This window comes from Paenibacillus sp. p3-SID1389, from assembly GCF_025151705.1.
In the GTDB taxonomy this organism is placed as follows: Bacteria; Bacillota; Bacilli; order Paenibacillales; family Paenibacillaceae; genus Fontibacillus; species Fontibacillus phoenicis.
Window position 1 is genome coordinate 1 of sequence record NZ_JALXVO010000016.1, and the last position, 85691, is coordinate 85691.

Sequence of the window (85691 nt, forward strand, 5' to 3'; positions counted from 1 at the left end):
AGCCATTGTTCTGCTTGCATCTGCGCTCGCCGTTTCTCATCATTCGAAACGGGCTGCCGCTTAAAAAACGAGCTGTTCTAAAATTCTGCAAATCTGCCCTTTTCTTCATCTATATAATACCATTTTCGAAAATCACCCCTTAACGACAGTGAAAATGCTATCGCTTCTTCTCTGAAACGGAATTATGCAAAACACTCACCTTAGGATGTTGAGCAAGCGCATACTGCCTGTAATCGGACATTTACGGCTGGACCAAATTAAACCTTTGCACGTTATTTCCTTCTTAACTGAACTCAGAAATGAAGGAAGCCGCCGTGACGGAAAAACTGGTTCTCTATCTACCGGTACGATTTATTATGTACATCGAGTGATGAAAAATGTTTTTAGTCGAGCCGTCGAGTGGTGAATCATCAAAACCAACCCTGTAGCAGATGTAAAGAGGCCCAAAGTTGAGCACAAACGAAGCCTGATTTACAGTGAGGATGAGGTTCGTCAACTGTTCAAAGCACTGGAGAAGGAACCGTATCATTGGCGCATGATGATTACCTTAGCCCTCACAACCGGTTTGCGCCACGGCGAACTCGTTGGTCTTGAATGGAAACATGTCGATCTGGAACAAGGGGTTATTCACGTTAAACAGAGCATCACCATGAACGTTCATGGTAAACCGATCATTAAAGAGCCAAAGACCAAACACTCGATTCGAAAAATCAGTCTATCGGATGCCGTTAATGCCGAACTCAAGGAGTACTACAACCATGCCAAACAAGAATGGAAAGCTCTTGCGAAAATCCATGATAATGAAAATCACTTCTTTGTGTTTTTCAACAATAAGGGCAACGCTTATTATCCGGAGAGCCCTTACTTGTGGTTCAGAGGTTTCCTTAAAAGACACAACCTCCGTTACATCCGATTTCATGATTTGCGCCAAACTTCGGCGACTTTGCTAATAAATCAAGGCGTACACGCTAAGATCATTTCAGAACGACTTGGCCATGCCAGTATAACAACTACCATGAATATTTACGGACATGTCCTTCAAAAGGCGGATAAAGAAGCGGCGAATAAGTTTGATGAAATTCTCCCATTAAAACATCAAAAGGACGCATAAAACCCCGAGCGAAACCGGACTGGAATCCGTTCGGGGTTTTTTTGATCCGAAGGACTATAACAGGTCAGATTTCTGAGGTCTTTTTTTGGGTTCCTTAGGCTCTTTTCCGGCCTTTTGCGATCAGTTTTAACACCAATTTACACCAACGCTGAAAATCGGCAGCTGTATTATCCCTTTCAGGTGTGCTGTTACACCATTGAAAACCTTGATTTACAAGGCATTCCCTATTCTGTTTCACTCCGTACAAGCAACGCTACCGACTCCACATGCACCGAATGCGGGAACATATCCACCGGCGTTACCTCCACGGTCCGGTAGCCGCCGTCCTCAAGGATGCGCAGGTCGCGAGCCAGAGTTGCGGGGTTGCACGATACGTAAACCACACGCTCGGGCTTCATTTTGATAATCGTGTCGAGCAGGTGCGGGTCGCAGCCTTTGCGGGGCGGGTCGACGACGATGACGTCGGCTTCGATCCCCTGCTCTTTCCAGGCTGGGATGACGTCTTCGGAGGCACCGACCTCAAAAGTGACATGGTTCATTCCGTTCAGCTTGGCGTTGACGCGAGCGTCTTCGATCGCCTCTTTGACAATCTCCACGCCGTACACCCGCTTCGCGTGTTGCGCCAGGAACAACGAGATCGTGCCGATGCCGCAGTAGGCGTCAATGACCGTCTCTTGACCGGTCAGACCGGCGTATTCGACCGTTTTGCCATAGAGAACTTCCGTCTGGATTGGGTTTACTTGGTAAAAAGAACGCGCCGAGATCGCAAACTTCACGTCCCCGATATAGTCATAGATCACTTCGCGGCCCCACAGGACGCGAGTTACGTCGCCGAAGATGACGTTCGTCTGCCGTGTGTTGACGTTCTGGCAGATGCTTACCACAGCCGGAAGCTCTTCGCGGATCGCCGCAATCCATTCGTCTTCACGGGGGATCCGATCGCCGTTTGTGACCAGCACCAGCATCATTTCGCCGGTGCGAAAGCCAACCTTTACGACGACGTGGCGAAGCAGGCCTTGGCCTGTCTCTTCGTCGTAGGCGGTGATGCCCAGGCGGCGGCCGATCGCTTTGACGCGGCTGATCACATCATCGTTGCTCTCGTGCTGGATGAGGCACGTCTCCATGTCGATGATGCGATGGCTGCCGCGGGCGTAGAAGCCGCCGACCAGTGCGCCGTCGATGACGCCGACGGGCACCTGCGCCTTGTTGCGGTAGCGCCAAGGCGCAGCCATGCCGATCGTCGGTCGCACGACGACGGCATGGTCGCCGCCCGGCGCGCCAGCTCCCGGCGCGCCCCCTGCCACGCGCAGCTTGCCGATGCGCTCCAGCACGTCGACGACGTGCTGACGCTTCCACGCGAGCTGCGCGTCATAGCTCAAGTGCTGCAGCTGGCAGCCGCCGCACTTGTCGTAGATCGGACAGGGCGCAGCCACCCTGTCCGGACTCGCCTCAACCACGTCAAGCAGCTTGGCATAGCCATACTGCTTCTTCGTCTTGAGCACCTTGACCCGGGCTTTCTCGCCCGGCAAGGCGCCAGCTGCAAACAGCGTGTAGCCCTCCACCCGGCCCACGCCTTCCCCGTCGTGGTTCATCCCGATGATGTCGATCACGACCTCATCATTCTTCACGACGGGAAGGCCGGCCATCGCGGCTTCATGCACGCTGCTCCCGGCACGCGCTGCAGGCCGCGCGCTGGCAGGTCGTTCCGCAGCCGCAGCCACAGCCGCACGCTCCCGAGATGGAAGGCTCCCGGAAGCTTCCCCTCGCCCGCCAGGGTTGCCTTTCGCACCGCCGGCTATTTTTTGTCCTTGTCCTCGGGCTCCACCTGTCCGTCCCCCGCCAGGACGTCGATTGTTACTCCGTTGTTTCTTCATCACTTTCTCCTTCTATGTTCAACTGAACCGGTTACTCCAACATGGCTTTATCTAACACAGTTCAAACTATATACTTTAGTCCAATACTTTCTATATACTTTAATCCTATAATCTAAATCCTCGCCATTAAGGGAAGAACGTCCATTCGACGTCAATGCATCTAATCCAGCCCATCGATAAAACAACTAACGGTAAATCCTCCATCTAATTTACCCCGTTTGGCCCAATTTCGCAAAATTAACTGGAAATCCTACAGCTAATTTGGCCCATTTTCCCCGTTTTCAGCTAAACTCGCGAAATTAACTGTACTTTTTCCAGCTAATTCTCGCAAAACCGCAGTTACTTAAAAAATAACGGTAGAATTTCCACTTAATTCACTTCGAATCCCATACCTTCCAACACCATACATTCCGAACGAACTCTATACATTTCGAACACCATACGTTTCGAACCACCGCCACACCACACCTGCCCCAACCAAGCCAAATCCCCCGCCAACCCGGCGGGGGATCCTCGCAACCTAGGCTTCCTGATGGTGTGCCTCAGGCTATCCTCTGCTTTGCTCTCTTGCATCCATCACTCAAGGACGGACATCCAAAATTCCGTACTCAAGGTGCCTCGATCTAGATCGATTGCATCCGCTCTGATTCAGCTACAACTGCCGTAATCTGACGAACACAGCTGCACCTATCTCAATCACGCCTAAATCAGCCGCAATCTCCATCCGTCCGCCCTAGCACCATCCACCTCATTTACCCTCAAGCAAAAATCTGCAAATGCTGCGGCAAAACCTCGAATACGCCTGGCAATTCGCCGCCCAGCTCGCCGTCGAGATTGAGCAGCACGCGGCCGGGCGAAGTGACTTCCATGCGCCGCGTCTTGAAGTGGACGACGTGCGAGTCGCCTAAATGATCGCCGCGCAGCGCCATCGTGACCAGGCGGATAAATTCCGCCAGGTTGCACTTCTTGAGCGCGATCACATCGAGCAGCCCGTCGTCGATCCGTGCGTCCGGCGCCAGCTTCTCGAAGCCGCCAACCGAGTTGCTGTTGGCGATCAGGAATAGCATGAACTCGCCTTCCATGACCTCGTGCCCTTCCGCATCGATAATCAGCTTGGTGGGCGACAGACTGGCCATTTTCTCGATACCCTTCATGTAGTAGGCCAGCTGCCCGATCAGCGTCTTGAGCCGGCTTGGCACCTCATACGTCAGCTCGGTTAACTTGCCGCCGCCGGCGATATTGATGAAATGCCGGCCGTTCACCTTGCCGATATCGATGGGTCTTGTTTTATTCTCAATGACCAGGTCGCAATAATCCTCCCAACGCCGAGGGATTCCCATCGCACGGGCAAAATCGTTCGTCGTACCGAGCGGGAACACCCCCAGCGGGGGCAAATCACTCTTCCCGGCCATGCCGTTCACAACCTCATTCAGCGTCCCGTCGCCGCCGGCCGCAATAATGATGTCGTATCCGCGTTCGACCGCCAAAGCCGCCTCGCGCGTCGCATCGCCTTCCCCGGTCGTCGCATGACACGACGTCTCGATGCCGCCCTGGTCCAGACGCTCCAGCACGTCCGGCAGAAGGCGGCGCATCTCTTCTCTTCCCGAGGTTGGATTATAAATCAACCTAGCTCTTTTCATTTTCCAAACGCCACCTGAACTCAAAATGTCAACATATCACTGATCCCATTATATTCAATATTTGTTGCGACATCCAGCGAGCCATCAAAGGGTGGGGCAGCAACGCCTCTCCCGAATAGCGATGAGCCAGCCCATTCAACCGCTCAGGAATCGTGACTTTGGTAAAATATCCGGCGCTCAGGAAAAGAGGAGCCACAATGACGTCCATCCCCCGCTGCTCTGACCAATAACGTACTTTGGCAGATACGCTGTCCGGATTCAGGAGCGCGTAATCGGCCCCGCCCGCAAGTCCGGCAAGCTCCGCGCACTGCGCCGCCAGCGAGGCGATCCCGCGTTCCCACCGTTGCAAGAACCCGGGGTGGCTGCTGCCGTGCCCGACGAGAAGCAGCACCTCACGCTCCGGCCGCACCGACAGCCCCTTCACTTTGTCCCACACCATCTCGGCGACCAGCGGACCATCATCGATGGGATCGCCAAAAAACACCCGAGCGGAAACCCGAAAACGTTCCAGGTCAGTTTCCTTCTCCGGTGTATCTTTGACCCCAAGGGCATAGGCGATTTCGTCGATATGAGTACTTCCCGAGGACACGAACAAGGGAATGACGATGATGTCCGTCACTCCCTGGGCTTCCAGCTGATCGATGCCGTCCTGGATCAGGCGGCCTTCCACCGTTTCGAGGAAAGCACAGGCGAGCGGAAGCCCGGCGGGCAAATCGTCCGCCGCTTCCGCCACCGCCGCTTCCACGAGGGCTACCCAATGCTCATCTGGGGAGCCGTGGCTGATGACAAGCACACCCGGTTTCTTGGAGTCCCCCATTTGGAGCACCTCCCGGCCATCTTCCGGCAACCTCATCGACCTTGCCTTCATTTCGTCTGTCATACGCTTAGCGACCTAAACGGTCCAGCGCCATTTTGTAGCCGTCGTTACCGTAATTTAGGCAGCGCTTCACCCGGGATATTGTCGCCGTGCTGGCTCCGGTTTCTGCTTCAATCTGGTTGTATGTGTTGCCTTTGCCCAACATTCGGGCGACTTCCAGCCGTTGCGACAAAGACTGAATTTCGTTAACGGTGCACAGGTCATCAAAAAAGATGTAACATTCCTCGATGTTCTTTAACGTTAAGATGGCTTCAAATAATTGATCAATCGTTTTGTCATTTAATTTCTTCAGCTGCACTGAATTATCATCCCCTACCGTTACTGTAACCACACCCCCATTGTACCCGAGGGGCGTACTCCTTTTCAAGCATTAACGATTTCACGCATCACAGAAAGAACGCCCAAATTCCGCGAACGCCCACCAGAACCGGGACATTCGTCCATACGCAAGGCAGGGCGGGCACATACAGTATAGTAATACAAACGCCTAGCCAGGGATCATCACGCCGATCAGACCATCCGCGCGTGTCCCATTCGGCGTATGTCAATTCGCTCCTAGGTCTTGTCTCGGGAGGGCGGACAAGAAGGAAACGGGCCTTACGGTCAGCCTGCCCGGGCAAAATATCCGAAAAGGAAAGTGATACCCATGCCTCATAACTATGATTCCCGCCAAGGTCCGGTGCCCCCGTTCCATCCGTACACCCATAATTACCCGGGGGTGAATCCGTACGAAATTAAAGCGGTGGCTTCCTCACTGGTTCCCTATTCTCCGCCGACACCCACACCGACCCAGGCGCCGACTCCCACCCCGGTTGTCACAACCACGCCAAAGGCCGGCGGCCTGTCGCTGCCCAGCTTAAGCGACCTAAAAGGCATCGTCGACCGCATGGGTGGGATCGACGGCATCTTGGCGACGATGGGCCAGGTGCAGAAGGTGATGCAAACCGTACAGCAATTCGCCCCGATGGCGAAGCTGCTCACCTCGCTCTTGCCCGGCGGCAAAGGCAGGGCGGGCAGCAGTGTCGGCCGGATGGACGATTACCGCCCGCGCCGCCGTAAAACCAATCGCAAGAAAAGCGGCAGCCGCACCGGCTCCGGCCGCAGCGGAAAACGCTCATCGACCGGCAAATCCGGCAAGTCGGTCAAATCGGGAAAACGCCGCCGTTAATCCGGCGGCGGCTTTACTTTTACCGAGCTCTCCGGTGCTCACTTAAACCAACCGCGCTGCCTGAACCAAAGGATCATCCAACCGCCCAGCGCCGCCATTAGTCCGATCACCGCAAAATACCCGTATTCCCAATTCAATTCGGGCATGTTCACGAAGTTCATTCCATAAATGCCAGCGATTAGCGTCAGCGGCATAAAGACGGTGGTGATAACCGTCAGCGTCTTCATGATCCCGTTCATCCGATTGGAATTCAGCGAAATATAAGAGTCGCGCAAATCGGCGGTCATTTCCCGGTCAGCCTCGATCATCTCCGACAACTTAAGTAGATGGTCGTAAATATCCGCGTAATAAGCGCGCGGCTCTTTATCGCCTTGGACATGCTGTGAGTTCAAGATGCGGTACATGAGATCGCGCATCGGCACGATCGTCCGCCGCAGCTTCAGCAGCCGGCTGCGCAGGTCAAACACCTGGTTCATCAACTCCTCCACCGATTCGCTGCTTCCTTTGCCCTCCAACTCATTCAGATCATCTTCAATCGCATACACACAAGGAAAATAATGATCCACCAGGCTGTCGATCACCATGTAAGCCGCCGAATACGGCCCGTGAACCCACACCTTGCGCTCATGGGCCCGCTTCAGCATATTGCTCCACGCTTCATCCAATTCATCCAGCTGGCGCTGGTGGAACGAAACTAAGTACTCGTCCCCGATAAACAGATCCACTTCCACCGTCTCCAGCGTTCTTTCATCAATCGCATGAAGCACCAGAAATTGAAAATCGTCGTAATAGTCCATTTTCGGCCGTTGCAAAATATGCAAGCAATCCTCAATCGCCAGCGGATGGAAATGGAAGAAGCTCGACAGCAGCTCCGTCTCCTCCGGTGTTGGGGTATCCAGATCGACCCAGGTCCAGACGAACTGCTGATTATGAATCTGCTCCAGCGGAAATCCCTCCACCGTCTGGTGATCTCTCATCATGCCCATCGTTCTGATCATGCCGAACCTCCCAAAAAAAGCCAATCCTCAGCAGATTGGCTTACTCGAATTTCATCCTTAGAACAACAATTTATAGATCAGCCCGGCCATCACAAACACGATCGGAATCGTAATTACCCAGGCAATGACGATCCGCCCGGCCATCGACCAACGTACGGCGGAGAAACGTTTGGCTGCGCCTACGCCGAGGATGGACGAGGTGATGGCATGCGTCGTGCTGACGGGCAAATGAAACAACGTGGCCCCGAAAATAACCGATGCAGCGGAAAGATCCGCGGCGAAACCGTTGATCGGCTCGATTTTGAAGATCTTCGTACCCATCGTCTTGATGATTTTATAACCGCCAACCGATGTCCCGAGCGCCATCGCCGTCGCTGCGGCCAGTTTAACCCACAGCGGCACTTCCATATGATCTTGGAAGTCTGCCGTCACCAAGGCGAACGTAATAATCCCCATCGCTTTCTGGGCATCATTGGTGCCGTGCGTGAAGCTTTGGATCGCTGCAGTCACGATTTGCAACGACCGGAAGCCTTTATTGACGGTATGCGGACTACGCCGGGCAAAGATCCATCTCAAGATGGTCATGACGATGTAACCAATCACAAAAGCGATGATTGGGGAGAACACCAATCCCTCTACAATCGTCGTAAATCCGCCCCAGTTCAGCTTGTCCGGTCCAGCCCCCATGTACACCGCCCCGGCCAGGGAACCAATCAGTGCATGGGAAGAAGACGACGGAATGCCAAACCACCAGGTAATGAGGTTCCAGATAATTGCCGACAACAGCGTGGCGACCAGCACTTCCAGACCGTTATCCAGCTTCGCCGGATCGGCGACACTACCCCCAATTGTTTTCGCGACGCCCGTAAACATGATAGCACCTAAGAAGTTCATGACCGCTGCCATCATGATCGCAGTACGCGGCTTCATCGCGCGTGTTGATACCGAGGTCGCAATCGCATTGGCTGTATCATGAAACCCGTTAATGAAGTCGAACGCCAACGCCAGTATGATAACGATAAGCATAATCATTAAACTCGTATCCATAGCATTTTTGCACAGATGGCTATCTCTCTATATAAATCCGCGCAATTCCAACCTCCCGAAAATCAAATATAAAGTGAAGTTTCTTAAGAATTACGCATGATGATGGATTCCAGCATGTTGGCAACCTTCTCGGCAGCGTCGGTTGTCGTCTCCAGCCGCTCATAGATCTCTTTCTTCTTGATCAGTTCGATCGGATCGGTCACCTTCATGAACAGCTCCTTGATGCAAATCCGCAGCAGTTCATCGCCTTGATTCTCCAGGTCGTTAAGACGAATCGTGTATTCGCGGATTGCGAGCAATTTTTTCTGGGACAGCAAATGAATCGCCTTTTGGATCTCATAGGCCGAGTTGCGTAAAATTTCGGCAAAGCGAGCGATATATTCGTCCGGCCCGTTCAAATTGTACATAAAAAAACGGGATGTCGTAGCTTCCAAACCGTCGATCACATCGTCGAGGGCGGTAATCAGATGCATAATGTCGTCACGCTCGATGGGCGTAATAAACGTTTTGTTCAATTCCACGATGATTTTATGGGTGTAACCATCACATTGGGATTCGAACTCCTTCATCTTCTTGGCGAAGGCTTCAACGTCCCTGAAGTCCGCGACCTGCTGGGCGAAATAGTCCGCCGAATGCACGATCGTATCTGCCATATCCTCTAACGTCTGGAAAAAGATATCTTTCTTCTTCAGTCGCATCAGTATCCCCTTTTCTCTCCATAAGGTAGTTCTTGTGGTTGATGTTTTTACACAACCTTGAATATCTTATCACAACTGCATCACAGATAGGAAATATTGTCGCAAACATTTCACCTTCATGCGCTTATATTTCCCCTTATTCTCCCAGAGTTATCCTTTAATCGCCCTGGAAATACAAAATCTGCCTTTCTTCTCCTTTACTCTGCCTTTACATGACTGGCGAAATCCGGCGTATTGGGGACGATATGAATAAAGGTTTGGCCCGGCACCATAGGGATCTCCGCGTTATCCTTAATGAACCGGATCATATCGCCTTCCTTGCGGATCCAGTTGGCCTGAATGACTTTGCCTTGCTGGAACAATATCGCTTCACCGCCCAGCTCCAGTCCTACTTCCAGACGGCCGACATCGTCCAGCACCCGGTGGTCTGCCCCCATAACGACGACATTCGCAGCGGTTAATGGATCGCCCGTCTCCAGATCGGTGTGAGGCTCGCCATTGATGAACCGCTTGTAAAGCCCGGACGCCGCATCATATTCGTAACCCACCCGGTAGCTGTCCAGTTGAAACTTAATCTCCACGTGATTTGCGGTCTCCAGGGAATCCGAATGTTCATTTTCCTTATAAAAAAGATACCCCGGCACCGCCGTATCCTCCGTGGCATACCCGCGCTTCGCGGCGCCTTCCAGCAGCTTCTCTACGTTGGAATACAAATTGTGCGGAGCCTTCCGGGACTTGTCCCGCCAGAAATAAGCGCCGGCGTTTGTGATCTCGTCCAGATCCTCTTTATGCTGTCTTTGCAGGATCGCAAACGCTTCGTTGCTCGCCCCGGCATGCACCAACACCCCGTGGTAGCTCTCGCCCAAATCGATCATGTACGGGCGAATGCTGCGAATCGGGCCGATCTTGGCATTGTCCGCTTGACTGTGGAAGATGGATACAAGCCGCGTGACTCCGCCTTCCGCCAACACCTCGTATACAACATCGGCATCGATTAACCCCGATTGCGGGCGGGCTGCCGGCGCATTGTTAATCATAATGGCAAGCGGTCTGCGGGTCAGCGGCTCCTCGAGCGGCAATCCCGTCAACGGAGCCGTATAGGCAGGCGCCGCCGGTTCGGGCTCAGCAGTGTCCTCCGGGGTCTCCGTCTGTTGCGGCGGAGCGATGTTATCCGCAGGCGTGGCCGTCTCCTCGACCTTCCCGCAAGCGGAGAGCATAACGATAAGCAAGAATAAGAGCAGCAGCCAACTTAACTTCAATGATTTCAAAGGCATGTCCTCCGTCAAAATTCTTAAGTTTTTTACATTATACGTTGAATTCCTCTTTCGGGGGAAGCCGGAACAAAAGCAAACCTCTCAGCGAACCCCATATTTCATTCTAATTCTGAATTGGGTGTTTAAAATACAGTTCTTCATATGAATACTACAGGAGAGGAGAGATTATCCACGGGATCAAACGAACCTTGTCGCCGCATCCATGTATAAGGAGATGAAGAGATGATCGTAAAATGGTTAAGGGAGAGCATCGTTGCCTCTTGGCTGCTCTTGCTGTTCAGACTATATGTAGGTTACGAGTGGCTAACCTCCGGTTGGAGCAAAGTAACCGGCGGGTTTAATGCCGCTGGATTTCTGACGGGCGCTTTGGCGAAGACCAGCGGCGAACACCCCGCTGTGCAAAGCTGGTGGGCTTCCTTCCTCGAAAATTTTGCCGTGCCCAACGTCGGTTTGTTTAATATCCTTGTCCCTTACGGCGAGGTACTTGTCGGTCTGGGCCTGATCCTGGGCGGCTTCACTTGGCTGGCTGCCTTCTTTGGCATGGTCATGAACTTTGCCTTCTTGTTCTCAGGGACCGTAAGCACGAACCCGCAGTTGCTGCTGCTCCAAATCTTTATCGTTGTCGCCGGCACGAACGCCGGGCGGATCGGATTGGACTACTTCATCCAGCCTTACTTCCGCAACCGCTATGGACGGCGGCGTTAACCAGTCCCATCCCGAGAAAAAAAGCGCAGAACCCCAATTCCCAATTCTTGAGGTTCTGCGCTTATTTATATGGATCGGTCGTTGTGTACCGGGATCACCGCCCGGTCAACAACCGCCGAACTTCCAGCAGTTTAAGCTAAGGCTGCCGTATTGATAATCCTGAAACAATTTCACAGCATGGCGTTCATCGTCTGCCGCCCCCATGGCGTAGAAGAGCGGAACAAAATGCTCCCGTCCGTACGAAGGAATCGCCATCCGGACATGCGGTGCTTTGCGGTCATAATCAAAGAGCTGCCGCAAGTCCCAGTTCTCCAGCTGCTCTCCGATCCAATCGTCGAATTCCACGGCCCACGCAGCCGGCTCTCGTCCTTCCCAATCGAGCAAGCGAAGATTATGAACAAGTCCGCCGCTGCCGATCACAAGGACGTTCCGCTGCCGCAGCTCCGTGAGCATTTTGCCGATGGCATACTGCTCTTCAGGCTCGCGTTTGGCGTCCACAGACAAGGCTACGACAGGGATATCAGCAGACGGAAACATCAGCCGCAGCACAACCCAGGCTCCATGGTCCAGACCTCTGCCTGTCGAAGTTTTGTAAGGCAGATTGTGCGCTCGGAAAATCGCTTCGATTTCTTCACTAAGCTCGGGACTGCCCGGCGCCGGATACTCGATCGCGTACATCTCTTCCGGGAAGCCGTAGAAATCGTGCATCGTCATATGCTTCGTATCCGTCGAGACCCATTGATCCGGAGCATCCCAGTGCGCCGAGAAGATCACAATGGCATCGGGCGGTTCCAGCATTTCTTGACCCAAGCGGTGAAGAAAATCCGTATATGCGTTCTTCTCAATCGCTAATGTAGGCGATCCGTGTGCAATAAACAATGCAGGCTGAGACATCTCCCAAACCTCCCTACGCCAAAAAAATGGTTACACCTTCATTGTATCCATCCCCGAAGGATTTTACCAGTTTTTGTACGTCTGGGTTTGACGGTGCCTCCTACTCATGTCCTTAAATCATCCAATGCTGCCACTCGGTCTGCAGGGCTTCCAACCCTCCGAGCCATTCCTTAGTCTTCCGGATGACCTGTTGCTGATGGTCACCGGACGAGAACGTGTGACTGCCTTGGAAAATAATCTCCTTATCGCAGCGCCCCTCTGGACGCATCCAGAACACCTTCTGATATAAGAAAGCATAGTCCGCCGGAATAATATCGTCTGAGGTTCCATGAACAACCAGTACGTCACCGGAAAATTTAACGGCTTCCTGGAACGGTTGATATTCGCCCAGCGAATCAAAAAATTTCGGCGTCAGTCCGTAGCCCAAATAGTCAGCGCTCCCTTGCTTTACCGCCCGGTCATATAGATCGCGTCCGGTGATTTTGACAATATCGCTGAACGGGTAGCCAACCGCCGACCATAAGACAAGGTTCTTTACGCGTCGGTCACGGATGGCGGTTAGGAGGGCAATCAAACTGCCAAGGCTGTGTCCAAGCAGCGATACCCGCGTCGGGTCAACGTCAAACGCGCTCAGGCCATAATCCAGCACCGAACGGGTCTGGGCGATCATCGACTCTACGCCATGGTCACCGTAAGAACCGCTGCTCTCGCCGCATCCGAGATAGTCGAAGCGAAGCACGAGGAAGCCGTCTGCTGCAAGCTCCCTTGCAGTCTTGACGAATAGACGGTCAACGCCGATACGGCTGCCTACAAATCCGTGGCAGATGACGACCAAGGGAGCGCGTTGGCAGCGCCCCCCTTGTTTGTTCTCGGCCGGGTAATGTATGCTGGCCGCAAGCTGTTCTTCTCCATGATTGATCACAATCTGTCTTTCCATAACCCGTCTCCTCCCCGTATTCCGGCAATGATATATACTTTAAATCCGATAAGTTTAATATGATTTTGTTTGAACTTATCTTAGCATTACCCGAGCCGGGGTGTCAATCGGATCGCTGAAGAATCGCAAGAAACTCACTTATTCATAGGACTGGCGGAAGTACGCATGGGTGGTAACCCGGCCCTCCCACTCTTTCATAAACCGATGATTCCCCAGATCACCTTCGTCACACGCCTCGTCATCCCCGCACAACATGCCGCTTTCCTCATCGCTCTCATTGGTTACGACTTCTTCCAGGCTTCCCCGAGAGTTGCTGTTCAGCAAATACCTCCGGGTCAGCTCCGATTCATATTTTCCCACTGGCTCTGCCTCCCGCAACTTTAGTGTGATTGTGTGCAGACCGCCTTGTCGCCATCAAATCGATTTTCAGCCTGATTGCCGGCGCCTGCCGTTTTGCTTATAGAGTAGTTTTTGGAGGGAGGGACGCTTTTTATTCCTTGTTCAAGGAATGTTCATGATCCATTAGTTCTGTTCCGCTTCCACTTCTGCCGTGCCTCGGTCCCTTGCGAATGGGACAAACTATGAAGTATACTACGGAAGAAACTGGGAGGAGAGATACAACCATGTACATCCACGAAATGATCGGCGAAACGAAACGGCTACGACAACAAATGACGCCGGAGAACGAAGCATATTTCGGGGAAATGGTCTTGTACTTCCGTTCCGGCTCCAGCTCGCTTAGTGAAGCCAAAGGGGAAGAACTCCTGCTGGACATCGCCCGGCAAATCATCAAAAATCAAGCCAAAGGCATCTCGGCGGCAGAACGCTTCGGCCCCGATCCGAAGGCTTATTGTGCGGAGCTGGCGGAGGACGTAAAGGCACGGAAGCCCCGGACGCTGAAGGACAAAATCAAATATTATACGATGATCCCCTGGGTAGCTTTGACCTGGGTCTTCTTTATTTATATGATCACCGGTTTCTTCAGCAAATGGTTTGGCGGGGAGCTCGAATATACACAGATCAGCACCTCCTCGCTGTTGATCATCGCCGTACTGTCTATCGTGCTGATTGAGCTGGTCACTCGCTTCCTCGGCAATAGCTCCAAAGCCGTCGAAGGCCAGAAGGCCGCCGGAGGTGGAAGACCGGCAGGACCAGGAGCAAAACCAGGAATGCAGTCCAACTCAGGACCGCGCGGCTTTAATCTTCGTGCGTTCGGCACTTACATCGCCGTTGCCGCCGTGTTGATCATTGTTGGCACCGTATTAAACCGAATTATGCCGGCATTTACCGTTTCGCCTTGGGACAGCCTGATCTTGTTTGCCGTGGGACTGGCTGGGCAAATTTTCTTTTTTGGTCGCCGCTCGAAGAATTAAGCAGAAAAACCACAGAAGCCGCATCCCCCAAACGATCAAGAGGATGCGGCTTTTGCGGTTTATTTTTACATAAGGAGATCAAATCTCGATCCGTTTCTTCAGCAAATACGTTATCGCGTAAAACATCAAAGCCGCTACGACCACTTCAAGCAAGAACGGCCCAAGCGGAAGCAGATTCACCGATTCACTCGCCACTGCACCGTTCTCCTCGGCCATCCCGATATGAATGATTCCGAAGTTCGCAAAGGTACTATTCGTATCTCGAAAGATCAGGCTTTCCACCCAAGACAACCCGTTCTGAATGACAAAAAAGGAAATGATGCCGACCCACATCCCGGCTTTGCCCCGGATGCTGACGCTGGCGCCAATCGTGATCGCCATAAAGACCGTTAGCACCAGCAGCGTATACACCCAAATGATGGTCAGGATGACGAACAGAGTGTTTTGGAGCCCGTTCGTCTCAATTTGAATAATGTTGATCGGTACCTGGGCGATCCGAAAATAGATCGCAGCATGAACCACGACAATCACCGCGATGATCAGCGCCACGAGCCAACTGAATACCAGGCAAGACAGGATCGTCCATACCGGATGCAGCGGGAGCAGACGGCGATGATAGGCTTTGATATTGTAGGCAAATGTTTTGCAGGACTGCACGACCATAATGATAGCAGCGGTAAAATAAAGAACGGTGGTTAAGCCAAAGATCGTCTCCGCATCCCAATGGCGAAGGTTGCCTGTGATCGACAGCAGTCCTTGCACGATGACCAGGATCGCAGCCAGCCCCAGCACGGTATTGGCATTTTGTTTGATATCGTACTTCAGCAGCTTTCTCATTTACGCGAACACCTCTCTGAACATGTCATCGACGCTCTTGCCATAGCGAATCCGCAGGTTCTCCACTTCCTCCTGCATGACAACCTCGCCGCTGCGGATAAAGATTACCTCATCGAAAATCCGCTCAATATCCGAAACCAGATGGGTAGAGATGACGAGGCTGCTCTCTTCGTTGTAAAATTCCACGATCGCATCCAAAATTTTGGTCCGGGCCACCGGGTCCACCCCGCCGATCGGCTCGTCAAGCAGATACAGCTTGGCATTTCTCGATAACGTTAACGTCAGTTGAAGCCGTTCGTTCATGCCCTTCGACAGGGAGCTGATTTTGTCCTTCTCATTCAGATTCATAAAGTCCAGCATCGTGCCGGCCTTCTCCTCATCGAAATCTGGGTAGAAATCGCGGTAAAATCCAATTGCATCCCGCACCTTCATCCACGACTCCGTTAATGGACGATCGGGCATGAAGGAAACCAACGATCTCGTCGTTAGTCCCACCGGCGTTCCGTCCACCGACACCTTGCCTCCGGAAGGATGAATCAGGCCGGCGGCGATTTTCATCAGTGTGCTTTTGCCGCTGCCATTCGTGCCTAGCAGGCCAACGATCTTTCCTTTGCCGACGCTGAAGGACACGCCATGCAATGCCTTTTTGCTGCCGTACGATTTTGATAGGCCTTGTACTTCCAGTAGCGGTTTCATTGATGGTTGCCCTCCTTTAGCGTCGCTCATCCGTCTTTATGGCGTCGGCGACAAGCGCCGCAATATCCTCGTTGCTAAAGCCCAGCTCCTGCATGCCTCCGATAAAACGATCCAGCAGCTCACCGGCCATTTCTTTTTTGATGGTCATAATTTTCGTTTCCTCGCTTGTCACGTATCTTCCGAGTCCGCGTTTCGTTTCCACGATGGCTTCACGCTCCAATTCCTGAAAAGTCCGCTGCACGGTATTCGGATTAATTTGCAGCTCGGCCGCAAGCTCGCGTACCGACGGAATTTTGTCGCCGGCCTTCAATCGGCCAGTGACGATTTCCCTTTTTAAATAATTCATAATTTGTAGATAGATCGGCAGATTATTATCGAATTCGATGCTCACGTTCCTTGGCTCCTTTCCGCCGTGTGCCGCCGGTAGTGATTCTACCGGTCAAGCAACATCCCGTTTTTTAAACGTAACAAAGCTTACTGCAAGAAACAAGATCAAATAGGCGGCGATCACCACGGAGGAGAAGGTTAACGTCATGCCCGGCATCGGCGGATTCCCGTTTAGGTATACCGTTAAATCGGCGTTGGCGAAGATGAGATACTTGGCGAAGGCGTATCTCGAAAGCAAGGCCACCACCAGTTCCTCCAGCACAACAATGAACATGCCGATCCCAATTGTCGCTCCTGTCGAACGAGTCAGAATGCTTACTAGAAAAGTGATCGTAACGTAAACAACGGTATAAATGAACTGATACAAGGCGCTGGTTAGAACTTCGCTCCAGCCGATTCCCTGCACGCTGGCAGATCCGAATCCGTAGATCAGCCCGCCGCCCAACAGGGCAACCGCCAGTGAAAAGACGAAGAGAGACATCGTGAACAGCAGCACAGCCACGTATTTAGAGGCCAAGATACGGCTGCGACTTTGCGAGCGGATCAGCAGCAGCTTGATCGTCCCCAGACTGTGCTCCTTCGCCACAATCCCTGCGGTACAAATAATGACCAGCAAGGTCATCATTTGACCTAAGCCGTTTCGGGACATGGCCATTAACGCAAAATCCAGGAACCCTACCGACTGCTGCGAGAAAGTGTGCATCATGTACAGCATCCCGGCAATCGACGCGGCGATCAGCGTATAAGGGACGATAAAGCTGTCCTTCTTGGACATCTTAAGCCATTCGTTCACAACAAGCGGTGTAAATTTACGCAATTTGGTTTCCTCCCGTCCATTTCAAGAATTCGTCTTCCAACGATTGCTTAACTTCTTCGATCCGGTAGATGGCGATCCCTTCGCTGCCCAGCGCGCCAACGACGCGTGGGATATAGCTGTCGCGTACGGCGACCGTCACTTCGCCCCGTTCCGGAGACATCCCCAGCAGGCGGATTTCTTCCATCCGGATGAGTCGGGCTTTCGCCGCTTCGGCATCGCTGACCCGGAACGTCACGTTCACCCGTTCCTCGGTTTTCTCTGCCGCCTCACCTAGGGCGCGTTCGGTCACGAACTTCCCTTCCTGAATGACGACCACGCGGCTGCACATCAGCTCCATTTCGGCCAGCAAATGGCTGGAGACCAGCACAGCAATCCCTTCCTCGGCCGCAACGCGCTTCAGATAGTCGCGCATTTCCCGAATCCCGGCCGGATCCAGCCCGTTGGTCGGCTCATCGAGAATCAGAATCGACGGCCGATGCAATAAAGCCTGCGCGATGCCCAGGCGCTGACGCATGCCTAGCGAGTACGCTTTTACACGTTTTTTCATCGCCTTCTCCAAGCCTACCAGCCGGGTGACCTCCTGAATCCGCTCCTCCGTAATCCCTTCGCTCATTCGCGCGTACTGCTTCAGATTGTCATATCCGGTCATGTACGGGTAAAACTCCGGATTCTCAATAATCGCGCCAACGTGGGCGATCGCTTGGGTGAAATGATTCCGGATACTAAATCCTTTGACCTGGACATCGCCCTCCGTCATTCCGATCAGACCCACGATCATCCGAATCGTGGTCGTCTTCCCTGCACCGTTAGGTCCGAGCAGACCCACGATTTCTCCCCGTCGAATTTCGAAAGACAGCTTATCAACAATCCGTTTGCTGCCAATCGCCTTCGTCACCTGTTGTACCGACAAGACGACCGGCTCTTGTCCCTGCTCTTGTCCCTGCAATTTCGCCGCATCCGCTCCCATGCCTTGAGCAGTATTTCCAATCGATTGTTGTTGCACGTTCCTTCACTCCTTTATTTGATCGATGATCGCAAATGCGATACTGAAATGCTTTGCTTGTGTCTGAATCTGATGATGTGTAACGTGTTCGATTCCATGGTTTCGATATCGTTGTATCGGTGTGATAGTTAAATAGTACACTAGGATATTAGTATTGTCAACAAGGACGGAATCATATTTTTTCGACATTCAACGCTAACGGAACGTAGCGACGTTATTTACAATTTCCCGCGGTACTTCCCGAGCTAACGGAACGAAGAGGCCTTATTAAGCGAAAAAGAGCCCTGTGAAACGATGATCCGTTCAAATAGCGCACCTGAGTTCCGTTAGAAACCGATGAGTACCTTGTGACTTTGGAATAAGGTCAGTACGTTCCGTTACCGCGTCGGTCACCGGCTCGCTCCTCGTCTTCCCCCGCTCGAACCCGGCCCGGACAACCAACCCGGACACCGGCTGGGATCCGAACCCGACCTGTTCCCGTGCCTTGGCCCAACCTGACCTATTCTTGAACCGAGGCCCGACCATCCCGTTCCCAATCCATACTTCGCCCCTTCCCGCTCAAACTTCCATGCATATCAAAAAGCCCTCCTCGACCAAAGTCGAAGAGGGCTGCTCGCCTCTATATAAGGTTTTCACTTCCAGCTTAAATCAGTAAATTAAACAAATTCAAATCCCGATTCAGCTCGGTATATACGATGCCTTTCGCAGACATACGTCCGATCAACGGTTCGTAATCGGCTTTGTCGCTCAGCTCGATGCCAACCAAAGCCGGGCCGTTCTCTTTGTTATGCTTCTTCGTGTACTCGAACCGCGTGATGTCATCGTTTGGCCCCAGCACCTCTTCCAAGAATTCGCGAAGCGCTCCGGCCCGCTGCGGGAAATTAATCAAGAAATAGTGCTTCAGCCCTTCATAGATCAGTGACCGTTCCTTCATTTCCTGCATCCGGTCGATGTCGTTGTTACCGCCGCTGATGACACAGACCACCGTCTTCCCGCGGATTTGGTCACGGTACATATCGAGTGCCGAGACTGGCAACGCCCCTGCTGGTTCTACAACGATGGCACTATCGTTGTAGAGCTCCAAAATCGTCGTACATGCCTTGCCTTCCGGAACCTGAACGATGTCGTCCAGGAGGTTGGCGCAAATTTCGTAATTCAAATCGCCAACCCGCTTCACCGCCGCACCGTCCACAAATTTATCGATCGATTCCAGCGTGACAACCTGCTTCTGTCTTAACGCTTCCGTCATAGACGCCGCACCGGATGGCTCAACGCCGATGATCTTCGTATCCGGGCTTACTGTTTTCAAATAAGTACTAATGCCCGACACCAACCCGCCGCCGCCAATGGTGACGAAGACGTAATCCGCCGGTGTAGTCAGGCTTTCCATAATCTCCATGCCGATCGTCCCGTTCCCGGCAACAATCTTCGGATCGTCAAACGGGTGAATGAACGTCATCCCGCCTTCCTGGCAGGCTTTCATCGCCTCCGCATAAGCATCATCGTAGGTGTCACCGATCAGAACGACCTCCACATGCTCGCCGCCAAATCTTTTGACCTGCTTGATTTTCTGGTTCGGTGTCGTGCTGGGCATATAGATTTTCCCTTGAATGCCTAGCGCATTGCAGGAGAACGCTACGCCCTGCGCATGGTTGCCGGCGCTCGCGCACACGATTCCGCGCTTCAGATCTTCGGGCTGCAGGCTGCGAATCATGTTGTACGCCCCACGGATCTTGAAGGAGCGCACGACCTGCAGATCCTCCCTTTTTAAATACACATTGCATTCATATCTAGCCGATAACGTTGCGTCGAGCTGCAACGGAGTTCGGATGACCACTTCCTTCAGCACGTGATGCGCTTTGACGATGTCTTCCATGCCTACCGTTTGTCGTTCCGCCTGATTCATCTATTTCTCCTCGCTTTAACTGAGTTCTCTCATTCTAATAAAGGTACACCTGAAACCGCCTCCGGTTCAAGTTATTTTGTACAGTCAGGGAAACGCCCCTCCGTACGGGCAAATGCTCCCGGCTCGGAAGGGCGTTTACGTTCGAACCTATAGCTTAACGTTTCTTTGGTATTAGACGGTCATCGGTATGACCTTTCGAGTTCGTCTCTTGGGACAGCTCGGTCAGCTCCCATTCCATCGTGCCGTACACGGGGTCGGAAGGGAACTCCTCGCCTTTTTGCAAATAGACTTCCCGTCCCAGCTCATCCCGGTAAACGCCGTCGACTTCCACTTCTTCGCGCGAGACCGGTAGCATTTCCTTCATTTTGTCGCTCATGATGATGCCGCCTCCCATTCGAGTATTACAGGGACTCAGAAGAAAATCCCCAATATCCCTTAACATGCTCGAAAGGGCAGCGGATTATCCTTGACGGATCATCTCACTAGACGAGCGCCTTCGCGGCAATATCCGACCGTTGATGCTTGCCCTCGAACGTAATGAGGTTCGCTGCCTCATAGGCTTTGTCCCGGGCTTCGGCAATCGATTGTCCCAGGCCAACCACGCCAAGCACACGCCCGCCGTTCGTGACCCACTCGCCTGCTTCGTTCTTCGACGTGCCGGCATGGAACACCAACGCCCCTGCAGCCTGCGCTTCCTCCAGCCCGCGGATCGGCAGGCCCTTCGGATAGGAAGCCGGATAACCGCCGGAGGCCAGCACAACGCAAACCGCCGCTTCCTCGCTCCACTCGATATCTACTTGATCCAACGTCCCATTTACCGCTGCCAAGAAAATCTCCAGCAGTTCACTCTTCAAACGCGGCAGAACAACCTGGGTTTCCGGATCGCCAAAACGGGCGTTAAATTCGATTGTCTTCGGTTTGCCGTCCGGCGTAATCATCAACCCCGCAAACAGCACGCCGCGGAACGGCCGGCCTTCCGCAACCATGGCCTTCGCGGTTGGTTTGATGATCGTTTCGATAGCCTCTTCGATAATCGAATCCGCGATATGCGGCAACGGGGAGTAGGTTCCCATGCCGCCGGTGTTCGGGCCTTTGTCACCGTCATACACCTGTTTGTGGTCTTGCGCCGCAACCATAGGACGGACGGTTTCCCCGTCGACAAACGACAGGATCGACATTTCCTGTCCTTCAAGAAACTCCTCGATCACGACCTGGCTGCCGGATTCGCCAAACACTTTGTCAACCATGATGTTCTTTAGAGCTGTTTCCGCCTCTTCGCGAGTGAAGGCGACCGTTACACCTTTGCCTGCGGCAAGTCCGTCCGCTTTAATCACGATTGGCACCGGACGGCTTTGGAGATACTTAAGCGCCTGCTCGTAGTTGTCGAACTTTTCGTATGCGGCGGTCGGAATGTTGTATTTTTTCAGCAGATCCTTCATAAAAGTCTTGCTGCCCTCGATATGCGCAGCATTCTTACGCGGGCCAAATACCGGGATGTTCTTGGCTTCGAACACATCCACGATGCCGTCTGCGAGCGGATCGTCCGGACCTACGACGACCAGGCCCACACGCTTCTCCTCCGCAAAAGCCGCCAGCTTATCGAATTCGTTCACCTGAATCGGCACCAGCTCGGCGATTTGTCCGATCCCCGCGTTCCCCGGAGCGCAATAAATCTTATCGGCCTTCGGGCTTTTCGCCAGGCTCCAGCAGATCGCGTGCTCACGCCCTCCGGCGCCAATCACCAAAATATCCATAGTCTCCTCCTCACTTCTGAGCTCAAAATTTAGAAGTTGTCCAGTCTCGCCTGTTTCTGCACAAATTCGTTAACGAAATGAAATATGTCGGACAGGCCGGTTGTATTGTAATGTTTGCAAACCAGTCACTTCCGCACGCACGAACGAACTGGAAATTCTACTGTTAATTTTGTCCCATACCCGCCTGTAATCGAAATTAACTGGAAAAAGTACCGCTAATTCAGGGCAAAAGCGTGAATCTCGCCATTTTCGCTCAAATTAACGGCAGGTTTTACAGCTAATTAGTCAAAATCCAGCGTTTCAGCTGAAATAACGGTAGGTTTTACAGTTAATTGTCCCACGCAGGTTAGCGCATCTGCGAAAAGACGGCAGGCCGCCGCAGCGGTCTGCCGTTTGCCTTTAACCTAGTGTTTGAAATGGCGCACGCCGGTGAAGACCATCGCGATGCCGTGCTCGTTGGCAACTTTGATGGACTCCTCGTCCTTCACGGAGCCGCCCGGTTGGATAATCGCCGTAATCCCGGCTTGGGCCGCCGCTTCGACCGTATCGCCCATCGGGAAGAACGCGTCGGACGCCAAGACGCTGCCTTTCGCTTTCTCGCCTGCTTGCTCGATCGCGATCTTCGCGGCACCAACGCGGTTCATCTGCCCCGCGCCGACGCCAACGGTCATATCGTCCTTCGCCAGAACAATCGCGTTCGACTTCACATGCTTAACGACTTTCCAGCCAAACAGCAGCTGTTTCAGCTCTTCTTCGGTTGGCTTGCGGTCGGTAACCACCGTCAAGTCGGACTCCTTCAGCGTATGCACATCGCTTTCTTGCACGACCATCCCGCCGTCAATCGAGGTGACGACAAACTGGCTGCTGCGGCTTGCGCCCAGCTCCAGACCACCAAGCTTCAGCAAACGGAGGTTTTTCTTCTTCGTGAGAATCTCCAGCGCTTCTTCCGTGAAACCTGGTGCTAAAATAATCTCCAAGAAAATCTCCTTCATCAGCATCGCCGTGTCCGCATCAATGATGCGGTTGGCAGCGACGATCCCGCCGAAGATCGACACAGGGTCGGCCTCGTACGCTTTTTTGTAAGCTTCCAGCACGCTGGCCCCGACGCCAACGCCGCAAGGATTCATATGCTTGACCGCGACAACCGCCGGCTCATCAAATTCCTTCACGATTTGCAGCGCCGCGTTCGCATCGTTGATGTTATTGTAGGAGAGCTCCTTGCCGTGGAGTTGTTCTGCATTCGTCAGCGTGTCCGCTGCTGCCAACGGCTTGCGGTAAAACGCCGCTTTTTGATGCGGATTTTCGCCATAACGCAAATCTTGGATTTTCTCGTAGGTGACCGTAAAACGCTCTGGCAACGGATCGCCCGTCACCTTCGACAAATAATCGGAGATCAAGGCATCGTATGCCGCCGTATGGCGGAAAACTTTGGCCGCAAGCCGTTTACGCGTTTCCAATGTCGTATCGCCGCCCGTACGTACTTCCTCGAGCACGGTTCCATAGTCAGCCGCATCGACAACAACGGTGACAAACGCATGGTTTTTCGCAGCCGAACGAAGCATCGTAGGTCCGCCGATGTCGATATTTTCGATGGCGTCCTCATAGGTGACATCCGGCTTCGCAATCGTTTCTTGGAACGGGTACAGGTTAACGACCACCAGATCGATATAGTCCAATCCCAGTTCCTTCATCTGTGCTTGGTGTTCCTCGCTGTCGCGCACCGCCAGCAGGCCGCTGTGTACGGCAGGATGCAGCGTTTTAACGCGTCCATCAAGGATTTCAGGGAATCCGGTGACGTCAGATATTCCGATGACCGGAACGCCTTCCTTCGCCAGCAGGTTTTTTGTGCCCCCTGTCGAAATGATTTCCACACCCAGCTGCGACAGCTCGCGGCAAAAATCCACGATACCCGTTTTATCCGACACGCTCACGAGCGCTCTTTTCATACTCACAATCGGCTCCTCCTTTATTTTGGCGAATCATGCCCCCGATATTTCTCGGGAAATATCGAAACCCAGCATCTGTTCTAAACCTATCCAATCATCCGAAAAAATCCTGTAACCAAGCGTTCTTTCGATGCTTCCTATTCCGAGAGAATCGTCACTTTTCGGCCTTCCACGCGCACGCGGTTGCTCGCGAACCACGACACGACCTGCGGATATAAGCGCCCTTCTGCCGCATGGATCTTGGCTTCGAGTGTTTCCAGCGTATCGTCCGCCGTAATCTCTACCGCCGCTTGGGCAACCACTGCACCGGTGTCCATCCCGCCATCAACCAAATGAACCGTAACTCCCGTCATTTTCACACCGTAGTCCCAAGCCTGCCCAATCGCATTTTTTCCCGGAAAAGCCGGCAGTAATGACGGATGAATATTAATCATGCGCCCGGCGTACGGCTCAACCAACACCGACGTGAGTAACCGCATATAACCGGCCAACACGACTAAATCGATTTGCCGCTTGTCCAGCTCGGCAGCAATTTCCGCCTCATAATCCTCTCGACGCGCGTAGGCCTTCGGGTCAAAAAGATAGCATTCCACGCCGGCTTGACGAGCCCGTTCGACGACATAAGCCTTCGGCTTATCACAAACGAGCAGCACAATCTCAGCATCTAACTCACCTGACCGCGTCGCGTCGAGCAAATTTTGAAAATTACTGCCGTTCCCCGAAGCAAATACGGCAATCCGGTAGTTCGCCCCCATTAGACATCCGCTCCTGCAAAAGTCACAACCCGTTGTCCTTCCGTCACTTTACCGATGACATAAGGCGTTTCCCCGGCTTGCTTCAATGCAGCAACCGCTGCCTCAGCCTGGTCCTCCGCCACTACAATTACAAGCCCGATGCCCATGTTAAACGTCGTGAACATATCGCGGTTGCTCACGTTCCCTTTCTTCTGCAGCAAGTCGAAGATCGGCAAAATCGGCCAAGAACCGTAGTCGATCTCCACATTTACGCCTTCCGGCAGGACGCGCGGGATGTTCTCAATGAAGCCGCCGCCCGTAATATGAGCCATTCCTTTCACATCTACCTGCTCAAGCAGGGATAATACCGGCTTCACATACAGCTTGGTTGGCGTAAGCAGCACGTCCCCCAACGATGCTCCGCCTAACTCCGGCAGCTTGTCGGTCAAAGCGTAACCCGCTTCTTCCAACAAGAGCTTACGTACCAGCGAGAACCCGTTGCTGTGTACACCGCTGGAGGCCAGACCAATCACCGTGTCGCCAGGGGCGATGCGGCTGCCGTTTACGATCTTGCTCTTGTCAACGACACCCACCGTAAACCCGGCGATGTCGTACTCGCCTTCACTGTACATGCCCGGCATCTCAGCGGTCTCGCCGCCGATCAATGCGCAGCCCGACCTACTGCAGCCTTCCGCGATGCCGGCGACAATGGCCTCGATTTTTTCAGGGACAACCTTATCGCACGCCAAATAATCGAGGAAAAAGAGCGGCTCCGCCCCCTGCACGACGATATCGTTTACGCACATCGCTACCGCATCGATGCCGATCGTATCGTGCTTATCCATCGCAAAGGCAATTTTCAGCTTCGTGCCCACGCCGTCCGTTCCCGACACGAGCACCGGCTCCGCGTACTTGTCCTTGTTCAATCCGAACAAAGCGCCAAATCCGCCAAGATCGGTCATCACTTCCGGCCGGAACGTCCGTTTGACGTGCTTTTTCATGCGCTCTACCGCTTCATTCCCGGCTGCGATATCGACGCCGGCTTTCTTATATGCTTCAGACACGAGAGGGACCCACTCCTTTAACTTTTTGAACACGAGGAAACCATTTATCCAATCAATTCATCACGTGAAATAAGTCGAATCTACGCAAAACACCCGTCAAGAGTCGGATGGCACAAGACACGAATCGCTAAACGCTAACGAATTCAGCAAGTGCACCCAAACTTCTCTTCCCCGTCGAAATCCGTCCGGGTCGGATAATCATTGTCGAAGCAGGCCATGCAGAGGCCGCCCTTGTAGTCCGTCGCGTTATCCCCGCCCACCGCCTGGATCAGCCCCTGCGGGCTGAGAAACTCCAGCGAGTCGGCATTGATCTCCTTGCAGATCTCTTCCACCGATTTGTAGGAGGCGATCAGCTCACCGCGGTCCGGCGTATCGATGCCGTAGAAGCAAGGGTTCTTGAACGGCGGCGAGGTGATGCGGACATGCACCTCCGTCGCGCCGGCTTCGCGCAGCAGATTGACGATCCGTCGCGAGGTCGTGCCGCGAACGATCGAATCGTCGATCATCACAACGCGCTTGCCTTCTACAACGCGGCGCACCGCGCTCAGCTTCATCTTTACGCCTTGCTCACGCAGCTCTTGGCTTGGTTGAATGAACGTGCGGCCAGTGTATTTATTTTTGATCAAGCCCAGCTCGTAAGGGATGCCGGTCTGCTCCGCATAGCCAATCGCGGCGGAAATACTGGAGTCCGGAACGCCGGTGACCACATCTGCGTCGACAAAAGACTCCTGCGCCATCACCTGCCCCATCCGCTTGCGGCTGGCATGCAGGTTCGAGCCGTTCATGTCGCTGTCAGGACGCGCGAAGTAAATGTACTCCATCGCGCACAACGCCTTCCGCTCCGGCTCGGCATAACGCTCCTCGCGGAGGCCGTCCTTATCCAGCACCAGCATTTCACCGGGCTGGATTTCGCGAATCGTCTCCGCGCCAACGACCTCGAACGCGCACGTCTCGGACGAGAACAGGTACGCGTTGCCTAGCCGCCCCATCACAAGCGGGCGCAAGCCGTTCGGATCGCTGGCCACGATCAGCTTGTCGTTCGTCAGCAGCAGGAAAGCGAAGCCTCCAACCAGCTGACGAAGGGCGTCCTTTGCCGCCTCGACGAAATCCTTCGGCGAGCGGGCGATCAAGTGCGCGATCACTTCCGTATCGCTGGTCGTTTGAAAGATCGAGCCGCTTTGCTCGAGCTGGCGGCGGATTTTCGGCGCATTCACGATGTTGCCGTTCGTTGCCACTGCCAGATCGCCGTCGCGGTATTTGAAGATCAGCGGCTGCGCGTTCGTTAACTTGCTGTCTCCGCTCGTCGAATAGCGGACGTGGCCGATCGAACGGTCCCCGCGCAGCGAAGCCAGCTTGTCGCGGTCGAACACTTCCTTAACCAGGCCCATACCGCGGTGGTAATGAAAGTCCTCCCCATCGGTGGCGCAGATTCCCGCGCTTTCTTCCCCCCGGTGCTGCAACGCGTGCAGTCCGTAGTAGGACAGCGAGGCGGCTTCAGCATGACCAAATACGCCAAACACGCCGCATTCCTCGCGTAACGTATCAAACGGATCCGCATGCCCCGCCCCTTCGTTATAGTAGTCTCCGGTCCAAAGTCTCTGCGCTGGTTTTATTGCATCAGACATGGAATGACATCCTCCCAGACGCGTTTCAGCTGTTCCACCGGCTTGCTCAGAACCTCCGTTCCGTTTACAGCAATGCTCAGTTCCGATCCTTCCACGACCCCGATCCGCGCCGCAGGCACGCCGCGTTCCGCGAGCAGCTTCTCCAGCGCCTCCGCCTTCTCCGGCGAAGCCGACAGCAGAATCCGAGACTGCGATTCGCTGAACAGCGCAAAGTCAGGGCGCAGCTCGCTGGCGATATCAACCTTGGCGCCAATTCCGCCGCTGATGCACGATTCAGCCAACGCAACCGCGAGGCCGCCTTCGGACAAGTCGTGCGCCGAACGCACCAGCCCGCCTTGGATCGCTTCCAGCACGGCGCCAAGCAGCTTTTTCTCCACCTCTAAATCAAGCTGTGGCGGACGGCCTTCTACAACGCCATGTACGACCGCCTGGAATTCGCTGCCGCCGAGTTCCGCTTTCGTCTCACCCAGCAGGAACACGACATCCCCGGCCGATTTAAAGTCTTGGGTCGTAATATGATCGGTATCGTGCACCAGCCCAACCATGCCTACAACTGGCGTTGGGTAGATGGCGCCTTTGGCGTTCTCATTGTACAAGCTGACGTTCCCGCCGATAACTGGAGTGTCCAGCACGCGGCAAGCTTCCGCCATCCCATCAACTGCCCGTTCCATCTGCCAGAAAATATCCGGTTTCTCCGGGCTGCCAAAATTCAGGTTGTCGGTGATTGCCAGAGGCTCTGCGCCGGAGCAAACGATGTTACGCGCCGCTTCGCTGACCGCAATCCGTCCGCCCACTTCCGGATCCAGGTACACGAACCGTCCGTTGCAGTCGGTCGTCATCGCCAGCGCCTTGCGCGTGCCGTGAACGGTGACCACTGCAGCGTCCGAACCCGGACGAACCGCCGTACTCGTGCGGACCATGTAATCGTATTGGTTGTACACCCACGCTTTACTTGCGACCGAAGGCGAAGACAGCACTTTCTCCAGCGCCGCGCCCAAATCGCGAACTTCTTCGTAGCGGGTGGTGTCGACCGATTCATTTTGCACATAATAAGCAGGAACTGCCGAAGGCTTCTCATAGATTGGACATTCGTCCACCAGCGCCTTCACCGGCATATCGCCGACCAGCTCGCCATGATGGAACAGCTTCAGACGGCCGTCGTCCGTAACTTTACCAACCTTCGCACAGATGACGCCCCAACGCTCAAAAATCTCCCGCGCCTTCGCCTCATCCTTCGGCTCAACGACGAACAGCATCCGCTCCTGCGATTCCGACAGCATCATTTCATAAGCCGTCATGCCTTCCTCGCGTTGCGGCACCTCGTCCAGGTACAGCTCCAGACCGTTGCCGGCTTTGCTGGCCATTTCCGCGCTGGAGCAGGTCAAGCCTGCTGCACCCATGTCCTGGATCCCCAGCACGATACCGCTGTCGATCAATTCAAGACAAGCCTCCATGACGAGCTTCTCCATGAACGGGTCACCCACTTGCACCGCCGTCCGCTTCGCTTCGGATTCCTCCGTCAGCTCCTCCGAAGCAAACGTAGCGCCATGGATGCCGTCCCGGCCCGTTGGCGGCCCTACGTAAAACACCGGATTGCCGACGCCTTTCGCAACCCCGCGTTGGATTTTGTCATGGTCGATCAGCCCGACGCACATCGCATTGACCAGCGGATTGCCTTCGTAGCTCTCGTCGAACACCACTTCCCCGCCAACCGTCGGAATGCCGATGCAGTTGCCGTAGCCCGCGATCCCGGATACGACATGCTCGAACAGATATTTCACGCGCTCGCTTTCCAGCTTGCCAAATCGCAAGGAGTTCAGCAGCGCCACAGGTCTTGCCCCCATGGAAAAAATATCGCGAATAATCCCGCCCACGCCTGTTGCGGCGCCTTGATACGGCTCCACGGCCGAGGGGTGATTATGACTTTCGATTTTAAAGACAACCGCTTGGTTGTCGCCGATATCCACGATCCCGGCGCCTTCGCCTGGGCCCATCAGCACGCGCGGGCCGCTGGTTGGAAACCGCCGCAGCAGCGGCTTCGAGTTTTTGTAGGCGCAGTGCTCGGACCACATGACGCTAAACACGCCAATTTCCGTATAATTCGGCTTCCGCCCAAGGAATCCGCAAATCAGTTCGTATTCGCTGTCGGAAACGCCCATCTGTTTGTAAATTTTCTGCTCTGCAATTTGTTCTGCACTTGGTTCCTTAGCGGACACTTGCTGACTCATGCCGATCCCTCCAAGCTTTCAAAATGGATGTAAACATCTTCTTGCCGTCCGTCGAACCCAGCAAATCGCTGACCGCCCGCTCCGGGTGCGGCATCATGCCGACGACGTTTCCGCGTTCGTTGGAAATGCCGGCGATGTCGTCCACCGAGCCGTTCGGATTTTGAACATACCGGAAAATAATTTGGTTATTCCGCTTCAACTGCTCCAAAGTCGCTTCATCGCAATAATAGTTGCCTTCGCCATGCGCGATTGGAATCGTAATCACTTCACCCTTCGCATAGAGCGACGTAAACGGATTTTCGTTGTTCTCCACGCGCAGCTCGGTGTCATGGCAACGGAATTTCAGCGACATGTTGCGGCGCAGCGTGCCTGGCAACAGTCCAGCTTCCGTTAGGATTTGGAATCCGTTGCAAATCCCCAGCACGTATTTACCTTCCTCCGCAGCCTTGGCCACTTCCGCCATGACCGGTGCAAAACGGGAGATCGCCCCGCACCGCAGGTAGTCGCCGTAGGAGAACCCGCCGGGAACTAGGATGCAGTCGTAAGCAGACAAATCGGTGGCCGTATGCCACACATAGTCAACCGGTTCGCCCAACGTCTCTTCCACCGCTTTGTAACAGTCGATATCGCAGTTGGAACCGGGGAATACGAGTACCGCGAATTTCATAGTTTAAGCCTCCAATTCAAAGCGGTAGTCTTCTACCACCGTATTGGCCAACAGCTTCTCGCACATCGCTTTCACCCGAGCTTCCGCTTCGAAGCGATCGTTCGTGTCGAGCGTCAGCTCCATATATTTACCGATGCGGACGCTGTCCACCTCTCTGAACCCCATGGAATGGAGCGCCCCTTGAACGGCTACCCCCTGCGGGTCAAGTACGCTTTGCTTGATCGTGACATAAACGCTCGCTTTAATCATGTTCCTCGTGTTCCTCCTAAGTTTGGACTTGTGCGGCACGGCCGCTTGGTTTCTGGATGGGATGTAATAATTGCTTTTGGTTTTGCCTGGGTCAGTTCTTACTTTCTGGCTTGCCTTTCTAACTCCAATGCTTTCTTGCTCGCACGCTTGTCTTCTTGCTCCCTAGCTCCTAGCCTCCTGACCAAAAGGGATCATCCTCAAAAGACTGCCAAAGGGCTTATATTCTGGTCCCTCATTCGCTAACTTTCGAATCCCTAACGGACCGCAGCGACGTTATTTACTCATTTCCCGGATATTTCCCCGGCTAAAGGACTTCACAGACGTTATTTGGCCCCATGCAGCAACTAACTAGGCCGCCCCGGTAAAATAAGGGCTCCTCGGTCCGTTACGTCAGTCTTCCCCATATATCTGGATCAATAAGGGCCCTGGGGTCCGTTAGAGCGAAGGACAATGTTGAGCACAGTCCCTACGCCAACTCTGCTCCAGTCAGCCGCCGGTAAATCTCACGGTACCGACGCGTCGTTGCTTCGACCACCTGCGCTGGGAGCGGGTCTGGTTGGCTCTGCTTATCCCACTCGGAACCGGCGAGATACGTACGCACTGGCTCTTTGTCCATACTGTCGATCTCGATGTCCAGCTCGTAGTTCTCTTTGGCCCAAAATCTCGACGCATCCGGCGTAAACATCTCGTCAATGACAATCAACTTGCCGTCCACCAGCCCGAATTCCAGCTTGCAGTCCGCGAGCAGGATGCCGCGTTCCTCGCAATAATCCCGGGCAAAGGCGTACATCTCCAGGCTGCGGTCCCGCAGCTGTTCAGCCAATTCTTGGCCCACTTTGTCCGCCATCTCCGCAAACGAGATATCCTCGTCGTGGCCCACGTCATTTTTCGCCGCCGGCGTAAAAATCGGCTCCGCCAGCTTCGCGTTCTTACGCAGCCCTTCCGGTAGCTGGATACCGTTGATCGCGCCGGTCTTCTCATACTGCCGCCAGCCGCCGCCGGTCACATAGCCGCGCACCACGCATTCAATGTCGATGCGTTCGGCCTTGCGGGTCACCATGATCCGGTTGCGCAACGCCTCGCGATGCTCCGCCGGAATCACGTCCCCAAGCCGGTCCACGTCTGTATGGATCACGTGGTTCTCCAACAGATGCTTCGTCTTGTCAAACCAAAACGCGCTCAGCCGGTTCAGCACGTTCCCCTTGTCCGGCACCGCCGGATCGAGCACGTAATCAAATGCGGAGATGCGGTCCGTGACCACGATCAGATAATGCTCGCCAAGATCGTACAGCTCCCGGACCTTGCCTTTGTACAGCAGCGGGACCTTCACCAAATCCGCTGCGGTGGAAATTGCCGGTACCGCCATGAAGCTTCTCCTCCCCCTATAACCGCTATCAAGCCACTACTCGATTAATCCAAGCTTCCGGAAAATCGTATCGACATGCTTCAGATGCCAGGACGGATCAAATGCGTCTTCAATTTCTTCTTTACTTAAGACGGCGGTAATTTCCGGCGTCTCTTCAATGATGTCGCGGAATTGACGCTGCGTTTCCCATGCCTGCATCGCGCGCGGTTGCACCGTGTCGTAAGCTTGCTCACGGCTGAAGCCTTTGTCGATCAGCTTCGTCATCACGCGGCCGGAGAACGGTACGCCATACGTGCGAGCCATGTTACGCTTCATATTTTCCGGGAACACCGTCAAGTTCTTCACGATATTGCCAAAGCGGTTCAGCATGTAGTTCAGCAGCATCGTAGCGTCTGGCAGAATCACCCGTTCAACCGAAGAGTGGGAAATGTCGCGTTCATGCCACAGCGTTACGTTTTCGTAAGCCGAAATCATATGGCCGCGGATCACGCGGGACAAGCCGGAGATGTTCTCGCAGCCGATCGGGTTGCGTTTATGCGGCATGGCCGAAGAGCCTTTTTGCCCTTTGGCGAAGGCTTCCTCCACCTCGCGGAATTCGCTCTTCTGCAAAGCGCGGATTTCTGTGGCGAACTTGTCGAGCGACGTCGCGATCAAAGCCAAGGTCGCCATATATTCCGCGTGACGATCGCGTTGCAGCGTCTGCGTGGAAATCGGCGCCGGCGTCGTGCCCAGCTTGCGGCAGACAAATTCCTCTACAAACGGATCGATGTTCGCGTAAGTACCAACGGCACCGGAGATTTTTCCGAATTGAACATTCTCCGCTGCACGGCGGAACCGCTCCAGATTCCGTTTCATTTCCTCGTGCCAAAGCGCCATTTTCAGACCAAACGTGGTTGGCTCAGCATGCACACCGTGGGTCCGGCCCATCATTGGGGTATCTTTATAAGCCAAGGCTTTTTCTTTCAAAATATCGATAAAATTCAAAATATCCCGTTCCAAAATCGCATTGGCCTGCTTCAACAAATACCCCAGCGCCGTGTCTACGACGTCGGTCGAGGTCAAGCCATAATGCACCCATTTCCGTTCCGGGCCCAGGCTTTCCGAGACGGCGCGGGTAAACGCGATCACGTCATGGCGGGTTTCCTGCTCGATCTCATAGATCCGGTTGATGTCAAACGAAGCCTTCTCGCGCAGCAGCGCGGCGTCTTCCTTCGGGATCACGCCAAGCTCGGCCCAAGCCTCGCAGGCGCACAACTCCACTTCCAGCCAGGCCTTAAATTTGTTTTCCTCCGTCCAGATCGCTCTCATTTCCGGTCTGCTGTAGCGTTCGATCATTTACATTCATTCCTCCAAATGTTGGTTTGCTCTATCCAACGCAGCCCGTCCTCCACGTTGCGGCAGATCAGGTTGATATGCCCCATCTTCCGTTTGGGAGCGGCTCCGTGCTTTCCATATAAGTGTACTTTGGGGATCACCGGGAATCCAGTTTCGCCGCCGGCTTCGCCAAACCACTGGCCAGTAACAACGGCCTTGCGCACCGCCTCCAAATGCTCGCCCAGGATGTTGACCATCACGACCGGCGTTAACAGCTCCACCGGCCCCAGCGGCAGATTGCAGATCGCCCGGACATGCTGTTCAAATTGGGAGGTCGTGCAGGCCTCCATCGTGTAATGGCCGGAGTTATGCGGTCTTGGCGCCAGCTCATTGACGAACAGCTCACCATCCTCGGTCAGGAACATCTCCACCGCCAGCAGGCCAACGGCTTCCAAGCCTTCGGCGATTCGGGCCGCAAGCCGTTCCGCCTCCCGTTGCACTTGCTCCTCCACGCGGGCCGGCACGATCGACACATGCAAAATATTGTCGACATGAATATTCTCCGCTGCCGGGAACGTCTTTATTTCTCCGCGCGGGCTGCGCGCCGCGATGACCGACAGCTCCTTAACGAACGGGACAAATTGCTCTAGCACGAGCTCCGTCCCGGCCTTACTCAACTCGGCGTAGGCCGGCGCAATTTCGTCCTCGCCGCGAATGACCCATTGACCTTTGCCGTCATATCCGCCGGTGGCCGTCTTCAGCACGGCCGGGAGGCCGAGCCGGGCCACGGCTGCGCGCAATTCCTCCTCGCTGCCGATCTCCGCGTACGGCGCGACCTTCACGCCCGCTGCTTCGATGGCTCGCTTCTCCCGCAGCCGATGCTGAGTCGTATACAGCAATCGGCTGCCTTGGGGCACGTACGACGCTTCTTCCAACAACGCGGCTACGCCCGCGTCGACGTTTTCGAACTCGTACGTGATCACATCGGCCCGCGCCGCAAGTTCACGCGCCGCGGCCTGGTCGTCGTAGCGGGCCACGATCTGCCCCGCTACTTGGCCGCAAGGCGCATCCGGCGTCGGATCCATGGCTACGAACCGGTAGCCAAGGTTGCTCCCGGCCAGCGCCATCATCCGGCCGAGCTGCCCGCCGCCGAGCACGCCGATCGTCGCGCCCGGCGCAATCACCGGGGTGCCATTACCGCCGCCTGCTTTGCCCATCACGCCGCCGCTCATTCCGCCGCTCCCAACTCCGAGCCGCTCTCCAGCACCTCGGCTTTGATCCGGTCGCGGCGCTCCTGCACCCGGCGCATGACCTCGGGGTCAAATGCGCCCAGGATTTGCGCCGCCAGCAGCCCGGCGTTGATCGCCCCGGCTTTGCCGATCGCCACCGTCGCCACCGGGATGCCGCCCGGCATCTGCACGATCGACAGCAGCGAATCGAGCCCGTTCAGCGCGGCCGACTTCACCGGCACGCCGATGACCGGCAGCGTGGTTTTGGCCGCGACCATGCCCGGCAGGTGGGCGGCTCCGCCCGCCCCCGCGATGATGACCTTCAAACCGCGGCCTGCGGCCTGCTCGGCGAATTCGAACATCAAATCCGGGGTGCGGTGCGCGGATACGACATTTTTTTCGTAAGGAATCTGCAGTTCGTCCAAAACGGCACAGGCATGGGACATCGTCTCCCAGTCCGATTTGCTGCCCATGATTACGGCGACTTGTGCTGTCATGCCTCAACCTCCACGTTCATGTTTTCTTGTAAACCTATCTATAGAATGAGCCGAATACGGAAAAGGGCCCCGAACTTCCTGGAAACAATCGAAGATTTCCCGAAATTCGCGGACCCTGCGAAATACGATACCTGCGTGCGGGCAGCCACAGCCGCGCCGCCGGCAACGCAAAGCCCGGTGCTTACAAGCCCAGGCTCATAAAAAGAAGGCTTTCCGTGCGGAGTAGCCTTACCTTCATCACGTATTCGCTCGTAGTCCGAAAATTTACGGTTCTCGGGTAGAAACTTCCGGGCCCTATTCCCGGCATTATACGAGATTATGATGTTCGGCGGCGAGCCGCCTTTCCTCTCCTAGTGTACCAATGGCGGACACATCATGTCAACTCAAATCCGAACATTAATAGAATGTAAAATCCGAATGTTCGTTTTTGAACAATGTCCCTCTAACGCAAAAAAACCTAGCCTGGTATACAGACTAGGGGATCTATCGAATGCGGCTCTGATATCCACGGATGCGGCTCTGGATCTGAAATCTGCCGCACTTAACTGTAAAAAGTACCTTTAATTTCGCCAATCTCCCGCATTTGAAACCAATTAGATGTAAAAGTTACTGTTAATTTGGACCAAAACTCTATAGATCCAATCAAATGATTAAAATAACAGCAGAATTTCCAGCTAAATTGACAAAATCCCGCCGATTCCCCGAAATTAACATTACTTTTTCCAGTTATTTTATCCTCCAGCCTTACGTCCGGGCGGCAACCACCGATATCAGCAGCCTCCAACGGGAAAGCGCCATCCAACTTCATCCGCTCGATATCCAGCGACACCGACATCCAATAACAGTTGCCCGCTAACCAATCACCCGTTTCCAATAATCCTCTCATCCGCCCAACTGCTCCTGCACTTCGATAAACAGCACCTGCAGGAACTTCTTAATGTTCACTTTCCCTTTGCTGTTGCCCGGCTCGCGCCCTTCCTCGATTTCCTTCATCTTCATCCGCACATCCTCGAAGTCAAAATAGAGCGGGGCATAATACTCAAACCGGGGATTGCCGTAATCCGTCAAGCCCAGCGAAGCCAGGTTCGTCAGCCCCGCCATCAACGCGCGGCGCAGCCGTTGCTCGATCGCCTTGACCTCCTTGGCGATGTCCTCAGGCTTCGTCTTGTACGTGGCCGCGGTTTGACGATACAACTCCTTCAGCGGCGGCAGATTGCCGCCAGCTTCGCCTCCCCGCTCCAGCAGCAACTCCATGATGGCGATCATATCGCGGCTGCCGCTTTCGCCAATCAAGCCCATATTCATCAGAATCGGTTGGATCGCCTCGCGAACCGTGCGCTTGTTCTGAGCAGCCAGCGGTGCGCTGCGCAAGTCTTCCAGCTTCTTCAGACTCGATTTGATTTCATCTAAATAATGTCCTAACGCATAGCGTTCGTTGATCTTCCGCAGCACCGTCTCCACTTCGATCCGGTTGATCGGCTTGCGGATGAAGAACTCAATCCCGCTTCGGTACGCCCGTCCAACCATATCTTGATTTTCGATCTGGGAGATCATCACGAACCTGGAGCTGCAGCCTTGGGCGCGCAAGGAATCGATCACCTCGATTCCGTCCTGATCGGGCATCAGCAAATCCATCAGCACGATATCCGGCGGCTCGCTTAAAATTTGCCGCACCCCCTCCGCTCCGCCGCCGGCCGTCCCCGTCACCTCGCCCAGACCGCTGTCCTCGATAATGTGCTGCAGCATTTTTCGCGCACTGGCATCATCGTCAACGATACAAAAAGAGAGCGGCATCGGATAACCTCCTCACACTTTGGGTTAGTAGCGGTTTGCCAAGGATACGGTTGAATTGCAAACAGCTTTAAGCTGGCGCCACCGACTTCTGCAAGCTTGGGGTTGGAATCCGGATTTGAACCATCGCTCCGCCCAGCCCGGGTGCCGTCCCCAGAGAGATATCCCCGCCAAACCGGGCCACGATGTCGCGCACATGGGATAACCCAATCCCCGTCGCCGCGACGCCTTCCTCATCAAATTTGGTCGTAAAACCCGGTTCAAAGACCAGCTCCCGCTCGTCCTGCGGGAAGCCACTCCCGCTGTCGCTCACCGTGAGCAAGGTCCATCCCGCCTGCTCGCGAACCTCCAAATGAATCTGCCCCTGGCCCTGGATCGCCTCCACCGCATTGGCCGTCAAGTTCCCCAGCAGCGTAAGCAAGGGAATGTAGTTGGCGGTGTCGTAATCCAGGGTGATTTTCTGCGTAAAAACGACCTGCTTTCCCAACATATCGGCATACTGCCGCGTACTGTCGATGGTATATTGGACCAAGCTCGACAACGGCATATCCCCCGGGACTTCGCGGTCCGTCAACTTGATCAGCCCGGCCAAAATCCGCTGCGAATCCTTCTTCACCTCATGGATCTGCTCCGTCATCCCCAAGATGTGACGCTTGTGCTCCTCCAGGCCTTCTTCCGTTAACCGCCGGTACAACTCATAGCTGCGCAAGGTCAGCTCCTCCAGGGTGCCAATGGATTTCTTCAGGTAAAAGACCTCTCCATATAAACCGGAGCTAAAGCTAAGCATCTGCTCAATCCGCCGATTCTGCTCCTTCTGCACGATTCGCATCCGGCTGACGGAAATGCTGCTGTAAATCCCGGTAACAAAATACGTACGCAGCATGGCAATCATCATGAGAAACGTCCACTCGTTCAGTTTAAACGTAGCTGTGCCGGTCACAAGCAACCGAGTCAGCAGCTCCGACTCATTGGACATCAGGTCGATGACCGCGGTCACGGCCCCTAGCACCAAGGGATAGAAGCTGTCCAAACGCCGCTTGATCAGGGTCATCCCTAGGGCGAATACGATATAATACACCGCCGCCGAGCAATGCCTTGTCACGCTTTCAGCCACGGTCAAGCCGTTGCTCAGCACCTGATCCAATCCCGTACGAAACAGCAGCACCACTACGCCGGTTATGACGCCCGTGACGAGATACGGCAACTGCCGCAGCAGCAGCAAAAACAACAAAAACGCGCTGCTCCCCAGACCAATCCGAAAAATATCGCCAACAAACGGATTAATCTTCAGTTCCCCCGCCAAGGCCGTCCCGATCGCAACGACCACAATCTGAACGTAAGCGGATCTTTGAAAGGACTTTATGACAACGCTCCGCATCCCCGCTCCCCCGGATCCCGTGAGTTATTTTGCCCCTTATCGTACCACATCCGGGGAAGGATGACTATGCCTTATATACCATTATATGTTAGTGTTATGTCAGTTGATGCCTAGGCTCGCCGTGCCTCCAATTGCCTTGAGATCACCGAAAGCACAAAGTTGACGGTAAAATAGATCAACGCCACCAGCAGCAGAATCGGTATCGTATACGTGTAGCCGTGACCGATGACAATCCCGGCGTGGTGCATCAGCTCCGGCAAGGAGATAACCACGGCCAGCGACGTGTCCTTGAGCAGCGAGATGAACTGGCTCACTAATGGCGGCACCATCCGCCGCAAGCCTTGGGGCAGCACGATGTGCCATAGTGTCTGCACGGCGCTGAGTCCTGACGAACGGGCCGCTTCGATTTGCCCTTTGTCAATGGAGGCGAGACCGCTGCGCACGATTTCCGAGATCATCGCGGCCTCAAAGATCGTCAGCCCGGTCACCGTCGCGGCCACAAGCCCGAGCTTGATGCCGACCTCCGGCAAGGCAAATCGCATGAAGAAGATGATCAGCAGCAGAGGCAAATTGCGGATGAGCTCGACACCCACCAGCATGATCGGCGACAGCACGGGCAGCTTCGTATACCGAATCACGCCCACGATACAGCCAATCAGGAAGCTTAGCACGATGGACAGCCCGGCGACGATCAACGTCACGTATAGCCCATCCGCCAAGAAGCGCAAATTCTCCGCACTGTACGCCCCCGCAAAATCCATCGAACTTCAGGCCTCCTTTCAGTATTTTTTCTCAAGTCTTCGCTCCCACACCCTCACTCCATAACTTAAAGGCAAGGTCAGCACCAAATAGAACAACGCCACAAAAATATAAGTATCAAACGTCCGGTACGTATCGGCATTCACGATGTCGGCAAAATACATCAGGTCGAGCCCCGCCACGATTGTCAACACCGAGGAGTTTTTGATTAAATTGATAAACTGGTTCCCGAGCGGCGGAATAACCAGCTTGATCGCTTGCGGCAGGATAATATGCAGCATCGTCTGCACGTAGCTCAACCCGGACGAGCGGGCCGCCTCCGTTTGCCCTTGGGGGATGGCCAGAATCCCGGCGCGGATCGCTTCTGCAATGAACGAAGATGTGTATACCGCAAGCCCGATCGTTCCCGCCGTGAAACCGTCAAGCGGTAAACCTAAAGCTGCTGGCCCATAATAGAAAATGTATACGACAAGCAGCAGCGGAATATTGCGGATAAATTCCACGTAACCTGTTCCGAACCAGCGCAGGGGCCGGACGGGGGCGATGCGGAACACAGCGATTAAGGCGCCCAGCACGAAGCTTCCCACCAGCGCCAGCAAGCTGGATAGCACCGTTCCCCGGAACCCTTCCAGGTACACGTCAAAATAATCAGTTAGAATCGTAAAATCCATAACGAATTATTCGCCCGGCTTCTTGCCGATCCATTTTTCGTAAATCTTGTCGTACTCTCCGCTGTCGTGAAGCTCCTTCAATGTATCGTTTATTGCCTGCACAATGTCCGAGTTGCCTTTCTGCACCGCAATGCCGTAAGGTTCATCGGTAAACGGCTTGCCGACCACCTCATAATTCGGATCTTGGGCAGCCATACCGTAAAGAATCGCATCATCCGTTGTCAGCGCATCGCCTTGCCCCGCCTTCAGGGCGTTAAACGCATCCTGATAGTTATCGAACTCCAGCACCTTGATACCTTCCACTTTCTCGCGGATATTTTTCACCGAGGTTGAGCCTTTGCTGCCCAGCACCGTCGAATCGGCCGTCAGGCTTTCGATGCCTGTGATCGGGCTGCCCTTTTTCACCAGCAGCGACTGCCCTGCCTGGAAGTAGACGTCGGAGAAATCGACTTCCTTCTTCCGCTCCTCGGTAATCGTCATCGTAGCTACGATCATATCGATCTCACCGTTATTCAGCATCGGAATCCGCGTCTTCGAAGTGACTTCCTTCAGCTCCAGCGCGTTTTCATCGCCGAGAATGTGCTTGGCGATCGCCTTGGAGATATCGATGTCGAAGCCCTCGACGTTGCCGGTGGACGGGTCTTTGAGACCAAACAGCTTCGTGTCGTACTTCACGCCAACCACCAGTTTGCCGCGATCCTTGATTTTCGCCAAAGCTCCGGTTCCGCTCTCCCCGGTTGCCGGAGCGGCATTCCCGCCGTTCCCGGCTGTGTTGCCGCCTGCCCCATTACTTGCACATCCGGCCAGCACCGTCAACGCACATACCACCGCAATACTGATTAGCCTCCAACGCTTCTTCATTTCTCTTCCTCCCCTTGATTATCGATTAATTTAGTGGCTCAACAGACGGCTCAGGAACGCACGCGTCCGCTCTTCCCGCGGGTTCGCGAAGAACTCCTCCGGCCCTGCTTCCTCCACGATTTGCCCTTGATCCATAAAAACAATCCGGTCCGCCACCTCCCGGGCAAACCCCATCTCATGCGTGACCACCACCATCGTCATGCCTTCGCGGGCGAGCGTCCGCATGACATCCAGCACCTCGCCTACCATTTCCGGATCCAGCGCCGAGGTGGGTTCGTCGAATAGCATAATCTTCGGCTTCATCGCCAGCCCCCGGGCGATCGCCACCCGTTGCCGCTGCCCGCCCGACAGTTGGGACGGATACGCGGACGCCTTATCGGCGATGCCCACCTTCTCCAGATAAAACATCGCCGTCTGCTCAGCTTCCGCTTTGGAGATGCCCAGCACCTTAATTGGCGCCAGCGTGATATTGTCGATCACCTTTTTGTGCGGGTACAAATTAAAGTGCTGAAAGACCATTCCGATATCCCGGCGCAGCTTATTGATATCTGTCTTGCGGTCATGGACCGGGAGGCCGCCTACCGTCAGCTCGCCGTTCGTAATCGTCTCCAGCCGGTTAATGCAGCGCAGCATCGTGCTTTTCCCTGAACCCGACGGGCCAACAACGACCACGACTTCCCCTTCCTCAACTTGTAAATTAATCCCCTTCAGTACATGAAAATGACCAAAATGCTTATCTACCTGTCGAAAGCGAATCAACGGCAGCCCTCCTTTCGACCGCACATCCCTGAAGTCGATGTGAGTAATCGTAACATTTGAACATAACCTTACTTTGGAGACTATAAAAAACTACAATTCCCTACACGCCGACTAGAAAATCGCCCAAAAAAATTTGGGCATCTTCCTCAATCCTGTCGGACAAGCGTTAGTTTTCCTTACAGGAATCTTCCTTGATGGAGTTGAAGGAGTTAAGTTCTACACACGCCAAAAGTTCTAACGCTTGGGTTAGACGCTATTTGCGCTAAAATCGGAGCGTGCAACTTGTAACGCTTATGGGAGAGCTTATTTCGGAGTTTTCTCCCGAAAAAGGCGGCTCCCAACTCAAATAAGCACGCTGGTCAGCGTTAGAAAAAAAATCTAGTGTTTTTCGCCTCAATAAGCTTTCTGGCAAGCGTTAAAACCGATACCCAGCACAACATGCTTCCAACAAGCAAAAAAGCCCAACCGAAATGATTCGGTCAGGCTTCTTGTAACAAGCTGGCTCTTATTATTTCACGACGAGCACCGGGATCCGGGCATGCTGGACGACGTTATGGCTGACGCTGCCAAGCACGAATTCGCGGATGCCGCCCAGTCCGCGGCTGCCAATGACGATCAGATCCGCCCCGCTCTTCTGAGCGTACTCCAGAATCGTCTCTGCCGGAGCCCCTTGAACCATTTCGACTTTAGGCTCCAGACCTGCGGCCACAACGCGTTTCTTCGCTTCCTCTACCGTTCTCTCTGCGAGCTCATAGAAATCCTTGTTCATGGAAGCAGGTACCGGCACAAAGCCCTCGGCCACGTAAAAACGCGGGAAGTCGTACACATGCAGGACCTCCAGCTTGGCTTCGGGCGTCGTTTTGCACAACTCAATGGCTTTGTCCAGCGCTTTGTTTGCTGCTTTCGAACCGTCGTACGCGGCTAAAATCTTATGGAATAGCATGGAAAGCACCTCACTTGTCCCAAGAGTTTATATCATAAAATACCCATAAAGTACGGCGTTGAAAAGAAGCAGCAGCGGAATGCCCACCCGGAAGCTGAAGTGCTTCGTTTTATGGCGTTTGGTATTCATGGCAACCAGTACACCCAGCGCTCCGCCCAGTGCAGCAAGCAGAAACAGCGTTCGCTCCGGGATCCGTTCACGTCTCTGCCTCGCCCGCCTCTTGTCATCGGACATCACCAGATAGGCGACCGCATTGATAAATAGAAACCATACGAGTAACCCCGTCCTCATCTTCGCCGCCCCCTTCGAGCCCATTGCTCGGTTATTGCTTAGTATTTCCTCTTAATGGATAAATCTATTATACCTCAATCCAGAGCAATCGGCATCTTGAAGCCAATACGCCTCATACTAAAGAAAGCTCCCCGAAACGGGGAGCTGCGGACGCATAAACATTAGGATTCGTTCTTTGAAATTCCGTTCAGATTGGGCGCATATTCAGCCTGTTTCTTTGGCTTGGCCGCGATGGATGGTTCCATCAGGCTCGACTTGTTCTGCTGGTTCTCGGTCTTCCGCGCTTTATGATGCGGCACCCTCATCACCTCCGCTACTTAGCGTCCCGTAAATGCTGCCGATTTATTCAGGGTTGGGCTGCCACCATCCTGTGATCGGGGTTAATCGTCGCCCTTTTTCTCCAGCGCCGCCTTCAGCAGTTCACCGAGATTGATGCCGCCGGACTCCTGCTTCTGGGCATACTGCTTCACGAGCCGTTGCTGCTCGCGCTTGCTCATATGCTTATCCTTGTCTTTCCCGAGCACCTCGGTGATCCCGCAGGACAGGCACTGCACATACTTGCCGGCTTTGCCTTCCTTGAGCTCCATCTTCTTGTGGCATTGCGGACAACGACGGTTGGACAGACGTTTCTCGCCGGATCGGCGATAACCGCAATCCTCGCTGGGGCAGACCAGCATCAAGCCGCGCCCGGTCTTCTTCTCAAGCAGCCTTGTCCCGCATTCCGGGCAATGGCTGTTGGAGACGTTATGCGGCTTATACGTCGCATCACTGCGCTTCACGCCTTGCACCAGGTTGATCGCCATCTCACGGATTCCGCTGAGGAACGGCCCCGGCTGACCTTGCCCGCGGGCGATCCGTTCCAGCTCAGCTTCCCAGCGGGCCGTCAGCTCCGGCGTACGCAAATCAGCCGGCGCCAGCTCGATGAGCTGCTTCCCTTTGCCGGTCGGATGCAGGTAATTCCCTTGCCGCTCGATCGTGTCGGAGCTGATCAGCTTCTCGATGATGTCCGCCCGCGTTGCCGGCGTGCCCAGCCCATGCTTCTCCATTTGGGTCAGCAGGGCAGCTTCTGTGTAGCGCTTCGGCGGCTGGGTCCGTCCCGGCGTCACGCGGCAGCGCTGCACCTTCACCGCCTCACCTTGAGTGAGCTCCGGCAGCACGGAGCCGCTCTCGGCATCGTCCTCGCCGCCTTCTTCCTCTTCCATGACCTGCCCGTCATAAACCGCCCGCCATCCGGCATCCTTAATCGTCGTCCCCTTGGCATGCAGCGTCTCCCCCGCAATTTGCACCGTCACGCTAACTTGATCAAACCTTGCCGGCGGATAAAATAAACTGATAAATCGCCGAACAATTAAATCGTAGAGCTTACGTTCATCCGTGTTCAGCGCGTTCAACAGCACCGTTTGTTCCGTTGGAATAATCGCATGGTGGTCGGTGACCTTGCTGTCGTCAACCACCCGCTTGCTCAGATGCAAAGAACCCCGCAGCAACGGCCGCGCCAAACTCGCGTAAGGGCCGACAGCCACACTCGTCAGGCGCTCCTTGAGCGTATCCGTCATATCCGAAGTCAAATACCGCGAATCGGTCCGCGGATACGTTACTAACTTATGCTGCTCGTAGAGCCGTTGCAGCACGTTAGAGGTCTGCTTGGCCGAAAAGCCCAGAAGTCGGTTGGCATCCCGCTGCAGCTCGGTCAAATCGTATGCCAGCGGATGGGGCACGGTTTTTTCATGCTTAACCAGCTTAACGATTTGGCCGGAAGCGCCCTCCAGTTTCTGTTTCAACACATTTAACTTCTCCGGGTCAAAAATACGCGCATCGCCGTTCCCGCCGCGCCATACCGCCTCAAACTTGCCGAAGTCCGCGCGCAGCACATGATACTCCTCCGAGCGGAAGCGGAGAATTTCATTCTCCCGCTGCATGATCATGCCAAGTGTCGGCGTCTGCACCCGTCCAGCCGAGAGTGGCGCGCCAAACTTGGTGGTCAGCGCCCGGGTCACGTTCAGCCCCACCATCCAGTCGGCTTCGGCCCGGCAGCGCGCCGATTGGTACAAGCGCTCATATTGATTGCCCGGCTTCAGCGACGCGAACCCTTCCTTGATCGCTTTGTCCGTTTGCGACGAAATCCACAACCGCTTAAATGGCTTATTCCATTTAGCCATTTCCATGATCCAGCGGGCGAGCAGCTCGCCTTCGCGGGCGGCGTCCGTCGCCACGATCAGCTCGCCGATATCCTGACGGCGCATCAGCTGCTGCACCGCCTTAAACTGGTGGCTGGTCTCGCGCAGCACCTTGAGCTTCATTTTTTCCGGTAAAATCGGCAAATCCTCCAGCGCCCACGTGGCGTATTTCTTATCATAATCCTCCGGCTCGGCCAATCCCACCAGATGGCCTAATGCCCAGGTCACTACATATTTGGACCCTTCAAAATGGCTTTTATGCTTATCCCGGCTGCCGATGACTCGCGCGATCTCTCTGGCAACCGAGGGCTTCTCGGCTAATACCAACGTTTTCATAAGTTCGATCGGACACTCCTTTCCACTGAACCATTATAGCATTCAAGCAACAGTTGCTTGAAATTTAAAACATGATATACTCATGTTTAGTACCAGGTACTAATATCTGATCACAAAAAAATCCTTCTCGACCTAAAGGAGTGATACCGATGGCCATACAAACACCCCCATCCAAGGCCCGCATTACCGCACTTGGAACCTATGTTCCTGAAAAAATCCTGACCAACGCGGATTTGGAGCAGCTCGTGGATACGAGCAACGAGTGGATTGTGCAGCGCACGGGGATTAAGGAAAGACATATTACCGCCGAGAATGAGTTCACCTCCCACCTAAGTATTAAGGCGGTGGAGCGGCTTCGCGAGACGTACAAGACTTCGCTGGACGACGTCGACTTCATCATCACCTCGACGACAACGCCGGATTATTCGTTTCCGACCGTGTCTTGCCGGATTCAGGAGCATTTTGGCATGGAACAGGCGGGAGCGATTGATTTAAACGCAACCTGCGCCGGGTTCGCTTATGCTCTTCATTTGGCGAACGGCATGATCAGCGCCGGTCTGCATCGCAAAATCCTTGTCGTGGCCGGGGAAACGATGTCCAAAATCACCGACTATACCGACCGCAGCACCTGCATCCTGTTCGGGGACGGAGCCGGAGCTGTGCTGGTCGAGGCAACTTCTGAGGCTGAAGCCGAATGGCCGGGTTTCGAATCGTTTGTTCTCGGAACCAACGGCGCCGGCGGCATCCATGTGTACCGCACCGGTCTGTCGGATCAAATGAACGGGCAGCCCCTCGAAGGCAAAGGCAAAATCGTACAAAACGGCCGCGAGGTGTTCAAATGGGCCGTCCGAACCGTGACCGCCGGAATTGAGCAACTGCTGGAGCAGGCGGGTCTGGCTCGCGAGGACATCGACTGGTTTGTGCCGCATAGCGCTAACCTGCGCATGATCGAGTCAATCTGCGAGAAAGCGGATCTCCCTCTCGCCAAAACCCTGCAAAGCGTGCAGGACATGGGAAATACGTCCTCTGCCTCCATCCCGCTGGCGTTGCAGGCCGGCGTTGACGCGGGCCGCTTGAAATATGGCGACCGCGTGCTGGTGTACGGCTTTGGCAGCGGCTTAACCCATGCCGGCTTGATCCTGCGCTGGGGTGCGTGATCTGTCTGTCCGCACGGCCCTTTGCGTCATTATCCCTTTTGGTAAGGGAGTATGCTGGGGCTTCAATTCACTTGACTCTAACTTCTATCTGACCAAACGGGATCATCCTGCAAAGCGCCGGGCGGAAGAGGTGAAGCCTCAGCTCTTCTGCTCCTCTGCTCTTGATCTCCGTTTCGGAGCGTTCCCTTTTCAACCTGCAGGCTTCCAGGTACAATAACAGGAGTCATTCATTACGATCCGTCCCATCTTGTGTCCGAAGGAGATGCCGTACGATGCCTACTCTCAGAGAACTGTTTACCGATCTGGACTTTCAGGAAGCGTTGGACCGGAAGCTGCGCGTCCGCGTATTCCGCGACGATCACATGATCGATAACGGCAGCATTATTGTCCGTTTCACAGATGACACCATTATCACGCAGGCTGGAGTAGACGAGTTGTCCTACCATCCACGCCGGGAATGCCAATTTTTTGAGTTAAAAAAATAACTCCAAGGGACGGCAACCGAGCGAGCTCTCTCCGGGTTCGTCCCTTTCACTTTGGCTGCCCCGCCGTCGGGAGAACCGCATTTTCCGTCTTCATGTTAGGCGTTTCTTTGCCGTAGCGAATAAAGATCCATACGCCGCATAAGATGAGCACGCCCGCCGACAGCTGCAGCGGAGTTAAGCTTTCCTTCAGCAGCAACCAGGCCAGCAGTGAGGCAAATACCGGCTCGCCGAGAACGGCCATTGACACTGCAGAAGCGCTGAGATATTTCATCAGCCAGTTAAACAGATAATGCCCGAATAACGTAGGAACGATCGCCAGCAGAAGGAAAATGCCCCATTCCCTCGGCTCATAGCCGGTAAACCGGATGCCGGCAGCTACGTTGTATACGGCCATTGACGTTCCCGCCACGGCAAACACGAGGAAGTTATAAACAAACGCGCTGATCGTCTGTAGCAGCTGCTTGCCGACCAGGATATGAATCGCGACCGCAATCGTCCCGAGCAGAGAGAGCAAATCTCCGGTCACGGCCTTGCCGGACAAGGCGAAATCTCCGGAGCCGATCGCGATCGAGCCGATGCATGCCAGCGTAATACCGAGGATCATCGCTTTATTGATTTTTGCCCCAAACAAGAAGAACGACCCGAACATCACGATGATGGGCTCCAGTGTCAGAAGGACCGTGGAGCTTGCGACCGTCGTCAAGCGCAGCGAACCCATCCATAGCAGGAAATGCAGCCCCAGCATCAGCCCCGAAAACAAAAGACGCCCCCATTGCTTGCCAGTCAGTCGCGCAATTTCTCCCCGGTAGCGCCACAGCAGCGGCAGCATCAATACGTTCGTGATATACATCCGGTACATGGCAATCACCGACACTTCGGCATTGGACCAGCGGATGAAGATGGAAGAAAACGAGATGGCGATAATGCCGATCACGTAGAGGATTTCATATTTACCCATGGACTTCGTGGTGGTGTGCATATGCGTTAAGGTCCCATCTTTCTCATGAAATTTTGTCACCCGATCGGGCTGCAAACCACTTCATTATAGCGGAGTCACAGCCGTTCCTCAATCGAAAAAATAGACCCTAAGGATCTAGTAGAAGCAGCCCCTAATCTATCGTCAAAAAAAGATGAAGGAGGAGCTTTCTATGAAAAATTTAGATGTTCTGATCGGCGGCAACGACGTGGAATCGCTCATCGCGACCAACCAACGGTTAACGGCAGAACAAGTTCGGGAAATTCGCCGCAGCGGGACATGGCCCAGCGGATATCGCCTGATCTAAGCTTTAGGCTTATAATGGTTCCATATTATGTGTGCAGAGGATGTGTACGCCTTATGGAACCGATCGTATCCAAACGTTGGCTGTTAGCTAGAATGTATGAACCGGATCTCGTCATCGTCGATTGCCGCTTTGAGCTTGGGCAGCCGGAGGCCGGGCGTGCGGCCTACGACGCCGCACATATTCCCGGTGCCGTCTATCTTGATCTGGAACAGGATCTGTCGGCACCGGTCACCACGCATGGCGGGCGTCACCCGCTGCCCGCCCCGGACGAGTTGGCCGCGCGCTTCGCCCGCGCCGGCATCGGCAACGCCACCAGGGTGGTCGCCTACGACGACCAGGGAGGCATGAACGCCTCCCGCCTATGGTGGCTGCTGCGCTGGTTGGGCCATGACGAGGTCTACGTCATGGACGAGGGGTTCGCCGCCTGGCAAGCCGGCGGCTATCCCGTGACCGCAGAGCGGCGGACGATCGTCCCCGCCGCTTTCACCCCCTCGCCCCGGCCGCACCTGCTGGCCGGCGTCGAGGACGTCCGCCGGGCGCTGCGCGATCCCGGCATCCTGCTCGTGGACTCGCGCGCCGCGGATCGCTACGCCGGCTTGCAGGAGCCGCTCGACGTCAAGGCCGGCCACATTCCCGGGGCCATCAACCGGTTTTGGAAGCAGGTGCTGGATGACAGCGGCTCCTGGAAAAGCGAGGGCGAGCTGCGCGAGCAGCTGGCGCCGGTCATCGCCGCCCTCGACGAAGGCCGCGAGGCCATCGTCTACTGCGGCTCCGGCGTGAGCGCTTGCCCGAACGTGCTCGCCCTCTATCGGCTTGGCTACCCGCAGGTCAAACTGTACGCCGGCAGCTGGAGCGACTGGATTTCTTATCCCGAGAACCCCATCGCGACGGGGGAGGAATAAACGCCAGAATATGGGCCTAGGGACTTTACAAGGCTCGATTTTGGGATATAATATAGTTAGAATTCTAACTAAAGAGGTATCTAATCATGCATCCAAGCGAGCCTATTGAGTGGCAATGGGATAAGGGGCCCATTGGCCGACTGGTCAAGACGGGGTATATCACGCTGCGCAGGGAAGTCGAGGAATTGTTACATCCGCTGGGGTTAACACATACGCAATGGAGTGCGCTCGGCGTCATTCGTCAATATCCAGGAATCTCTCCCTCTCAACTGGAGCCGATTCTAATGATTGAACGTCCGAGCGTCACCAGCTTATTAAAAGGGTTGACGAACAAAGGACTCATCCGTTATAAGGACCATCCGCAAGACGGACGCTCTAAGCTGATTTTTTTGACGGAAGCGGGCAGCCAATTGGCGGAAGAGACGCAGCACTTCACGTCAGTTGTAGAAGAGCGAGTTAAAGCGGAGATGACGGCTGAAGAGTTCGACACCTTAAAGTCGCTCCTCACCAAAATGATCCGTACATTTGAAAAGCAGTAGATTTTTATTTGCACCCCTTTTGCGTCTATGTAGTTAGAATTCTAATTAAATTGCACTTAGGAGGCAAAGATGATGAAGAGATGGATGCGTATTGTTGGATGGATCGTCGTGGGTTTGACTTCATTGTTTTATATTCAGAGCGGTATTCAGAAGCTGGCGGGGACTGAAGAGATGATCCGGCACTTTCAAGAGATAGGTTATCCGGATTGGAGTCGAATCCTCATTGGCTTGGTGGAAATAGCAGGCGCGGTACTGCTGGTTTGGCCGCGCTTAACCTTGTACGCCGCGACAGCCCTTGGCCTCCTTATGATTGGCGCCGTAGTTTCCGAACTGTCGGCCGGTCAAGGTTTTGGCACCTTGATGGCTGCCCAGTGGTTGGTCGTATTGGTGCTGATCGCAGGGGTGCGCCTCAGAATTGTTTTCCAATCCAAATCTAAATCTAAGCGTGTTGAAAGCCATGCTTGAACCATTGGGCATAAGAAAAACGTCTATCGACGTACATTCAAAGTAGACAGACCGCGTTTAGCGGAAGTTTTTCTTGCGATATCAGGATGCCAATGCCCCGAAGTTTATACTTTCTGATATCTTAAAAAATGGCGCCAGAAACCGGCGCCTTCACCATTTACAGATCCACTTCTACCATCGACTGGGCGGTCTCCGGATAATCGGTGATGATGCCGTCGATCGGATATTTGAGCACTTCCTTCATGTCCCTCCGGGTATTCACGGTCCACACCCAAACCTCGCGGCCGTCGGCATGGGCCTGGTTCACCAGGAAATCGGTTAACATCACCTGCTCAATCGTATAGAAATCGACGTCGAGCACCGATAGATCTCCGAGGGCGAAGAACAGAATTCGCCCGATCTTGATCTCGGGAGCCAATTCACGGATTCGGCCAAGCACTTCGCCGTCGAAGGATTGCACTCTCACCTCTTCCTCGGCTCCAGCTTCCTTGATGAGGCGGACAACCTCCTCCGCCAGCGCTTCACTAGGGGAGCCGTTGGGCTTCAGGTCCAGCAGCAGCTTGATTCGCCCTTGCGCCTCGGCGAGCACGCTGGACAACGAGGGGATATGTATCGGATAACCGTTCGCATCGATGCCGATGCTCAGTTGCTGCACTTCGTTGAAGCTCATATCCGCGATCCGCTTCCGCAAGCCTGTCATCCGTCGCAGGTCGGAATCGTGGTTTAACACAGCGACGCCATCCTTGGTCAACTGCACGTCCAACTCCACGACTTGAAGGCCTTTGTCGATCGCGGAGATCAGGGCAGGCAGCGAATTTTCCGGAGCATTCGACGTATCCCCGCGATGCACTGCGATCTGCACGTTCCATTTTGCGTAGACGAGACTCTCGTTCGCCCGCAAACCGATCAGCAGCGCTAGCGAAATATAAAGGGCCGCGCTTAGGACATACACCATCCTTTTCCACTTTAGCCCCTTCCACCAATCTACGATCTGGTTCTCCAGACGACCGATTCGGCTGCGGCGCACCTGCAGCTGATCCCTTGGCCGAATCCATTTTAAGCGGCCCAACGCATAATAAAGTCTCGTCAGCACGAACAGGTTGATTGGCAGCAGCAGAAGCTCCAGCAGATAAGCCAGTACCGTCGTAACCGGCAGTGAATAGTGCTGGGACACCAACGCAAGCACATCCAGATCAAGCCAGGAAGGGATGTGCCCAAGGGCAGTCACCACCGCGGAGGTGACCCCGACCACCGTACAGTTAAACAGAAGCAGCGTTCCAAACAGCCGCCACCGCCGACCTTGCGTCAGCTCATGGCTTTGGCGAACCGCCTGCCGGAGATTCATATCCTCGAGCACGATACAATGCAGGACGAAAATCCAGCGGAGCAAAGTATAGAGCAGCCCTGCGATCAGCACGAGATAAGCTACGGTCATGGTGAATGAGGCATCCAGCACTTGATTGTTCAAGAAGATCGGCACGTTAAACAACGCGTAAAACGAAGCCGACAGCGGCGAGTCCACAAACGGAATCAAGAGCAGCAACAACAGCAGCAGCTGGAATACGCCAAACCCGAACAGCTTGGGCATTTTATGCAGCACCGTTAACACAGCATCAGAAATGGCAATCGACTTGCCAAAAAAGCGCTGCTGAATCAGCACGATGAGGACCAACAATTCAATCAGCAGGGTAAAAGAGGCAACAAGCCCGATGAGAGTCAGTCCCGCCATACCTTTATAGCTCAACCCGATCCGGTAAACCTCCCCGTTCAACAGGGAACCGGAGCCGACCACCCGGAGAACCCGGTTGAACAGGAACGTCGTAACCGGCAGGACAAAGACGCTTGTGGCCAGCATATACAGCAGTTGAAACAGCAGCAGCTTACCGGAATACTTGCGGAAGTCACGGATGCTTCTGCCGATCAGTTTAAGCATGGACCCCCTTCCCTGTTCCATCAGGTCCACCGCGCAGCCCAAACCTTCATCTCATGACATATGACATGCAAGTCCATCCCCTTCGGCGTAAGCGTGTATTCGACCGTCACGGGAACGGTAGGATACACTGTACGCTCCAGTACGCCCTTCTCCTCCAGATGGCGCAACGTACTGGTTAACGCCCGTGGACTCACTTGAGGGATTCGGCGTTGCAGCTCCCCAAAGCGCAGCGTCCCTCCAAACAGCTCGCGGATCACGAGGAACGCCCATTTTCCTCCGAGGACGTCCAACGTTTTTTCGATATTGCATTCGATATGCTCCGGCGTTTTCGGAATGTAATTGCTAGCCTTGCGGATGCTGTTCATTCGTAAAAACCTCCCCTGGAAGTGTTGCTTTAGTGATGTATAAGAGTTGCTATTTCAGGCGATATAGGTTCGTTATAGGGCGCTATACTTTTTATAGTAAGTATCACAGATATAATTTAGTGAAGGAGTTTTCACTTCTTTCAATTGTATATGAACTTTTATAGAATGAAAATGGTTCCAACACAAATGCTCAAGGAGGATGATGAAACATGGAATATAGAAGACTAGGCGGAAGCGGCCTCAAAGTCAGTGAAATCAGCTTGGGAAGCTGGCTGACTTACGGCGGGTACGTCGAACGTGAAAACGCGGAGAAATCGATCAAAACCGCTTACGATCTAGGGATCAACTTCTTTGACACCGCCAATGTATACGAAAAAGGGGCCGCCGAAGAGCTGGTGGGCAAAGCGCTTAAAGCTTACCCCCGGGAATCCTATGTATTGGCTACGAAAGCGTTCTGGCCGATGGGGGATGGACCTAACGATCGCGGTTTGTCGCGGAAGCACGTCATGGAGCAGGTCCATGCCAGCCTGAAGCGTCTTGGCCATGATTATATCGATATCTTTTATTGCCACCGTCACGATCCGGAGACACCGCTTTACGAAACGCTGCGCACGATCGATGACCTGATCCGTCAAGGCAAAATCCTGTACGCCGGCGTCAGCGAATGGCAAGCCTCACAAATTGCGGAAGCTGTTGGCTTGGCCGATCGTTACCTGCTGGATCGCATCGTCGTGAATCAGCCGGTATATAACATGTTTAATCGTTATATCGAGAAGGAAGTCATCCCGGTCAGCGAACGTCACGGCATCGGCCAGGTGGTCTTCTCTCCGCTGGCTCAAGGTCTGCTAACCGGTAAATATACCTCTGCAACCGATATTCCGCAGGACAGCCGTGCAGCCAAGCTGGAATGGGTTCGCAAAGGCATTACGGAAGAGAACATCGCCAAGGTGAAGCAGCTTGAGGGAATTGCCGCTGAACTTGGCATCACGGTAGGTAACCTGGCCCTGGCTTGGATTTTGCGCCAAAACAACGTGGCCAGCGCACTGGTTGGCGCCAGCCGTCCGGAACAGGTGATCGAGAACGCCAAAGCTTCCGGCATCAAACTAAGCGAGGACGTGCTGACGCGGATCGAAGAGATTCTGAACTGAGAAGGAGTCGAAGCAGCCATGGCTAAAGTCGTAGTTACCGGGGGAAGCGGAATGTTAGGGCGCTACGTTGTACGAGAATTCGTCGAACGCGGGTATGACGTGCTGAACGTAGACGTACGGCCTTCGGAAGACCCGGTCTGTCCGACGTTGATCGCCGATCTGGAGCAGCTTGGCGAATGCTACAGCGCGCTGACCGGCGCGGACGCGGTTGTTCATCTCGCCGCGATTCCCGCCGCGCATATCCGCACGCCGGAGGTCACCTTCCGCAATAATGTGATGTCGACGTACAACATTTTGCAGGCTGCGGAAGGGCTGGGCATCCGCAAGGCGGTGATCGCCTCCAGCGAATCCTCCTACGGCATCGTCTTTGCGGTGCATCCGCCCTCCCCGAAATACGTGCCGGTGGATGAAGCGCACCCACAGCTCCCCGAGGACAGCTACGGCTTGTCCAAGGTGGTGAACGAGCTGACCGCGGACATGTTCCACCGCCGCACCGGAATGCAGATCGTATCGCTGCGGCTGGGCAACGTGATTCCGCCGGAACGCTATGCAACGTTCCCGTCCTTCATCCACGACCCAGCTCAGCGGGAACGCATCCTGTGGAGCTACATCGATACGCGCGATGCGGCAACCGCATGCCGGCTGGCCGTCGAAGCGGACGGCCTCGGCGCGGTGGCGCTGAACATCGCCGCGGACGACTCCAGCATGGCGATTCGCAGCCGGGAGCTGATGGCCGCCCGCTTCCCGGGCGTCACAGACTTCCGCGCGCCGCTGGAAGGGCACAAAACGCTGCTCAGCAACGAGAAAGCCAAACAACTGCTTGGATGGCAGCCTGTCCATTTCTGGCGGGATGAAGTTAAGCCATAAACCGCCTGCGGCTGTTCACGCAGAAGAACCCGGCTCCGCCGATACGGAGCCGGGTTCTTTTTTTACTAGCCTTACTGTATCCCAAAACCGCGTTTTTCTGATATCTTAGAGGAAGTCATACCAATCAACGAATACATCGAATCAGGAGATTTCCGTTATGCGCAAACACATTGTAGCCATCGATATGGACGATACCCTATGCCATCTCGTGCCCAAAGCGATTTACTATCATAATCTGCAGTTTCCCGACCGTCAGCTCACCATGGACCAAATGACCAGCTTTGATATGACACAAATCTGGCATCCCGAGTGTAATGAAGATCTCTTCTTCGGACGCCCCGGCTTGTATGAGGAGCTGGAGATCTTTGATGAGCATACCGTCGAGGAAGTACGCAAAATGACGCAGGAGCATGATGTGATCATCGTTACGGCCGCCCGCCCCTCATCTGTACAGGAAAAATGGAACTGGCTGCAACGCTGGATGCCGTTTATCCCGTTTGAGAACTTCTTCGTCGCCAAGCGAAAAACGCTGCTGGACTTCGACCTGATAATCGATGACGGGCCGCATAATTTGCAGCCTGCCAAGGAAGCTGGCCGGCTCACCATCGGGATCCCACGCCCGTGGAACGCCCCGATTCAGCAGCAATTCCTCATGAAGGATTCATGGGAAGGCATGAGCGACTTGGTGAACCAGCTGTTGGCTGAACGTTTCCCAAGGGAATAGCTCAGCGGCTACTGCAGATGCCCCCGGATGGGAGCCGAAGTTGTTTCCCCGAAGGACACGTTTACGGCATGGCGGATCTCTACGCCTTCCTCCAGCAGTTCGATTTCGATGCTGGACCGGAACGGCGTCTCCAAACTCAGCTTCCCGCTCCGAATCCGCCTGCATCCGAGGCGGCTCCAAAACCAGCCCCTCCAGGACATGCCGCAGCTCTTTGATGCAGCGATGTAACATTTTCCAGGCGCTGAATATCTCCAAATTTCGCGCCAGCCTATCCAACAACCGAATCGAAGTATGCTAGAATAAAGAGCATGGTTGCGATAGAACGAATAGAAAGGGACGTCATCGTTGGCACAATTATTTTACAAGTACGGAGCAATGAACAGCGGCAAGTCCATCGAAATATTGAAAGTTGCCCACAATTATGAAGAGCAGAACAAACCGGTGCTGCTCTTTACTTCGGCGATCGATAACCGTGACGAGGTTGGTTATGTCTCCTCGCGGATTGGATTGCGCCGGCAGGCTATTCCGATTTATCCGGACACGAACCTCTTCGAAATCGTCAAAAATCATACCCCGCGCTTATACTGCGTATTGGTCGATGAATGCCAATTTCTCGGTGAGAACAACATTAAGCAGCTGGTCCGCATCGTCGATGAGCTGGATATTCCCGTGATGGCTTTCGGGTTGAAAAACGATTTCCAGAACCAGTTGTTCGAGGGCAGCCGCCTGCTGCTGATTTATGCGGACAAAATCGAGGAAATGAAAACGATCTGCTGGTTCTGCGCGCGCAAAGCAACGATGAACCTGCGGGTGGAGAACGGCAAACCCGTTTACACCGGCGAGCAGATCCAAATCGGCGGCAACGAGTCGTATTACCCGGTATGCCGGAAATGCCACGCCAACCCGCCGCTGTAATACTTCCGAATCTAAAAAAACGGACCGGCTAACGCCGGTCCGTTCGTCGTTTTTAATCCATATCGTAAATCGTGCCCACCTTCAGCCCGTACAGCTCGTTGTAGATCTTTTCTGCATAGGCGTCCGTCATGCCGGCAATATAATCGATGATCATATGCTCCCATGTCCAGATCGGTTTGGGCTTGGCCTGATCCCGGTCGAACCGGCGCAGCCAGTCACCGGGAATGATCGACTTGCTTGTCTCCGGATCCACGAAGGCATCCCACAGCCGCTTGATAATCCATGCGCTGCGCTTCTGCAGCCGTTGGACCCGCAAATCGCGGATCATCGTCACCCAAGCGAAGCTCTTCAGCACGCTCACCGTCCGCAGCATATCCTTATCCTCCTGCCCGTCCTTCACGAACGTGACCTTCTGCCAATCGCCGTCATCGATAACTCCCAGGCTGCCGACGAACAGGCTGACCCAATAGGCCTTCACCTCCCGGCGCGTGCGGGAATAGTCATGATCACACACCGGCATTTTGACATTCCAGATGCGCAGGAAATCGTCCAGCACCTCGGCCACCTTGACCTGAATTTGCTGCGGCTGCCATCCCGCCCAGCAAGCATCCTCCAACGTCATGATCTTCTCGACGATCAGTCTCTGAATGTGCGAGTCCTTGAGGAAATGCTCGTGCACCTCGATTTTTCCCGCCTTGATGCCATCCTCGAGATCGTGGGCCGAATAAGCGATGTCGTCGCAAAGGTCCATCAGCTGCGCCTCAAACGTCTTCTTCCCTTCGGGAATGCCCCAGCGGTCGCGAATGAAGGAGATGTACTCCCATTCATGCAGATATAACCCTTTCTTGTTGATCGTACCGGGATAAGGGTATTTATTTGTTCCAAGCAGCACCGCATCGGATAAGTTCAACCCGTCGATGTTTTCCCGCTTCTCCAGGAACATCATCAGCCGGAAATTGTGGGCGTTGCCTTCAAAATGCTCATATTTCTGACGGAATGCTGCCCTCGTTTGCTGCTCTTCCTCCGGAGTGGGCTGTTTGCCTTTAAGGGCAGTCCGTACCTTCTCCTCAATGAGCTTCTCCAATATTTGATCCAGCACCTCTTCGCCCTTGTGGCCAAACGGCGGATGGCCAAAATCATGGCAAATAGCGGCGCATTCCACCACCTCCGGATCGATGACCAAGCCTGGATGCTCGGCGCGGTCGGCCGCCAGCTCCGGATACGTGCGCAGAAGGCTGCGCGCCGCTTCCCGGGCGATCTGGGCGACCTCGAGCGAATGCGTCAGCCGGGTTCGATAATAATCGCCTGTGCCGGCCCCAAATACTTGCGATTTCCCCTGCAGCCGGCGGAAGGTCGGGGAATGGATCAACCGCGAATAGTCGCGTTCAAAGGTGGCACGGTTATTTTCGTGTCCGATATTGTCCGGGTATTGGCGGTGCTCCCTGAGTTCGTGGATATTCATGGCTCTTGCACTCCTTGTCGCGTTCTCTCTTTTCTGTTATTGTAGCCGTCCGCAGCCGGAACATAAAGCGCCGCCCCCCAAATTTGTTACCCTACAAAAAAATCACCCCGCAAACGCGGGGCTTTGCTCTAGCCGCTTTATTGTTCTTACGATACGCCAAGCCTCCAGGGTTCACCGCCTCCGGTCCGATTGATGTCGGCGCCAGGTTCCTCGCTCTCCCGATGACAGCACCCGCATTCCCAGGCCTCCTGCAACAACCACACATAATCCAGTGATTCCTGCAGGTCCAGCGATTCTCCGGGAATCACCTGCCTCCTTCCCTCCATTAACGCATAGACTTCGATATCGCCGGGCGGACGGCCAAATGCGCTGTGCCAAAACACGTTGACCAGATGGACAAAAGCTTGCGTGATGCTCTCATTCTCCTCCACGAGGAACTTCTGCACGGTCACCCGATCCGGGTTCCCCCGCTCTTGCCATACCGCTTGAAAAATAATAGACAAATGCAGATCCAGCCCCGCGACGTGCGTTCCCCAATTCTCATATAAAGCTAAGGGATACTCGTATATCCTCGTCCCCGTAATGAAAGTTAATTCCGACACCATCCGGTGGTACACCTGCCAGTAGAACAAGGGATCCGGAAAATCACGCTGATTCCGCGGCCAACGCCGGTTCAGCAGCACCTGGATCGGCGTATGCAAACGGACCGCCGGGAGAAGCGTGAAATAATCGTTGATAGCGTGACCCACTGCGTATTGCACGCGTTGCTGCCAGGAGATGCAAGAACCGCTGCCTGTTGGGCCGTACGATTGGCTGTACGTTTGGTTGTACGTTTGGCCGCACGCCCCTGCCGGACCGCTCGAGTCCAACTTCAGCGAACGCAGCCATTTTTCGAGCTCATAATCCGCAAGCTGCTTGGTCATGGCTGATTCAGCGCTCCTATGCGTTGTGCGAAATTGGCCCCGAACTCCCGGCACAATACCTTCTCCTCCGGACTTGGGCCGTATTCCACCTTGAGCGGCGGTTGGACGATGACCGCCCCGTTTTCCCGAAGCCGCTGCTCTAATTCATCTACGGCGGCGCAATACAGACGGTAGGAAGTATCTCCGCTGCCAAATACGGCAGCCCGGAATCCCGCCAAATTCAGCTCCTTCATTTCATCCACGAAATCGGCAAATTCGTCGGGAAGCTCCCCGTCTCCCCATGTATAAGCACCCAACAGGCAGGCATCATATTCCAACAAGCGTATGGCGTTGCAATCCTCCACCATCTTCAGATCCACAGCCGCTCCGGTTCCGCGAATCCCTTCAGCGATTAGTTCAGCCATTTCCTCCGTATTCCCGGTCAAGCTGGCATAGACGATGATGATATTGCTCATTCCCTCTCCAACTCCTTCCAAGTACATGACTTGATAACCGAAGTATAATTGATAATGATTATCATTGTCAATAATAGGGCGGCTAGTATCTTCTTCACACCTCTTTGCACGATTATCCCTTTCGTTCAGAACTGGGGATTGAGTGGAAGTATCGAGTGGAAGTGGAAGTTCACTGGGGGAGCCTTGCAGTGGAAAGGGACCTGGTGGGGATCGTCGGTTTTGGATTACACTACCTATCTGATGCAACGGGATAATCCTCAAAAAGAAGGGAGCGGATAGACACCATCAATAATAGCCGGAACCCCTTAAATGGAGTATCCGGCTTCTTCTTTTACTATACGAGCGATCAGCTCATTCCTACCCACGCATCGTTGGAGTAGCCGCGCTGCTCCCAATATCCGACATGCTCTCCTTCGATGAGCTCGATGCGGTTCAGCCACTTCACCGACTTGTAGGCGTACATTTTCGGCACGATCAGTCTTACCGGACCACCCAAGTCGCTCGGTATCGGCTTGCCGTCGTGCATCACCGCGACCATACAATCGTCCATATTCGCCTGATCCAAGGTGAGGGTATCGGTGTAGACGCCATCCCCCCGAATAGAACTTCACCGTTTTGGCGTTTGGCTTTACGCCGGCTTTTTGGAGCAGCTCCCGCAGCGGGATGCCTTCCCAAGTATTATTGTACACCGACCAGCCCGTCACACAGTGAAAATCACTCACCTGCACCTTCCGCTTCAGCTTGAGGAAGTCCTCCCAGCTCCATTTGAACTTGTTGTTCACCAGACCGTCGATCGTAAACGACCAGTTCTCGTTGGAGAAAGACGGAATGTCCGTGACCGTATATACCCGAAAATGTCCCTGCGCCCCGCCGCCAACTGGGCGAGCCTCGGGTTTAATCGACCGTCGGGCCGGTTCCTTCAACCATTTGGTCCGGGTTAAGGAGTGGTAAATGATGTACGGCAAACCGATCCAGGTTAATAAATCGTGCACGGTCAGCGCCGCATTGGACACTCTCGGACCCACCGCCTTGAACTGCCACAGCAGCACGCCCGAGCCAAACCAGCCCAGCAGTAAAGCTAGGACCACGAGAACGTTAAACCGCTGCCAGGGCTTCTGCCGCAGCTGCTTCCAATGCTTCCCCGCTAACAGCAAGTAATAAATGACCGGGAGGATCGAAGCAACGCCTACCGCGATATGCAGCCATTTGAGCCAAACCCGGCCCTCACCCAGCAAACCGCGCCAAAACCCGCCAACCAGCAGCAGCCCCGTCAGCGCAAGGATCACGACGATCCAGCCGTTCCAGGTATGCAAGGCGACGAGTTTCTTGCCATACCCTTTGCGCAGGCGCTCCAGCATTCCCTTCATACCTCCCCTCCTCCTTATTTTTGTTGTATATTCTCAGAACGCCTGCCATCATTCGCCTCAAGCACCGTGAACCAAAACGTACTGCCCCTCGTCTCCGATTCAACAACGCCGAAAGATCGAGCACCAGTAAATCGGGATGACCATCATTTCGTTGTCCTTCATCTCATTGCCCATCATGTCCTGACCCATTTCGCCGTCTTTCATCTCTTCGCCCATCATCTCTTGCCCCATTTCGTTACTGCCGGAAGAATTGTTCATCTCGGTGGAGGCGTTGGCCCCGTCATTCATCATGTTCCCTTTGTTCATGTCATTGTTTTTGGCACCGCAAGCGGCTAACGTCAGCATGGCCCCCCAGCATAAGAATCAATCCGATTTTTTTCATAATATTTCTTCCTTTCGTTATTTTTAGCTTTGTTCGTCCATCATCTTAGCGAAAAATGCTAACCATCTAAGAACAAACCGCTTGCAAATGTGTTAGAAAAGTCTTACGAAAGTCTTACAAAACCGCCACAAAATCAGAAAACCCGTCCCAGGTTAAGCCTGAAACGGGTTCAATTCGATTTAACGGGGACGACCCGCAATCCCATACATCAACAGGTCCACCGTGTGTTCAATTTCTTCGTCTTCATCGATCGGAAAATCCGGCACGAGGAGTACATGAACCAGAATCATCCCAATCATGACGCTGGCACCGGTTCTGACGATCCGCCATGGCGGCGCTTCAACAAGCTGCCCCTTTTCCTGAAAATGCAGAACAACTCGCTTGATCCGCTGAAAGACGATCTCGGAGGCCAAACTCTTCACCTGCTCCAGCAGCTCCGGCTGAAACGGGACCTCCTGGATCAGTATTTTGATAATCCGCATATTCTCCCGAACAAACTTGAAACGATCCTTCGCCAGCGCGCGAAAAAAGTCCTCCGCCCGCTCATAGGGCATCTCGATCATTTTGGCAAAATCCCGCAGCAGAAACGGCGCAACCAGCTTGATCACAATTGGTCCGGCGATAGACAGCAGCAGATCTTTCTTCGTCTTATAGTGGCGGAAAATCGTTCCCTCAGCTACCCCGGCCTTTTGCGCGATTTCACTGGTGGATGTGGCGGCATACCCTTTCTCGGCAAAAATCTCCGTCGCCGCCTCCAAAATTTTGATCTGCTTCTCCGTCTTCTTCTCCGTATCTTCTTCCGTCAACCGGATCAAGTCCTCCAGCCACTGCTCTTTCTTCTCCGACATAGAGGCCTCTCTCCTTTCCCTTCGTATCGTAGGCTTCTTTGTTCAGCGTACTATATTTTGCGGTGCTTGCGCAACGCGAGGACATTAGCGAGCATAAAGACGAAGGACAAGCCAGCCAGCACATACACATCCAGCGCGATTCCGCTCCAGCCTTCGCCGCGGATCATGATGCCGCGCAGCGCATCCGCCCCGTATTTCAGCGGTGTGATATGGGTAATCCAGCGCAGCCAAGGCGAAATGCTCTCCAGGTCAAACAATCCGGAGAAAAACACCTGCGGCACGATGACAATCGGAATGAACTGAATCATCTGGAACTCTGTGTTAGCGAACGCCGACAGCAAGGTGCCGAAGCTCAGAGCCGTGAGAGACAGCAGCAGCATGATGAGCAGCACGTAACCAAAGGAGCCCACCATCAAGCTGCCAAGCGCATACACCGTAAACCCGGCGATCAACACCGCCTGCAGACTGGTGAAGATCCCGAACCCGGCCATATAACCGACAACGATTTCCCATCGGCGCAGCGGCGTGGCGAGCAACCGTTCCAGCGTGCCGCTTGTTCGTTCGCGCAGGAAAGACACGCCCGCGATCAGGAATACGAAGAAGAAAGCAAACAATCCGATTAACACTGGACTAAAGCTGTCGAAGCTCGACATGTCTGCAGATCCGTGCAAATATTCGAACTCCGGCGCAGCGGCGTTCCCATTCGGATTTTGCGTTATTCCGGCTGGAGTTGCTTGCCCCTGAAGCGTTTTTTGCATGAGCAGCATGACGGCCCGGTTTTTGGATGGATCGCTGCCTTCCAGCTTTACCTGCGCCGCCCCCTGATCTAAGCGAATAAACGCATCGATCTCTTGATCAGCCAAGGCCGCCTCGGCCGCTTCAACGGTATCGTAGGTGGTGACTTCCGCATCAGCAGCGGTTAATTTCTCCGTAATCGCAGCAGGCAGCTGCACGGTACCAATCTTCGGTTGGTAGGTGTCTCCATTAAACACAAGATACATTAAGGATAAGACCAGAAGCGGAGCGACGACCAACAACGCCAGCGTTCTTTTGTCATGGATAAACTGACGGACGATACGGACAATCACAGCCCGGATTCTCATGCACGAACACCTCCGTAATGCAAAAAGGCTTCCTCAATCGTCGCGCTGCCAGTCTCCTGTTTCAGCGCCTCCGGCGAACCTACGGCGATCAAATTACCGTCCCTTACCATCCCTAGCCGATGACATTTGTCGGCTTCGTCCATGACGTGGGTGGTGACGAGAATCGTCGTGCCTTTTTGGCTCAGGTGTTCGAATTCGTCCCAAATGGACTTGCGCAGCACCGGGTCGATCCCGACGGTAGGTTCGTCGAGAATGAGCACCTCAGGCTCATGCATAAGCGCGATCGCCAGCGACAATCGGCGTTTCATCCCGCCGGAGTAAGCGCTGACCGGACGTTTCAAATGATCCGTCAAATTGACAAGCGCCATAACTTCTTCGATTCGCCGCTTCATTTCCACACCTTTTAACCCAAATAACGCCCCAAAAAACTCTAGGTTCTCCTTTGCCGTAAGCTCGTTGTACATCGCGTCAGATTGAGCCATATAGCCGATGCGGTTCATCATGCTGATCTTTGGCATTCGGATGCCCAGCACCTCAACCTCGCCGCTGGTCGCTTCGTCGATGCCGGCGATCATTTTCACGAACGTTGTCTTGCCAGAGCCCGACGGCCCCAGCAGTCCAAAAATCTCATTGCGCCGCACCTCCAGGCTGATCCCGTGCAGCACCTCTTTATCGTTGAACTTGCGGGTCACTCCTTGAGTTCGAATACAAACTTCTTGATTAGACATCTGCACCACTCCTCTATGGGACAGGTTGTTGACGTGAGTACTTACTCACATTTTCTTAATGGTTCAAATATACTCCTCGCCGAGCAAATAGTCAAGTGAGTAATCACTCATTTTTTGTTGGATTCCTGTCATGGATTGTCGGCGATTTAGCGCTGGATGATATGGAAGTACTCCCCTTTTCTTGATAAACTGTTGTTACAAAACACGGTGAAAATTAGGAGGCAGTATGAAAAAGAAATTTCTAATTTCAGCGATTCTCACAACGGTTCTTATGCTTGTGTCTATTCCCGCATATGCTTCTGCACCCGCCGCTACACTGATTATTAACGGCAATGTAATCCATGCAGATCTTAAAGTGATCAATGGAACAACATACGTTCCGCTTAGGGTGATATCGGAACACCTTGAGGACGTCGATCTGTACTATAACTCTGCGACCAACACAATTACCATGAATCAACGAAAGACGAATGATCCCTCACAGACCCCAATGAGCCCCCCATCAACGACAGCTTTAACTGGCAAAGAATTAGAGGAATATTTATCAAATCATTTCTCAAAATTAACGACTTCTCTGGGTGAAACTATCCTTTATTTTTCAATTGAGGAGAACAACTCCGATCTGCACCCTTACGATTATTGTATCAAAGTTAAATATGATCCGAAATTCTACGAAAATTTAAAAGACGTAGCCGATAACCCATCTGCACAGCGAGAAAAGATAATTCTAGATGTTAGATCTGAACTCCGTGCTCATATGGAATCTATAGCAAAATCCGCAATTGCTGTCATGCCCGGGAAAAAGTTATGTGGATATTACTATTACGAGAACGCCAATGAGCCAGCTAAACAAGCTGAACTTGCCAAATTCAAGACCAATGCCTGGCAAAATTACGATGGTTCTTCTTCAACCAAATATACGGATTCCAAAATCACTCAATTTCAGTGGACCACATCCGAAGTGAACGGAGTGAAATAAAAGGCAGTCTCCGGTTCCGAGCGTGACGTCTCTCCATAACAAAAGAACGCCCCTCTATCGCAGCTTGTACGAGATTAGGGCGTTCTTTGTTTTATTTTAGTGAGCGATCACCATTCTACCGTCAACGACACTGGGCAATGATCACTGCCCAAGATGTGGCAGTCGATGCCTGCATCCTGCAACTTCGGCGCAAGCCGGGAGGAAGCGAGGAAGTAGTCGATCCGCCAGCCGATGTTCCGCTCGCGAATTTTCGGCATATATGACCACCAGCTGTACACGCCTTCGCGGTCCGGGTAGAAATGCCGGAACGTATCGATAAACCCGGAGGCCAGCAGCTCGGTCATTTTGCCGCGCTCTTCCAGCGTATAACCGGAGTTGCCTTCATTGGACTTGGCGTTCTTGATATCTATGGGATTGTGGGCGACGTTCAGGTCGCCGCAAACAATGACCGGTTTGACCGCATCCAGGCCCGTAAGGTAAGTGCGGAACCGGTCCTCCCACTCCATCCGGTAATCCAAACGGGAGAGGTCGCGTTTCGCATTCGGCGTATACACGGTAACAAGATAAAATTGCTCGAATTCCAGCGTGATAATCCGCCCCTCCGGCTCATAATCCTCCTCCATGCCATAACGCACGGACAAAGGTTTGATGCGCGTGAAGACAGCGGTGCCGGAGTAGCCTTTTTTCTCCGCATAGTTCCAATACTGCTCGTATTCGCTGCCAAGGTCCAGCTCGATCTGCCCTGCCTGCAGCTTCGTCTCTTGAAGGCAGAAGATATCCGCATCCGCCTCTTTGAAATAGTCCAAAAATCCCTTGCCCACGCAGGCGCGCAGTCCGTTGACGTTCCATGAAACCAGCTTCATGATAATCTCCTTGCCTTGATGTAATCGAGAATTGCGAAAAACCCAATCTAGCAATCTCGTCTATGAATCATGGTTCCAGTTTAACACGTCATACGCCGTTCAAAAAGGCTTTTCCCTTCTTCACGACCTGGGCATCGTACAGGTTCACCGTCGTGCTGAGGATGTAAGAAGGCGGCTGCTTTCCGCGGTTATTTTTATGGCCTTGGATGTGTGCGTCGCTTTTTTCCCAGTTCTTCCATGCTTCCTGCGACTCCCATCGGATCACGACCACCACTTCCTCCTGCTCTTGGCTCTTTCGATTCACCATCACGCTGATGTCCACCAAGCCCTCCATCTGGTCGATGGCGCCCTCTTGGCTAAATCTAGCAATCACCTTGTCGCTGTTGCCCTTCTCAATGACCATGGTCCTTGTCATAACAAACATTCCGGTTCCTCCCTATGGAAAAAAATATCACTTCTCTTCTCGCTTACGCTTCCGCAAGCACAGGTACCTCATAGGTTCCTGGCAACCAGCGGCGCTTCCGGCTCACCGCTTCAGGCGGCATAACCTGCGGCGCCTGCGGATGCAGCAGCCACGACTTCACCGCATGGGTATCGGATACCCGATACAGCGGCGGCTCCTGCTCGAAGTCGATCTTCATCGCGTACGAGCTCCGCAGTGCAAACGCGTCCCCTTGCGGTGGACGGATCAAGTCCGGCGGCGTGCCGGGGATCGCCGCCAGCTTCCCGCCGCCATGTCCATCGAGACTTGGCATCGAGGCCAGCAGTCCCCACGTATACGGATGGCGCGGGTCATAGAAAATTTCCTCCGCCGTACCCGTCTCCACGATTTGTCCGGCGTACATCACCGCAACGCGGTCGGCCATTTTGGCTACAACCCCAAGGTCGTGCGTAATAAAAATAATGGCCGTGCCGATCTTCTGCTGCAGCTCTTTCATCAGCTCCAGAATCTGCGCCTGAATCGTAACGTCCAGCGCCGTCGTTGGCTCATCGGCGATCAACAGCTTCGGATTGGCCGCCAGCGCGATAGCGATCATGACCCGCTGCCGCATCCCGCCGCTGAACTCGTGCGGGTATTGGTGAAAGCGCCGCTCGGGCGACTTGATCCCAACCAGACCCAGCAGCTCCACGGCCCGCTGGTACGCGGCTTCTTTGGACATATGCTCATGGGTATGAAGCACCTCGGTGATCTGCTTCCCTACCTTCATGGTTGGGTTGAGCGAGGTCATCGGATCCTGAAAGATCATCCCGATCTCCTTGCCGCGAATCCGTTGCATCTGTTTCTCCGTTTTGCTGGTCAGCTCTTGCCCGTCAAACCAAATCTCCCCGCGTTTATATACGCCCTGCGGCCGGGGAATCAGTTGCATGATGGCCTGAGACGTGACGCTTTTGCCCGAGCCCGATTCGCCTACGATGGCCAGCGTTTCCCCTTTGTCGACGTAGAAGTTCACGCCGCGAATGGCCTGCACTTCCCCCTCCCGGGTATGAAACGAGATGGCCAAATCCTTCACTTCCAATAAGTGTTCCATGTTATCCCGATTCCTCACTCTCCACTCCCCTAATCGGAGTCTCTCTATAGTAAGATGACGGAGGGCAGAACCTAATGAAACGGATGAACTAGATTAACTAAGATAACTAGGTTTAACCCGTTGAAGTTCTCCTCGCCATTTAATGATAATGATTATCATTATTAAGTATAGCATATTTGTCTGTCAAAGCTCAAATGGAAAAACCCAGTCCCTGTGCCCTCCTATCCCCCTGAGCTCTCGCGAAATTTTCAATTTTAAGTCAGACTATTTCTCTATACACCCTGCCGAGGCTATGATAAGATATCAAATATGCAAAGATTCAGAGATATGAAATTTATGATTTTAAGGAGTTTAATCGATGGACGCGAACTTGCAACAATTTAAAGCGGAATTCTTCAAAGCTCTCGCCCATCCGATGCGAATTCGTATTCTGGAGGTGCTGAGCGAAGGCGAACGGAATGTCAACGAGCTGCAATCGATCCTTGGATCGGAAGGGTCAGCCGTATCTCAACAATTAGCCGTTCTTCGGGCCAAAAATCTGGTCAATACCGTCAAGGAAGGCACGACGGTTGTTTACTCGCTTCGAGATCCACTGCTGAAAGATTTGCTCGCGGTAGCCCGGCAAATTTTCGACAATCACTTGGTCGAATCCATTTCCTTACTGCGCGGGATCCGAAAACAAAAATAAGGATCCTCAAGTTTCCCCGTCGGGCTGCGGGGGTCTTTTTTGTTTGTGGGAAAGTACTTGCTCTATGAAATGCAGATTTTTAAGAAAAGAAGGGTTTAACGGATGAAGTGGAGTGGAAGGTTCACCAATGTTAATGCGACAACGCTGCGCAAAGATTTGATATCGGGGTGTATTGTTGGCATCGTGGCCCTCCCGCTTGGGATGGCTTTTGCAATCGCGTCCGGCGTCGAGCCGGAGTATGGGCTGTATACAACGATCGTCGCCGGGATCTTGATTTCGCTGTTAGGCGGATCCCGATTCCAAATCGGCGGCCCTACCGGGGCGTTTATTCCGATTCTGCTCGCAATTGTGCTGCAATACGGCTATGAGAATCTCCTGATCGCCGGCTTTCTGGCCGGGATCATGCTGGTGTTGATGGGCCTGCTGCGGCTCGGAACGCTGATCAAATTCATCCCGAGGCCGGTCACGATTGGGTTTACCGCCGGCATTGCGGTGACGATCTTCAGCGGGCAAATCGGGAATTTCCTTGGTTTGACCGGGATGAAGCGGCATGAATATTTTCATGAAAATATTAAGGAAATCTTCCTGCAGCTTCATACGTTTAACTTCTACAGCTTCCTGACTGCAGGTATCTGCCTGGCAGCCCTGCTGCTGACGCCCAAGTTTCTCCCGAAAATCCCCGGATCGCTGGTTGGCATCCTCGTGTCTACGTTAGCTGCGACGTGGCTGTTCCCCGACCGGGTGACGACCATCGGCTCCGCTTACGGGGCGATTCCCGGCGGCTTGCCGGATTTCCACCCGCTGGCCTTGTCCTGGGACAACATCGTACCGATGCTCCAGCCAGCGCTGATCATCGCCTTGCTTGGCGGCATCGAATCGCTGCTCTCTGCCGTTGTAGCGGACAGCATGACCGGCACCCGTCACGACAGCAACCGCGAGCTGATCGGGCAAGGTCTCGCCAACATGGCCGCTCCGCTGTTCGGCGGCATTCCAGCGACCGGGGCGATCGCCCGCACGGCGACGAATATCAAGAACGGAGCAGTGTCTCCTTTTTCCGGCATCATTCATGGCGTCGTTGTGCTGCTGATCGTCGCGTTGTTTGCGCCATATGCATCCAACATCCCGCTGGCCAGCATGGCCCCGATCCTGATGGTCGTCGCCTGGAACATGAGCGAGCGCAAAGCGTTTGTCCACATGCTGAAGACACGGACCAGCGATACGCTCGTACTGATCGTTACGTTCCTGCTGACCGTATTTACGACGTTGACCATAGCTGTCGAGGTGGGATTGGTGCTGGCTGTTCTGCTGTTCGTCAAACGGATGAGTGACCTGCTCACCGTTGACAAGGTGCTGCCCGATTGGGCCTCCGGCAAGGAGAAGGTACGGGCGCATATCGTGTCCAAGGATCATGATTGCCCGCAAGTTTCCATTTTCACCATCGACGGACCGTTGTTCTTTGGCGCTTCGCAAGCGTTTGATCGGTTTGTCTCGCAAATTGAAGGCGGACTGCTGCGAGTGGTGTTGATCCGAATGGGCAAGGTACCGTTTATGGATACGACCGGCGAAGCGAATTTTGCCGCCCTGATCAAGCGGCTGCAACAAGCCGGCATCACCGTCCTCGTCTCCGGCCTTCGTGCGCAGCCGCGCAAGCTGATGGACAAAGCCGGTTGCTATGCCATGATTGGCGAGGAGCATTTTTTTGAAAGCACCGGGGAAGCCCTCACCTACGCCTTAAGCCAAATCAACAACGACAAGTGCCGCGGCTGCAAGCATTTCGCTTTCCGCGAATGCGCCGCCCTGTGCGGGGCGGCGGAGCCCGAGCGGCACAAGCGTACCGAACTCGCCGGGTCGCTGGCTCGGGAAAGCAAGGTTACGGTGTAGCTCTGCTGGGGCTGTAAATCCGGCTAAAACCTCCCAAATAGGATGTAGTACATTCTATTTGGGAGGTTTTTTATGCTGTTTTGAAGTGATCTTCCATATTTACTGGAAGTTAACCTTCCTTTTATTGAGTACGAAACGGCTGGCGTTCGATTCATCACAGGTAACGGCGTAGTAACTCGAGTTCATTCAAAAAGCGGAGGTTGGCAAATTTTGTAATATTCATCAAGAAAACGCAACCCTTTTTTGGGAAGAAGAGTTGCGTTTTCTACACTCCGAAAAACTTACTTTTTAAATAATTCCTGAATAACGGCCGGGGGATCAGCCTTGCTTGTTATTTTGTAAAATGAAGATCTGCCCCTGTTATACTCAAAAATATTGATGTAATGGTTATCATAAAGGATTAATCCAAACGCTATCTCCCTGTTGACTTTTATAGTTATCCAGTAGGACTCCGTGTAACTAATGTTTGATAAATTCGTTTTCTTTAACTCAAGATGTGAAAAATAATCTACAATTTTAATGATTTCATTTTTGTCAGTTATAGATAGTTCTTCTTCATCTGCAGAGTTATATAATCGACTAATGACTTGTAATGAGCTTATTTCATCAAAATTTATATCTTTCAACACAATCTCGTTAAATGTAGTATTTTTTGAATTGTTATAAAAAATCAATGTACCAGTAAAATAAAAATTATTCCAATTGCAATGTATTTATAACGTTTCATAGAACATCACCTCGTCTTCTCCATAAAAACTTTTTCATTTTCAGCATTAGAACTCCAATCATTCTTCAAACTGTAGGATGCTTTATGACAGGCTCCTGCTGTAAAACAGCAGTTTCAGATTCAAAAACCAGATCAAACAACTTACTTTCTTTTGGATTTATTCTTAATCTATAAGTTTCATTCTCATCAACTTCAAGCCTACTGGATTTCTTTAGGGCTAGGAGTAAAACTAAAATCTCCTTTGATTTAATCAAAAACTTTGAAGGAAGTATTTATCTTCTCTAAAGTCAACGATAATCAAACGATCAGTCGCCTTAAATAAAGAAATTATCGGTGCCCACTCCTCCTGATCGTCAAGCCCGATCATTCAACGCTCCAGCGTAAACTCATCCAACTTGCGGCCGTTCACGGTATACGCGGTGTACACCAAGGTGTGCTCGCTTACGGTGATCCCGGCAAACGTCTGCTTGTTGGGTTGGGTGTGTACGGCATGGTAGAACTTATCTTTTTTTAAATCGTTAAATTTGGGACCGGAGGTGTTGGTGACGACATAGACGGTCCCTTTGCCGTCTTGGGCGATTTGTCCATCCCTGATCGGATAGGAGCGGGAATATTCATGGTTGTGCCCCTGCAGCACCAGATCCACGCCAAACTCATCGAACACCGGAATCCAATCCTCGATTTTGTCGTACTGATTTCCACCGTAAGCAGGCCGATGAATCGCCACGATTGTCCAAGGCTTGGTGTTCTTGCGCAAATCCTCTCTGAGCCATTCCGTCTGCCTTTTGATTTTGGACTCCGTATTGAGCACAACGATATGAGCAAATCCATAATCAAAAGAATACGTAGTCCCCGGCGTAGCTCCCTCCGCCCCATTCTCCGGCACAAGAAAATGCGACGTAAACGCCGAAGCGTCCCCGGAAATTTCATCATGATTGCCCGCCACCGGCATCAGCGGCACGCGGGTAAGCCATTGGGCGGCTTGTCCAAACAGCCATTTCCAGCCCTGCGCATCGTCCGGATTCTCTGTCATATCCCCGTTGTGCACGATGAAGCGGGCTTCCGGGAATGCTTGAAACGCTTTGTCCAACGTGCGCACCCAAAGCCGGAAATCCGCAGCCTTCTCGCCTTGCGAATCCGTGACGTTAATGAAGGTAAACGCCTGAGGTTCCTCAGGTTCTGTCACAAAGCTGACCGGCTCGCTCCAGCCGTCTTCCTGTCCATTTCCCACGCGGTAGACATACGTCGTTCCCGGACGAAGGCCGGCGGCTAACACCTTGTACACTGTCTGCCCTTTGCCCCCGTCCTCCATCACGGACGCCTTCGCTTTGAAGCTGAGCACCTCTGCCTCGTTCCAGGAAGGATCGGGCTCCGCCCCCTCCGCGATCTGCAAAATCCCAGGCTCCCCGGACGCCCCTTCAGTCTGCCAGGTGAACGCCATCGTCGTCCGCGCATCCCCGCCGATCGTCATCACGATCGATTGGGGTTTCGGGACGGCGGATACGCCAGCCTGTTGTTTTTTTTGCCAGCCAAAGACGACGATGCCAAGCAGCAACACAACTACCACTATCCCCAGCCAAACCATCTGACTCCGACCTTTCATATAAAAAAACTCCTTCGTGAATTTCCCTCAAGATAATGCGCGGGGGAGCCCCCTGTCAACTTTCCGACTTACAGGATTTCACATTTGTCAACGCAGTGTTAAAACTTTCAGTTGATTTTCAGTTTGCGTTAAGTGGACAATCAGGGAGCCTTGATAGGATAAATGACATCACACATAAGGTTCCCGAGAAAAGAGGTGCAACTTGAACTTGAACCAGAAACTGAAGTATCGCCACGAGCTGAAATTTATGATCAACCGCCACCAGTATTATATCCTTCGGCAACGGTTACGGGGATTAGCCCGCCATGACGAACATGCGGGACAGGACGGTGAATACCATATTCGCAGCCTGTATTTCGACGACATCGACAACTCCGCCTTGCACGACAAATTGGGGGGCATCCGTGACCGCCGTAAATACCGGATTCGCATTTATAACGGGCGGGACGACCTGATTCAGTTTGAGAAAAAAATCAAAAAAGGCGACTATATCGCCAAGCTCAAAGAACGGTTGACCCGGGAGACGGTGGATGCCATCCTGGCCGGAAATATTGAAGTGCTGAACGTGCCGGAAAAGCCGCTGTTGTATGAGCTTTACCTTGAGATGAAGCAGCGACTCTTGGCGCCGCAGGTGATCGTCGATTATGTCCGCGAACCGTTTGTTTGCCCGAACGGCAATGTGCGGATCACGTTTGATAAGGAGCTGCGGACCGGACTCCATGCCGTCAATTTGTTTGACCCGGATTTACGGCCCGTTTCGGCCAACGATGACAAGCTCATCATTCTCGAGGTCAAATACGACGAGTACATTCCGGAATATCTGCAGGCCGCTCTGCAGTTAGAGGGGCTCAGACAGCAATCGGCATCCAAATACGTCATTTGCCGCAAATATTTGAAGACCAACGCATGGGAGGATTATTGATTGATGAATGCAACAAATACTGCAACGACAACAACGAATTTTAGCGATATCGTGAAAAATTCCATTCTCGACAATTTCACTTCAGACATCAGCATCAGCAAAATCATCATTACGTTAGGCGTTTCGTTCCTGATCGGACTGTTCATTTACATTTTGTACAAACGGGTATTCAGCGGGGTGCTGTACTCGAAGAGCTTTAACGTCTCGCTCATCGGCATGACAATGGTCACTGCGATGGTGATTATCGCCGTTAACTCCAACCTGGTGCTGTCCCTCGGTATGGTTGGTGCCCTGTCGATCGTCCGCTTCCGTACGCCGATCAAGGATCCAACCGATCTGATCTTCCTGTTCTGGGCAGCCGCAGCCGGGATCGTCGCAGGCGCCGGGTTTTATGCGCTGGCCGCCATCGGTTCGGCGGTGATTGGCCTCATCCTGTTCCTGTTCATCAAGAGCAGTTCCTTGGAAACCCCTTATCTGCTGGTTGTGAACTGTGAGAGCGATGAGAGCGAGAAGCTCGTTCATTCGCAAATCGGGCAGCTGGTCAAACGCTACAACGTGAAGCAAAAAACCGTAACCGCAGGCAACATTGAAATGACGCTAGAGGTTCGCTTGCGCGATCAGGAAGGCAATTTTGTGAACCAAATTACCGCGCTGGGCGGCGTCAAAAATGCCGTGTTGATCAGCTATAACGGCGACTACGTGTCTTAACGGAACCCGGAGGTGGAAGAGAATGATGCGCAAAGGGACCCGGCTTTTGCTGTGGACGTGCGTCGGGCTGCTGTTGGTTGGCCTGATTGCCTGCGAGGCCACCATGAATTCCGGGGGATCCTCCGTGACGAACAGTCAGACGGGGGCTGCCGGGAAGCGAACGGTCTCTGCGGAGGAGAAAAAGCTGGATGAAGAGGTGTTCCCCAAGGACCGGGTGGTTGACGTGAAAATCACCATCGACGAGGCGGATTTCCAAGACATGCTGGACAATGCCAGCGCCGAGGAATTCAAAACCGCGTCGGTGGATTACAACGGTCACCATTTTGACAATGTCGGCATCCGTACCAAAGGCAATTTGAGCTTGCGCAGCGTGGTGCAAATGAGCGATTCCGATCGGTACAGCTTTAAGTTGTCTTTTGACGAATATGTGAATCAAACCTTGGAAGGTATTCAAAAAATCAACCTGAACAACAACTACAGTGACGCTACGTACATGCGGGAGTTTCTGACCTATGAGCTATCCGAGCAGATGGGCTTGCCAACGCCAAAGCACTCTTACGTGAACGTCTATATTAACGGCGAGCTCTGGGGGTTCTACCTGGCGGTGGAGCAAATCGGCGACGCCTATCTGGAGCGTAACTTTGGCAATGCCTACGGGGCGTTGTACAAAGGGGAAATGACCGGCAGCGGCAGCGATTTGACTTGGCTGGGCGATGATCTGTCGGCGTATACCGGATTGGTGCAGAAGTCGAAGTCGTCGAACGGCGATATCCTGATCAAGATGCTGGATGAACTGAATAACGGCAGCAACTATGAAAAATACATCAATGTGCCGGACGCGCTGGGCTACATTGCGCTAAACACGCTCACGAACAATATGGACAGCTACATCGGCGCCAATAAGCAGAACTATTATTTGTACGAGGACGACGGCGTCTTCTCCATCCTGCCTTGGGATTACAACATGGCCTTTGGCGGTATGGGCCGGGGCGGCGGCGGATTCGGCCGCGGCGCGAACGGCGGCGCAGGCGGCGGAGCGGATGGCGCTGGCGGTGCAGCCGGTGCGACCGGGGCGGCCGATGGCGGTGCGCAAGACGGTGCAACCGGTGGCGATGACGCTGGTGCTGCCCGCGGGCAGCCGCAAGCTGGCGCTGGCGCGGACGCTCAAGGCGGTGCGGCGGCTCCAGGCGGCGGTAGTTCGGGTCGGAGCAATCTGCTGATCGACGAACCAACGCAAGGCGCCGTAGCAGATCGGCCGCTGGTGGCCAAGCTGCTGGCAGTAGATGAATACAAGGTCCAGTACCATGATATCCTTCAGTCAGCGATCGACAACTTCCTGGAGAATGACAAATTCTCCGCCCGCGTCACGGAGTTGTCGGAAATGATCTCGTCTTATGTAAAAGCCGATCCAACGGCCTTTTACACCTATGAAGAATACGAGCAAGCTGTGCCCCAACTGATCAGTACCAATGCTAGTCAGATCGAGAATATCCAGCAGCAGCTCGACGGTACCATCGCCTCGTCCGGCGATGGATCGGGCAGCGGCGGCGGCTTTGGCGGCATGGGCGGCGGCTTCGGCGGCGGGCGTACGGGCCGCACTGCAGCGCAAGGCCAGAGCGAGACCCAAGCCGGCGCAGTCGCGGAGCCAAGCACGCCGACCAACGGCGCAGCGGGCAGCGCGCAGGGCGGCGATGGCGCTCCCGCCGGCCAAGGCGGGCAACCGCCGCAAGCCGGCGGTAACGGCGCCATGGGCGACCCGGCGCAAGCGACGCAAGCGGGCGCGCCAGCCGCCGCGGCGGACGGCGCCGCCAGCGGCGACGCCCAGGCGCAGTTGCCGCAGGGCGCACCGGGTGCGCCTGGCGCCGAAGGCGAGGCCGGCAGCCTGCCGGCCCTTCCGGATGGCATGCAGCCTCCGGAAGGGTTCCCGGGCGACGCCGGTGAGCTTGGCGATGCCGCCGGCGGCGCGGGCGAAGCTCGCCCTGCGGGCGGCTTCCGCGGCGGCGATTTCCCGGGCGGCGGCCGCGGCTTCGGGCCAAACGGCCAACAAGCTAGCAGCAGCGAAGCGCTGATCACCGGCATCTCCTTGCTGGTGCTCCTAGCCGCTGCAGGCTTCGTCGCTTTCTTCCGCCGGAAACGGCTATAGAAAACTGCAAAAGTACATCTTTTTTCGAGCCAAATGGCTATTTTGAGCAAATGCCTGCAAAAGTGCAGTTATTTTTCTCGAAAATCCGCAATTTCGCTTTAAACGAACAAAAAGCCTGCACTTTTGCAGGTTTTTTGCTATTTTACGATAAAAGTTACTCAAAAACTGTATTTTTGCAGGAATCGGGACAACCGAGCGAGGCAGGACATCATGCTACTGCCCCCCCCATACAACCTACACCCCTGCCTCCCTATACTCCGTTGGCGTCATGCCGGTTACTTTTTTAAAGACCTGGGTGAAGTAACGCGGGTCTTGATAACCTACCATCGGGGCGACTTGGTACACTTTGACTTGGCTGTTCTTCAGAATATACTTGGCCTTTTCGATACGGCATTCCGTCAAATACTCGAGGAACGTGTAGCCGGTCACCTGCTTAAACAGCAAGCAAAAATGGCTGATGCTCAAATCGGCGCGCTCTGCGACTTCCTCCATGCTGAGGTCCTTATGATAGTTGCTTAAAATGTACTCCTGCGTCTTGGCGATCACATGCTGCACGTTGTCCTTGATCTGGCTCTCGCGGCTTTCGCTGATCCACCGGCCAAAGTTCGCTTTCAACAGCCCGATCATTTCACTCAATGTTCCGAGGGACTGCAGCTCCTGCAGCAAGCCTTCCAGCGACCACTCTGACAGCAGGTGCATCTGCTCGTATTGCCGGAACATGACCACTGTCAGTTCCACGATCATCCGCTCGGCGGCTTCCTTCGAGAAGGCCTGCTCTTCGAGATATTGCTTCGTTTCATCCAATGCGGACAATAGCCGCTCCCGGTTCAGCGTCCGAATGCTGTCCAGGAGCACCGCTTCCAGGTGCTTCGGATATTTGGCCTCCCGATCGGCCCCGGGCTCCCGGCTCGGTTGATCGATGAACACGCCCGCCTGGTCGCTGTAAAACCGCTGATACAACGCCCTTGTGGCGCTTTGGTACGCCTCGCTCAACCGCTCCAGCCCCGCCGCCGTTTGGCTGAACCCGATGGAGCAGGACAGCTTGGTATAGAGCTGAATCTGGCGGATGGCATCGCTGCCCAGCTCCTCCTTCTGGCTGGTCAGCGTACTCGGGAACAGCAACACCCATTCCCCTGCGTGAAAAGGGAACATCGTCAGCGCCCCATGCGCCACCGACCATTCCCCCAAAATGTTGCGCACCGCAAATAACCACAGCCGCCGCTCCTCCGGCGACCACTGCTCGTTCAGCTTGACGAAATGATCCAGCTGGATCACCGCCATAAAATAGTCCTGCATCAGCTCGCTGTTCTCCAGCCAGCGCATATGCTGCAGATGACTTTGGCTCTGGTTGCCTTCGATAAATTCGGCAAACATCCGCTCCCTCGCCAGCATCGACAACACCTGCACCGAGTGCAGCAGCTTATCGTTCTCCGCCCGCTTCTCCAACGTTCTCTTCGCCCGCCGGATCATCTCGATCAGCTCGTCATGGTCGATCGGTTTCAGCAGATAATCAAACGCTCCTTCCCGCAACGCCTCGCGGGCATATTCAAACTCCCCGTAGCCGCTGACGAAAATAAACAGCCGATTGGCATTCTCCGCCAACACTTCCTTCATCAACGTGATTCCGTCCATCCCCGGCATGCGAATGTCGCTGATGACCATATGCGGGGACAGCTCGCGGATGAGCTCCAGCGCTGCTTCGCCTCCCCGCGCTTCTCCGACGATTTCCAGGCCCAGTTCCTCCCAGGGCACGGCGACTCGCAAACTTCGCAAAATCACCGGTTCATCGTCCACCAAAATGACCCGATATTTCTCACCTTGTGCTACCATCCTGCACCTCCAGCCGTCTCCGCCGGCAACGAGCTTCTGCGAAGCTGCCAATATTGCGCCGACGTTTGTTGAATCTGTTCCAACGCCTCCTCGGGCTTCGTCCGCTTGCTGATCATTTCCTCCAGTACCTTGAGGAACGTTTTATTTACCTCGGGAGGAAGCACGTTATCGTAAGGGACAAAGCTTTGGCTGCTTTGTTCCATCATTTCAACTACTTGAGCAAACACCGGTCCCGTTTTTTCTGAGTCATACGTAATCTTCATCGAAGGAATACGCAAAGCCTCATAAACGATACGCCGTTGCACCTCTTCGGAATAAAGAGCCTTTAGCAGCTCCTGCGCCGCTTCCCACTTGGCCTCCTCCAGATTGGAGGATAATCCGATTCCGATGGTATACCCTCCGGCGATCGAGCGGCTGCCCCCCTCCGTCAGCGACGGGAACGGGATCACGCCGACCTGATTCTGAAAGCCTGCCGGCGCCTTCTCGTTGTGGAACAGGTTGATGTCCCAGCTCCCGTTCAGGTACATCGCCGCCTCACCGCTGGTGAACCGTTCGATGGCTTCCTCCGTTGACAGGTCGTTGGCCGGCTCGTAGAAGGCGTTCTCATCGATCCAACTTTTCAATTGCTTATAAGCTTTCCAGTAATAGGGGTTCTGAAAGCTTAACGACTCGTCGCCTTGCACCAGCTCATTGATCAGCCCCGGCCCGGCATACCGGTCCATCAAATAATGGGCGAAGATAGCCGCCGGCCAGCGTTCCTCGTTACCCAGCGCAAACGGCGTGATCCCGTGAACGGTCAACACGTCTATAACCTTGTTCAAATCCTCCAGCGTCTCCGGAGGCTCCAAGCCCAAGTCATTAAAGATTTCCTTATTATAAAACAGCGGCTCCGCATTCCCTTCAATCGGCAACCCGTAAATATGATTGTCGAAGGTCCATAAATGCAAATCCTGAAACTGTTGCTTAAGCCCATTTTCCTCTACGAAATCCGTTAAGTCCATCAGCCGGTTGGAGCGGACGTAAGGCTCGATTTCAGCTCCCCCAAACAACACAAACATGTCGGGCGGCGTCCCGGTAACCATTTCGCTCTTCAGCTTCTGCTCGCGGTGGACGGTCTGGTCCATTCCCTCGAAGTTCACCTTGACGTTGGGATGCGTCTCTTGGAACTTGGCCACAACGTCCTCGACGATGTTCAGCATCTGCCGGTCATGCTCCTTAATCCAGAAGTGGCGGAAGGTTAAAGTGACCTTCTCGGTCTGCTTCTCCTCGATTGGCTCGTGACCGGCGCCCGCGATGATCAACACGGAGATTGCCAGCACTACGGCGTAGACGGCGATCCAGCCCCAGTTCAAAAACCATTTTTTCATGTCAACCGCCTCCTTCCTCCGTCGTTATCGTTTCGCCGCTGCCGAATCGTGGAGAAGCTTCGGAATGCGGATGCGGATGGTCGAGCCATGTCCGGGAGATGAACAGATCAGGATGCCGTAGCGGCTGCCAAACCGGATGCGCAACCGCTCATGCACATTTCGAAGTCCAACCCCGGTTCCCCGGTAGTTTTTATTGCCTTCGTCCTTGCTCCACAAATTCATCAGCCGATCCAAGCTGAAGCCCGGCCCATTATCCGTCACATCGATCATAATATCCCGGTCATCTTCCTTCGCTGTAATCGAGATCAGCCCTTTTTCCTTCATCGGCTCGATCGCATGGTACAGCGCGTTTTCCACGATTGGCTGGACGATCAGCTTCTGGGTCAAATAGTGCTTCAGCGACTCGGGGATTTCGATCTGATAGTCGAACTGCTCCTCAAAGCGGAACTTCTGAATATCCAGATAATGCCGCACATGCTCCATTTCCATGGCCAGCGTAATAAGTTGTTGGTTTTCGCTAATGCTGATGCGCAGCAGCTTGCCGAGCGAGACCACCATTTTGCTGATCTCCTTGTTCCCCTGCAAAACCGCCAGCGAATTGATCGATTCCAGCGAGTTATAAATAAAATGAGGATTGATCTGAGCAACCAGCGCCTGAAGCTCGAACTCCTTCTTCCTTGCCTGCTCGGTCTCTACCTGTTCAATCAGCTCAGAGATTTGCGTGCTCATCCGATTAAAGCCATCGACGAGCAAATCCGTTTCGTCTTCGCTGCGCACGGAAGAGGTAATCGGCACAAATATCCCCTGCTGCACCCGCTTCATCCCGTTAACCGCACCGATGATGCTGCGCACCAATCGACGGACGAAAAACCGGTCGAACAGAAAGGCCGAAATCAGCGACACCAGCACCAACACAATCGCGATGTTGCGGATCGAGTTCGATTCCGAAGCGATCAGCTTACTGGGCGTAATGGCCACAAGATACCAATCCTTGTTATGTGAAGGCAAGTAGGTGATCAGCGAGGGTTCGCCTTGATATTTGGTGGTATAATACCCTTTCCCTTCCGGCTCCTCCTGGGTCAGGAAAGGAAATTCCGTGCGCTCTCCGATATACGAGCCGGACTTGTCGAACACGATATTCCCCTGCTTGTTCACGAGCAAGATATCGCCCTGCTTTAACGTCACAGCATCCCAAAACACTTGATCCAAAATATCTGGCTTCACGTAAATCACTAACGCGCCGATATCCTCCAGAGAGTAGTAATCCTTAATTAATCGGGCTTGAATCAGCACCGGCTTCCCGGAGGCGGCCGAACCGTTCTCCCCCGGCCCTACCCAAACCGGGCGGCCTTCGGCGGTTTCCATCGCCCCATACCAGCTTTGCTGCTTCAATTCCTGAAGGGACATCGCCTCATTAAACTGGTACTGCAGTTTGTCCTTGGAATACAGGCCAAACGATGTAATCATCGGGTGGTTGATCAGGTTGTTGATGTCCTGCTTTTGCTCATAGGTCACCGCAAAGTTCGGCTGCTTCACCAACTGCTGGATTAATGGCTGCGCGATCGCCGAGTTCGAGACGGTCGTCACCTCGTTTAACGCAAACTTCAGCTTGCGGTCGGTTTCAAGCAAGGAGACCCAATAGAAGGTATTCGATTTATTCTCCATGGCCCGCGAGAAGCTGTAATACGAGATGGAGCCCATCAGAATGACGGGAATAAAGACGAGAAGAATAATAGCCAGCAAGATTTTTCGACGAAGCTTCATTTCGTTCCTCCTATGTTTCTCCTACTCTATTATTCTTCATACCCCAGCAGATTCCCTTGCACCTTTCGACAAAGCGAAATTCGCAAGAGGGCAAGCCCCTTGCGAATCTGTTTTAACGTATCCTTTCATGACCTATGTTCAACCATCGTTTCTAGCAGCTGCGATGGCTTTCTCCCATTCCTTATGCGGATTCGCTTTGTTCTCAAGCACGTTCTGGAGCGCATTCTTGAGCTTCAAATCAACTTGCTCAAACCGCGGACCACGGTAGAACGGTTTGACGCGTTGCGCCGATCGGGCGTAAGCCTCCGAGATCACCTGTCCTCCAAAAAACTCATCTTCTTCGGCCAGGAAAGCCGGCTCGTTATAGACAGACGGAATTGATGGCATCTGCCCGTTGGCTTGAAACGACTTCAACTGTTGCTCCTTGTTGGTTAACCAGGTAATAAACTCGTAAGCTTCCTTCGGATGCTTCCCTTCCTTCGGCAACGTCAGGAACGAGCCTCCCCAGCTGCCGGAGCCTTCAGGAATTTGCGCAATCCGCCACTTGCCGGCTGTCGCCTTGGCGCTGCGGATCGTGTCCTCCATCCAGGTTGGGCCGAGAATGACGCCTACATTCCCCTCGCGAATCGCTTGTTCCCATTCGGGAGAACCAAGTGCCCAGCTGCCAATCCATCCTTCTTGAATGCCTGTTACCGTAAAATCGTACGCCTTCTTCACCTGCGGATTCGTGTCCGCGATAAAGGAGCCGTCAACCTTATTAAAGTAAATCACGTCCGTCGATTGGTCGCGCAGGCCGTTATACACTAATTCTGCCGAATCGGCAAACGGGATTCCGGTTTCCTTCGTAAACTGCTTTGCCACGGCGGCAAATTTATCCCATTTGTTGATCGCGGCGCTAAATTCCTCGGGATCGGTTGGAAGTCCGGCTTGTTCCATTAAATCCGCGCGATAGTAAACCACCGTCGGACGGACCTCGGCCGGCAAGCCCATTTGAAAGGAACCGTCAGCCGTAGTCGCTTGCTTCCACGCCCAATAGAGGTAGTTCTGTTCGATGCTCTTCGCGCCAAAATCATATAGGTTATAAAACCGATCTGGTTGATCCATCAACCGCTGCATGGACTCCTGATTTAACATCAAAATATCCGGGGTTTCTGTCCCAGCGGACAAGGCTGCCTCTAAGCGGTCATCTTGTTCGATTGAATCTGTTGCCTTGCTGAATCGGATGTGAATATTAGAATGCTCCGCCATATATTCCTGGGCCAGCGCTTCGTAATGGGCATCTTCCAGCGCCCAGAACGTCAGCTCAATCGGGGAACCTAGACTGCCATTGGTCAGGCCCGAAGCGATGCTCTCCTCATCATTCGCCGCATTGATCACGCTGTATGCGCCTAGCAAAGAAATCATCATGGCGGCAACCGGCAGAACAGCCAACCATTTTCCTCTCTTCATTGCGGTTGATTCCTTTCCTGCATCCGAATTTATACCTTTAGTCTAGCGAAATCAACGCGGATTTTTGAGGAGGCAATTTTGCGATTTCAGGTTGGAATTTTTCCGATCCCAGGCAACAAAAAGCCGATTCTCCACTTCAATCCGTGAAGAATCGGACGCTCTTTTCCATATTTATAGTAAACCTGCAACTTGCCCGCGTTCGTCAAGATGAATCCGCTCCGCAGCCGGATGCTTTGGCAGCCCGGGCATGGTGACGATTTTACCGGTATGGACGACAACAAAGCCGGCACCTGCGGATAAGGTAACGTCCTTGACTTGTACGGTAAATCCTTCAGGGGCGCCTAACAGATTCGCCTGATCGGAGAACGAATACGGCGTCTTCGCCATGCAGACCGGCAGCCGGCCGAAGCCCTGCCGCTCCAGCTCCTCGATTTGGGCGGCCGCTTTGGCGCTTAGCTTGATGCCCTCGCCGCGGTAAATTTCCCTAACCACCGTCTCGATTTTGGCCTTGAGGTCCAGATCATCGGGATAAAGCGGAGTATATTGCGCGGTCTCCTGCTCCAACATGCCCAGCAGAGCCAACGCCATCTCCCTGCCGCCTTCACTGCCTTTCGCCCAAACGTCCGACAGCTCTGCCTTAACGCCCAACCGGGCGCATTCCTCTTTCACAAGCGCAATCTCATCTTCCGTATCACTGGTAAAATGATTAATCGCGACCATCACCGGCACCCCAAATTTGCGAAGGTTCTCCAGATGCCGCTTCATGTTGGGCAATCCGGCTCGCAGCGCTTCCATATTGGGCTGGTCCAGCTCGGTCTTAGACGCTCCGCCGTTGTATTTCAACGCCTTCACCGTGACGACCAATACAGCTGCATCCGGCTTCAAACCTGCCTGCCGGCATTTGATGTCGAAGAACTTCTCCGCGCCCAAGTCAGCTCCAAAGCCCGCTTCTGTCACAACGATATCCGCCAGCTTCAAAGCGGTCTTCGTACCGATTACGCTGCTGCAACCGTGGGCGATATTGGCAAACGGTCCGCCGTGCACGATTGCCGGCGTTCCCTCCGCCGTCTGCACCAGATTGGGCTTGATCGCATCCTTCAGCAGGACGGTCATCGCATCCACGGCGCCAATCTGCGCTGCGGTGATCGGCTCGCCTGCCATGTTCCGGGCCACGACCATCCGGCTCAAGCGGTCCTTGAGATCCTGCGCATCCTCACTGAGGCATAACACCGCCATGACCTCGGAGGCCGTTGTGATCATAAATCCGGATTCGTGCACGCTCCCGTTTCCTTCGCCTAGTCCTACGACGATTTGCCGCAGGCTGCGGTCATTCATGTCCATTGCCCGTTTCCACAAGATCCGGTCCGTGTCGATCTGCAGGGCATTCCCTTGAAAAATATGATTATCCAACATCGCCGCCAGCAAATTATGCGCGGATGTAATGGCATGCAGGTCTCCGGTAAAATGCAGGTTGATATCCTCTGAAGGGAGCAGCTGCGCTTTATTGCTGCCGGTTGCACCGCCTTTCATGCCAAAGCAAGGTCCAAGCGACGGCTCCCGCAGCGCCGCAATGGTTGTCCGCCCGATGGCATTCAGCGATTGGGCTAGTCCAATCGTCGTTAACGTTTTTCCTTCTCCAGCCGGCGTCGGATTCATCGCGGTCACCAGCACTAATTTTCCATCCGGCCGGTTGCGAAACTCTTCTCGGATGCTAGCATCTATTTTCCCCTTATACCGTCCATACAACTCAATATGTTGTTCGGCAATTCCACACGATGCGGCTACTTCCAATATCGGCTTCATTCCACTCCGCTACCTCCATCTATCTCGTTCTTTTTTATCCCGAAAATCTTATAGAAAGAATTCATCCTTATTGTACATGAAATAGATGGAAATATGCGTGATGGATTTCGTCCTGAATCCCGATTGCAGCACTACTTCGGAAAAACATCAAGGGCCTTCGGCGTAAGCTGCAGGCCCCTGTTCGATTTATAAGATCCATTGTACCCACAAAGGCAAGAGGACCAGTGTGAAGATCAGCGTAGGCGGGATGACGATCATCGTCACTTTCAAGTAATCATCCCATGTAATTTTGACGTGATGTTTTCTAAGAAGATGGAACCAGATCAACGAAGCTAACGTCCCGATCGGCAATAACAATGCACCGATATCACTGCCAATGACACTAGCCAGATAAGAGATCTTTAGCGTCAGAGGGTCCAGCTGCATTTCGGTGAGCGTCATCGTTCCGATCATTAAAGCAGGGTGATTATTGAAAAATATGGAGAGTAACGTCATAACTCCTCCCATGAGCAAGCTGGCGTTCAGCATGCCGTCGTGGATCAGAGGATTTACAAGCGAAATGAGAAAATTCGTTAATCCGATGTTGTGTAACCCAAAAATGATGACATACATGCTGAAAGCGAAAACCAAAATATGCCACGGAACCTTGCGAAGCATATCCGATGGCGGAATCTTCAAACGGTACCATCTCCACCCTAGCAATACACAAGAGCCAAGTACAGCAGCCAGCTCTACGGGAATCCCGTAGTAAGAGGCAACAAATAAACTGATGCGTACGATGAGCACGAATAGCAATATTTTTTGCATAAATTTCGTATCTTGTTTCAAGGGCTCGCGATACGGCGCAGCCTGCTCCAACCCATCATCGGATTCAAGGCTTAATCGCGGTGCTTTTAACGGATGTGCCCTCAATCTGGGCGGCAGCTCTTTCGGCAATTGACGATAGAATACGAGAAATAGTAAACCTACCAGCACAATCAACCCTAAAATTGCAGGGACAAACATCATCATCGTGTGCGTATATAAGTTCATCCCAACCATATTAAGTGCAATCAAGTTCACGATGTTGCTGACTCCGATCGGGGCGCTGGAGGCTGTTGCCACTAAAGCTCCGGATAAGAGATAAGGGATCTTCTGATGGTTTTTCAACTTAAATTCTCTTAGCAATAGCAGTAATATCGGTGTCGTAATGAGAATGCTGCCATCATTATTAAAGAACAGCGTCATTAAAAAACACATCAGGTTCACGTACCAAAACAAGCGGATCCCGGAGCCCCTGGATCGGTAAGCAAGTCCCTCGGCTGCCCAATGAAAAAAACCGAAGCTTTCCAAGACAAGCGCCATAATAATCGTCGCCATAATCGTGATCGCCGCTCCGCTCACGGTCTCTCCGATATGAAGCAGATCGGAAAAGTTCACTGTCCCGCTGAGTAAGACGATGACAGCCCCGATCGTGGAGGGGAAAGCTTCATTGAGCCCCCTTGGGCGCCACAAGATTAGGATGGTGGTTAGAACAAATGCGAGAATCGTTAAGCTTGCAGCTGTAAGCTCTATCAAGTGACCACCTCCATTCTCCAATTGTTTCTGCTCTAGCCGGCCGATTATTTACCGCTGACACGACCAAGGTATTCGTACTCAGCCTGCTGAACTTCAACAACAGGAGCATGGGCAATCGTTTCTTCCTTGACCGAAGGTTTTAACAACGTATAGAGTCCCAACCCCGAAAGTACAATCAATACAAGGACAACCATTTTCTACTCCCCCCTTAAGGCAAATGGACAGACTTAATATGCTGAATATTCCATATCACCGATTCCCCGTCAGCTAAAACAAGGTAAAGCAAACCTCGATCAACGGATTGAACGATCCCGAATTTATCCGGCGCTTCCCCATGATCGAGAACCGCCAAACTCCCTTCCATCTTTTTAAGTTGCTGCTCAAACGTTCGGGCCAATGTCAGACCGGTGGGCTTGACGCCCAGTCTTTCATTTTCTAAAGAAAAGGGAGGTTTGTTGGCCGGATAAGGCATAATTAACTTCACGTGGTCCAATGGGACATACACGGTATGAAAAACCGTAGAATAGAATACAAGGTAATCGTTCATGACGCTGGTCAGATAACCGCTAAGCGTATGAACGCCCGTCATATAAACTTCCATAAAGACGCCTCGGGCGTTAAACAACGTTTTCCGGAAGGAAATCGACTCTCCCGCTGCCCATTCCAGCGGGTTCTCATACAAGGTTCCCTCATGTTCTTTCTCAGGAAATGGAATAACCCGGAAGTGATGAATGTGCTTCGTTGGAATGTAGTAATAGCGCTCCTGTCTGAAGATGACGACAATATCATCCCCTGCATCAACTAAGAACCCTGTGTCTAATTGGGGTCTGCCGCTAATGGTGAGTTCGATATGTTGTCCGATATAAGAAGTTAGCATAGGCATCGTATACCTCCTTTATCATGAGCATCGTTGGTGAGGGTGATAGGAAAGACATTTGTCGGCTCG

General features: G+C 53.7%; 85 protein-coding genes, 1 pseudogene and 1 riboswitch. Of the genes and pseudogenes, 21 read left to right on the forward strand and 65 right to left on the reverse strand.

The genetic code is table 11. The features are described 5' to 3' along the window. Window positions 1-205 precede the first annotated feature (205 nt). Together M3G15_RS08800 and M3G15_RS08805 are read left to right on the forward strand one after the other, a co-directional pair. On the forward strand, window positions 206-406 hold the full coding sequence (locus tag M3G15_RS08800) for a tyrosine-type recombinase/integrase (RefSeq protein ID WP_260070661.1): 201 nt from the start codon (window positions 206-208) through the stop codon (window positions 404-406). A gap of 63 nt (window positions 407-469) precedes the next feature. Further along, window positions 470-1111: a site-specific integrase gene (locus M3G15_RS08805; protein ID WP_260070705.1), complete on the forward strand. Its 642-nt coding sequence runs from the start codon at window positions 470-472 to the stop codon at window positions 1109-1111. A 224-nt stretch (window positions 1112-1335) separates the two neighbouring features. Here the strand turns inward: M3G15_RS08805 and rlmD are convergent, their stop codons facing one another. The 4 genes from rlmD to M3G15_RS08825 all read right to left on the reverse strand — a co-directional run bounded on the left by rlmD (window position 1336) and on the right by M3G15_RS08825 (window position 5800). Then, the gene (gene rlmD, locus M3G15_RS08810; RefSeq protein ID WP_260070662.1) at window positions 1336-2985 is read right to left on the reverse strand and encodes a 23S rRNA (uracil(1939)-C(5))-methyltransferase RlmD; all 1650 of its coding nucleotides are present in this window, start codon (window positions 2983-2985) and stop codon (window positions 1336-1338) included. A 758-nt stretch (window positions 2986-3743) separates the two neighbouring features. Beyond that, complete coding sequence (locus M3G15_RS08815) at window positions 3744-4625, reverse strand: diacylglycerol kinase (protein ID WP_260070663.1); 882 nt, start codon at window positions 4623-4625, stop codon at window positions 3744-3746. 28 nt (window positions 4626-4653) lie between these two features. Next, window positions 4654-5442 (reverse strand): sirohydrochlorin chelatase, encoded by a 789-nt coding sequence (locus M3G15_RS08820; protein WP_260070664.1) that lies wholly within the window; start codon window positions 5440-5442, stop codon window positions 4654-4656. 67 nt (window positions 5443-5509) lie between these two features. Continuing rightward, window positions 5510-5800: a YerC/YecD family TrpR-related protein gene (locus M3G15_RS08825; protein WP_009224548.1), complete on the reverse strand. Its 291-nt coding sequence runs from the start codon at window positions 5798-5800 to the stop codon at window positions 5510-5512. A 348-nt stretch (window positions 5801-6148) separates the two neighbouring features. On the opposite strand from M3G15_RS08825, the gene M3G15_RS08830 reads away from it, so the two are divergent. Then, window positions 6149-6670: a hypothetical protein gene (locus tag M3G15_RS08830; protein WP_260070665.1), complete on the forward strand. Its 522-nt coding sequence runs from the start codon at window positions 6149-6151 to the stop codon at window positions 6668-6670. A gap of 38 nt (window positions 6671-6708) precedes the next feature. Here the strand turns inward: M3G15_RS08830 and corA are convergent, their stop codons facing one another. From corA to M3G15_RS08850, 4 genes are all read right to left on the reverse strand, one after another. After that, the gene (corA, locus tag M3G15_RS08835; RefSeq protein WP_260070666.1) at window positions 6709-7668 is read right to left on the reverse strand and encodes a magnesium/cobalt transporter CorA; all 960 of its coding nucleotides are present in this window, start codon (window positions 7666-7668) and stop codon (window positions 6709-6711) included. Between the two features lie 57 nt (window positions 7669-7725). After that, window positions 7726-8715 (reverse strand): inorganic phosphate transporter, encoded by a 990-nt coding sequence (locus tag M3G15_RS08840; RefSeq protein WP_009224545.1) that lies wholly within the window; start codon window positions 8713-8715, stop codon window positions 7726-7728. 83 nt (window positions 8716-8798) lie between these two features. Continuing rightward, window positions 8799-9413 carry a DUF47 domain-containing protein gene (locus M3G15_RS08845; protein ID WP_036644878.1) on the reverse strand — a complete coding sequence of 205 codons (615 nt, stop codon included), beginning with the start codon at window positions 9411-9413 and terminating at the stop codon, window positions 8799-8801. A gap of 197 nt (window positions 9414-9610) precedes the next feature. Continuing rightward, window positions 9611-10687 carry a DUF3048 domain-containing protein gene (locus tag M3G15_RS08850; RefSeq protein WP_260070667.1) on the reverse strand — a complete coding sequence of 359 codons (1077 nt, stop codon included), beginning with the start codon at window positions 10685-10687 and terminating at the stop codon, window positions 9611-9613. Between the two features lie 222 nt (window positions 10688-10909). On the opposite strand from M3G15_RS08850, the gene M3G15_RS08855 reads away from it, so the two are divergent. After that, window positions 10910-11392, forward strand: coding sequence for a DoxX family membrane protein (locus tag M3G15_RS08855; RefSeq protein WP_260070668.1), 483 nt, complete (start codon window positions 10910-10912; stop codon window positions 11390-11392). 105 nt (window positions 11393-11497) lie between these two features. Here M3G15_RS08855 and M3G15_RS08860 read toward each other — a convergent pair whose 3' ends face one another. From M3G15_RS08860 to M3G15_RS08870, 3 genes are all read right to left on the reverse strand, one after another. Next, entirely contained in the window at window positions 11498-12286 is a 789-nt protein-coding gene (locus tag M3G15_RS08860) for a DODA-type extradiol aromatic ring-opening family dioxygenase (protein WP_260070669.1), read from the reverse strand. A 112-nt stretch (window positions 12287-12398) separates the two neighbouring features. After that, window positions 12399-13223, reverse strand: coding sequence for an alpha/beta hydrolase (locus M3G15_RS08865; protein ID WP_009224540.1), 825 nt, complete (start codon window positions 13221-13223; stop codon window positions 12399-12401). Window positions 13224-13361: 138 nt separating this feature from the next. After that, window positions 13362-13583, reverse strand: coding sequence for a hypothetical protein (locus M3G15_RS08870; RefSeq protein WP_036644877.1), 222 nt, complete (start codon window positions 13581-13583; stop codon window positions 13362-13364). A gap of 263 nt (window positions 13584-13846) precedes the next feature. On the opposite strand from M3G15_RS08870, the gene M3G15_RS08875 reads away from it, so the two are divergent. Next, window positions 13847-14596 carry a DUF1129 family protein gene (locus M3G15_RS08875; RefSeq protein WP_260070670.1) on the forward strand — a complete coding sequence of 250 codons (750 nt, stop codon included), beginning with the start codon at window positions 13847-13849 and terminating at the stop codon, window positions 14594-14596. Between the two features lie 78 nt (window positions 14597-14674). Here the strand turns inward: M3G15_RS08875 and M3G15_RS08880 are convergent, their stop codons facing one another. The 30 genes from M3G15_RS08880 to M3G15_RS09025 form a co-directional block, all read right to left on the reverse strand. Beyond that, window positions 14675-15433: a hypothetical protein gene (locus M3G15_RS08880; RefSeq protein WP_260070671.1), complete on the reverse strand. Its 759-nt coding sequence runs from the start codon at window positions 15431-15433 to the stop codon at window positions 14675-14677. After that, window positions 15434-16129: an ABC transporter ATP-binding protein gene (locus M3G15_RS08885; RefSeq protein WP_260070672.1), complete on the reverse strand. Its 696-nt coding sequence runs from the start codon at window positions 16127-16129 to the stop codon at window positions 15434-15436. A 16-nt stretch (window positions 16130-16145) separates the two neighbouring features. Beyond that, the gene (locus M3G15_RS08890) at window positions 16146-16520 is read right to left on the reverse strand and encodes a GntR family transcriptional regulator (RefSeq protein ID WP_009224535.1); all 375 of its coding nucleotides are present in this window, start codon (window positions 16518-16520) and stop codon (window positions 16146-16148) included. A gap of 48 nt (window positions 16521-16568) precedes the next feature. Continuing rightward, the gene (locus M3G15_RS08895) at window positions 16569-17333 is read right to left on the reverse strand and encodes an ABC transporter permease (RefSeq protein WP_260070673.1); all 765 of its coding nucleotides are present in this window, start codon (window positions 17331-17333) and stop codon (window positions 16569-16571) included. Beyond that, a complete protein-coding gene (locus M3G15_RS08900) occupies window positions 17326-18300 on the reverse strand; it encodes an ABC transporter ATP-binding protein (protein ID WP_260070706.1) in 975 nt (324 codons plus the stop codon). Before M3G15_RS08900 ends, M3G15_RS08895 begins: the two co-directional genes overlap by 8 nt. Before the next feature lie 679 nt (window positions 18301-18979). Further along, window positions 18980-20242 carry a threonine ammonia-lyase IlvA gene (gene ilvA, locus M3G15_RS08905; RefSeq protein ID WP_260070674.1) on the reverse strand — a complete coding sequence of 421 codons (1263 nt, stop codon included), beginning with the start codon at window positions 20240-20242 and terminating at the stop codon, window positions 18980-18982. 154 nt (window positions 20243-20396) lie between these two features. After that, complete coding sequence (locus M3G15_RS08910) at window positions 20397-20618, reverse strand: hypothetical protein (protein WP_036644875.1); 222 nt, start codon at window positions 20616-20618, stop codon at window positions 20397-20399. Between the two features lie 106 nt (window positions 20619-20724). Continuing rightward, a complete protein-coding gene (gene purD, locus M3G15_RS08915; RefSeq protein ID WP_260070675.1) occupies window positions 20725-21996 on the reverse strand; it encodes a phosphoribosylamine--glycine ligase in 1272 nt (423 codons plus the stop codon). A gap of 404 nt (window positions 21997-22400) precedes the next feature. Then, window positions 22401-23948 carry a bifunctional phosphoribosylaminoimidazolecarboxamide formyltransferase/IMP cyclohydrolase gene (gene purH / locus M3G15_RS08920; RefSeq protein WP_260070676.1) on the reverse strand — a complete coding sequence of 516 codons (1548 nt, stop codon included), beginning with the start codon at window positions 23946-23948 and terminating at the stop codon, window positions 22401-22403. A 131-nt stretch (window positions 23949-24079) separates the two neighbouring features. Further along, window positions 24080-24697: a phosphoribosylglycinamide formyltransferase gene (gene purN, locus M3G15_RS08925; RefSeq protein ID WP_028539545.1), complete on the reverse strand. Its 618-nt coding sequence runs from the start codon at window positions 24695-24697 to the stop codon at window positions 24080-24082. Next, the gene (gene purM / locus M3G15_RS08930) at window positions 24697-25740 is read right to left on the reverse strand and encodes a phosphoribosylformylglycinamidine cyclo-ligase (RefSeq protein WP_260070677.1); all 1044 of its coding nucleotides are present in this window, start codon (window positions 25738-25740) and stop codon (window positions 24697-24699) included. The genes purN and purM overlap by 1 nt, the downstream gene beginning before the upstream one ends. A gap of 143 nt (window positions 25741-25883) precedes the next feature. Then, a complete protein-coding gene (purF, locus tag M3G15_RS08935) occupies window positions 25884-27365 on the reverse strand; it encodes an amidophosphoribosyltransferase (protein WP_260070679.1) in 1482 nt (493 codons plus the stop codon). Further along, window positions 27350-29593, reverse strand: coding sequence for a phosphoribosylformylglycinamidine synthase subunit PurL (gene purL, locus M3G15_RS08940; RefSeq protein WP_260070680.1), 2244 nt, complete (start codon window positions 29591-29593; stop codon window positions 27350-27352). The genes purF and purL overlap by 16 nt, the downstream gene beginning before the upstream one ends. Then, window positions 29571-30260: a phosphoribosylformylglycinamidine synthase subunit PurQ gene (gene purQ / locus M3G15_RS08945; protein WP_009224524.1), complete on the reverse strand. Its 690-nt coding sequence runs from the start codon at window positions 30258-30260 to the stop codon at window positions 29571-29573. The genes purL and purQ overlap by 23 nt, the downstream gene beginning before the upstream one ends. Window positions 30261-30263: 3 nt before the next feature. Beyond that, window positions 30264-30509, reverse strand: a complete 246-nt coding sequence (gene purS, locus M3G15_RS08950) for a phosphoribosylformylglycinamidine synthase subunit PurS (protein ID WP_009224523.1) — start codon at window positions 30507-30509, stop codon at window positions 30264-30266. A gap of 466 nt (window positions 30510-30975) precedes the next feature. Next, window positions 30976-31875, reverse strand: a complete 900-nt coding sequence (locus tag M3G15_RS08955) for a phosphoribosylaminoimidazolesuccinocarboxamide synthase (protein WP_009224522.1) — start codon at window positions 31873-31875, stop codon at window positions 30976-30978. A 36-nt stretch (window positions 31876-31911) separates the two neighbouring features. Continuing rightward, entirely contained in the window at window positions 31912-33210 is a 1299-nt protein-coding gene (purB, locus tag M3G15_RS08960; protein WP_009224521.1) for an adenylosuccinate lyase, read from the reverse strand. Further along, on the reverse strand, window positions 33207-34421 hold the full coding sequence (gene purK / locus M3G15_RS08965; RefSeq protein WP_009224520.1) for a 5-(carboxyamino)imidazole ribonucleotide synthase: 1215 nt from the start codon (window positions 34419-34421) through the stop codon (window positions 33207-33209). The genes purB and purK overlap by 4 nt, the downstream gene beginning before the upstream one ends. Continuing rightward, window positions 34418-34915, reverse strand: coding sequence for a 5-(carboxyamino)imidazole ribonucleotide mutase (purE, locus tag M3G15_RS08970; protein ID WP_260070681.1), 498 nt, complete (start codon window positions 34913-34915; stop codon window positions 34418-34420). Before purE ends, purK begins: the two co-directional genes overlap by 4 nt. Window positions 34916-35147: 232 nt before the next feature. Further along, window positions 35148-35249: riboswitch (purine riboswitch) on the reverse strand. Between the two features lie 207 nt (window positions 35250-35456). Continuing rightward, window positions 35457-35801 carry a hypothetical protein gene (locus M3G15_RS08975; protein WP_260070682.1) on the reverse strand — a complete coding sequence of 115 codons (345 nt, stop codon included), beginning with the start codon at window positions 35799-35801 and terminating at the stop codon, window positions 35457-35459. Beyond that, window positions 35798-36709: a response regulator gene (locus M3G15_RS08980; protein WP_260070683.1), complete on the reverse strand. Its 912-nt coding sequence runs from the start codon at window positions 36707-36709 to the stop codon at window positions 35798-35800. Before M3G15_RS08980 ends, M3G15_RS08975 begins: the two co-directional genes overlap by 4 nt. A 67-nt stretch (window positions 36710-36776) precedes the next feature. Continuing rightward, on the reverse strand, window positions 36777-38084 hold the full coding sequence (locus M3G15_RS08985) for an ATP-binding protein (protein WP_260070684.1): 1308 nt from the start codon (window positions 38082-38084) through the stop codon (window positions 36777-36779). 110 nt (window positions 38085-38194) lie between these two features. Further along, a complete protein-coding gene (locus M3G15_RS08990; RefSeq protein WP_009224515.1) occupies window positions 38195-38845 on the reverse strand; it encodes an amino acid ABC transporter permease in 651 nt (216 codons plus the stop codon). A gap of 18 nt (window positions 38846-38863) precedes the next feature. Further along, window positions 38864-39514 (reverse strand): amino acid ABC transporter permease, encoded by a 651-nt coding sequence (locus M3G15_RS08995; protein WP_009224514.1) that lies wholly within the window; start codon window positions 39512-39514, stop codon window positions 38864-38866. 6 nt (window positions 39515-39520) lie between these two features. Then, window positions 39521-40375 (reverse strand): glutamate ABC transporter substrate-binding protein, encoded by an 855-nt coding sequence (locus M3G15_RS09000; protein ID WP_260070685.1) that lies wholly within the window; start codon window positions 40373-40375, stop codon window positions 39521-39523. Window positions 40376-40405: 30 nt separating this feature from the next. Then, window positions 40406-41134, reverse strand: a complete 729-nt coding sequence (locus M3G15_RS09005) for an amino acid ABC transporter ATP-binding protein (protein ID WP_036644873.1) — start codon at window positions 41132-41134, stop codon at window positions 40406-40408. 508 nt (window positions 41135-41642) lie between these two features. Continuing rightward, window positions 41643-42077 carry a universal stress protein gene (locus M3G15_RS09010; protein ID WP_009224511.1) on the reverse strand — a complete coding sequence of 145 codons (435 nt, stop codon included), beginning with the start codon at window positions 42075-42077 and terminating at the stop codon, window positions 41643-41645. Window positions 42078-42104: 27 nt separating this feature from the next. Next, on the reverse strand, window positions 42105-42368 hold the full coding sequence (locus M3G15_RS09015; RefSeq protein WP_036644872.1) for a DUF1294 domain-containing protein: 264 nt from the start codon (window positions 42366-42368) through the stop codon (window positions 42105-42107). Window positions 42369-42529: 161 nt separating this feature from the next. Continuing rightward, window positions 42530-42667 carry a hypothetical protein gene (locus M3G15_RS09020; protein ID WP_198136182.1) on the reverse strand — a complete coding sequence of 46 codons (138 nt, stop codon included), beginning with the start codon at window positions 42665-42667 and terminating at the stop codon, window positions 42530-42532. 81 nt (window positions 42668-42748) lie between these two features. Further along, entirely contained in the window at window positions 42749-44881 is a 2133-nt protein-coding gene (locus tag M3G15_RS09025) for a DNA topoisomerase III (protein WP_009224508.1), read from the reverse strand. Window positions 44882-45030: 149 nt separating this feature from the next. Between M3G15_RS09025 and M3G15_RS09030 the strand changes: the two genes are divergently transcribed. Then, window positions 45031-46038 (forward strand): ketoacyl-ACP synthase III, encoded by a 1008-nt coding sequence (locus M3G15_RS09030; RefSeq protein WP_260070686.1) that lies wholly within the window; start codon window positions 45031-45033, stop codon window positions 46036-46038. Between the two features lie 272 nt (window positions 46039-46310). Then, window positions 46311-46523, forward strand: coding sequence for a hypothetical protein (locus M3G15_RS09035; protein WP_009224505.1), 213 nt, complete (start codon window positions 46311-46313; stop codon window positions 46521-46523). A gap of 46 nt (window positions 46524-46569) precedes the next feature. Here M3G15_RS09035 and M3G15_RS09040 read toward each other — a convergent pair whose 3' ends face one another. Continuing rightward, window positions 46570-47502 (reverse strand): DMT family transporter, encoded by a 933-nt coding sequence (locus tag M3G15_RS09040; protein WP_260070707.1) that lies wholly within the window; start codon window positions 47500-47502, stop codon window positions 46570-46572. 169 nt (window positions 47503-47671) lie between these two features. Between M3G15_RS09040 and M3G15_RS09045 the strand changes: the two genes are divergently transcribed. From M3G15_RS09045 to M3G15_RS09060, 4 genes are all read left to right on the forward strand, one after another. Further along, complete coding sequence (locus tag M3G15_RS09045; protein WP_260070709.1) at window positions 47672-47806, forward strand: hypothetical protein; 135 nt, start codon at window positions 47672-47674, stop codon at window positions 47804-47806. A gap of 53 nt (window positions 47807-47859) precedes the next feature. After that, complete coding sequence (locus tag M3G15_RS09050; protein ID WP_260070687.1) at window positions 47860-48708, forward strand: sulfurtransferase; 849 nt, start codon at window positions 47860-47862, stop codon at window positions 48706-48708. An 86-nt stretch (window positions 48709-48794) separates the two neighbouring features. After that, window positions 48795-49247: a MarR family winged helix-turn-helix transcriptional regulator gene (locus tag M3G15_RS09055; protein WP_009224501.1), complete on the forward strand. Its 453-nt coding sequence runs from the start codon at window positions 48795-48797 to the stop codon at window positions 49245-49247. Between the two features lie 72 nt (window positions 49248-49319). After that, window positions 49320-49712 carry a DoxX family protein gene (locus M3G15_RS09060; protein WP_260070688.1) on the forward strand — a complete coding sequence of 131 codons (393 nt, stop codon included), beginning with the start codon at window positions 49320-49322 and terminating at the stop codon, window positions 49710-49712. A gap of 157 nt (window positions 49713-49869) precedes the next feature. Here M3G15_RS09060 and M3G15_RS09065 read toward each other — a convergent pair whose 3' ends face one another. Both M3G15_RS09065 and M3G15_RS09070 read right to left on the reverse strand, forming a co-directional pair. Further along, window positions 49870-51645 (reverse strand): glycerophosphodiester phosphodiesterase, encoded by a 1776-nt coding sequence (locus M3G15_RS09065; RefSeq protein ID WP_260070689.1) that lies wholly within the window; start codon window positions 51643-51645, stop codon window positions 49870-49872. A gap of 20 nt (window positions 51646-51665) precedes the next feature. Next, window positions 51666-52010: a winged helix-turn-helix transcriptional regulator gene (locus tag M3G15_RS09070; RefSeq protein ID WP_009224498.1), complete on the reverse strand. Its 345-nt coding sequence runs from the start codon at window positions 52008-52010 to the stop codon at window positions 51666-51668. Window positions 52011-52219: 209 nt separating this feature from the next. Here M3G15_RS09070 and M3G15_RS09075 point away from each other — a divergent pair, with 209 nt between their 5' ends. The 3 genes from M3G15_RS09075 (at window position 52220) to M3G15_RS09085 (ending at window position 54749) form a co-directional block, all read left to right on the forward strand. After that, the gene (locus tag M3G15_RS09075; protein WP_009224497.1) at window positions 52220-53158 is read left to right on the forward strand and encodes an aldo/keto reductase family protein; all 939 of its coding nucleotides are present in this window, start codon (window positions 52220-52222) and stop codon (window positions 53156-53158) included. 18 nt (window positions 53159-53176) lie between these two features. Then, on the forward strand, window positions 53177-54025 hold the full coding sequence (locus M3G15_RS09080; protein ID WP_260070690.1) for an NAD-dependent epimerase/dehydratase family protein: 849 nt from the start codon (window positions 53177-53179) through the stop codon (window positions 54023-54025). A gap of 157 nt (window positions 54026-54182) precedes the next feature. Beyond that, window positions 54183-54749 carry a 5' nucleotidase, NT5C type gene (locus tag M3G15_RS09085; protein WP_260070691.1) on the forward strand — a complete coding sequence of 189 codons (567 nt, stop codon included), beginning with the start codon at window positions 54183-54185 and terminating at the stop codon, window positions 54747-54749. Between the two features lie 8 nt (window positions 54750-54757). On the opposite strand, the gene M3G15_RS09090 is transcribed toward M3G15_RS09085, so the two are convergent. Continuing rightward, window positions 54758-54949 (reverse strand): hypothetical protein, encoded by a 192-nt coding sequence (locus M3G15_RS09090; RefSeq protein ID WP_198136181.1) that lies wholly within the window; start codon window positions 54947-54949, stop codon window positions 54758-54760. Between the two features lie 145 nt (window positions 54950-55094). Between M3G15_RS09090 and M3G15_RS09095 the strand changes: the two genes are divergently transcribed. Further along, a complete protein-coding gene (locus M3G15_RS09095; RefSeq protein ID WP_009224495.1) occupies window positions 55095-55664 on the forward strand; it encodes a thymidine kinase in 570 nt (189 codons plus the stop codon). 52 nt (window positions 55665-55716) lie between these two features. Here M3G15_RS09095 and M3G15_RS09100 read toward each other — a convergent pair whose 3' ends face one another. The 8 genes and pseudogenes from M3G15_RS09100 to M3G15_RS09135 all read right to left on the reverse strand — a co-directional run bounded on the left by M3G15_RS09100 (window position 55717) and on the right by M3G15_RS09135 (window position 62932). Next, window positions 55717-57126 carry a deoxyguanosinetriphosphate triphosphohydrolase family protein gene (locus M3G15_RS09100; protein ID WP_260070692.1) on the reverse strand — a complete coding sequence of 470 codons (1410 nt, stop codon included), beginning with the start codon at window positions 57124-57126 and terminating at the stop codon, window positions 55717-55719. Between the two features lie 146 nt (window positions 57127-57272). Next, window positions 57273-58049 carry a hypothetical protein gene (locus M3G15_RS09105; RefSeq protein WP_260070693.1) on the reverse strand — a complete coding sequence of 259 codons (777 nt, stop codon included), beginning with the start codon at window positions 58047-58049 and terminating at the stop codon, window positions 57273-57275. After that, a complete protein-coding gene (locus M3G15_RS09110) occupies window positions 58046-58504 on the reverse strand; it encodes a flavodoxin (RefSeq protein ID WP_009224443.1) in 459 nt (152 codons plus the stop codon). The genes M3G15_RS09105 and M3G15_RS09110 overlap by 4 nt, the downstream gene beginning before the upstream one ends. Before the next feature lie 346 nt (window positions 58505-58850). Further along, window positions 58851-59871, reverse strand: a pseudogene (locus M3G15_RS09115) (molybdopterin-dependent oxidoreductase). Window positions 59872-59970: 99 nt separating this feature from the next. Further along, window positions 59971-60216 (reverse strand): hypothetical protein, encoded by a 246-nt coding sequence (locus M3G15_RS09120; protein WP_009224441.1) that lies wholly within the window; start codon window positions 60214-60216, stop codon window positions 59971-59973. 216 nt (window positions 60217-60432) lie between these two features. Then, window positions 60433-61101: a TetR/AcrR family transcriptional regulator gene (locus M3G15_RS09125; protein ID WP_009224440.1), complete on the reverse strand. Its 669-nt coding sequence runs from the start codon at window positions 61099-61101 to the stop codon at window positions 60433-60435. 50 nt (window positions 61102-61151) lie between these two features. After that, window positions 61152-62204 carry an ABC transporter permease gene (locus M3G15_RS09130; RefSeq protein ID WP_028539957.1) on the reverse strand — a complete coding sequence of 351 codons (1053 nt, stop codon included), beginning with the start codon at window positions 62202-62204 and terminating at the stop codon, window positions 61152-61154. Continuing rightward, on the reverse strand, window positions 62201-62932 hold the full coding sequence (locus M3G15_RS09135) for an ABC transporter ATP-binding protein (RefSeq protein WP_260070694.1): 732 nt from the start codon (window positions 62930-62932) through the stop codon (window positions 62201-62203). The genes M3G15_RS09130 and M3G15_RS09135 overlap by 4 nt, the downstream gene beginning before the upstream one ends. A 226-nt stretch (window positions 62933-63158) precedes the next feature. Between M3G15_RS09135 and M3G15_RS09140 the strand changes: the two genes are divergently transcribed. Continuing rightward, window positions 63159-63911, forward strand: coding sequence for a copper amine oxidase N-terminal domain-containing protein (locus M3G15_RS09140; protein ID WP_260070695.1), 753 nt, complete (start codon window positions 63159-63161; stop codon window positions 63909-63911). A gap of 107 nt (window positions 63912-64018) precedes the next feature. On the opposite strand, the gene M3G15_RS09145 is transcribed toward M3G15_RS09140, so the two are convergent. From M3G15_RS09145 to M3G15_RS09155, 3 genes are all read right to left on the reverse strand, one after another. Continuing rightward, window positions 64019-64774, reverse strand: a complete 756-nt coding sequence (locus tag M3G15_RS09145; RefSeq protein WP_260070696.1) for an exodeoxyribonuclease III — start codon at window positions 64772-64774, stop codon at window positions 64019-64021. A gap of 88 nt (window positions 64775-64862) precedes the next feature. Next, window positions 64863-65198 (reverse strand): antibiotic biosynthesis monooxygenase, encoded by a 336-nt coding sequence (locus M3G15_RS09150; RefSeq protein WP_009224435.1) that lies wholly within the window; start codon window positions 65196-65198, stop codon window positions 64863-64865. 43 nt (window positions 65199-65241) lie between these two features. After that, entirely contained in the window at window positions 65242-66303 is a 1062-nt protein-coding gene (locus M3G15_RS09155; RefSeq protein WP_260070697.1) for an ABC transporter ATP-binding protein, read from the reverse strand. A gap of 358 nt (window positions 66304-66661) precedes the next feature. On the opposite strand from M3G15_RS09155, the gene M3G15_RS09160 reads away from it, so the two are divergent. After that, window positions 66662-66991: an ArsR/SmtB family transcription factor gene (locus tag M3G15_RS09160; RefSeq protein WP_009224433.1), complete on the forward strand. Its 330-nt coding sequence runs from the start codon at window positions 66662-66664 to the stop codon at window positions 66989-66991. A gap of 102 nt (window positions 66992-67093) precedes the next feature. Then, window positions 67094-68872: a SulP family inorganic anion transporter gene (locus M3G15_RS09165; RefSeq protein WP_260070698.1), complete on the forward strand. Its 1779-nt coding sequence runs from the start codon at window positions 67094-67096 to the stop codon at window positions 68870-68872. A 1094-nt stretch (window positions 68873-69966) separates the two neighbouring features. On the opposite strand, the gene M3G15_RS09170 is transcribed toward M3G15_RS09165, so the two are convergent. Further along, window positions 69967-71202 (reverse strand): purple acid phosphatase family protein, encoded by a 1236-nt coding sequence (locus M3G15_RS09170; protein WP_260070699.1) that lies wholly within the window; start codon window positions 71200-71202, stop codon window positions 69967-69969. Window positions 71203-71410: 208 nt separating this feature from the next. On the opposite strand from M3G15_RS09170, the gene M3G15_RS09175 reads away from it, so the two are divergent. The 3 genes from M3G15_RS09175 to M3G15_RS09185 are packed head-to-tail and all read left to right on the forward strand — an operon-like array spanning window position 71411 to window position 74975. Then, window positions 71411-72124: a polyphosphate polymerase domain-containing protein gene (locus M3G15_RS09175; protein ID WP_028539950.1), complete on the forward strand. Its 714-nt coding sequence runs from the start codon at window positions 71411-71413 to the stop codon at window positions 72122-72124. A gap of 3 nt (window positions 72125-72127) precedes the next feature. Continuing rightward, window positions 72128-72832, forward strand: coding sequence for a DUF4956 domain-containing protein (locus tag M3G15_RS09180; RefSeq protein WP_028539949.1), 705 nt, complete (start codon window positions 72128-72130; stop codon window positions 72830-72832). 22 nt (window positions 72833-72854) lie between these two features. After that, window positions 72855-74975: a CotH kinase family protein gene (locus M3G15_RS09185; RefSeq protein ID WP_397376603.1), complete on the forward strand. Its 2121-nt coding sequence runs from the start codon at window positions 72855-72857 to the stop codon at window positions 74973-74975. 234 nt (window positions 74976-75209) lie between these two features. Here the strand turns inward: M3G15_RS09185 and M3G15_RS09190 are convergent, their stop codons facing one another. From M3G15_RS09190 to M3G15_RS09225, 8 genes are all read right to left on the reverse strand, one after another. Further along, window positions 75210-76805 (reverse strand): response regulator, encoded by a 1596-nt coding sequence (locus M3G15_RS09190; protein WP_260070700.1) that lies wholly within the window; start codon window positions 76803-76805, stop codon window positions 75210-75212. After that, window positions 76799-78172, reverse strand: a complete 1374-nt coding sequence (locus M3G15_RS09195) for an ABC transporter substrate-binding protein (protein ID WP_009227119.1) — start codon at window positions 78170-78172, stop codon at window positions 76799-76801. The genes M3G15_RS09190 and M3G15_RS09195 overlap by 7 nt, the downstream gene beginning before the upstream one ends. 24 nt (window positions 78173-78196) lie before the next feature. Then, window positions 78197-79936, reverse strand: coding sequence for a cache domain-containing sensor histidine kinase (locus M3G15_RS09200; RefSeq protein WP_260070701.1), 1740 nt, complete (start codon window positions 79934-79936; stop codon window positions 78197-78199). 138 nt (window positions 79937-80074) lie between these two features. Then, window positions 80075-81385, reverse strand: coding sequence for an ABC transporter substrate-binding protein (locus tag M3G15_RS09205; RefSeq protein WP_009227117.1), 1311 nt, complete (start codon window positions 81383-81385; stop codon window positions 80075-80077). Window positions 81386-81556: 171 nt separating this feature from the next. After that, window positions 81557-83188, reverse strand: coding sequence for a formate--tetrahydrofolate ligase (locus M3G15_RS09210; RefSeq protein ID WP_260070702.1), 1632 nt, complete (start codon window positions 83186-83188; stop codon window positions 81557-81559). A 186-nt stretch (window positions 83189-83374) separates the two neighbouring features. Continuing rightward, window positions 83375-84745 carry an arsenic transporter gene (locus tag M3G15_RS09215; protein WP_260070703.1) on the reverse strand — a complete coding sequence of 457 codons (1371 nt, stop codon included), beginning with the start codon at window positions 84743-84745 and terminating at the stop codon, window positions 83375-83377. A gap of 44 nt (window positions 84746-84789) precedes the next feature. Continuing rightward, window positions 84790-84939 carry a hypothetical protein gene (locus M3G15_RS09220; RefSeq protein ID WP_009227114.1) on the reverse strand — a complete coding sequence of 50 codons (150 nt, stop codon included), beginning with the start codon at window positions 84937-84939 and terminating at the stop codon, window positions 84790-84792. Between the two features lie 14 nt (window positions 84940-84953). After that, the gene (locus M3G15_RS09225) at window positions 84954-85628 is read right to left on the reverse strand and encodes a DUF2642 domain-containing protein (RefSeq protein WP_260070704.1); all 675 of its coding nucleotides are present in this window, start codon (window positions 85626-85628) and stop codon (window positions 84954-84956) included. Window positions 85629-85691 lie beyond the last annotated feature (63 nt).

Coding starts and splice junctions, on each gene's coding strand:
- M3G15_RS08800 (WP_260070661.1), top strand. CDS start 206: ATGTTGAGCAAGCGCATACTGCCTGTAATCGGACATTTACGGCTGGAC.
- rlmD (WP_260070662.1), bottom strand. CDS start 2,985: ATGAAGAAACAACGGAGTAACAATCGACGTCCTGGCGGGGGACGGACA.
- M3G15_RS08815 (WP_260070663.1), bottom strand. CDS start 4,625: ATGAAAAGAGCTAGGTTGATTTATAATCCAACCTCGGGAAGAGAAGAG.
- M3G15_RS08820 (WP_260070664.1), bottom strand. CDS start 5,442: ATGGGGGACTCCAAGAAACCGGGTGTGCTTGTCATCAGCCACGGCTCC.
- M3G15_RS08830 (WP_260070665.1), top strand. CDS start 6,149: ATGCCTCATAACTATGATTCCCGCCAAGGTCCGGTGCCCCCGTTCCAT.
- corA (WP_260070666.1), bottom strand. CDS start 7,668: ATGATCAGAACGATGGGCATGATGAGAGATCACCAGACGGTGGAGGGA.
- M3G15_RS08840 (WP_009224545.1), bottom strand. CDS start 8,715: ATGGATACGAGTTTAATGATTATGCTTATCGTTATCATACTGGCGTTG.
- M3G15_RS08845 (WP_036644878.1), bottom strand. CDS start 9,413: ATGCGACTGAAGAAGAAAGATATCTTTTTCCAGACGTTAGAGGATATG.
- M3G15_RS08850 (WP_260070667.1), bottom strand. CDS start 10,687: ATGCCTTTGAAATCATTGAAGTTAAGTTGGCTGCTGCTCTTATTCTTG.
- M3G15_RS08855 (WP_260070668.1), top strand. CDS start 10,910: ATGATCGTAAAATGGTTAAGGGAGAGCATCGTTGCCTCTTGGCTGCTC.
- M3G15_RS08860 (WP_260070669.1), bottom strand. CDS start 12,286: ATGTCTCAGCCTGCATTGTTTATTGCACACGGATCGCCTACATTAGCG.
- M3G15_RS08865 (WP_009224540.1), bottom strand. CDS start 13,223: ATGGAAAGACAGATTGTGATCAATCATGGAGAAGAACAGCTTGCGGCC.
- M3G15_RS08875 (WP_260070670.1), top strand. CDS start 13,847: ATGTACATCCACGAAATGATCGGCGAAACGAAACGGCTACGACAACAA.
- M3G15_RS08880 (WP_260070671.1), bottom strand. CDS start 15,433: ATGAGAAAGCTGCTGAAGTACGATATCAAACAAAATGCCAATACCGTG.
- M3G15_RS08885 (WP_260070672.1), bottom strand. CDS start 16,129: ATGAAACCGCTACTGGAAGTACAAGGCCTATCAAAATCGTACGGCAGC.
- M3G15_RS08900 (WP_260070706.1), bottom strand. CDS start 18,300: ATGGGAGCGGATGCGGCGAAATTGCAGGGACAAGAGCAGGGACAAGAG.
- ilvA (WP_260070674.1), bottom strand. CDS start 20,242: ATGAATCAGGCGGAACGACAAACGGTAGGCATGGAAGACATCGTCAAA.
- M3G15_RS08910 (WP_036644875.1), bottom strand. CDS start 20,618: ATGAGCGACAAAATGAAGGAAATGCTACCGGTCTCGCGCGAAGAAGTG.
- purD (WP_260070675.1), bottom strand. CDS start 21,996: ATGGATATTTTGGTGATTGGCGCCGGAGGGCGTGAGCACGCGATCTGC.
- purN (WP_028539545.1), bottom strand. CDS start 24,697: ATGGGGGCGAACTACCGGATTGCCGTATTTGCTTCGGGGAACGGCAGT.
- purF (WP_260070679.1), bottom strand. CDS start 27,365: ATGTCTGATGCAATAAAACCAGCGCAGAGACTTTGGACCGGAGACTAC.
- purL (WP_260070680.1), bottom strand. CDS start 29,593: ATGAGTCAGCAAGTGTCCGCTAAGGAACCAAGTGCAGAACAAATTGCA.
- purQ (WP_009224524.1), bottom strand. CDS start 30,260: ATGAAATTCGCGGTACTCGTATTCCCCGGTTCCAACTGCGATATCGAC.
- purS (WP_009224523.1), bottom strand. CDS start 30,509: ATGATTAAAGCGAGCGTTTATGTCACGATCAAGCAAAGCGTACTTGAC.
- M3G15_RS08955 (WP_009224522.1), bottom strand. CDS start 31,875: ATGGCGGTACCGGCAATTTCCACCGCAGCGGATTTGGTGAAGGTCCCG.
- purB (WP_009224521.1), bottom strand. CDS start 33,210: ATGATCGAACGCTACAGCAGACCGGAAATGAGAGCGATCTGGACGGAG.
- purK (WP_009224520.1), bottom strand. CDS start 34,421: ATGAGCGGCGGCGTGATGGGCAAAGCAGGCGGCGGTAATGGCACCCCG.
- purE (WP_260070681.1), bottom strand. CDS start 34,915: ATGACAGCACAAGTCGCCGTAATCATGGGCAGCAAATCGGACTGGGAG.
- M3G15_RS08975 (WP_260070682.1), bottom strand. CDS start 35,801: ATGAGAGGATTATTGGAAACGGGTGATTGGTTAGCGGGCAACTGTTAT.
- M3G15_RS08980 (WP_260070683.1), bottom strand. CDS start 36,709: ATGCCGCTCTCTTTTTGTATCGTTGACGATGATGCCAGTGCGCGAAAA.
- M3G15_RS08985 (WP_260070684.1), bottom strand. CDS start 38,084: ATGCGGAGCGTTGTCATAAAGTCCTTTCAAAGATCCGCTTACGTTCAG.
- M3G15_RS08990 (WP_009224515.1), bottom strand. CDS start 38,845: ATGGATTTTGCGGGGGCGTACAGTGCGGAGAATTTGCGCTTCTTGGCG.
- M3G15_RS08995 (WP_009224514.1), bottom strand. CDS start 39,514: ATGGATTTTACGATTCTAACTGATTATTTTGACGTGTACCTGGAAGGG.
- M3G15_RS09000 (WP_260070685.1), bottom strand. CDS start 40,375: ATGAAGAAGCGTTGGAGGCTAATCAGTATTGCGGTGGTATGTGCGTTG.
- M3G15_RS09010 (WP_009224511.1), bottom strand. CDS start 42,077: ATGCTATTCCATAAGATTTTAGCCGCGTACGACGGTTCGAAAGCAGCA.
- M3G15_RS09015 (WP_036644872.1), bottom strand. CDS start 42,368: ATGAGGACGGGGTTACTCGTATGGTTTCTATTTATCAATGCGGTCGCC.
- M3G15_RS09025 (WP_009224508.1), bottom strand. CDS start 44,881: ATGAAAACGTTGGTATTAGCCGAGAAGCCCTCGGTTGCCAGAGAGATC.
- M3G15_RS09030 (WP_260070686.1), top strand. CDS start 45,031: ATGGCCATACAAACACCCCCATCCAAGGCCCGCATTACCGCACTTGGA.
- M3G15_RS09035 (WP_009224505.1), top strand. CDS start 46,311: ATGCCTACTCTCAGAGAACTGTTTACCGATCTGGACTTTCAGGAAGCG.
- M3G15_RS09040 (WP_260070707.1), bottom strand. CDS start 47,502: ATGCACACCACCACGAAGTCCATGGGTAAATATGAAATCCTCTACGTG.
- M3G15_RS09045 (WP_260070709.1), top strand. CDS start 47,672: ATGAAAAATTTAGATGTTCTGATCGGCGGCAACGACGTGGAATCGCTC.
- M3G15_RS09050 (WP_260070687.1), top strand. CDS start 47,860: ATGGAACCGATCGTATCCAAACGTTGGCTGTTAGCTAGAATGTATGAA.
- M3G15_RS09055 (WP_009224501.1), top strand. CDS start 48,795: ATGCATCCAAGCGAGCCTATTGAGTGGCAATGGGATAAGGGGCCCATT.
- M3G15_RS09060 (WP_260070688.1), top strand. CDS start 49,320: ATGAAGAGATGGATGCGTATTGTTGGATGGATCGTCGTGGGTTTGACT.
- M3G15_RS09065 (WP_260070689.1), bottom strand. CDS start 51,645: ATGCTTAAACTGATCGGCAGAAGCATCCGTGACTTCCGCAAGTATTCC.
- M3G15_RS09070 (WP_009224498.1), bottom strand. CDS start 52,010: ATGAACAGCATCCGCAAGGCTAGCAATTACATTCCGAAAACGCCGGAG.
- M3G15_RS09075 (WP_009224497.1), top strand. CDS start 52,220: ATGGAATATAGAAGACTAGGCGGAAGCGGCCTCAAAGTCAGTGAAATC.
- M3G15_RS09080 (WP_260070690.1), top strand. CDS start 53,177: ATGGCTAAAGTCGTAGTTACCGGGGGAAGCGGAATGTTAGGGCGCTAC.
- M3G15_RS09085 (WP_260070691.1), top strand. CDS start 54,183: ATGCGCAAACACATTGTAGCCATCGATATGGACGATACCCTATGCCAT.
- M3G15_RS09090 (WP_198136181.1), bottom strand. CDS start 54,949: ATGTCCTGGAGGGGCTGGTTTTGGAGCCGCCTCGGATGCAGGCGGATT.
- M3G15_RS09100 (WP_260070692.1), bottom strand. CDS start 57,126: ATGAATATCCACGAACTCAGGGAGCACCGCCAATACCCGGACAATATC.
- M3G15_RS09105 (WP_260070693.1), bottom strand. CDS start 58,049: ATGACCAAGCAGCTTGCGGATTATGAGCTCGAAAAATGGCTGCGTTCG.
- M3G15_RS09110 (WP_009224443.1), bottom strand. CDS start 58,504: ATGAGCAATATCATCATCGTCTATGCCAGCTTGACCGGGAATACGGAG.
- M3G15_RS09120 (WP_009224441.1), bottom strand. CDS start 60,216: ATGCTGACGTTAGCCGCTTGCGGTGCCAAAAACAATGACATGAACAAA.
- M3G15_RS09125 (WP_009224440.1), bottom strand. CDS start 61,101: ATGTCGGAGAAGAAAGAGCAGTGGCTGGAGGACTTGATCCGGTTGACG.
- M3G15_RS09130 (WP_028539957.1), bottom strand. CDS start 62,204: ATGAGAATCCGGGCTGTGATTGTCCGTATCGTCCGTCAGTTTATCCAT.
- M3G15_RS09135 (WP_260070694.1), bottom strand. CDS start 62,932: ATGTCTAATCAAGAAGTTTGTATTCGAACTCAAGGAGTGACCCGCAAG.
- M3G15_RS09140 (WP_260070695.1), top strand. CDS start 63,159: ATGAAAAAGAAATTTCTAATTTCAGCGATTCTCACAACGGTTCTTATG.
- M3G15_RS09145 (WP_260070696.1), bottom strand. CDS start 64,774: ATGAAGCTGGTTTCATGGAACGTCAACGGACTGCGCGCCTGCGTGGGC.
- M3G15_RS09150 (WP_009224435.1), bottom strand. CDS start 65,198: ATGTTTGTTATGACAAGGACCATGGTCATTGAGAAGGGCAACAGCGAC.
- M3G15_RS09155 (WP_260070697.1), bottom strand. CDS start 66,303: ATGGAACACTTATTGGAAGTGAAGGATTTGGCCATCTCGTTTCATACC.
- M3G15_RS09160 (WP_009224433.1), top strand. CDS start 66,662: ATGGACGCGAACTTGCAACAATTTAAAGCGGAATTCTTCAAAGCTCTC.
- M3G15_RS09165 (WP_260070698.1), top strand. CDS start 67,094: ATGAAGTGGAGTGGAAGGTTCACCAATGTTAATGCGACAACGCTGCGC.
- M3G15_RS09170 (WP_260070699.1), bottom strand. CDS start 71,202: ATGAAAGGTCGGAGTCAGATGGTTTGGCTGGGGATAGTGGTAGTTGTG.
- M3G15_RS09180 (WP_028539949.1), top strand. CDS start 72,128: ATGAATGCAACAAATACTGCAACGACAACAACGAATTTTAGCGATATC.
- M3G15_RS09185 (WP_397376603.1), top strand. CDS start 72,855: ATGATGCGCAAAGGGACCCGGCTTTTGCTGTGGACGTGCGTCGGGCTG.
- M3G15_RS09190 (WP_260070700.1), bottom strand. CDS start 76,805: ATGGTAGCACAAGGTGAGAAATATCGGGTCATTTTGGTGGACGATGAA.
- M3G15_RS09195 (WP_009227119.1), bottom strand. CDS start 78,172: ATGAAAAAATGGTTTTTGAACTGGGGCTGGATCGCCGTCTACGCCGTA.
- M3G15_RS09200 (WP_260070701.1), bottom strand. CDS start 79,936: ATGAAGCTTCGTCGAAAAATCTTGCTGGCTATTATTCTTCTCGTCTTT.
- M3G15_RS09205 (WP_009227117.1), bottom strand. CDS start 81,385: ATGAAGAGAGGAAAATGGTTGGCTGTTCTGCCGGTTGCCGCCATGATG.
- M3G15_RS09210 (WP_260070702.1), bottom strand. CDS start 83,188: ATGAAGCCGATATTGGAAGTAGCCGCATCGTGTGGAATTGCCGAACAA.
- M3G15_RS09220 (WP_009227114.1), bottom strand. CDS start 84,939: ATGGTTGTCCTTGTATTGATTGTACTTTCGGGGTTGGGACTCTATACG.
- M3G15_RS09225 (WP_260070704.1), bottom strand. CDS start 85,628: ATGCCTATGCTAACTTCTTATATCGGACAACATATCGAACTCACCATT.